Source organism: Caballeronia sp. LZ003 (assembly GCF_031451465.1).
In the GTDB taxonomy this organism is placed as follows: Bacteria; Pseudomonadota; Gammaproteobacteria; order Burkholderiales; family Burkholderiaceae; genus Caballeronia.
Genome location: NZ_JARUXJ010000001.1, coordinates 2,409,285 through 2,524,627, shown reverse-complemented (window position 1 = coordinate 2,524,627; position 115,343 = coordinate 2,409,285). Strand labels below are relative to the sequence as shown.

102 protein-coding genes and 1 pseudogene (1 of these 103 only partly in view) are annotated in these 115,343 nt (G+C 61.4%); 61 read left to right on the top strand and 42 right to left on the bottom strand.

Annotated elements, in window-relative coordinates:
- Positions 1–716 carry the final stretch of a D-(-)-3-hydroxybutyrate oligomer hydrolase gene (locus tag QCE79_RS11365; protein ID WP_309844210.1) on the top strand. 1,408 nt of this gene lie to the left of the window's left edge, so 716 of the gene's 2,124 nt are visible here — the last part of the coding sequence; its start codon lies beyond the left edge, outside the window; it ends in the stop codon at positions 714–716.
- A gap of 279 nt (positions 717–995) precedes the next feature.
- On the opposite strand, the gene QCE79_RS11360 is transcribed toward QCE79_RS11365, so the two are convergent.
- Complete coding sequence (locus QCE79_RS11360; RefSeq protein ID WP_250465479.1) at positions 996–1,727, bottom strand: DUF2242 domain-containing protein; 732 nt, start codon at positions 1,725–1,727, stop codon at positions 996–998.
- A 184-nt stretch (positions 1,728–1,911) separates the two neighbouring features.
- On the bottom strand, positions 1,912–2,229 hold the full coding sequence (locus QCE79_RS11355) for a DUF4148 domain-containing protein (protein ID WP_244826121.1): 318 nt from the start codon (positions 2,227–2,229) through the stop codon (positions 1,912–1,914).
- Between the two features lie 368 nt (positions 2,230–2,597).
- Here QCE79_RS11355 and QCE79_RS11350 point away from each other — a divergent pair, with 368 nt between their 5' ends.
- Positions 2,598–2,888, top strand: a complete 291-nt coding sequence (locus QCE79_RS11350) for a co-chaperone GroES (RefSeq protein ID WP_244826120.1) — start codon at positions 2,598–2,600, stop codon at positions 2,886–2,888.
- A gap of 93 nt (positions 2,889–2,981) precedes the next feature.
- Positions 2,982–4,622 carry a chaperonin GroEL gene (groL, locus tag QCE79_RS11345; protein ID WP_244826118.1) on the top strand — a complete coding sequence of 547 codons (1,641 nt, stop codon included), beginning with the start codon at positions 2,982–2,984 and terminating at the stop codon, positions 4,620–4,622.
- A gap of 119 nt (positions 4,623–4,741) precedes the next feature.
- Here groL and QCE79_RS11340 read toward each other — a convergent pair whose 3' ends face one another.
- The 3 genes from QCE79_RS11340 to QCE79_RS11330 form a co-directional block, all read right to left on the bottom strand.
- Entirely contained in the window at positions 4,742–5,125 is a 384-nt protein-coding gene (locus tag QCE79_RS11340) for a hypothetical protein (RefSeq protein WP_404989364.1), read from the bottom strand.
- 73 nt (positions 5,126–5,198) lie between these two features.
- Entirely contained in the window at positions 5,199–5,975 is a 777-nt protein-coding gene (locus QCE79_RS11335; protein ID WP_244826116.1) for a DUF72 domain-containing protein, read from the bottom strand.
- 37 nt (positions 5,976–6,012) lie between these two features.
- Positions 6,013–6,888, bottom strand: a complete 876-nt coding sequence (locus tag QCE79_RS11330; RefSeq protein ID WP_309845291.1) for a hydroxymethylpyrimidine/phosphomethylpyrimidine kinase — start codon at positions 6,886–6,888, stop codon at positions 6,013–6,015.
- Positions 6,889–7,210: 322 nt separating this feature from the next.
- Between QCE79_RS11330 and QCE79_RS11325 the strand changes: the two genes are divergently transcribed.
- Positions 7,211–7,381, top strand: a complete 171-nt coding sequence (locus QCE79_RS11325; protein ID WP_025527884.1) for a rubredoxin — start codon at positions 7,211–7,213, stop codon at positions 7,379–7,381.
- Between the two features lie 10 nt (positions 7,382–7,391).
- Here the strand turns inward: QCE79_RS11325 and QCE79_RS11320 are convergent, their stop codons facing one another.
- On the bottom strand, positions 7,392–7,568 hold the full coding sequence (locus QCE79_RS11320) for a hypothetical protein (protein ID WP_309844205.1): 177 nt from the start codon (positions 7,566–7,568) through the stop codon (positions 7,392–7,394).
- A 223-nt stretch (positions 7,569–7,791) separates the two neighbouring features.
- Here QCE79_RS11320 and QCE79_RS11315 point away from each other — a divergent pair, with 223 nt between their 5' ends.
- Complete coding sequence (locus QCE79_RS11315) at positions 7,792–9,183, top strand: hypothetical protein (protein WP_244826113.1); 1,392 nt, start codon at positions 7,792–7,794, stop codon at positions 9,181–9,183.
- Here QCE79_RS11315 and QCE79_RS11310 read toward each other — a convergent pair.
- Complete coding sequence (locus QCE79_RS11310) at positions 9,173–10,702, bottom strand: deoxyribodipyrimidine photo-lyase (RefSeq protein ID WP_309844203.1); 1,530 nt, start codon at positions 10,700–10,702, stop codon at positions 9,173–9,175. The genes QCE79_RS11315 and QCE79_RS11310 overlap by 11 nt on opposite strands.
- A 30-nt stretch (positions 10,703–10,732) precedes the next feature.
- Here QCE79_RS11310 and QCE79_RS11305 point away from each other — a divergent pair, with 30 nt between their 5' ends.
- Genes QCE79_RS11305 through QCE79_RS11280 form a run of 6 tightly spaced genes read left to right on the top strand, consistent with a single transcriptional unit; the run spans position 10,733 to position 15,430 of the window.
- A complete protein-coding gene (locus QCE79_RS11305; RefSeq protein WP_244826109.1) occupies positions 10,733–11,311 on the top strand; it encodes a YqgE/AlgH family protein in 579 nt (192 codons plus the stop codon).
- A complete protein-coding gene (gene ruvX / locus QCE79_RS11300; RefSeq protein WP_309844201.1) occupies positions 11,308–11,754 on the top strand; it encodes a Holliday junction resolvase RuvX in 447 nt (148 codons plus the stop codon). Before QCE79_RS11305 ends, ruvX begins: the two co-directional genes overlap by 4 nt.
- Positions 11,741–12,256, top strand: coding sequence for a bifunctional pyr operon transcriptional regulator/uracil phosphoribosyltransferase PyrR (pyrR, locus tag QCE79_RS11295; protein ID WP_244826106.1), 516 nt, complete (start codon positions 11,741–11,743; stop codon positions 12,254–12,256). Before ruvX ends, pyrR begins: the two co-directional genes overlap by 14 nt.
- Before the next feature lie 27 nt (positions 12,257–12,283).
- On the top strand, positions 12,284–13,312 hold the full coding sequence (locus QCE79_RS11290; RefSeq protein ID WP_244826104.1) for an aspartate carbamoyltransferase catalytic subunit: 1,029 nt from the start codon (positions 12,284–12,286) through the stop codon (positions 13,310–13,312).
- Between the two features lie 9 nt (positions 13,313–13,321).
- Positions 13,322–14,599 carry a dihydroorotase gene (locus QCE79_RS11285; RefSeq protein WP_309844199.1) on the top strand — a complete coding sequence of 426 codons (1,278 nt, stop codon included), beginning with the start codon at positions 13,322–13,324 and terminating at the stop codon, positions 14,597–14,599.
- 15 nt (positions 14,600–14,614) lie between these two features.
- Positions 14,615–15,430 (top strand): lysophospholipid acyltransferase family protein, encoded by an 816-nt coding sequence (locus QCE79_RS11280; protein ID WP_309844196.1) that lies wholly within the window; start codon positions 14,615–14,617, stop codon positions 15,428–15,430.
- On the opposite strand, the gene QCE79_RS11275 is transcribed toward QCE79_RS11280, so the two are convergent.
- Complete coding sequence (locus tag QCE79_RS11275; RefSeq protein WP_250465468.1) at positions 15,390–16,256, bottom strand: symmetrical bis(5'-nucleosyl)-tetraphosphatase; 867 nt, start codon at positions 16,254–16,256, stop codon at positions 15,390–15,392. The genes QCE79_RS11280 and QCE79_RS11275 overlap by 41 nt on opposite strands.
- Positions 16,257–16,621: 365 nt before the next feature.
- On the opposite strand from QCE79_RS11275, the gene rfbB reads away from it, so the two are divergent.
- The 17 genes from rfbB to QCE79_RS11190 all read left to right on the top strand — a co-directional run bounded on the left by rfbB (position 16,622) and on the right by QCE79_RS11190 (position 38,718).
- Complete coding sequence (rfbB, locus tag QCE79_RS11270) at positions 16,622–17,683, top strand: dTDP-glucose 4,6-dehydratase (protein WP_250465467.1); 1,062 nt, start codon at positions 16,622–16,624, stop codon at positions 17,681–17,683.
- A 10-nt stretch (positions 17,684–17,693) separates the two neighbouring features.
- A complete protein-coding gene (gene rfbA / locus QCE79_RS11265; protein ID WP_250465465.1) occupies positions 17,694–18,587 on the top strand; it encodes a glucose-1-phosphate thymidylyltransferase RfbA in 894 nt (297 codons plus the stop codon).
- Entirely contained in the window at positions 18,572–19,123 is a 552-nt protein-coding gene (rfbC, locus tag QCE79_RS11260) for a dTDP-4-dehydrorhamnose 3,5-epimerase (RefSeq protein WP_309844190.1), read from the top strand. The genes rfbA and rfbC overlap by 16 nt, the downstream gene beginning before the upstream one ends.
- 8 nt (positions 19,124–19,131) lie before the next feature.
- The gene (gene rfbD / locus QCE79_RS11255; RefSeq protein WP_309844188.1) at positions 19,132–20,016 is read left to right on the top strand and encodes a dTDP-4-dehydrorhamnose reductase; all 885 of its coding nucleotides are present in this window, start codon (positions 19,132–19,134) and stop codon (positions 20,014–20,016) included.
- Positions 20,017–20,074: 58 nt separating this feature from the next.
- Positions 20,075–20,905, top strand: a complete 831-nt coding sequence (locus QCE79_RS11250) for an ABC transporter permease (protein ID WP_309844185.1) — start codon at positions 20,075–20,077, stop codon at positions 20,903–20,905.
- A gap of 163 nt (positions 20,906–21,068) precedes the next feature.
- Positions 21,069–24,482, top strand: coding sequence for a glycosyltransferase (locus QCE79_RS11245; protein WP_309844183.1), 3,414 nt, complete (start codon positions 21,069–21,071; stop codon positions 24,480–24,482).
- Positions 24,483–24,486: 4 nt separating this feature from the next.
- Positions 24,487–25,446, top strand: coding sequence for an NAD-dependent epimerase/dehydratase family protein (locus tag QCE79_RS11240; RefSeq protein ID WP_309844180.1), 960 nt, complete (start codon positions 24,487–24,489; stop codon positions 25,444–25,446).
- Entirely contained in the window at positions 25,337–26,509 is a 1,173-nt protein-coding gene (locus QCE79_RS11235; protein ID WP_309844177.1) for a glycosyltransferase, read from the top strand. Before QCE79_RS11240 ends, QCE79_RS11235 begins: the two co-directional genes overlap by 110 nt.
- Entirely contained in the window at positions 26,506–27,531 is a 1,026-nt protein-coding gene (locus QCE79_RS11230) for a glycosyltransferase family 2 protein (RefSeq protein WP_309844176.1), read from the top strand. Before QCE79_RS11235 ends, QCE79_RS11230 begins: the two co-directional genes overlap by 4 nt.
- 20 nt (positions 27,532–27,551) lie before the next feature.
- A complete protein-coding gene (locus tag QCE79_RS11225) occupies positions 27,552–28,901 on the top strand; it encodes an ABC transporter ATP-binding protein (RefSeq protein WP_309844175.1) in 1,350 nt (449 codons plus the stop codon).
- Positions 28,902–29,005: 104 nt separating this feature from the next.
- Complete coding sequence (locus QCE79_RS11220; RefSeq protein WP_309844173.1) at positions 29,006–30,997, top strand: methyltransferase; 1,992 nt, start codon at positions 29,006–29,008, stop codon at positions 30,995–30,997.
- Between the two features lie 14 nt (positions 30,998–31,011).
- Entirely contained in the window at positions 31,012–32,364 is a 1,353-nt protein-coding gene (locus QCE79_RS11215) for a hypothetical protein (RefSeq protein ID WP_309844171.1), read from the top strand.
- Between the two features lie 366 nt (positions 32,365–32,730).
- Positions 32,731–33,555: a glycosyltransferase family 2 protein gene (locus QCE79_RS11210; RefSeq protein ID WP_309844167.1), complete on the top strand. Its 825-nt coding sequence runs from the start codon at positions 32,731–32,733 to the stop codon at positions 33,553–33,555.
- Complete coding sequence (locus QCE79_RS11205; protein WP_309844164.1) at positions 33,552–34,511, top strand: SDR family oxidoreductase; 960 nt, start codon at positions 33,552–33,554, stop codon at positions 34,509–34,511. The genes QCE79_RS11210 and QCE79_RS11205 overlap by 4 nt, the downstream gene beginning before the upstream one ends.
- A gap of 125 nt (positions 34,512–34,636) precedes the next feature.
- On the top strand, positions 34,637–35,686 hold the full coding sequence (locus QCE79_RS11200; RefSeq protein WP_309844161.1) for a glycosyltransferase family 4 protein: 1,050 nt from the start codon (positions 34,637–34,639) through the stop codon (positions 35,684–35,686).
- Positions 35,683–37,590 (top strand): nucleoside-diphosphate sugar epimerase/dehydratase, encoded by a 1,908-nt coding sequence (locus QCE79_RS11195; RefSeq protein WP_309844159.1) that lies wholly within the window; start codon positions 35,683–35,685, stop codon positions 37,588–37,590. The genes QCE79_RS11200 and QCE79_RS11195 overlap by 4 nt, the downstream gene beginning before the upstream one ends.
- 15 nt (positions 37,591–37,605) lie before the next feature.
- Positions 37,606–38,718, top strand: coding sequence for an ADP-heptose--LPS heptosyltransferase (locus QCE79_RS11190; RefSeq protein ID WP_309844158.1), 1,113 nt, complete (start codon positions 37,606–37,608; stop codon positions 38,716–38,718).
- On the opposite strand, the gene QCE79_RS11185 is transcribed toward QCE79_RS11190, so the two are convergent.
- The 3 genes from QCE79_RS11185 to QCE79_RS11175 form a co-directional block, all read right to left on the bottom strand.
- Positions 38,642–39,574: a LysR family transcriptional regulator gene (locus QCE79_RS11185; RefSeq protein WP_250465414.1), complete on the bottom strand. Its 933-nt coding sequence runs from the start codon at positions 39,572–39,574 to the stop codon at positions 38,642–38,644. The two genes, QCE79_RS11190 and QCE79_RS11185, sit on opposite strands and share 77 nt — an antisense overlap.
- A 125-nt stretch (positions 39,575–39,699) precedes the next feature.
- Positions 39,700–40,290 carry a phosphatase PAP2 family protein gene (locus tag QCE79_RS11180; protein WP_244826057.1) on the bottom strand — a complete coding sequence of 197 codons (591 nt, stop codon included), beginning with the start codon at positions 40,288–40,290 and terminating at the stop codon, positions 39,700–39,702.
- A gap of 69 nt (positions 40,291–40,359) precedes the next feature.
- A complete protein-coding gene (locus QCE79_RS11175) occupies positions 40,360–41,433 on the bottom strand; it encodes a helix-turn-helix domain-containing protein (RefSeq protein WP_309844155.1) in 1,074 nt (357 codons plus the stop codon).
- A gap of 297 nt (positions 41,434–41,730) precedes the next feature.
- On the opposite strand from QCE79_RS11175, the gene galU reads away from it, so the two are divergent.
- Entirely contained in the window at positions 41,731–42,681 is a 951-nt protein-coding gene (gene galU / locus QCE79_RS11170) for a UTP--glucose-1-phosphate uridylyltransferase GalU (RefSeq protein WP_244826053.1), read from the top strand.
- Positions 42,682–42,749: 68 nt separating this feature from the next.
- Here galU and QCE79_RS11165 read toward each other — a convergent pair whose 3' ends face one another.
- A complete protein-coding gene (locus tag QCE79_RS11165) occupies positions 42,750–43,202 on the bottom strand; it encodes a GDP-mannose mannosyl hydrolase (protein WP_244826052.1) in 453 nt (150 codons plus the stop codon).
- A 169-nt stretch (positions 43,203–43,371) separates the two neighbouring features.
- Positions 43,372–45,567: a hypothetical protein gene (locus QCE79_RS11160; RefSeq protein WP_309844151.1), complete on the bottom strand. Its 2,196-nt coding sequence runs from the start codon at positions 45,565–45,567 to the stop codon at positions 43,372–43,374.
- Positions 45,568–46,809: 1,242 nt separating this feature from the next.
- On the opposite strand from QCE79_RS11160, the gene QCE79_RS11155 reads away from it, so the two are divergent.
- The 9 genes from QCE79_RS11155 to QCE79_RS11115 all read left to right on the top strand — a co-directional run bounded on the left by QCE79_RS11155 (position 46,810) and on the right by QCE79_RS11115 (position 59,370).
- Positions 46,810–47,823 carry a GlxA family transcriptional regulator gene (locus QCE79_RS11155; RefSeq protein ID WP_244826049.1) on the top strand — a complete coding sequence of 338 codons (1,014 nt, stop codon included), beginning with the start codon at positions 46,810–46,812 and terminating at the stop codon, positions 47,821–47,823.
- A gap of 164 nt (positions 47,824–47,987) precedes the next feature.
- Positions 47,988–49,517 carry a mannose-1-phosphate guanylyltransferase/mannose-6-phosphate isomerase gene (locus QCE79_RS11150; RefSeq protein WP_244826048.1) on the top strand — a complete coding sequence of 510 codons (1,530 nt, stop codon included), beginning with the start codon at positions 47,988–47,990 and terminating at the stop codon, positions 49,515–49,517.
- Positions 49,518–49,646: 129 nt separating this feature from the next.
- A complete protein-coding gene (locus QCE79_RS11145) occupies positions 49,647–51,026 on the top strand; it encodes an undecaprenyl-phosphate glucose phosphotransferase (protein WP_250465406.1) in 1,380 nt (459 codons plus the stop codon).
- 50 nt (positions 51,027–51,076) lie between these two features.
- Positions 51,077–52,237, top strand: a complete 1,161-nt coding sequence (locus QCE79_RS11140) for a polysaccharide biosynthesis/export family protein (RefSeq protein ID WP_244826045.1) — start codon at positions 51,077–51,079, stop codon at positions 52,235–52,237.
- A gap of 69 nt (positions 52,238–52,306) precedes the next feature.
- Positions 52,307–54,535 carry a polysaccharide biosynthesis tyrosine autokinase gene (locus tag QCE79_RS11135; protein ID WP_244826043.1) on the top strand — a complete coding sequence of 743 codons (2,229 nt, stop codon included), beginning with the start codon at positions 52,307–52,309 and terminating at the stop codon, positions 54,533–54,535.
- An 88-nt stretch (positions 54,536–54,623) separates the two neighbouring features.
- Positions 54,624–55,742, top strand: coding sequence for a GDP-mannose 4,6-dehydratase (gene gmd, locus QCE79_RS11130; RefSeq protein ID WP_244826041.1), 1,119 nt, complete (start codon positions 54,624–54,626; stop codon positions 55,740–55,742).
- A 5-nt stretch (positions 55,743–55,747) separates the two neighbouring features.
- Positions 55,748–56,701, top strand: coding sequence for a GDP-L-fucose synthase (locus QCE79_RS11125; protein WP_244826040.1), 954 nt, complete (start codon positions 55,748–55,750; stop codon positions 56,699–56,701).
- 44 nt (positions 56,702–56,745) lie between these two features.
- Complete coding sequence (locus QCE79_RS11120; RefSeq protein WP_250465405.1) at positions 56,746–57,888, top strand: glycosyltransferase family 4 protein; 1,143 nt, start codon at positions 56,746–56,748, stop codon at positions 57,886–57,888.
- Between the two features lie 156 nt (positions 57,889–58,044).
- The gene (locus QCE79_RS11115; RefSeq protein WP_309844144.1) at positions 58,045–59,370 is read left to right on the top strand and encodes a glycosyltransferase WbuB; all 1,326 of its coding nucleotides are present in this window, start codon (positions 58,045–58,047) and stop codon (positions 59,368–59,370) included.
- A gap of 72 nt (positions 59,371–59,442) precedes the next feature.
- On the opposite strand, the gene QCE79_RS11110 is transcribed toward QCE79_RS11115, so the two are convergent.
- Positions 59,443–59,907: a hypothetical protein gene (locus tag QCE79_RS11110; RefSeq protein WP_250509398.1), complete on the bottom strand. Its 465-nt coding sequence runs from the start codon at positions 59,905–59,907 to the stop codon at positions 59,443–59,445.
- A gap of 518 nt (positions 59,908–60,425) precedes the next feature.
- Here QCE79_RS11110 and QCE79_RS11105 point away from each other — a divergent pair.
- The 3 genes from QCE79_RS11105 (at position 60,426) to QCE79_RS11095 (ending at position 63,767) form a co-directional block, all read left to right on the top strand.
- Positions 60,426–61,061, top strand: coding sequence for a DapH/DapD/GlmU-related protein (locus QCE79_RS11105; protein ID WP_309844141.1), 636 nt, complete (start codon positions 60,426–60,428; stop codon positions 61,059–61,061).
- A 384-nt stretch (positions 61,062–61,445) separates the two neighbouring features.
- Positions 61,446–63,179, top strand: a complete 1,734-nt coding sequence (locus QCE79_RS11100) for an FAD-dependent oxidoreductase (protein WP_244826035.1) — start codon at positions 61,446–61,448, stop codon at positions 63,177–63,179.
- A gap of 129 nt (positions 63,180–63,308) precedes the next feature.
- Complete coding sequence (locus QCE79_RS11095; RefSeq protein ID WP_244826034.1) at positions 63,309–63,767, top strand: hypothetical protein; 459 nt, start codon at positions 63,309–63,311, stop codon at positions 63,765–63,767.
- Between the two features lie 7 nt (positions 63,768–63,774).
- Here QCE79_RS11095 and QCE79_RS11090 read toward each other — a convergent pair whose 3' ends face one another.
- The gene (locus QCE79_RS11090) at positions 63,775–64,977 is read right to left on the bottom strand and encodes a glycosyltransferase (protein WP_309844136.1); all 1,203 of its coding nucleotides are present in this window, start codon (positions 64,975–64,977) and stop codon (positions 63,775–63,777) included.
- Positions 64,978–64,997: 20 nt separating this feature from the next.
- Complete coding sequence (locus tag QCE79_RS11085) at positions 64,998–66,476, bottom strand: hypothetical protein (RefSeq protein WP_250465396.1); 1,479 nt, start codon at positions 66,474–66,476, stop codon at positions 64,998–65,000.
- A 463-nt stretch (positions 66,477–66,939) separates the two neighbouring features.
- Between QCE79_RS11085 and QCE79_RS11080 the strand changes: the two genes are divergently transcribed.
- On the top strand, positions 66,940–68,079 hold the full coding sequence (locus QCE79_RS11080) for an acyltransferase (protein ID WP_309844132.1): 1,140 nt from the start codon (positions 66,940–66,942) through the stop codon (positions 68,077–68,079).
- A gap of 82 nt (positions 68,080–68,161) precedes the next feature.
- Here QCE79_RS11080 and QCE79_RS11075 read toward each other — a convergent pair whose 3' ends face one another.
- The gene (locus QCE79_RS11075; RefSeq protein WP_309844130.1) at positions 68,162–69,343 is read right to left on the bottom strand and encodes a glycosyltransferase; all 1,182 of its coding nucleotides are present in this window, start codon (positions 69,341–69,343) and stop codon (positions 68,162–68,164) included.
- Between the two features lie 397 nt (positions 69,344–69,740).
- Between QCE79_RS11075 and QCE79_RS11070 the strand changes: the two genes are divergently transcribed.
- Positions 69,741–70,988 (top strand): oligosaccharide flippase family protein, encoded by a 1,248-nt coding sequence (locus QCE79_RS11070; protein ID WP_250465390.1) that lies wholly within the window; start codon positions 69,741–69,743, stop codon positions 70,986–70,988.
- Positions 70,989–72,071: a glycosyltransferase family 4 protein gene (locus QCE79_RS11065; protein ID WP_244826025.1), complete on the top strand. Its 1,083-nt coding sequence runs from the start codon at positions 70,989–70,991 to the stop codon at positions 72,069–72,071.
- 154 nt (positions 72,072–72,225) lie between these two features.
- Here QCE79_RS11065 and QCE79_RS39330 read toward each other — a convergent pair.
- Positions 72,226–72,324: pseudogene (locus QCE79_RS39330) on the bottom strand (DegT/DnrJ/EryC1/StrS family aminotransferase); the annotation flags it as partial.
- Between the two features lie 287 nt (positions 72,325–72,611).
- On the opposite strand from QCE79_RS39330, the gene QCE79_RS11055 reads away from it, so the two are divergent.
- From QCE79_RS11055 to QCE79_RS11045, 3 genes are all read left to right on the top strand, one after another.
- Positions 72,612–73,433 (top strand): alpha/beta hydrolase, encoded by an 822-nt coding sequence (locus QCE79_RS11055; RefSeq protein ID WP_309844126.1) that lies wholly within the window; start codon positions 72,612–72,614, stop codon positions 73,431–73,433.
- Positions 73,434–73,603: 170 nt separating this feature from the next.
- Positions 73,604–74,071, top strand: a complete 468-nt coding sequence (locus tag QCE79_RS11050; protein ID WP_250526154.1) for an ImmA/IrrE family metallo-endopeptidase — start codon at positions 73,604–73,606, stop codon at positions 74,069–74,071.
- Entirely contained in the window at positions 74,068–74,535 is a 468-nt protein-coding gene (locus tag QCE79_RS11045) for a hypothetical protein (protein ID WP_309844122.1), read from the top strand. Before QCE79_RS11050 ends, QCE79_RS11045 begins: the two co-directional genes overlap by 4 nt.
- A 46-nt stretch (positions 74,536–74,581) precedes the next feature.
- Here the strand turns inward: QCE79_RS11045 and QCE79_RS11040 are convergent, their stop codons facing one another.
- The 5 genes from QCE79_RS11040 to QCE79_RS11020 all read right to left on the bottom strand — a co-directional run bounded on the left by QCE79_RS11040 (position 74,582) and on the right by QCE79_RS11020 (position 80,163).
- A complete protein-coding gene (locus QCE79_RS11040) occupies positions 74,582–75,691 on the bottom strand; it encodes a glycosyltransferase (protein WP_244826018.1) in 1,110 nt (369 codons plus the stop codon).
- 45 nt (positions 75,692–75,736) lie between these two features.
- On the bottom strand, positions 75,737–76,807 hold the full coding sequence (gene galE, locus QCE79_RS11035; RefSeq protein ID WP_244826017.1) for a UDP-glucose 4-epimerase GalE: 1,071 nt from the start codon (positions 76,805–76,807) through the stop codon (positions 75,737–75,739).
- A gap of 24 nt (positions 76,808–76,831) precedes the next feature.
- Positions 76,832–77,971, bottom strand: a complete 1,140-nt coding sequence (locus QCE79_RS11030; RefSeq protein ID WP_250465381.1) for a glycosyltransferase family 4 protein — start codon at positions 77,969–77,971, stop codon at positions 76,832–76,834.
- A gap of 123 nt (positions 77,972–78,094) precedes the next feature.
- Positions 78,095–78,904 (bottom strand): glycosyltransferase, encoded by an 810-nt coding sequence (locus QCE79_RS11025; RefSeq protein ID WP_250465379.1) that lies wholly within the window; start codon positions 78,902–78,904, stop codon positions 78,095–78,097.
- Positions 78,901–80,163 (bottom strand): oligosaccharide flippase family protein, encoded by a 1,263-nt coding sequence (locus QCE79_RS11020; RefSeq protein WP_309844115.1) that lies wholly within the window; start codon positions 80,161–80,163, stop codon positions 78,901–78,903. Before QCE79_RS11020 ends, QCE79_RS11025 begins: the two co-directional genes overlap by 4 nt.
- A 449-nt stretch (positions 80,164–80,612) precedes the next feature.
- Between QCE79_RS11020 and QCE79_RS11015 the strand changes: the two genes are divergently transcribed.
- Positions 80,613–82,013: a phosphomannomutase/phosphoglucomutase gene (locus QCE79_RS11015; protein ID WP_244826013.1), complete on the top strand. Its 1,401-nt coding sequence runs from the start codon at positions 80,613–80,615 to the stop codon at positions 82,011–82,013.
- A gap of 61 nt (positions 82,014–82,074) precedes the next feature.
- Here QCE79_RS11015 and QCE79_RS11010 read toward each other — a convergent pair whose 3' ends face one another.
- Positions 82,075–82,506 (bottom strand): DUF29 domain-containing protein, encoded by a 432-nt coding sequence (locus QCE79_RS11010; RefSeq protein WP_309844113.1) that lies wholly within the window; start codon positions 82,504–82,506, stop codon positions 82,075–82,077.
- Positions 82,507–82,703: 197 nt separating this feature from the next.
- Here QCE79_RS11010 and waaC point away from each other — a divergent pair, with 197 nt between their 5' ends.
- The 3 genes from waaC (at position 82,704) to waaA (ending at position 86,019) form a co-directional block, all read left to right on the top strand.
- The gene (waaC, locus tag QCE79_RS11005) at positions 82,704–83,699 is read left to right on the top strand and encodes a lipopolysaccharide heptosyltransferase I (protein ID WP_309844110.1); all 996 of its coding nucleotides are present in this window, start codon (positions 82,704–82,706) and stop codon (positions 83,697–83,699) included.
- A gap of 68 nt (positions 83,700–83,767) precedes the next feature.
- Positions 83,768–84,652, top strand: a complete 885-nt coding sequence (locus QCE79_RS11000) for a Kdo hydroxylase family protein (protein ID WP_309844108.1) — start codon at positions 83,768–83,770, stop codon at positions 84,650–84,652.
- Between the two features lie 44 nt (positions 84,653–84,696).
- Positions 84,697–86,019: a lipid IV(A) 3-deoxy-D-manno-octulosonic acid transferase gene (waaA, locus tag QCE79_RS10995; protein WP_309845290.1), complete on the top strand. Its 1,323-nt coding sequence runs from the start codon at positions 84,697–84,699 to the stop codon at positions 86,017–86,019.
- Between the two features lie 15 nt (positions 86,020–86,034).
- Here waaA and QCE79_RS10990 read toward each other — a convergent pair whose 3' ends face one another.
- Positions 86,035–87,285 (bottom strand): glycosyltransferase, encoded by a 1,251-nt coding sequence (locus tag QCE79_RS10990; RefSeq protein WP_404989363.1) that lies wholly within the window; start codon positions 87,283–87,285, stop codon positions 86,035–86,037.
- 160 nt (positions 87,286–87,445) lie between these two features.
- Here QCE79_RS10990 and QCE79_RS10985 point away from each other — a divergent pair, with 160 nt between their 5' ends.
- The 4 genes from QCE79_RS10985 (at position 87,446) to QCE79_RS10970 (ending at position 91,136) form a co-directional block, all read left to right on the top strand.
- Positions 87,446–87,862, top strand: coding sequence for a hypothetical protein (locus QCE79_RS10985; protein WP_309844102.1), 417 nt, complete (start codon positions 87,446–87,448; stop codon positions 87,860–87,862).
- 81 nt (positions 87,863–87,943) lie between these two features.
- Positions 87,944–89,320 carry an AAA family ATPase gene (locus tag QCE79_RS10980; RefSeq protein ID WP_309844100.1) on the top strand — a complete coding sequence of 459 codons (1,377 nt, stop codon included), beginning with the start codon at positions 87,944–87,946 and terminating at the stop codon, positions 89,318–89,320.
- Between the two features lies 1 nt (position 89,321).
- Entirely contained in the window at positions 89,322–89,984 is a 663-nt protein-coding gene (locus QCE79_RS10975; protein WP_309844098.1) for a hypothetical protein, read from the top strand.
- 90 nt (positions 89,985–90,074) lie between these two features.
- Positions 90,075–91,136: a DMT family transporter gene (locus QCE79_RS10970; RefSeq protein ID WP_309845289.1), complete on the top strand. Its 1,062-nt coding sequence runs from the start codon at positions 90,075–90,077 to the stop codon at positions 91,134–91,136.
- 15 nt (positions 91,137–91,151) lie between these two features.
- Here QCE79_RS10970 and ureG read toward each other — a convergent pair whose 3' ends face one another.
- The 10 genes from ureG to QCE79_RS10920 all read right to left on the bottom strand — a co-directional run bounded on the left by ureG (position 91,152) and on the right by QCE79_RS10920 (position 98,454).
- Positions 91,152–91,799: an urease accessory protein UreG gene (gene ureG, locus QCE79_RS10965; protein ID WP_244826002.1), complete on the bottom strand. Its 648-nt coding sequence runs from the start codon at positions 91,797–91,799 to the stop codon at positions 91,152–91,154.
- Between the two features lie 32 nt (positions 91,800–91,831).
- Entirely contained in the window at positions 91,832–92,512 is a 681-nt protein-coding gene (locus QCE79_RS10960) for an urease accessory protein UreF (RefSeq protein WP_250465363.1), read from the bottom strand.
- Entirely contained in the window at positions 92,512–93,156 is a 645-nt protein-coding gene (ureE, locus tag QCE79_RS10955; protein WP_250465362.1) for an urease accessory protein UreE, read from the bottom strand. The genes QCE79_RS10960 and ureE overlap by 1 nt, the downstream gene beginning before the upstream one ends.
- Before the next feature lie 8 nt (positions 93,157–93,164).
- The gene (ureC, locus tag QCE79_RS10950) at positions 93,165–94,871 is read right to left on the bottom strand and encodes an urease subunit alpha (RefSeq protein ID WP_309844096.1); all 1,707 of its coding nucleotides are present in this window, start codon (positions 94,869–94,871) and stop codon (positions 93,165–93,167) included.
- Between the two features lie 16 nt (positions 94,872–94,887).
- Positions 94,888–95,193 (bottom strand): urease subunit beta, encoded by a 306-nt coding sequence (locus tag QCE79_RS10945; RefSeq protein WP_244825994.1) that lies wholly within the window; start codon positions 95,191–95,193, stop codon positions 94,888–94,890.
- A 4-nt stretch (positions 95,194–95,197) separates the two neighbouring features.
- Positions 95,198–95,500 carry an urease subunit gamma gene (gene ureA, locus QCE79_RS10940; protein WP_244825992.1) on the bottom strand — a complete coding sequence of 101 codons (303 nt, stop codon included), beginning with the start codon at positions 95,498–95,500 and terminating at the stop codon, positions 95,198–95,200.
- 101 nt (positions 95,501–95,601) lie between these two features.
- Entirely contained in the window at positions 95,602–96,321 is a 720-nt protein-coding gene (locus QCE79_RS10935) for an amino acid ABC transporter ATP-binding protein (protein ID WP_244825991.1), read from the bottom strand.
- Complete coding sequence (locus tag QCE79_RS10930; protein WP_244825990.1) at positions 96,308–96,958, bottom strand: amino acid ABC transporter permease; 651 nt, start codon at positions 96,956–96,958, stop codon at positions 96,308–96,310. Before QCE79_RS10930 ends, QCE79_RS10935 begins: the two co-directional genes overlap by 14 nt.
- The gene (locus QCE79_RS10925; RefSeq protein WP_244825988.1) at positions 96,955–97,632 is read right to left on the bottom strand and encodes an amino acid ABC transporter permease; all 678 of its coding nucleotides are present in this window, start codon (positions 97,630–97,632) and stop codon (positions 96,955–96,957) included. The genes QCE79_RS10930 and QCE79_RS10925 overlap by 4 nt, the downstream gene beginning before the upstream one ends.
- A gap of 18 nt (positions 97,633–97,650) precedes the next feature.
- The gene (locus tag QCE79_RS10920; RefSeq protein ID WP_250509379.1) at positions 97,651–98,454 is read right to left on the bottom strand and encodes a transporter substrate-binding domain-containing protein; all 804 of its coding nucleotides are present in this window, start codon (positions 98,452–98,454) and stop codon (positions 97,651–97,653) included.
- A 412-nt stretch (positions 98,455–98,866) separates the two neighbouring features.
- Between QCE79_RS10920 and QCE79_RS10915 the strand changes: the two genes are divergently transcribed.
- From QCE79_RS10915 to QCE79_RS10905, 3 genes are all read left to right on the top strand, one after another.
- Positions 98,867–99,592 carry a sugar dehydrogenase complex small subunit gene (locus tag QCE79_RS10915; RefSeq protein WP_309844091.1) on the top strand — a complete coding sequence of 242 codons (726 nt, stop codon included), beginning with the start codon at positions 98,867–98,869 and terminating at the stop codon, positions 99,590–99,592.
- Between the two features lie 110 nt (positions 99,593–99,702).
- A complete protein-coding gene (locus tag QCE79_RS10910) occupies positions 99,703–101,316 on the top strand; it encodes a GMC family oxidoreductase (protein WP_309844088.1) in 1,614 nt (537 codons plus the stop codon).
- A gap of 14 nt (positions 101,317–101,330) precedes the next feature.
- The gene (locus tag QCE79_RS10905; RefSeq protein ID WP_309844084.1) at positions 101,331–102,785 is read left to right on the top strand and encodes a cytochrome c; all 1,455 of its coding nucleotides are present in this window, start codon (positions 101,331–101,333) and stop codon (positions 102,783–102,785) included.
- 33 nt (positions 102,786–102,818) lie between these two features.
- Here QCE79_RS10905 and QCE79_RS10900 read toward each other — a convergent pair whose 3' ends face one another.
- The 6 genes from QCE79_RS10900 to urtA form a co-directional block, all read right to left on the bottom strand.
- On the bottom strand, positions 102,819–103,697 hold the full coding sequence (locus QCE79_RS10900; protein ID WP_309844082.1) for an urease accessory protein UreD: 879 nt from the start codon (positions 103,695–103,697) through the stop codon (positions 102,819–102,821).
- A gap of 60 nt (positions 103,698–103,757) precedes the next feature.
- Positions 103,758–104,450: an urea ABC transporter ATP-binding subunit UrtE gene (gene urtE, locus QCE79_RS10895; RefSeq protein ID WP_250465353.1), complete on the bottom strand. Its 693-nt coding sequence runs from the start codon at positions 104,448–104,450 to the stop codon at positions 103,758–103,760.
- A 43-nt stretch (positions 104,451–104,493) separates the two neighbouring features.
- Entirely contained in the window at positions 104,494–105,297 is an 804-nt protein-coding gene (gene urtD / locus QCE79_RS10890; RefSeq protein ID WP_244828098.1) for an urea ABC transporter ATP-binding protein UrtD, read from the bottom strand.
- 68 nt (positions 105,298–105,365) lie between these two features.
- The gene (gene urtC / locus QCE79_RS10885; RefSeq protein WP_250465351.1) at positions 105,366–106,562 is read right to left on the bottom strand and encodes an urea ABC transporter permease subunit UrtC; all 1,197 of its coding nucleotides are present in this window, start codon (positions 106,560–106,562) and stop codon (positions 105,366–105,368) included.
- Positions 106,563–106,566: 4 nt separating this feature from the next.
- Positions 106,567–108,183 carry an urea ABC transporter permease subunit UrtB gene (gene urtB / locus QCE79_RS10880; protein ID WP_250465349.1) on the bottom strand — a complete coding sequence of 539 codons (1,617 nt, stop codon included), beginning with the start codon at positions 108,181–108,183 and terminating at the stop codon, positions 106,567–106,569.
- 67 nt (positions 108,184–108,250) lie between these two features.
- Positions 108,251–109,558 carry an urea ABC transporter substrate-binding protein gene (gene urtA / locus QCE79_RS10875; protein ID WP_244825971.1) on the bottom strand — a complete coding sequence of 436 codons (1,308 nt, stop codon included), beginning with the start codon at positions 109,556–109,558 and terminating at the stop codon, positions 108,251–108,253.
- Between the two features lie 369 nt (positions 109,559–109,927).
- Between urtA and QCE79_RS10870 the strand changes: the two genes are divergently transcribed.
- Together QCE79_RS10870 and QCE79_RS10865 are read left to right on the top strand one after the other, a co-directional pair.
- Positions 109,928–112,357: a hypothetical protein gene (locus QCE79_RS10870; RefSeq protein WP_309844076.1), complete on the top strand. Its 2,430-nt coding sequence runs from the start codon at positions 109,928–109,930 to the stop codon at positions 112,355–112,357.
- Positions 112,354–113,007 (top strand): hypothetical protein, encoded by a 654-nt coding sequence (locus tag QCE79_RS10865; protein WP_250526135.1) that lies wholly within the window; start codon positions 112,354–112,356, stop codon positions 113,005–113,007. Before QCE79_RS10870 ends, QCE79_RS10865 begins: the two co-directional genes overlap by 4 nt.
- A gap of 98 nt (positions 113,008–113,105) precedes the next feature.
- On the opposite strand, the gene QCE79_RS10860 is transcribed toward QCE79_RS10865, so the two are convergent.
- Complete coding sequence (locus tag QCE79_RS10860) at positions 113,106–114,422, bottom strand: MFS transporter (protein ID WP_309844075.1); 1,317 nt, start codon at positions 114,420–114,422, stop codon at positions 113,106–113,108.
- A 333-nt stretch (positions 114,423–114,755) separates the two neighbouring features.
- Here QCE79_RS10860 and ppa point away from each other — a divergent pair, with 333 nt between their 5' ends.
- Positions 114,756–115,283 carry an inorganic diphosphatase gene (ppa, locus tag QCE79_RS10855; RefSeq protein WP_244825962.1) on the top strand — a complete coding sequence of 176 codons (528 nt, stop codon included), beginning with the start codon at positions 114,756–114,758 and terminating at the stop codon, positions 115,281–115,283.
- Positions 115,284–115,343: the final 60 nt, after the last annotated feature.

Genomic DNA, 115,343 nt, shown 5'->3' with positions numbered 1-115,343 from the left:
TGCTGGCGAGCGTCGCCGACAACCTGTGCAACTTCAGCTTCGGCACGACTAACGCGCTGACCGGCGCGGCGGGCGTGAACCCGCTCGTTTCGCCGATGCCCACGGTCTTCGGCAACGGCAATGGCGTGCCGCCGACCAACGGCATCAACCTCGTCTATAACGCGGGGACATCGGGCGCGGCGGATCATCGGCTTGCGACTCCCGATGCGAGCTTCGCGGGCGCGGCCTGCCTGCGCGCGCTTTGGGCGAACGGCAATCCGACGATGACGGCGAGCGTGAACGCGATTCGCGTCAACGCGAATCTGCGTGGCAAGCCGGCGATCATCGTGCAGGGAAGGTCGGATGCGCTCGTGCCGATCAACCATGCCTCGCGGCCGTATCTCGGCGCGAACAAGGTGGTGGAAGGCAACAATAGCCAGCTCTCACTGTACGAAATCACGAACGGTCAGCACTTCGATGCGTTCCTGAGCGTGGCTGGTTTCGATACGCGCTTCGTGCCCGTGCACTACTACAACCTTCAGGCGCTCAATTTGATGTGGGCTCACCTGAAGAACAACGCGCCGTTGCCGCCGTCGCAAGTCGTGCATACGGTGGCGCGCGGCGGCACGCCGGGCGCGGCGCCTCAATTGACGGTGGCGAATCTCCCGGCGATCGCGGCGAGCCCCGGCGCGAACGCGATTTCGGTGAATGGCGGCGTGGTGAGTGTGCCGAATTGAGGGGTGATGGGAGTGGCGTGCGGATTGGCGTCGCCGTCGGCGGCAGGCGGAGCTTCAGCTTTAGGCGGCGCGTGATGAGCGCGCCGCCTCGATGCGTCCGGGGGGGGCTAGCTGCGCGATGAGCGAGGCGTCACAGGCCACGCGGGTACATTTTGCGAACGGCGACGGGTGCTGAATGAGGTTTGCGGTGAGCTGATCACGCAACTGCAGCCGCCGTTGCCCGCGTGCTTGATGCTTGCATCGACGAAGCGTTTCCCGGAACGACGCGTGCGCTCGATCTCACTGAACCGGCGCCGATGCCGCGACGCCCTCGGACGCGGCGTGTTTCGCGTCGGATGACTGGATGGCCGTCGCCGCCGCGGCGGGCGCCTGTACGACGATAGGCGTTGGCGTGAGATCCGGTGAACTCACGATCAGCGACGGTGCGAGCGGCTTGCTCTTGACCTCATCCGATGCGATGGGCGAACTGCGCGGCACCGTGCTCAGATAGTGCCCCATCAGCCCGAAGAATCGGTCATAGAACTTGCCGGCGGGCACGGTTTCGCTGGAAATCTTGACCATTGCATCGCTGTTCGAACGGATCGGCAGCGAAAGCGAGCCCAAGACGCTCAAGCCCACGCTTGCGGAAGTATCGCTCTTCTTGAGCGCATAGCCGTCCTGCACCGCGTTCACATAAGCGATGCTCGTATTGGTCGTGTTTTCGCCGGGCGTGCAGACCACATGGAATGAGACGACCACGTGCGTTTCGGTGGACGGCTGGAAGTTCTTGGTGGCGTCGACGGTATCGGCTTGCGCCATCGTCGTGAGGAAGCCTTGCGAGAGCAGCGCGCGGCGGGCCGCCTCGCAGGTTTCGTTCACGGTGGCGTCGAAGTTGCGCGCGAACGGGCTCGCACCGGAGTCGAAGAGTTCCTGCTGATAGCTTGGCGTGGTCGCCGCGCGTCCGCCACAGGCGGCAAGGGCGAGAAATCCGAGGGAGAGAAAGGCAAGGCGCAGCGACGACGACATAGGCATGAGAGGCAACGAAGACGAAATTTGTGATGCAACAAACACAAATTGTAGTTCCCTCCGACTGCGCGAGAAAAAAACGTAGTCCAAAAACATCGTCGAATCCGTGGCTTACAGAAACTTTTCCTTCGGGATGCGCAAAAAGCAAAAGCCCGGCGTGCGTGCCGGGCTTCGTTACGCGAATCGACGATTACGGGCGATTGAAGTCGACCGGATTCGGGTCGATAGCCGCGCGGCGGGCAGCACCCGAAGCGGCAGCGCCTTCGCCGACACCGCCAAACGACGATGCAGCCGTGCCTTGTTGCGCGTTCAGGCGTGCTTGCGCGGCCTGAATGTTGGCGGGGTATTGGGTTTGATCGCTGGCCGGGTTGTAGCCTGCGCGTTCCAGTTGAACCAGTTGAGCCTTCACTTCAGCACGCGTCACCGGCGCGTTTTCTTGCGCCTGGGCGAAAGCGGGGACTGCAAGGACGGCAGCAACGGCGATTGCGGGGATGATCGACTTGAACATGATGAACCTCCTAGGTACTGATCTCGGGAACGTTGCGGGTGGAGAGTTTGTCTCTTCACTGCTTCGTCGTTGAAATGCAGTCTAGGCCTCGCCGACCCTAGTAGAAACCCTTATTAAGCGAAATCAGAATTGACGGATCGACATTAATCCAGCCAATCGACCTTACGAAATCCATAAATTTCCCCGTGTCCAGACAAAAGTACGCGAAATAGGGAATGCCCGTCTGTCCCCGTCCTTGAAATTGTCAAACTCGGTCCATATAATTAGCACTCACTGCACGAGAGTGCTAACAAATTGCCGCTCGGGCAGCTTCGCTTGCCGGGCGGGTTTCCCCCGCGTTTTCAGTCTCAATCAAGAGAGGAGTGTGTATGAATCTTCGTCCTTTGCACGATCGCGTCATCGTTAAACGTCTGGATCAGGAAACCAAGACTGCCTCGGGCCTCATCATCCCCGAAGCTGCAGCCGAAAAGCCGGATCAAGGCGAAATCCTGGCCGTCGGCCCGGGTAAGCGCGATGACAAGGGTGTGCAGAACGCCCTCGACGTGAAGGTGGGCGACCGCGTGTTGTTCGGCAAGTACGCCGGCCAGACCGTCAAGGTCGACGGGCAAGAACTGCTCGTGATGCGCGAAGAAGACATCATGGCCGTTCTGGTCAAGTAAGCACCTTCCTGCACTTCGGCTTCGCCGCAGAGCCGCTCCATTGGAGCCTGCCGCCCGAAGCCTCCAAACTGAATCGACTCAAGGAGTTTGAATATGGCAGCTAAAGAAGTCACTTTTGGCGATACCGCACGCGCCAAGATGGTCGAAGGCGTGAACATTTTGGCCAACGCGGTCAAGGTCACGCTGGGTCCGAAGGGCCGCAATGTCGTGCTCGAGCGCAGCTTCGGCGGCCCGACGGTCACCAAGGACGGTGTCTCGGTCGCGAAGGAAATCGAACTGAAGGACAAGCTCCAGAACATGGGCGCGCAAATGGTAAAGGAAGTGGCTTCCCGGACCAGCGACAACGCCGGTGACGGCACCACGACCGCTACGGTTCTGGCGCAATCCATCGTTCGCGAAGGCATGAAGTACGTTGCATCGGGCATGAACCCGATGGACCTGAAGCGCGGTATCGACAAGGCAGTGGCTGCAGCTATCGAAGAACTGCGCAAGATCAGCAAGCCCTGCACGACGAACAAGGAAATCGCTCAAGTCGGCGCGATTTCGGCGAACAGCGACACGTCCATCGGCGACCGTATCGCTGAAGCAATGGACAAGGTCGGTAAGGAAGGCGTGATCACGGTTGAAGACGGCAAGTCGCTGGAAGACGAGCTGGACGTCGTGGAAGGCATGCAGTTCGACCGCGGCTACCTGTCGCCGTACTTCATCAACAACCCGGACAAGCAAGTCGCCCTGCTCGAAAACCCGTTCGTGCTGCTGCACGACAAGAAGGTTTCGAACATCCGCGATCTGCTGCCGGTACTGGAACAAGTCGCGAAGGCTGGCCGTCCGCTGCTGATCATCGCTGAAGACGTCGAAGGCGAAGCGCTGGCTACGCTGGTCGTGAACAACATCCGCGGCATTCTGAAGACCGTTGCCGTCAAGGCTCCGGGCTTTGGCGACCGTCGCAAGGCCATGCTGGAAGACATCGCTATCCTGACCGGTGGTCAAGTGATCGCGGAAGAAACCGGCTTGACGCTCGAAAAGGCTACGCTGGCTGAACTGGGTCAAGCAAAGCGCATCGAAGTGGGCAAGGAAAACACGACGATCATCGACGGCGCTGGCGAGGCAGCAAGCATCGAAGCGCGCGTGAAGCAAGTGCGCACGCAGATCGAGGAAGCAACGTCGGACTACGACCGTGAAAAGCTGCAAGAGCGCGTGGCCAAGCTGGCTGGCGGCGTGGCAGTGATCAAGGTCGGCGCTGCGACCGAAGTCGAAATGAAGGAAAAGAAGGCACGTGTCGAAGACGCACTGCACGCAACTCGTGCGGCTGTGGAAGAAGGCATCGTGGCCGGCGGTGGCGTCGCGCTGATCCGCGCTCGCAAGGCTGTCGAAGGCGTGAAGGGCCTGAACTCGGACCAGGACGCGGGCATCCGCATCGTTCTGCGTGCGATGGAAGAGCCGCTGCGCCAGATCGTCACGAACGGCGGCGAAGAAGCTTCCGTCGTGGTGGCGGCTGTTGCTGCGGGCACGGGCAACTACGGCTACAACGCGGCAACGGGCGAGTACGGTGACCTGGTGGAAGCCGGTGTCGTCGACCCGACCAAGGTGACGCGCACGGCATTGCAAAACGCGGCATCGGTGGCAGGCCTGCTGCTGACGACCGACGCAGCCGTCGCGGAACTGCCGAAGGAAGACTCGGCCATGCCTGGTGGCATGCCCGGCGGCATGGGCGGCATGGGCATGGACATGTAATTCGGCTTCGACCGGTTACTTGCTTCATCCTCAGGGCGTGGGTTTCGAAGGAAGCTCACGCCGCAAAGAAAAACCCGCAGCAATGCGGGTTTTTTTTCGTCCGTGGCAAACGCGGACCGTTACTTGTTCATCTGATCGCGCATGTTTTGCGCGGCGGCCTTGTAGTCGTAGGTCGGATAAAACTCCGTCGTATAGCCGCCCCACGCGGTGGTTTCGATCGCGCGATTCACTTCGCGCAGGCGATCGGCCGGCACGCGTAGCGTCACGACCTGACCGACGCCCATCATCACGTACCACGACACCACTTCGATTCCCGGCGGCGGAAACGTCTTGAAGAAGCCTTGCTCCTTCAACTGCTCGTTGATCTTCGGAAGCGGTTTGCTTTGATCGTGCTTGAGGAAGATGGTCAGCAGGAAGGTGCCGTCGCCAGCCGGTGTGGCGGGCGGCGCCGTGCTTTGCTGCGCGTTTGCAGGCAGGGCGATGTAAATCAGCGAGGCGAACATCGTGGCTTGAAAAAGGCGTGCAATTCGTCTTGCTGATCGATGCATCGGGAATGCTCCTCGTGAACGAATCGGTCTAACGATGGTGGGTGCGCAGGCGCTCGATCATATGCAGCGCGTTGGGTTGCGCATTGCCTTCGGCGGTGTTGTCGAAGATGCACCAGACCTCGGGCGTTTTCTTCGCGCGCGTGTGCAGCGTGCGCGCGAGGTCGTCGAGATAGGTGTAGTTGTAGGAAGACTTGTAGAGCTCGGGCGAGCCATGCAGCCGCACATACACGAGCGAAGTGTCCGCGCGATGCTTGATCTCGCACTCGTCGGGGATCGGGTCCGCATCGACATAAGCCATGTGATGCGCCTTCAGGAGCGCGGCCGTGTGGGTGGTAAACCAGGACGGATGCCGCGCCTCGATTGCAATCGGCAACTTCGTGCGCTCACGCAACGCCTTGATGAAGGCTTCGGCCGTGGCCTGATCGAAGGGCAGACTGGGCGGCAGTTGCACGAGCCAGCAACCGAGCTTGTCGCCGAGTTGCCCCGCGCTTTGCAAGAATTCGTCGAGGAGCGCCTCGGTGCCGACGAGCCGCGCGTCGTGCGTAATGGACTTGGGCAATTTCACCGAGAAGCGAAACGACTCGGGCACGCTCTGCGCCCAGTTCGCGTAAGTCGATTCGCGATGCGGTTTGTAGAAGCTCGAATTGATCTCGACGCAAGTCAGCACGTGTGCGTAGCGTTCGAGATGCGTGCCTTCATGCGGAAAGCTCGACGACACGGCGCTCGACAAACCCCAACCCGCGCAGCCGATACGGATCGCGCCTTGCGGGCCGGGCTTGTGCAGATGGGGCAGTCGGTACGGCATGCGTTCTCCCGGCGACTCGATTGGTCAGTGTTTTGGGCTAATGGCGTACTTCCCCAGGCAGTCCCGCCGAGTCGTCGGGGAGGGACGACGTCTCGCCTTCTTCGTCTGCATCGTTCGAGCGCGCCCAGAAGAACCGGTCCGGCAAATAGGCGCCCATGCCCGGACGGAACGCGGCGCGCGCCGCCTGGAACACATACTCTTGAGCCTCGCGTGCGGCCTCGGCGGGTTCCTGTCCGTTGGCAAGCAAGGCCGCGACCGCGGCGCCGAGCGTATCCGTCAGCCCCATGATGCGATGCACACCGCGATCCCACGTATCTTGCCGCACCTGGCCTTCTTCGCTGTACAGCGTGTTCACATGGCGATGCGTGCCGGTTTCCATTGCGAGCACATATTCGCAACCTTGCGCCAGGATATGCGAGATCGCGGCATCCAGCGTTGGCGCCTCAGCGTCGCTGTCGGGTTGCGCGAGCTGCAACAACGTGGCGTGATCGGCGATCAACATGGTCGTTTGCGGCACGAGCAGGTCGGCAAGCGACTCACGCAGCTCGTCGGCGGACAAAACATGTTCATCGTCTAGTGTGAAGTCCGGCGCGAGGATCAGCGGTACGTCGTCGTAGTCGGACACCACTTCAGCGATAGCGGAAACCACTTCCGCGCGCGTTGCCGCGCCGATCTTGAACGCGGCGATCGGCATGTCCTCCAGCAACATGCGCGCCTGCGTGGCGACGACGTCGGGATCGATGCCGGTGACTTCGTCGCAGCTCGCGGAGTCGCGCACCGCGTAGCCCGTCAGCACCGTCACGCCGTGGCAGCCCATGCTTGCGAGCGTCAGCACGTCGGCTTGAAGCCCCGAACCGCCTGTGGGGTCCGTCAGGCCGAAGGTGAGAACGATCGGTGGGGAGTCGCCGGTCATGGCAAAAGCGGACATTGTTTTCTTGATTGCACGAATGGAACGGAAGGGCCGCGAACGCCCGCGCCTTGAAGTGCACTGGCGGCGGCCAGCTCGGTCATGATTCGACCGTGGTTCGACTATGGTTCAATGTTTCGATTATGCGGCCTAACGCCGTCAGGCTACAGTCTTTGCGCACTTTTTTCCGGTACGGCGGCGCTTGAGAGAGCCAGTACGGCGGTCGAAGGCTTGGCCACGCGTGAACGGGCATCTCGCTAGGCATTGACACGCCAACACGGTACCATCATGTCCTAATTTCAATCGACCATTTCGACGCGGCATAAGTATGGAATATAGAAGCTGGATGTGCCTGATCTGCGGCTGGATCTATGACGAGGAGGCGGGATTGCCCGAAGAGGGCATCGCGCCGGGTACGCGCTGGGAGGACGTTCCAATCAACTGGACTTGTCCCGAATGCGGAGCCCGCAAGGAAGATTTTGAGATGGTCCAGATCTGATCCGCACGCTCTACCGCGCCGCATGACTCGCGTCATGCGGCGCGCGTTTTTTGCGGACCGCTTTTTTGTTCGCTGCTTTCGTTCGCTGCTTTCGTTGCTGTTTTTGTCCGGCAGCGCTGCCGGTGTTGCGTCGTGCATCGAAATCGATGCGCGAGCCGGTCGCATGTTTGGCCGCTGCAAGCTGCATGGGCGCCACGACGCGTGCCGATGCCAATGCGAACCGGCGTCTGAAGGCATACGCTTGAGGCTGGTCCGTGGTTCGGCGAGACGGGCGCAGGCAGTAAGCGGTCCGTCGGTCGAGAAAATCGTGAGCGCGGTCAAGTACCGACGCTTTCATCGATGATGCTATTTCACCGCGCGCGCCCATGTTCGACTCACGGCGCCTGCGAACCGGTTTGTGAGCGCCAGATATGACATCTCGTCCCGATCTTCCAGTTACGTTCGAAGCTCTGCCCAATCCGCGCGGCGGCTCGGTGCGGCTCGCCGAAATGGCGCTGACCGACGCCCATCACGCGTTCCAGCGGCAGGGCGAAACCGCGCCCGCGTTGAAGCGCGCGATCTCCGCGCTGCATTCGGCGGGTTGGCTGCCTGCGCAGCGTTTCGCGGAAGCGCTCGCGCTCGTCGCGCCGCTCGGCGAGGAATCGGAGCCGACGCGTGCACGCATCGCGGCTGCGCTCGCGGACTTCGGCGCGGCGGTGGAGCGCCACAATCTGCGCGAGTTGTCGTGCTCGACCGTGTTGTTCGATCACTATCGCGGGCTGCATGCGTTGCTCGCCATGCATACGCGCGTCGCGCCGGTTTCCTACGATGACCTCGCGCTCGCGGGCCGCGCCATCGCGCCCGCGACGTTGCGCGGCATCGCGCCCGAGCGGCTTGCGCGCGTTCGGGCGCACTACGAACAGGCCCTGCTCAAGCTCTTGCGCGGGCCCGAGCAGGAATCCGCCGATGCCTTCGCGCGCCTCGACGAGTGCCTGGGCGAGCTCGGCGGCCCCGATCCTTACGACTTCTGGCGGCTCGCGCTCAACACTATTTGGGCGCTGCGCGAGCGCGCGGAGCGTCGCGGCGACGCCGATTTCGCCGCAAACGCCGACGCCAAGCGCCTTTACGCGCGCTTCAATCTCGTGTTGGCGGATCAGGCGCACGCTTCGACCTATGCGCCGCGCTCGCTCGTGCGCGCGACGCTTGCGCTCCTCTGGCGCGACTTCGCACTCTACGGCGCGATGCCGGAAGACGCGGAACGGGTCGACGTCTTGCGGGACTACGGTTTGACGGTGGCGTGGCATGTCGCGGCGAATCCCGCGTCGGAGGCCGCGTGGGAGCAGGGCGCGGCGCAGGCGATCGAGGAAAACGCCCGCGACGGTTCATCGCGCGATCTGGGTGCGCTGCGCGTGAACGCCACGGCTTACGAAGACTTTCTCCAGAGCGCGGAAGCCTCCATCGAGGGACTGGTCGAGCGCGGTTCGCAAGCAAGCGAAACAGGCACGGTGGACGCGGACGCGGCGCTGCACTCGGCGAACGCGTCGCACCGGCTGGGCGCGGCGGCTTGCGCGCTCGGCTTGGGCCATGTCGCGTTGCTCGCCGATACACTCGGTCTCGCATGGCGGCGCGTCGCGCATCAGGGCGCGCATGAATCGGCGGATGGCGTCGCGCGCGAACTCGATGCCACCGTTCCCGAACGCGCGGCTCAGATGCTGCGGTCCATGCTGCACCAGGCCGCGGCCGGCATTGCGCCGTCGGAAGGCCGCGCGTCGATTGCCGCGCTCACCGCCATGATCGAGCGGCCCGCCGCGGTCAATCGCTAGCTTCGGCGTGCGGTTCGTCGGCAGCGTCCGCGCTGCTGCTGCGTGAATCGTCGGCGCGTTTCGCGGGTCCGCGCACCACGTCGTATCGCGCGAGCGTGCGTTTGCGCGCGGCGTCGTGATCGACTACCGGCTGCGGATAGTCCGCGCCAAGCGAAATCCCCGCCTTCGAGAGTGCGTCGGGCTTGGCGAGCCACGGCGCGTGAATGTCCCGGTCCGACAAGCCCGCGATTTCCGGCACGTAGTGGCGGATGAACTTGCCCGCCGCGTCGAATTTCTTCGACTGCGTCGTCGGATTGAAGATGCGGAAATACGGCTGGGCATCGCAGCCGCTCGATGATGCCCACTGCCATCCGCCGTTATTCGACGACAGTTCGAAATCGTTCAGCAGCGCTTCGAAATAGGCTTCGCCGCGCCGCCAGTCAAGGCCGAGGTCCTTGGTCAGAAAACTTGCCACCACCATGCGCAGGCGGTTGTGCATATAGCCTGACTGGTTGATTTGCCGCATCGCGGCATCGACGAGCGGATAACCTGTTTGTCCCGCGCACCATGCGGCGAAGTTCGCGTCGGCGGCATCGCCTGTCTCCCACTGGATGCGGTCGTATTCCGGCTTGAATGCACGATGATCGCCCGGCACGCCGACATGCGGAAAATGGTGCAGCACGGAGAAATAGAAGTCTCGCCAGATAAGCTCCGACAACCAGGTTTCCGCGCCCTTGTTGCCGTGGCGCTGCGCATCGTGCGCGGTGCGAGCGAGTGCGCGAATCGAAACCGTGCCGTGTCGCAGATGAACGCCGAGATAGCTCGGGCCCTTCAGCGCGGGGAAATCGCGGGCGTGATCGTAGTCGGCCATGCGGTCGATGAAGTCATCGAAAAGCTCATACGCGCCGCTCGTGCCAGCGGGAAAGGCGGGCGCGTGCTCCGCGCCGAAGCCGAGCGCGACAAGCGAGGGAATGGCGTGCCTGACGTTACCCGGCGGCTTCGCGAGCACGTTCAAATGATCATCGGATGCGTAGGGCTTGAGCGCATCCGGCGTGAGTGTCGCGAGCCACTTGCGCTTGTACGGCGTGAAGACGGTATAGGGTTTGCTGCTGCCTGTGAGCACATCGTCATGATCGAAGATCGACTGATCCTTGAACGTGAAAAACGCGATGTCCTTGCTCGCCAGCTTCTGCGCCACTGCCTCGTCACGCGCCTTCGCACTCGGTTCGTAATCGCGATTTGCAAACACCGCGTTCGCGCCGCATTCGACCGCAAGCTCGGGTATCTCATGCAAAGGCACGCCATGTCGAACCATCAGCGTCCCGCCAGCGTCGCGCAACGTGCGATCCAGTTCCACCACGCTCGCATGAATGAACGGCACGCGCCGGTCGTTTCGCGCAAGCGGCGAAAGGATGTCGCGGTCGAAAACGAACGCGCACAGCACCCGACGGCACCTTGTAAGCGCGTGATAGAGTGCAGCATTGTCGGCTGCGCGCAGGTCCCGCCGAATCCACACCAGACCCACATCAAAGTCGGCCATCTGTCAGCGCCTTTGTTAAAATCCTGAATTATGTCCAAGACTTCCGATCGCATCAATTTGACGAATCAGTTCCTGATCGCCATGCCGTCCATGGCCGATCCGACGTTTTCAGGAACCGTGGTCTACCTTTGCGATCACACCGATCGCGGTGCGCTGGGTCTCGTCATCAACAGGCCGACCGATATCGACCTCCAGTCGCTGTTCAATCGTATCGATCTCAAACTCGAGATCGAACCTCTCGTTCACTTGCCCGTGTACTTCGGCGGTCCCGTTCAGACCGAGCGCGGCTTCGTGCTGCATGAAGAACGCGACGGCGAACCGTATAGCTCGTCCATGAGTGTACCCGGCGGCCTCGCCATGACCACTTCAAAAGATGTACTCGAAGCAGTCGCTAGCGGCAAGGGCCCAGAGCGCTTCTTGCTCACGCTCGGTCACGCAGGCTGGGGCGCCGGTCAGCTCGAAGAAGAAATCTCCAAGAACGGCTGGCTCACGGTGGAAGCGGACTCGCGCATCATCTTCGACGTGCCCGCCGAGGATCGCCTCGAAGCGGCGCTCTCGCTGCTCGGTGTATCGCGTTCCATGCTTTCCGGCGAAGCAGGGCACGCATGAGCGGGGCAGCCACGCTGCTGGCATTCGATTACGGCGAGAAGCGCATTGGTGTCGCCGTTGGCAATACATTGACGAAGCAGGCACGCGCGCTCGCCGTGCTCGAAAACCGCAACCGCGACTTTCGTTTCGATGAAGTCGGCAAACTGCTCGAGGAGTGGAAGCCGCAAACAGTGGTCGTCGGCATGCCGCTGCATCCGGACGGCACGCCGCACGAAATGAGCGCGCAGGCCAAGCGCTTCGGCAATCAGGTGAACGGGCGTTTCAACGTGCCCGTGCAATGGGTCGACGAACGTTACAGTTCCGTCGATGCCAAAGCCGACCTTCGTGCGCGCGGCGTGCGTCCGAACGCGCGCGGCCGTTTCGACGACATCGACGCCGAAGCCGCCCGCGTCATTCTTCAACAATACCTCGACGGACTTCCCGACGATCATGAGTTCCATTGACGCCGAAGCGCTGTATCGCGCGCTCGTCGAATCGATTCATGCCGCGTATGAAAACGCGCTCGCCGAAGAAGAGGGTGTCGCGCTCGTCGGCATCTACAGCGGCGGCGTGTGGCTTGCCGAGCGTCTCGCCAAGGAGTTCAACGCGCCGCACTTCGGCGTGGTGAACGTGGCGCTGCATCGCGACGACTACGCGAAGAAGGGCCTGCATAGCCAGGCGAGCCCGACTTCGTTGCCGTTCGCGGTCGACGGCCGCCGTATCGTGCTGATCGACGACGTGCTGTCCACGGGACGCACGGTGCGCGCGGCCATCAACGAACTCTACGATTACGGGCGTCCCGCTTCGGTCGATCTCGCCGTGCTCGCCGATCGCGGCGGACGCGAGTTGCCCATTGCGGCGCGCTTCGTCGGCGGCACGGTGGACGTACCCGCGAACGAAGGCCTCGTGCTCGCGCGACGCGCGGACGGCGGCTTCGACTTCACCACTGAATCGCGCGCTCAGTAACCCATTCAAGGCAACACCGGGATCATCATGAACACCGCCACTCAGGGTTCCGCCGATGCAGGCGCGCCCGCTGCCGCCGACAAGTTCCGCTACGGCTTTCTACGCGGCAATCCGCAGCTCACGAAGAACGGCGAGCTGAAGCACTTGCTGACCATCGAAGGACTGCCGCGCGCCGTCGTCACGCATATTCTCGATACCGCCGAGCAGTTCGTGAGCGTCACGGATCGCGAAGTGAAGAAGGTGCCGCTTTTGCGCGGCAAGTCGGTGTTCAACCTCTTCTTCGAGAACTCGACGCGCACACGCACGACCTTCGAGATCGCGGCCAAGCGCTTGTCGGCGGACGTGCTGAACCTGAACATCAACGCGTCGTCGACGAGCAAGGGCGAATCCCTGCTCGACACCATCAACAATCTCTCCGCCATGCATGCCGACATGTTCGTCGTGCGTCATGCGTCGAGCGGCGCGCCGTATCTGATCGCCGAGCATTGCGCGCCGCACGTGCACGTGATCAATGCGGGCGATGGCCGTCACGCGCATCCGACGCAAGGCCTGCTCGACATGTACACCATTCGCCACTACAAGCGCGACTTCACCAAGCTGCGCGTGGCGATCGTCGGCGACATCCTGCATTCGCGCGTCGCGCGTTCGGACATTCACGCGCTGACCACGCTCGGCGTGCCGGAAGTGCGGGCCATCGGGCCGCGCACGCTTTTGCCCGGCAATCTCGACCAGATGGGCGTGCACGTCTACCACAACCTCGACGAAGGCTTGAAGGGCGTCGACGTCATCATCATGCTGCGCCTGCAGAACGAGCGCATGAGCGGCGCGCTCTTGCCTTCCGCGCAGGAGTATTTCAAGAGCTGGGGACTGACGCCCGAGCGTCTTGCGCTCGCCGCGCCCGATGCCATCGTGATGCATCCGGGGCCGATGAATCGCGGCGTGGAAATCGACTCGCAAGTGGCCGACGGCCCGCAGTCGGTGATTCTCAATCAGGTGACCTTCGGCATCGCCGTGCGCATGGCGGTCATGGGCATCGTGGCCGGCAACAGTGACTAAGAACGCGACATGAAGATCCAGATTCAAGGCGGCACGATCATCGACCCGGTTGCCGGCACGGAAGCGCGCAAGGACGTGTTCATCGCGGCGGGCCGCATCGTTTCGATTGGCGACGCGCCGGCCGACTTTCACGCGGCCAAGGTCATCGCGGCCAACGGGTTGCATATCGCGCCGGGTTTCGTCGATCTCGCGGCGCGTCTGCGCGAACCGGGCTTCGAGCACAAGGCAACGCTCGAATCCGAAATGGCCGCGGCAATGGCGGGCGGCGTGACGAGCCTCGTCTGCCCGCCCGACACCGATCCCACGCTCGACGAACCCGGCCTCGTCGAAATGCTCAAATTTCGCGCGCAGAAGCTGCATCAGGCGCATGTTTATCCGCTGGGCGCGCTGACTGTCGGCTTGAAGGGCGAGGCGATTACCGAGATGGTCGAGTTGACCGAGGCGGGTTGCATCGGCTTTTCGCAGGCGGATAACCCTATCGTCGATACGCGCACGATGCTGCGCGCGTTGCAATACGCGACCACTTACGGCTATACCGTGTGGCTGCGTCCGCAAGACGCGTTCATGGCGAAGGGCGGCGTGGCGGCAAGCGGCGCGGTGGCGTCGCGGCTCGGGCTGTCGGGCGTGCCGGTGTCGGCGGAGACCATCGCGCTGCATACCATCTTCGAACTCATGCGCGTGACGGGCGCGCGCGTGCATCTGTCGCATCTGTCGTCGGCGGCGGGCGTCGCGCTCGTGCGCGCGGCGAAGGCCGAAGGCATCGCGGTCTCGTGCGATGTCACGATCAACCACGTGCATCTGACGGACGTGGATATCGGCTACTTCGATTCCCAGTTCCGCCTCGATCCGCCGCTGCGTCAGCAACGCGACCGCGAAGCAATACGCGCGGGTCTCGCGGACGGCACCGTCGACGCAATCTGTTCCGATCACACGCCGCTCGACGACGACGAAAAGCTCCTGCCTTTCGCCGAAGCCACGCCGGGCGCGACCGGCCTCGAACTGCTGCTCTCGCTGACGGTGAAGTGGGCGCACGAAGCCAACTTGCCGCTCGCGAAGGCGCTGGCGCGCATCACGTCCGCGCCCGCCGACGTGCTGAAGCTGCCGGCCGGACGCATTACCGTGGGCGCGCTCGCCGACCTGTGCGTGTTCGATGCCGCCGCCGAGTGGCGCGTCGATCCGAAGAAGCTCAAGAGCCAGGGCCACAACTCGCCGTTCCTCGGCTACGAGTTGCCGGCGCGTGTGCGCGCGACGATCGTCGGCGGTCATCTGGCTTACGAAAGCCGTTAAGCGCACGAGTCGCGCATGAACCGGGCACTACGCAAGCTGCGGCTTCTGGTCCATCTGCTGTATGGCATGTGGGTCGTGGCGCGGCGTTTTCCGCGCGCATCGGTGGATGAGCGGAGCGCGATGAATCGCGCGTGGTCGCTTGAGATGCTGCGTCTGTCCGGCATGAAACTCGTCGTGCACAACGACGAAGCGCGGCTCGATCGCGGTGTGCTGGTGGTCGGCAATCACGTTTCGTGGATGGACATTTACGTCATCAATGCATGGCGGCCGACGCCGTTCGTCTCGAAGGCGGAGATTCGCAACTGGCCGGTTGTTGGATGGCTCGCGCATCAGTTGGGCACGGTGTTCGTGCAGCGCGAGAAGCGTAGCGACGCGAAGCGCATCATGCATGAACTCTCGAACCGCCTGCTCGCGGGCGAGATGATGTGCGTGTTCCCCGAAGGCACCACCAGCGATGGTCAGGCGCTCCTGCCGTTCCACGCGAACATGTTTCAGGCGGCGGTATCGGCATCGTGTCCGGTGCAGCCGGTGTGCATCATGTACGAGGATGCGCACGGCAAGCAGTCGCTCGCGCCGGCGTATATCGGCGACATGACGCTGAGCGACTCCCTCGACGCGCTTCTGAACGCGACGCCGCTCACGGCGCATCTCTATGTGTGCAATCCGCTCGCGCCGGGCGCTGACCGCCGTCTGCTTGCGAGTGAAGCCCAGGCCGCGATTCTCGCCGCGCTCGACACCATGCGTGGCGGCGCGGCAACGGCGGCTGATCTCGTGCCGCTCGCCGAATCGCTCAACGCTGTTTCGGCTTCATCGCGCAACTCACCTGCGTGATTACGCGCTGAGCCGGGTCTTTGGTCAGCCGCACCGCTGAGAGCTTGTTGCCCCAGACGCAGCCTGAATCGAGACACAGCACGTCGTTGCGGACCATCAGACCAAGCGCGGCCCAGTGTCCGAACACCACCGTCACGTCCTGCGTCTTGCGGCCGGGCACGTCGAACCACGGCAGATAGCCGGGCGGCGCGGCATCCGGCCCGCCATTGTTGGCGAATTCCATCGCGCCGTCGGCGGTGCAGAAACGGATGCGTGTCAGCGCGTTATAAGTCACGCGCAGGCGGTCGGCGCCGGTGAGCGACTCATCCCATCGATGCGGCTCGTTTCCATACAGCGTGGCGAGCGTCGCTTTCCAGTCGGGCGCGCGCAACGCTTTTTCGAGTTCGTGCGCGAGTTCGAGCGTCATCGTCGCGTCCCATTGCGGCAGCACGCCAGCGTGAACCATGAGCGCGCCGTCCTCGAAGTGCGCGACGGGCTTGTGGCGTACCCATTCGATCAGGTCAGCCACGTCGGGTGCGTTGAGGATGTCGTCGAGCGTGTCGCCTTTCTTCGGCTTGCGCAGGCCAGCCGCGACCGACAGCAGATTCAGGTCGTGATTGCCGAGGACGACGGTGGCGCGCGAACCGAGCGCGATGATCTCGCGCAGCGTTTCCAGCGACTTCGGTCCGCGATTGATGAGGTCGCCTGCGAACCAGAGAGGCGTATCGGCATCGGGCGCGGCTTTTTTCAGCAGTCGATGGTAGGGGTCGCAGCAACCTTGCAGGTCGCCGAAGACGAGCGGGGCGGAGCTAGCGTGAGTTACGGTGGCGTTGGTGACGTCGGTCATCGATGGAAAAAGTGAGACGGTGGACGCGCGGCGTCGGATAACGAGCATTATGAAACAGGCGATAACGACTTGGCTGCCGCTTCATTAAGCATTCCGCGAACCTTCTACTACGCGCGTGACGACGCGGCGGGATTGGCTTGTAATCGATAATCGCTAGCTGTATCAAGTTGTTAGCCGTGTAGTTTTTGCACTTGGTGGCCTTATAATTGACGGCTTACCAAAGTGGGGCATCCGGCGAATCAAGATTGGTGACAATCGGTCAATGTTTTCGCTGGAAGGCGCACATCGCGCGAAATGCGCAATTTTTTCCTTAATTCGAGCGCGCTTTCAGTCGAGCAAAACTGTGAGCGGTGAAGAGGGCTTTTATGATTCTCGTGACGGGCGGTGCTGGTTTTATCGGCGCCAACTTTGTGTTGGATTGGCTCAATGGCTCTGACGAACCCGTTTTGAACGTCGATAAGCTGACGTATGCGGGGAATCTCGGAACGCTTCAGTCGCTCAAGGGCGACGCGCGTCATGTGTTTGCGCGTGCCGACATTTGCGACCGCGCGGCCATGGACGAACTGCTCGCGAAGCACAAGCCCCGCGCTATTCTGCACTTTGCCGCCGAGAGTCACGTAGACCGCTCCATCCACGGCCCGGCAGATTTTGTTCAGACCAATGTGGTCGGTACATTCGTTCTGCTCGAAGCCACGCGCCAGTACTGGAGCGCGCTGCCTGAAGCCGAGAAGCAAGCCTTCCGCTTCCTGCATGTTTCGACCGACGAAGTGTTCGGCTCGCTGTCCGCAACTGATCCACAGTTCTCCGAGACCACGCCGTACGCACCGAACAGCCCGTACTCGGCTACGAAGGCCGGTTCGGATCATCTGGTGCGCGCATATCATCACACATACGGCTTGCCGGTTGTCACGACCAACTGCTCGAACAACTACGGCCCGTACCAGTTCCCGGAAAAGCTGATCCCGCTGATGATCGCGAATGCGCTCGGCGGCAAGCCGCTGCCCGTTTATGGCGATGGTCAGAACGTGCGCGACTGGCTCTACGTGGGCGACCATTGCTCGGCTATTCGCGAAGTGCTGGCGCGCGGTGCGCTTGGCGAGACGTATAACGTCGGCGGCTGGAACGAGAAAAAGAACCTCGAAGTCGTGCATACGCTGTGCGATTTGCTCGACAAGTTGAAGCCTAAGGCGAGCGGTTCGTATCGCGATCAAATCACGTATGTGAAGGATCGTCCGGGCCATGACCGCCGCTATGCTATCGACGCGCGCAAGCTCGAGCGCGAGCTCGGCTGGAAGCCTGCGGAGACGTTCGAAACGGGGCTCGAGAAGACGGTTCAGTGGTATCTGGACAATCAGGCGTGGGCTGACGAAGTGGCTTCCGGTGAGTATCGGAAGTGGGTCGAGACGAACTACGCGCAGCGCGCGTGAGGAACTGACAATGGCGCGCAAGGGCATCATTCTCGCCGGCGGCTCCGGCACGCGGCTTTATCCGATTACGCATGCGGTGTCGAAGCAGCTCCTGCCCGTGTACGACAAGCCGATGATCTACTATCCGCTGTCCACGCTCATGATCGCAGGCATTCGTGACGTGCTCGTGATCTCGACGCCGCAAGATACGCCGCGTTTCGAGTCGATGCTCGGCGACGGCAGTCAGTGGGGCATGAATATCCAGTACGCGGTGCAACCGTCGCCGGATGGCCTCGCGCAGGCGTTCGTCATCGGCCGTGACTTTGTCGGCAACGATCCGTCCGCGCTTATTCTCGGCGACAACATTTTCTACGGTCACGATCTCGCGAAGCAGCTCGAAAGTGCGGACGCGCGCACCGAGGGCGCGACTGTGTTTGCCTATCACGTGCATGATCCCGAGCGTTATGGCGTGGTGGAGTTCGACCAGAAGTTCCGCGCGCTGTCGATCGAGGAAAAGCCCGCGAAGCCGCGTTCGAATTACGCGGTGACGGGTCTTTACTTCTACGACAACAAGGTGTGCGATATTGCAGCCGACATCAAGCCGTCGCCGCGTGGCGAGTACGAAATCACAGACGTAAATTCGCGTTATCTCGCGGACAAAAAGCTTGATGTCGAGATCATGGGACGTGGCTATGCGTGGCTCGACACCGGCACGCACGATTCGCTGATCGAAGCTGCCACGTTCATCGCGACGCTGCAAAAGCGGCAGGGACTCGTAGTGGCTTGTCCTGAAGAGATCGCATATCGCAAGGAATGGATTGGCGAAGAGCAGTTGCTGGCGCTTGCCAAGCCGCTCTCGAAAAACGCTTACGGTCAATATCTGCTCAATCTTCCGAAGGACCAAGTCGCATGGCCATCCAAGTAACTGCTACGGCGCTGCCCGAAGTCAAGATCATTGAACCGAAGGTATTCGGCGATGCACGTGGCTTCTTCTACGAAAGCTTCAATGGCCGTGAGTTCGCGGAACAAGTCGAAGCGGGCGTCGAGTTCGTGCAGGACAATCATTCGCGTTCGGCAAAGGGCGTGCTGCGGGGCTTGCATTATCAGATTCAGCACCCGCAAGGCAAACTCGTGCGCGTGGTAGAAGGCGAAGTGTTCGATGTGGCGGTGGACATTCGCAAGAGTTCGCCGAACTTCGGCAAGTGGGTGGGCGTGAATCTGTCGGAAGAAAATCATCGGCAGTTGTGGGTGCCGCCGGGGTTTGCGCATGGCTTTGTCGTGTTGTCGGAGACGGCGCAATTTCTTTATAAGACTACGGATTATTGGTATCCGGAGTTCGAGCGAACGTTGCTGTGGAGTGATGCAGCGCTTGCCATCGACTGGAAGTTCGATGGCGACATGATCCTGGCCGCAAAGGACGCGGCAGGGCGCGCTTTGTGCGATATCGAGACGTTCGACTGAGATTCAATATGATGGTGCGTTCGAAGATTCTGGTTACCGGTACCTCGGGGCAAGTGGGGTTCGAACTCTTGCGGTGTTTGCAAGGCTTGGGCGAGGTCGTCGGCGTGGACCGGAGCAAGTTGAATCTCAGCGACCCGGACGCCCTGGACCGTGTGCTTCGGGAGGTCGCGCCTGACATCATCGTTAATCCGGCGGCTTACACTGCGGTCGATCGCGCCGAAACGGAACCGGTACTTGCGGAACTCGTCAATGCGACGGCGCCACGAGTCATGGCGGAGCATGCCGCGCGAACCGGCGCGCTGCTGGTTCATTACTCGACCGATTACGTCTTCGATGGCGCAAAGTCTTCACCCTATCTTGAGGACGATCCAACCAGTCCACTCAACGTGTACGGGCGGACCAAGCGTGATGGCGAACAAGCTATCGCGAACTCCGGTTGCAAGCATCTGATATTCCGCACAAGCTGGGTCTATGGCGCGCGTGGCCGCAATTTCATGCAGACCATGCTTCGACTCGCGCAGGAACGCCAGCAGTTGAACGTTGTGGCGGATCAGTTTGGCGCGCCCACCTGGAGCCGGACAATTGCTACCTTGACGGCAAGTATTCTGGCTCGCAATCTGGCGGAATCCAGCTCGGCATTGTGGCTAGCAAATTCCGGCATTTACAACCTGACGGCTGGCGGCAGAACCTCATGGGCCGGATTTGCCGAGGCGATCTTTGAGCGCGCCCGGCTGGCAAACGTGCCCATCGTGACGCCAATTCCTTCGTCCGCATACCCAACGCCCGCCAGGAGACCGGCGAACTCGGTTTTGTCGCATGAGAAACTGAACCGTGTATTCGGGTTGCAACCACCGCTGTGGCAGGATGCGCTGCAGCTATGTTTCTCTGATTGATCGTCTCATATCTGCCGGTCGCCGAGGGTGCGCCCGTTTCGAATTAGCCTGAATTCCTATGAATCCCCATGACGCACACGCGGCAAGCGTGAAAGAATTAATCCGTTCGACTTGGCGTAACCGCTCGCTCATCGCGCGGATGACTGTCCGTGAAGTCCTGGGACGCTATCGGGGTTCGCTGATGGGGCTCGCCTGGTCGTTTTTCAACCCGATACTTCTGCTTGTGGTCTATACGATCATCTTCGGGGTGATCTTCAAGTCGCGCTGGGGCAGTTCCGAGATCACGGACAAGGGCGAGTTCGCTATCATCATTTTCGCGGGAATGCTGGTGCATGGGCTGTTCGCCGAGTGCTTCACGCGCGCACCAGGTCTGATCGCGGGAAATCCGAACTACGTGAAGAAAGTGATTTTTCCGCTCGAAGTCCTGCCGTGGATTTCCATGGGGTCGGCGCTCTTTCACACAGTCGTAAGCTGGTTTGTGCTGATCGTGGCAGAGATTGCGCTGCGTCATACGATGCCCTGGACGGTTGTGTTTTTCCCAGTTGTAATGTTCCCGCTCATCCTTGCGACGATGGGCTTTAGCTGGTTTCTCGCGGCCACCGGTGTATATCTGCGCGACGTCGCGCAGGTGACGGGCATCATCACGACGGTGCTGATGTTCTTGTCGCCTATGTTTTATCCGGTGTCGGCATTGCCGCCGCAGTATCAGAAGCTGCTATACATCAATCCCCTGACGTATGTGATCGAGTCGGTCCGGGACGTGCTTATCTGGGGAAAGCAACCTCATTGGGCGTCGTGGGCGCTTTACACGGCGGGTAGTGCAGTTGTGGCGTGGGTAGGGTTCTGGTGGTTCCAGAAAACGCGAAAGGGGTTCTCCGACGTTTTATAGTTGCCTGGATACCTCGTCTCAACCTAATTTGCTTCGCGCGCGCTGACACATGAACGTACTGACCATTGCCGATTTGCCAAGCCGGGCTTCCAGATGGGCACGCATTCGCCGATGGCGATTCCTGCTGCGCGAGTGTCGGCTGTTTGTGCCTACGTGGTATCGCATGCAGAACCCGGATGTCGCACAGGCCGGCATCGACGGATTGACGCACTACCTAACACGCGGGTGGCGTGAAGGACGTAATCCGGGCCCGGAATTCGATGGCGCTTATTACCTTTCGCGCTATCCGGATGTCGCTGCGTCGGGCATGCCGCCGCTACTGCATTATTGGGTGATCGGACGCAAAGAACTGCGACGTCCGAATGCGAGCATGGATCTCGAATGGATCGATGCGGCCGCGAAGCAGGCTGACAATCGCAAAGCGCAGGCGCCAGCCATAGCCGTCGAAGTCCCGAATGTCGCTGATGGACCGCTCATGAGCGTGATCATTCCGACGTATAACCGGGAGCGTCTGCTTCCCGGCGTGCTGAATGCGTGGCGCGAGGTCAATCGCGTGACGCGCATTCCGTATGAATTGCTATTCTCCGACGACGGCTCCGAGGACGGTTCGGTAGCGCTGCTCGAATCGGTGCATGACCTTCCCATCCGTGTATTGCGCAACAAGCACGGCGGCGCATCGGCGGCCCGCAATTCGGCGATTCGCGAAGCGCGCGGCCAGCGACTGCTCATCATCGGTGACGATATTTTCCCAGATCCGGAACTCGTCAACGTGCATTGGGATTACGCGGAGAAGTACGGGCCGCTGGTGGCAACACTCGGCGTGGTCGACTGGCATCCCGAGTTGAAGGTCAATCATCTGATGGACCATATTACGGAGATCGGCAACGAGCAGTTCAGCTATAACCGTTTGCCAGATGGCAATTTCGTCGACTTCCGTCATTTCTACACATGCAATATCTGCGTGGACCGGAGTCTACTCGCCGCGCAGAAAACCTTGTTCGATCATCGCTTCGATCAGTACGGATTCGAAGACGTTGAACTCGGTTACCGTCTTTCGCTGCAGGGATTACGGCTCTTTTATACGCGCGAGGCAAAGGGCGATCACTTCCATCCGTATGTCATCGCGGGTTTTTGCCGTCGGCAGATCTCGGCAGGAAAAATGGCGGTGGTGTTTCGTGGCGTTCATCCGGGCGTCGGCGCAATCGTGGGTGTGGACGAACCCGAACGCTTGTTGAAAAAGGGGCTTCCCTCTGCCGAAGCCGAGCGTCTCTGGCAGTCGCGTCTTGCGAAGCTCACAGAGCGCGCGGAAATGTACGAACACATGTTCGAGCGTGCTGGCCGCGCAGCACGCGTGGTTCTCGGCAATTGTCTCAGTACGATCTATTCGCCGTTATTTCGTGCGATGTACGAATATGGCGTACTGCAACGTCTCGCCGGCACGGAAGCTCTTCTCTCGCTTGCCATGACCCGGCATTTCGGTTCGCCTTGGGACGCATACTGGCGCGTTTTGGACTCCGCGACGCTTGATTTCCGGCAGGTGACGCGCGCAGCTCTGGACAAGACAGTCGAGGCACTCGCAATCGAGGTCGATATTGTCGATGACCCGCTCGCAGCCGCTGCGGCACGTGAACTCGCGGTGGTTTCGGCAATGCAGCCCGGTCACACTCCGGTTGGCTTGAGCGGTGACCTTTGGCGCCGCCGTGTTTCCACCGGGCTTCACTACCTGCGTCACGATCCCCGGCAACTTACCGTACTGGTGAAGGGCATGCTGCAGCGCCGTCGCCAGCGGCCTTCCGTGGCGTTGGCTGCCGAGCGTAGCAGCTCGACGCACGTCACGCTTGGTTCGTCGGTCGCGTTGATTGTCGAGGCGGACCACAGCGCAAGAGCTGGTCTGATTTCCCGCTTTGTGGACGCATTCGGCGACAAGGCGCGTGTGTTCGAGCGAGTCGACGCGAGCACGCTGCGCGAAATCGTAGCGCACGCTGGCTTCGGCGACACCGATGTTACCTTTTCGATAGATGAAGCTCCATGTGGTGTGCTGTACTGGCCCGCCTCGAGTGAGTCAATGCCTGACGCCGACGCACTAATGGACGCGTGGCTTGCCGTGGTGGAAAACAGTGTCGATATCGCGGTCATCTCATACGGGTACGGCGAACCGTCGGAGATTCGCTCGGGCGGCCAACGTGAACACATGCTGTTCTCGCGGCGCATCGCGCAAGCAGTTCTGGACAATAGGCTAAGCGAACAGTCCTTCTGCGGAAAGGTCATTCGTATTGAAGAGCCGTCGGGGTTCTTGCCGATAGCGTCGCGTTCCGCGAGCGAATGGTTTAACGCGCCCGTCGCGGTAGATCCGGTTGGATACTTTTCCACTCAGCCCGCACCCGACACGTCGATCCGTTTCCTGCCGCCGCAGTTCCCTCCGCATTCGAAGGTGCGGCCGGTCGTGTTCGTGTTTCCGATCTTCGTGGCGGTTGGCGGCGTCGAGCGCAATACGGTTGAAATTGTGCGTCAGCTTCAGGGCACTTATGACTTTGTCGTGGTGACCATGGAGCGTCTGCGCCTCGAACAGGGCACGTTAGCAAGGCAGTTTCAGGAGGCCGGTGCCCGCCTGATGCAGATGTCCGAATTCACCGCTCATGGCGACTATCTCCGCGTCCTGTCGCGTCTCAAGCAGTGGCTGCGCCCCGATCTGGTGTGGATCTGCAACGGTTCGCCGTGGCTCGCCGACAACGCAACTCGCCTGCGCTTGCTATTTGGCGACGTGCCGATCGTCGATCAGCAAGTGTACGACGTGGATCAAGGATGGATCACGCGATACAACGAGCCGGGCATCCGTTCGTTCGACCGTTTCATCGCGGTCAATCGCAAGATCCATGCAAAGTTCATCGGCGACATGACGCGCGATCCTGCGTCGGTCGACCTGATCTACTCGGCTATCAATACCGACCGTATCGTTCACGAGAAGGGCGTGCCGCACGTGCGCGAGGACATCTTGCGCAAGTACGGACTGCCAGAGGGAAAGCGACTGTTCGGGTTCATCGGCCGCCTGACGTCACAGAAGCGGCCGGTGGAATTCCTGCGTATTGCGAACGCACGACGTCAGCACAAGGAAGAATTCTTCGTTCTGGTCGGCGATGGCGAACTCGCGCCTTCGGCCGAGGCGTATATCCGCGAGCACAAGCTCGACAACGTGATGCGCATTCCGTATGTCGCCAACACACTCGAACTCGATTCCGTGCTCGATGGGCTGATCTTCACGTCGGCGTATGAAGGTCTTCCAATCGCCATGATCGAAGCACTGTCATTTGCGGTGCCTATTTTAGCCACCGACGTCGGGGACATCGGCGCCGTGCTCGCTGATTTCAACGGGGGCATCGTCTATCCGGTGGATGCATCGCCGGATCGGGCACACGAAGCGTTCCGGCTCTGGCTCGAAAAGCATGCCGCTTTCCGCCAGTCACTGAGCGATCGCGAAGCGACCGTACTCAATCATTTTTCCAGTCGTCGGATAGCACAGCAGTACGTAGACTGCTTCAGCGCCGCCATGGCGGGCTATCACGATGCGAAAGGAGCCTGAACATATGCCGAGAGTCTTGTTGATCGGTGGCGGTGGATTCATCGGGCGGCATGTTGCGCATGCGTGTCTGCAAAACGGCGCGAGTGTGCGTGTGGCCGATGTCCTGCGACCGTCCGCGAGCACACTGCCGGCCGACGGTCTCGCGCCGGAGGCCGAGGTGGTCACCGGCGACTACGCCGACGCCGCCTTCCTGCAAAACGTGCTAAGAGACGTCGACGTGGTTGTTCATCTTGCGCACGACGCCATGCGGATGAACATCGAATGCGACATGCCGAAGGAGTACGAGCGCAATATCCTGCCGGCCACTCGTCTCATGGAGGCCTGCATCGACGCAGGCGTGAAGAAGTTCATCTTCATCTCTTCCGGCGGAACGGTTTATGGAAATCAGCCGGTCGGTGTGCCGATCGTTGAATCCGTGCCCATGCGTCCGGTGTCGCTCTATGGCACGTCGAAGCTTTGTATCGAACACGTGGCGTCACTGTACTTCAGCCAGCGGGAATTACCCGCGCTTATCGTGCGCCCGGCCAATGCTTATGGATCGGGCCAGGTTCCGTTCCGCGGTCAGGGGCTCGTGCCCACCGCACTGGCGTCCGGGCTGTCAGGCCGCCAGGTGACGATCTTCGGCGACGGCAATGCCGTGCGCGACTATGTGCACGTTCGCGACATCGCGGATGCCGTGGCGCGTCTGGTTGAATCAGGCGAACCGGGCGAGGTGTATAACGTCGGCACGGGTGCCGGCGTATCGGTTCGAGAACTGCTCGACGAGTACATTGCTCCCGCGCTCGCCGGGGCGGGATTCGAGCTCGACGTGAGCTATTTGCCGCCCAGACGCGCGGATGTCGGATACAACGTCCTTGACTCGGGACGCCTGGCGGCCCATACGGACTGGAAACCGTCGATCACATTGCAGGCTGGCACTCAAGAGGTGCTGGACTGGCTGCGCAAGCAAGAGAAAGCAAACTGATATGAGTTTAGTGTCTGTCGTCATCCCCAGTTACAACCACTCCAGATACATTCGCGGCGCAGTGGAAAGCGTCCTTGAGCAAACCCACGAGGACGTGGAGCTTATCGTCATCGACGACGGCTCGAAAGACGATTCGCTGGTGTACCTGCGCAGCGTGACTGATCCGCGCATGCAACTTGTCGAGCAGGCCAATGCGGGCGCTCACAACGCGATCAATCGCGGCCTGGCAATGGCGAAGGGAGACTTTCTCGCGGTATTGAATTCCGACGATATATTTCATCGGCGGCGCCTGGAAGTTGCGCTCGAAGCGCTTGGCCAACCCGGTATCGATCTCGTTGCCAGCTGGATCGAGGTGATCGATACGGATGGCAAGGCGCTGGGCGTGAAGGAGGGCTGGCACAACATGCTGCCGTGGCCTATCGCGAATCCGAAGCGCACTTTCGCCGCCAGCGACAGCTTCGCAAAAAACCTGCTCATGACGAATTTCGTCTCCACAACGAGCAATGTGGTCTTCTCGCGCCGGCTGTATGACGAGGTTGGCGGCATGCGTAATCTGCGTTTCGCGCACGACTGGGATTTTCTGCTGCGCGCGGCGAGGCAGTTCGGTTGTGAACTGATCGCTCAACCGCTCATGCAATACCGCATTCACTCGTCGAACACAATCTCGTCGAACCGCGCCTGGATGCTGTTCGAGATCTGCTGGGTGCTCGCGGTCGGCATGATGCATTTCGAAGGCAACCTGCTGTACGCAAGCGACGATCGTGACGCGTTGATCGCCGACGCGCGCGCGCTTGCGGAGTCGATCAACGTACAGGGCAACGACCGGATCGTCTGGATGATCCGGCAGTTCGTCGACGCGCGGCGCAAACTCCGCGATCCGGAAGCGGAAACTCGCCTGCTCGACGACAAAGAGTTGCGCGACGTATTCCTGGACTATATCGATGCCGGCGATGCGCCCGCTGTCCTGGCCGGCGCAGCGCCTGCATTACCTGTCGCAGTGCCATCTGGCGTGAGAGGTCTGGCATATCGAGTGGCCCGGCGTCTCGCTCAAGGCGCCGCATGACAACAGCCGGCGCGGCACGAAGCGCCGTCTCCAGAGGCCATCGGGTTGGCGTGGCGATCGTCAACTGGAACTCTCAGGAGATGCTGGACCGAGCGCTCGAAGCGTTGGCGCGACAGACCGTCATGCCTCATCGAGTGGTCGTTGTCGACAACGCCAGCAAGCAGTTTCGAGCAGCACCCGTCGCGCCTGACAACACGCTCTACGAACGTCTCGACTACAACAGCGGGTTCGCGCGGGGCAATAACCTCGCTGTACGTAAGCTTGGCGACTGCGACTGGATCGCGCTCGTCAATCCTGATGCCTTCGTCTCGGCCGACTGGATCGAGCGCATGTTGCAAGCGGCGAAGAACGAGCCTGATTACGCTTTTTTCGCAGGAAAGACGTTGATCGCGGCGAACCCGTCGCTGCTTGATGGCGCTGGCGACGTGTACCACGTCAGCGGGCTAGTGTGGCGTCGCGGCTATCGCAGCGTCGACGTCGATGCTGCGGAGAAAACGGAAGTATTCGGTCCCTGTGCGGCTACAGCAATGTACGCAAAAGATGCGTTCGATGCAGTCAACGGCTTCGACGAAGATTTCTTCTGCTATGTCGAAGACGTGGATCTCGCGTTTCGCTTGCGTCTTGCCGGCTATCGCTGCCTGTTCGTGCCGGAGGCAACAGCCTTGCACGTCGGGTCAGGAGCAACCGGCGGGGAGCACAGCCAGTTCGCCGTGTATCACGGGCATCGAAACCTAACGTGGGCATACGTCAAGAACATGCCGGGCCCGTGGTTCTGGGTATTCTTGCCGTTGCACGTGATGATGACTATCGCCGCATGCGCCTTGTTCTCCCTGCATGGACAGACTCGTACCATACTGCGCGCCAAGCGCGATGCGTTGCGCGGACTGCCAGTCATGTGGAGAAAGCGGGCGATTATTCAACGCGCCCGCGTCGTGCGGCCCGCGGAAGTGCTGCGCGTAATGAGCATCGCGCTTTCGCCGTCGTTGCGGCGCGAGGCAGTGCGGCGCGGCAAACAACATTGAAAATGATGGAAAAACCGGAAATGGAAGCAGCGATCACCGTGTCGCACGTGAGTAAGGTCTACAACATCTACGACAAGCCGCGAGACCGCTTGTTGCAGATGCTGAACCGCGGGCGCAAAAAGCTTTACCGCGAATTTTGGGCGCTGAACGATATCAGCTTCTCGGTTGCCCCAGGTGAGACGGTGGGCATTGTTGGCCGCAACGGTTCAGGAAAATCGACACTCCTGCAGATCATCGCTGGCACCTTGACGCCAAGCGGCGGTTCGGTCATGACCAATGGTCGCGTTGCTGCGTTGCTGGAACTCGGTTCGGGCTTCAACACGGAGTTCACCGGGCGGGAGAATGTCTATCTGAACGGTTCGCTGCTTGGGCTGACGAATCGTGAGATCGATGACCGCTTCGACAGTATCGCCGGTTTTGCGGATATCGGTCGGTTCATTGATCAGCCGGTCAAGACGTATTCGAGCGGGATGATCGTGCGCCTTGCATTCGCTGTGCAGGCTCAGATCGATCCTGCCATCCTGATCGTCGATGAAGCCCTGGCGGTGGGCGACGCCAAGTTTCAGGCGAAGTGTTTCGAGCGTCTGAAGCAACTCAAAAACAACGGCGCAAGCATCCTTCTTGTGACGCACAGCAGCGAACAGGTCGTGATGCACTGTTCGCGCGCCATTCTGCTCGACGGCGGCGAGGTCAAGCACGAAGGCCAGCCGCGCGAAACGATCAATCGCTATCTCGACTTGCTGTTCGGTCGCGACCGGAAGGTCGTTACGGCCGACAAGAAAGAGCCGGAGGCCAAGAAGGCGGTTGAGAAAAGCATTGCGCCTCCGGCGGTCGATAGCATCGAAATCACGCCTGCATCTGCCGGTCATCTGATTTTCGACCGCGACGCTTTCGTGGAACGTGCACCGTACAACGCCTACGAGTATCGATGGGGCGACGGCTCGGCTTCCATCAGCGACTTTTACGTAGAAAGCGAGGGCGTGTCGTATCCGAACGCGATCGCCACCGGCGCCCGTGTGACGCTCGACGTCGGCTTCACGATCAACTCGCAGATGATGCGCCCGATCGTCGGCGTGACGCTCAAGACCAAGGAAGGTGTGACGGTTTACGGCAGCAACTCGGAGTTGTTGCAATGTGACGGGCTGGAGACCGTTTGCGAGTCGGGATCGCGCTGGGTGGCGCGCGTGACGTTCGACTGTCACCTGGGTCCTGGCGACTATTTTGTCTCGCTTGGTATTGCGACGCGACATGGCGAAGAAATTGTTCCGCACGACCGCCGCTACGACTCAATTCATCTCGTGGTGGCGGCGGAATCGCGGTTCTTCGGTTTATCGAATCTTTATATGAACATGAAAGCAGGAACATGCTGAGTTTCCAATCCGAACTGGCTTCGAATGGTTATGTCTTCGACGAGGCATTGCGAGTCTGGCGTCGCGATTCCGCAGAGACATTCGCCTACAGCGATGGTGACGAAGTGGAAGAGGCGCTCGTCGCGATTTTGCGAGAGGCAAACGATCTGTCCGTGCTGTCGCCGGAACTTGCAATTCATTGCACAGACTGGCCGCGCCGCTATCACCTGAATGCTGCGCGAGCGTCTCTGATGCGACCGCTTGCACATCGGCTGACTGGGGACATCCTGGAAATCGGTGCAGGTTGTGGCGCTATCTCGCGCTTTCTCGGCGAATGCGGCGGTAACGTTCTCGCGGTTGAAGGTAGTCAGCGCAGGGCATCGATCGCTGCGCTGCGCACCAGGGATCTGCCCAATGTTACTGTACTGAACGATCGTTTCGATGGCTTTCGGCCGTCTCGCCAGTTCGACGTGGTCACCCTGATCGGCGTGCTCGAATATGCCGCCTTGTTCGGTGCGAGCGAAAATCCGGCGCAGGCGATGCTCGAAGCAGTGCAAGGCATGCTGAAGCCCGATGGCATCCTGATCATCGCGATTGAAAACCAGCTAGGGCTCAAATACCTGGGCGGTGCGCCTGAAGATCATCTCGGCATTCGGATGTTTGGCGTGCAAGGGCTGTATCAAAGGCCCGGCGTTGAAACGTTTGGCCGTCTGGAACTGGAACAGAGGCTCGCTACGGCGGGCTTCAAAACGATCGAACTTGCCCTGCCGTTTCCGGATTACAAGCTGCCGTCCTCGGTCTTGCTCCCGGCCTCACTCGCGGCGCACGAGGGCTTCAAGCCCGACGTGCTCGCGGCGCAGACCGCCACGCGCGACTTTCAGGTTAACTCCGCGGTGCTGACTTTCGCGCTCGAGCGCGTATGGCGCACGGTGGGACGCAATGGCTTGCTGGCCGATCTGTCCAACTCTTTCCTGTTCGTAGCCTCGAAAGCCGAGTCGTTGCCATCGCGGTTTCAGCCGGGCTCGCTCGCTTATCACTACTCAGTCGAGCGGCAGCCAGCCTACTGCAAGGTCACGCAGTTCGTCGAACGCGATGGCGCGGTGCAGGTTTTGCGTGACGCGCTGTCCACTGCGACGGCGGCGGCGCATGAGGAGTTTGGACATCACGCTCTACATGAGCCGTTAGTACACGGCGCTACGCTCGACGAGGACTTCGGTCGTCTGGTGACCGTGCCTGGTTGGGCGATCAAACAGGTTGCGGACATTGCACATCGCTATGTCGAGGCGCTTTTTGACCTTGCAGGCGCACAGGTCGAGCGACCGGCGGTTTTTGCGCCCGATCTTGAATTCCCCGGCGATATGCTCGACGTCGTGCCGCAAAATATCGTCATCACGCCGGACGGCACGCCTTGCGCGATCGATCGAGAGTGGTTCTCGCGCAAGCCGCTGCCGGTGGGTTATCTGTTGTTTCGCGCGCTGACGTTGATGATTCGCGGAACTTCGACATGCGCCATGCCGCGTGATTTGCGATGGCTGCATCGACAAAGCTTTTTCGTCGAAACGTTCGCTCATCTGGGACTGGAACTTACCCAGTCCTTGATCGAAGATTACTTGCAGCGAGAAGCGCGCTTCATGAGCTTTGCGCTGGGGCGGGAAGTGGAAGGAATCGATGCCGCGCGCTGGACGGAGGCGCGCCTTCCCAGCGAGCTCGACATGCATGCGCACATCACCGACAGTCTGGTAGCACGAAACAGCCAGGTCACGGGGGAACTGATTGCACTTCGGCATGAATTTGACGGCTCACGCACTCAGAATGCAGAGATGACGGGTCATCTCAATGAACTGCAGCATCATCGTGACCACCTCATCGCGGAAGTTTCGAATGCGAGGGAAGCGGAGCGTGCAGCACGGCTAGACGCGCAGATAGCGCGCACGGCGCAGGAGGCTGCGCAGTCGGAGGTGCGAGTTGCAGAAGAGGCTGCACGCGCGGAAGTGCAGGCAGCGCTCAAGGCACAGGAGACCGTGCAGCGCGAATTGCAAGCCATCCTGAATTCACGGATGTGGCGCGTCACGGGGCCGTTGCGCGCAGTTTTGAGCCGAGTCAAAACGAAACCATAATAGTGCCGCCGACCTTGGAACTGCCCGCTGACGTGATGCCTCCATCTCGCAATGCGATGCGCGATGTTCTTATCGTGACCTTGCTCGCTGTAGTCGTCACGCTTGCCCATTTTGTTCTGGAAGGGCGCGCCGGTTTGAGTCTCGCCGACGAGGGTTATCTCTGGTATGGCTCGCAGCGCACCATGATCGGTGACGTGCCGATACGTGACTTCATGGCCTACGATCCCGGCCGGTATTACTGGTGCTCGGCGTTGATGCGCCTTGTCGGTGATAACGGGATCATGGCGCTGCGCGTCGCCGTGGCGTCATTCGAGGCGCTCGGGATTGCATGCGGCTTGTACGTGCTGCGACGCGCCGCGGCGAATTGGGCGCAACTCGTTGTCGGTGCCGTCGTCCTCGCATTGTGGATGTTTCCGAGGCACAAACTCTTCGACATCTCGATCTGCCTCATGCTCGTCGCGGCCCTTTGCGCTTTGCTATCGCAACCGTCGCGGACACGCTTCCTGATTCTGGGCGCAGCGGTTGGCATCGCGGCAGTGTTCGGCCGCAATCACGGAGTCTATGGCGCAGCGGGTAGCGTGTTGGGTTTCGCGTATCTGATGACTTCGTCGGGCACCCGTCGATCACTGTTTTCGGGCTTGCCTGCATGGAGCGTCGGCATTGTAGTCGGGTATCTGCCGGTACTCTTCATGTTCGCGCTGGTTCCGGGCTTCGCGCGCGCGTTCTGGCAGGATGTTCTCTTTCTCGTCAGCATCAAGACGACCAACCTGCCATTACCGGTGCCCTGGCCCTGGGCCGTCGACTGGATTAGGCACGGTTTGGCATGGGTGACGCGCGACCTGTTGATCGGCCTCGCATTCGTTGCACTCGTCGTGACCGGTGTCGGAGCAATTCTCGTGATCGGCATTGGGCGCATGCGCAAGCGCGCGTATGCGCCTGCTCTTGTAGCACCGGTATGCTTTATTCTTCCTTACGCGCACTACGCGTTCTCGCGAGCGGATATCGGCCATCTTGCCTTGGGCATTTTTCCCTTGCTTTTGACCTTTCTGGTGGTCCGGGTGTCCGGCAAGCGACTGGCTGGATGGAGTTCACTTGCTGGCCTGCTCGCAGTCAGCGCGCTCATCATGGTTCCCGTACATCCGGGCTTCCAATGCACTCCTGAGTCGTGCTCGGAAGTGATGGTCGGCGATGATAAACTTCTTCTGGACGCAGGTACTGCTTCGAGTGTGACGTTACTTCAGCGGCTGGAACATGAGTTCCTTGAAGGTGGCGAGACGTTTGTAGCGACACCCTACTGGCCAGGAGCCTACGCGGTCCTCGGCCGCCGTTCGCCAGTCTGGGAAATTTATGCGTTGTCGCCCTATTGATAGTCTTTCGATGTTGCACTGGCAGCACGGCAGGCGAGCATCAGACAGCGCCTGATACGCTCTTGTGCAAGGCCGTGTCACTGCCTGGAATCGATCAAGGCTGTGCCGCAGCTTTGTGGGATTCATATATCAGGATCGGAGCTGCGCCAAGCCGCGAGCGTAAAATAGACTGCATTCGCGAGCCCCTCCAAGAACTTTGCGTACCGACGGCTCATCCACTAGTAAAAGAAATGTGTGGCGCGACGGCGCATGTCTTTATGTCACGCTGTTTTTGCGTGAGAATTCACCGTCTCGACGTGACAGCGATTTTCCCCTTATGCATTCGCATCACCGTGATTCAATGGGCAGTTCGGACGGGCTTTTCACATGACGGTCGAACTGCCTACTTTCAGCGCGTCGATCGTAACCTACCGCCCGAATCACGAGTTGCTCGGGCGCACGCTTCGCACTTTGAGCATCGCTTTGCAACGACTCGGCGCACCTCCTCGATTGAGGACATCGCTCTATCTGATTGACAACGGTGGACCGCAGGACAAGATCGAGTTGTCGGAGGCTGCGGCGGTCACGCACGTCGAGACTATCTTTCTGAGCGATCAAGGGAACGTCGGCTACGGTCGCGGCCACAACCTCGCGATCGAGCGCGCAACGAGCCGCTATCACCTGATACTGAACCCCGACATCGAGCTCGACCCCGAAGCGCTCGTACGTGCGCTCGCGTTCCTGGAAGCTCACCCAGAGGCGGGTCTCGTTTCTCCGATGATCATCGACGACACCGGCCACCAACAATTCCTCTGCCGCCGCTTCCCAACCGTCCTCGATCTTTTCGTGCGCGGCTTTCTCCCAGCACGCCTTCGCGCGCCCTTTGAAAACCGCCTGGCCCGTTACGAAATGCGCGACGTCATCAACGACGAAGACATCCTCTGGGACCCGCCCATCGTCAGCGGCTGCTTCATGCTATTCCGCACCGAGGTTCTCAAAAAACTCGGCGGCTTCGACCCGCGCTATTTCCTCTACTTCGAAGACTACGACCTGAGCCTGCGTACCCACGAAATCGCCCGCGTGGCCTACGTGCCCTCGGTACGCGTGCTGCATCATGGTGGCGACGCGGCGCGCAAGGGCTTCAAACACATCAAGCTCTTCGTCACGTCGGCGTGCAGGTTCTTCAACCGCTTCGGCTGGAGATGGCTATGAGCGAGCGCATCGGCGTGACCGGAGCAAACGGGTTCGTCGGGCGGGCCGTGTCGCGCTTGCTGCTCGATGCGGGCAAAGAGCCTGTAGGCATCGTGCGCGAGGCTGCAGCGGTCGAGCCGGGCGTCACGCCCGTGCACATCGGCTCGCTCGATGCAATCACGCCCACATCCTTCGAAAAGTGCGCGTCGGTGATTCATCTGGCCGCGCGCGTCCACGTCATGAGCGACGCGGCCACCCACCCGCTCGCCGCCTTTCGCGCAATCAACGTCGATGGCACCCTCAGCGTCGCCGACGCGGCACATCGCGCAGGCGCGCGGCGCTTCATCTTCGTGAGCAGCATCAAGGCGCTCGCCGAACTGGACGATGGCCGTCCGCTCAAGGAAACCGATACGCCGCATCCACCCGATCCATACGGCGTCTCCAAGCTCGAAGCGGAGATCAGGCTGAAGGAGTTCGGCGCGCGCACCGGCCTGGAAATCGTGATCGCGCGTCCGCCGCTGGTCTATGGCCCCGATGTGCGCGCCAATTTCCTGAGCCTGATGGACGCGATCGCCAAGGGCATGCCGTTGCCCATCGGCGCGGTGGAAGCACGCAGAAGCCTTTGCTACGTGATGAATCTCGCCGATGCGCTCGTCACCTGCGCCACGCATCCGCGCGCCGCGAATCAGCTATTCCATGTCACGGATGGCGAAGATCCCGGTGTCGCAGACCTCGCCCGGCGTCTAGGGCATCATCTGCATAAGCCCGCGCGGCTGGTGTCCGTGCCGGTCGGCGCCTTGAAACTGGCAGGCAGACTCACCGGCAAATCTCCTCAAATCGCTCGCCTGACCGGCAGCCTCCAGATCGACTCGACTCACATCCGCGATGTGCTAGGCTGGCGCCCGCCGTACACGCTCGACGAAGGCCTCGCCGCAACGGCGGACTGGTATCGCGCGTATCGTCTGCGGAAAACATAATTCCGAGCTAATTATGTCGAGTTAACGTCCGGTAACAACGGATAAGCCCCGGTAACACGCGCGCCGCGTCGCAGAGGGCATGATTTGTCACAGTCGAAAGAACCTCACCTTGCAACTTCCGGGAAATGACCCAGCCGCTGTCACCTTTTGTCGTCAGTTCTCCATGGATTGCCGCTGCTTTAGTCGCAGCGGGATCGCTCGCAGCATGCGCCGCGATCCTCTCAGCCTTGCTTCGCACGGGCTTGGCCTGGCGCCTCGCCACCGATATTCCGAACGAACGTTCGCTTCATAGCCGTCCGACGCCGCGTGTCGGCGGATGGGGAATCGTTCCGGTTGCCGTCATCGCCATGCTGGTCGCCACGCCCACGCTGTGGCTTGCCGCGCTCTTGACCGCGGTGCTCGCGGCGGTATCGCAAATCGACGATCGTCGCGGCTTGCCCGCCCGCGTGCGCTTCGGCGCGCACGTGGCCGCCGTTGCTCTGCTCATCGCGCTGAATCCCGCGCCGGTGCCTTGGTGGGCGCTGGTTGCCGTCGGCTTCCTCATGGTCTGGCTCGTCAATCTCTACAACTTCATGGATGGCTCCGACGGCCTCGCAGGCGGCATGGCGCTATTCGGTTTCGGCGGTTACGCCGTCGCGGCGCTCTCCGGGCCCGTGCCGCAGATCGATTTAGGCGTCGCGAGCGCGGCGCTCGCCGGTGCCGCAGCGGGCTTCTTGCTATTCAATTTTCATCCGGCTAGGATTTTTCTGGGAGATTCGGGGTCGATTCCCTTAGGATTCTTGGCTGGAGCATTCGGATATTGGGGCTGGCTCAAGGGCACGTGGCCCGTTTGGTTTCCGGCGCTGGTGTTTTCGCCGTTCATCGGCGACGCGTCGGTGACGCTGCTCAAGCGTCTCGCGCGCGGAGAAAGGTTTTGGCAGGCTCACCGGGAGCATTACTATCAACGCATGGTTCAAGCCGGCGCCGGCCACGCGCGGACGGCGCTTGCGTGGTATGTGCTGATGCTCGCGGGCGTCGTGCTCGCCATCTCGGCGCTCGCGTGGTCTCCCGCGAGCCAGTGGCTGGCGGTCGCAGTATGGGTGGTCGTTGTCGTGGCGGCAGGCTCAGTCGTCGATGTTTGCTGGCGCCGTCATCAAGCGCTTCACTCCGGACAACCTAGAGGTACACGCGGATGATTCGATACAAAGCTCCTTGGCTTTCCGCCGGAGCCTTCGCGTTCGATCTGTGCGCGGTTGCCGCGACATGGCTCGTCGCCTACATGATCCGCTTCAACGGCGCGGTGCCACCCGAGTTTCAGCACGGCGCATTCATGGCGCTCATCTGGGTGCTGCCTGTCTACGGCGTCATGTTCCGCGTCTTCGGTCTCTATCGCGGCATGTGGGTGTTCGCGAGTCTGCCCGATCTGATGCGCATCTCGAAGTCGGTCGCCGTCGGCGCGCTCGTCGTCATGATCGGCGCGGTCATGGCGCAACCAACGCCCGTGATTCCTCGCTCGGTGCTGATCGTCGAGCCGCTGTTGCTATTTCTCGCAATGGGCGGCGCGCGCGCGCTCTATCGTGCGACCAAGGAGTTCTATCTCTATGGCGGGCTCGTCGGGCAGGGCAAGCCTGTGATCGTGCTCGGCGCAGGCACTGCCGGCGCCATGCTGGCGCGTGAACTTGCGCGTTCGAGCGAATGGCGTCTGGTCGGCCTGCTCGATGACGACCGCTCGAAACAAGGCCGCGAAGTGCTCGGCCACAAGGTGCTCGGCAGTTTCGGCGATTTGCAGCAGGTCGCGGAGCAATACAAGACCGATTACGCGATCATCGCGATTCCCTCGGCATCGGCGGAAGAGCAGCGCCGCGTCGCCACGCTGTGCGTGCGCGCGGGCGTAAAGGTCATGGTGCTGCCCGCGCTCAGTCAATTGACGCAAGGCGAGGGCGGTTTCCTGTCGCGCGTGCGGCAGATCGATCTCGAGGATTTGCTCGGCCGCGAGCCCGTCAAAATCGACATGCCGCACGTCGAACAGTTGCTGCACGGTCGTGTAGTAATGGTGACGGGCGCGGGCGGTTCTATCGGCTCGGAACTATGCCGGCAGATTCTGCGTTTCTCGCCGGCGCAACTCGTCGCCTACGATCTGAGCGAATACGCGATGTATCGCCTGATCGAGGAGCTGCACGAGAAATTCACGGATTGCTCGGTGATTCCGGTCGTTGGCGACGCCAAGGATTCGCTGCTGCTCGATCAGACCATGGCGCGCTTTGCGCCGCATATCGTGTTTCATGCGGCCGCCTACAAGCACGTGCCGCTGATGGAAGAGCAGAACGCCTGGCAAGCCGTGCGCAATAACGTGCTCGGCACGCTGCGCGTCGCGCGCGCGGCGATTCGCCATGACGTGCGCCACTTCGTTTTGATTTCCACCGACAAGGCCGTCAACCCGACCAACGTGATGGGCGCCAGCAAGCGGCTCGCCGAGATGGCGTGTCAGGCCTTGCAACAGGCCGCGCCGCACACGCAGTTCGAGACGGTGCGCTTCGGCAATGTGCTCGGCAGCGCGGGCAGCGTGATCCCCAAGTTCCAGCAGCAGATTGCGAAGGGCGGCCCGGTAACGGTGACGCATCCGGAAATCACGCGCTTCTTCATGACCATTCCCGAAGCCGCGCAACTCGTGTTGCAGGCATCGAGCATGGGACGTGGCGGCGAGATTTTCATTCTGGATATGGGTCAGCCCGTGAAGATCGTCGATCTGGCGCGCGATCTGATCCGGCTCTACGGTTACAGCGAAGAACAGATTCGCATCGTGTTCACCGGCTTGCGGCCGGGCGAGAAGCTTTACGAGGAACTACTCGCCGACGACGAAACCACCACGCGCACGCCGCATCCCAAACTGCGGATCGCGCAGGCGCGAGGCGTGCCAGAAAACTTCATCGACGAGTTATTGCCGTGGCTCATGCAGCATCGCGTGCTCGCGGATGACGAAGTGCGGCGCGATCTGCGTCGCTGGGTGCCGGAGTATCAGACGGTGATCAACCCCACGCTGCAAAGCGTGCCGGTTGCGAAAGTGGCGAAAGTGGCCAACGAGCGCGGCACGTCGCGCTGACGGAGCCAACAGCGCATGACGACTTTCGATGAAGTCCATGCGCTGACCCATGCGGGTTCGTTGTTATCGAGGCACGGCGAGATCGTCGCGTCCTACGATCTCGAAGCCACCGGTAGCGATGCCTCCGGCTTCAAGTCATTACACGACGCGCGGCGCGACATTCTCTGCGCCGTCTCCACGCCCTTCACGGCGAACTATGCAGCCGCGCGCCGCGTTCATCTCATCAACGCGTTCGGTGTGACGCTGGGCGATTCGATCATCGGCCTGTCCGCGCTCTTCGCGATCAAGCGACGCTGGCCGCATCTCACGTTTACGACTTATCGGCCGGCTCATGCGCCAGGCTACGTGAAGCGCTTGTATGAACTGGCCGCGCCGCTCGTCGGGGGCGATGTGATCGATCTGCCGGTGCCGCTCGCAAGCCTGCCCGCCGATGAACCGAAGATCGACCTCGGCAATCATCTCTTCTGGCCGAGCTTCGCCTCGATGCCGATGATCGATTTCTTCATCCGCGCGTTAGGCGTGGACCCGCTAAGCGTAGCGCCGGAAGACAAGCGCAATCGCTGGCTGCGTGATCTGGCCTTGCCCTTGCCCGCGCGTCACGCAGACGACGCGGCGTATGTGCTGTTCTGTCCCAACGCGAGCACGCCAGTGCGCAGCGTGCCGCAGGCGGCGCGTGGGCGCATCGTCGCGCGTCTGTGGGACGAATTCGGCTTGCCCGTGTATGGCTTCGGCGCGATCGATCATCCGCACTATCGCGACATCGCGGCGCGTTCCAGGGATACGGCGGAATTCATCGCGTGGATCGGACACGCCTGTTATCTGGCAACGCCCGATACCGCCGCGCTGCATATCGCAGCGGGCTTCGACGTGCCGACGACGGCTTTCTTCACGACCATCGGCGCAGCGTTACGCTCGCGCGACTACGCCAACTGTCATGCAGTGGAGTTCGAACTGAGCGAGCTGCAAGGGATTCACGCGAGTGCCCGAGCGCAGGACCTTCGCGCGCTCGAACGTGTGTATGGCGCCTACGACTGGCGCACCATGCCGATCGTCACGACGGCGAGACCGTTTTGCCGCTCGCCTGAAACGCGGGCAAGCGTCCATAGAGCTCCGCCACCCAGTCGATGAAGACGCGCACGCGCCGCGGCTGATGCCGGTTCGCCGCATACAGCACCGACACCACGCGCGCATACGACGGATACTCGTTCAGCACTTCCACGAGCGCGCCGCTTTTCACATAAGGGTCGAGCGTGTAGCTCGAACTCTGGATGAGTCCGAGGCCCGAGACGCCGCACGCAATGTACGAATCGCCGTCGTTCACCGCGATCTTGTGCTTCATCGCGATGGTGCGCGTTTCGTTATCGACGACGAATTCCCAGTTGCGCACGCGCCCCGACTTGTTGAGCACGTAGCCGACCGCGAGATGCTGTTCGAGATCGTCGAGCGTGCGCGGCGTGCCGTACTTCTCGAGATAGCCGGGCGACGCGCACGTGATCTGCGAATACGCGCCGATGCGCTTGGCCACGAGGCCGACGTCGCCGACCGCGCCCACGCGCACCACGCAATCCACGGCTTCCTCGACGAGATCGACCGAGCGGTCCGTCAAAAGCAATTCGACGCCGATATCCGGATAAGCCGCGAAGAATTCCGGCAAGGCGGGAATGATGGTGCTTTTCGCCATGACCTGCGGCAGGCTGACCTTGACGTTGCCCTTGGGACTGAGCTTCGAATGCGAGAGCGACGCTTCCATGTCGTCGATCTCGCCCAGCACGCGCACGCAGCGATCGTAGTAAGCCTCGCCGTCTTCGGTGATGCTGATGCTGCGTGTGGTGCGATTGATGAGGCGTGCGCCGAGATGCGCTTCGAGCGCTTGCAGCGTGCGCGATACGCTCGCGGGCGGCAGGCGCAGCGCATCGGCGGCCTTGGAGAAGCTGCCCGCCTCGACGACGCGCGCAAAGACCTTCATGGCGAGAAAGCGATCCATACTCGTCTGCAATCACGGCCGCGCGCGCAAAGATGCAGGCATGCACGGCGGTCGAACTGTTGATCAAGCGGGGATCATACTTTGGAACCCGCCAGCCGCGCAGCAACCGTGGCCGGCGCGCACGATCACGACAGTCCGAGTCCGCGGCACAGCCACCACGAGTAGTGTTCGATCATCCGCTGGAACGGCGCGTGATGGCCGTAAGCGATCGAAGAGACGGCGAGCAGCCCGAGGCCCGCCACGAGCGCGCGCGGCATCTTGCGCGGCACGGCAAACACATGGCGCAACAACAGGAAGGCGATGAGGCCGCCGAGCAGCCAGCCAGCCACGACTTCAGCGGGCGTGTGCGCGTCCTGCAGAATACGACTTGCGCCGATCAGCGCCGCGAGTACGAGTCCCGCTGCCGCGCCCAGGAGATACCACGCTCTTCCGAGCCCGCCCGCGAGCAAGCCTGCGGCGACCGTATAGATCGATGCCGCGAGCATGGTGTGCCCGCTGATCATACGAAATTCGATGGCCGGCACTTCGAGGCCGCAGCCTGCATAGAGAATCTTCGAAAGGCCGACCAAACCCATGCCGGCCGTCAGCAGCACGGCCCAGCGAATGGCGAGCCGCATGTCCACCGAGCGCAACCACAGTGCGCAAACGAGTGCGAGCGGCAAAAGAAGCGCCGCGTCGCCGAGATTGGAAAAAATCCAGAGTATTTTCGTTTCCATGCTTTTTTCGTTACCCCGTCCTGGCGCGCATCGGTCCATGCGCTGTTTAAGCTTATGTCGCCATAAAGTCTATGTCGTGTCGGCCGCTTGCTTGCGCCGTCCCGCCATGCGGTATTCCGTCGGCGAGATCGACAGCCGCTTGCGAAAGATCTTCGCGAGGCCGTCGCCACTGCCCGCGCCGCATCGGCGCGCAATCTTGTCCACCGGTAAGTCCGTTCCCGCAAGAAGCATGCAACTCGCGTCCAGTCGCGCGCGCAAGAGATATTCCGAAGGCGTGAGCCCGATTTGCGCCTTGAAGCGGCGCAGGAAGTTGCGTTCGCTCATGGCCGCGACGCGCGCCGCATCGGTGATCGAAATCGGCTTCACGTAGTTCTCGCGCATCCAGCGCGCGGCTGCGTCGATCTTCTGGCGCACGCCGCCGCTGTCGGTGTCTTCCAGCACGGTTGCAAGCTTGTGCCACGCGCCCGGCAGCGTGCGCTCCGACACTTCGCGCGCCACCGCCGCGCCGTGATCGCGCTTGATGATGGACAACGCCGCCGCGATCGGGCCTTTTGGATCGTCCAGCGTAAGCGTTTGTTCCGCGATGAAAAGTGCGTTCGACAACGCAGGCGACAAGGCCGAGGACAACGCGTCCTGCGCGGGTTCATCGCCGAAATCGAGCGAACGGTTCTGCAGCGTGAGATTCGCCGCCGCCAGAATGTGCGCGCCTTCGCCGATAGCCTTGATGAACGGGATCTTCGGTGCGATACGCCCAAGGCGTTTGCGCAACATGACGTCGTGCCGCGCGTGCCGCGCGCCTTCGCCGCCCGCGATGAAAAGGGCATCGCACTCGTTCATCCAGCGGTTTTCGAGGCTTTCGCTCCAGATGCGCATGGAACAACTGCTCGCCACGCTCCCGCCTTCACTGGACACGAACATCAGCGAATAGTTCGGCGCCGCAGCGTTCGAGCCCGCATGAGCAGGCAGGCGAACCTGGTTGGCAAGCGAAAAAACTTCGGAAATAGAACTGACTTCGACGAGCGAGAAGTCCTCGAAGATCAGAATGCCGATTCGCTTCGCCATGCTGGCCACATCGGCGGGCGGCGCGTCGGTTTCGGGCGAGCGCACGACCTGCAGCCGGCCCATACCGTTGGCATATACCATCGACTTTCTCCTGTTCATCCCCTGTGTCGTAATCTCCCTGGTGGAGCGAAAAGCAGAGGGAAAACCAAGCTATATGCGTGGCACTATACGCGGCAGGCAGCAAACGCCGTCGCCATCGTCGGATAATGGCGAACTGTTGGCAGATGATTTCGATATTCGGACGATAAGCTGGCATCACTCATGTCGTCTGATGAAATCGGGCGATTGATTCCACTACATATCCCACAACAAGAGGCGGCCGCGAACGCTCCAAGACGCGTCGCAACGCCTCGTGCAACCGACAACCGAGGTGAGCCGATGCTCAAGGTACGCAAGGCGGTATTCCCAGTAGCCGGTCTCGGCACGCGCTTCCTGCCCGCAACGAAGGCGAGTCCGAAGGAAATGCTGCCCGTCGTGGACAAGCCGCTGATTCAGTACGCGGTCGAAGAAGCGATGGCCGCTGGCATCACGGAGATGATCTTCGTGACCGGGCGCAGCAAGCGCGCAATCGAAGACCACTTCGACAAGTCCTATGAAGTCGAAGCCGAACTCGAAGCGCGCGGCAAGGACAAGCTGCTCGAACTCGTGCGCGGCATCTTGCCGAGCCATGTCACCTGCATGTACGTGCGTCAGGCCGAAGCGCTCGGTCTCGGTCACGCCGTGTTGTGCGCGGAAAAGCTCGTCGGCGGCGAACCGTTCGCGGTCGTGCTCGCGGACGACCTGCTCGACGGCAAGCCGCCCGTGCTCTCGCAAATGGTCGATGTGTTCGACCACTATCATTCGTCGGTGATCGGCGTCGAGGAGATCGACCGCAAGGATTCGCGCTCGTATGGCGTGATCGAGGGCAAGCCCTGGGACGACGGTCTCTTCAAGCTCTCGCGCGTGGTCGAAAAGCCGGAACCGGCGCTCGCGCCTTCGAACTTCGGCGTGGTCGGCCGCTATGTGCTGATGCCGCGCGTGTTCGACTTCCTGCGTCAGCAGAAGCCGGGCGCAGGCGGCGAGATTCAACTGACGGACGCCATTGCCGCGTTGCTCGAACAGGAACAGGTGCTCGCGTATCGCTATCACGGCAAGCGTTTCGACTGCGGCAGCAAGCTCGGCTATCTGAAGGCGACGGTCGAATTCGCTCTGCGTCATCCGGAAGTGCGCGATGAGTTCGCCGCCTACCTGAACGCGCATTTCGGCAAGCTGGAAGCGGCGCAAGCAGAAGAAGTCCGCACCGATGTGGATGTCGACGACACGAGCGAAGACTCCACGGTCATCGCCTGAAGCATCATCTGTTTCGGTTCGATGAGAACGGCGCGCAGCGATGCGCGCCGTTTTTATTGCTGCACGGCTTAGCGGAAGTAAGCCTTCGTGTTCTCGTGCACGTCTTCGCGTGCGAGCAGTTCATCGGGCAGCAGCCATCGATAATCGCTGTGCTGATCGAAGCGGCCGATGGGCACCGTGCCGCTCAGGTTCATCGCGTAGGCAAGCACGATGTAGTGCGTGCCGAAGCCGGGCTCGCCGGCGAAGTTATCGTCGTAGCGATGCTCGAACACGCCATAAAAGCGCGAGGACGAACGCTCGACGCTCGCCACGCCCAGTTCGTTACTGACGACGCGCTTGAACGCGGCATCGAGCGATTCGTCCTTGTCCACGCGCCCGCCCGGCACGAACCACGTGCCCTGTGCGGGTCGATTGCGGCGATGACCGACCAAAACCCGGCGGTTGCCGTCGGTCACGATCAGGTCGATCGAAATGAGCGGCGTGAGCCGGACCACCGTCATGAAATCGTCCACGTTCAGCATTGCTGCTCCATTGGTCTTTGCTTTTAATCGTTATGGATGCTGCTCGCGCGATATGCACGGCGCGCGTTCAGTGTAGCGCGCGAATTCTCGCGACAGGCATGAACGACACTGGCGAAAAGCGCCGAAAGATCGTCCACGTGTGCCACGGGTTTTTCCGCTCGCCAAGGGCTCATCGACCCGTGTATCCGGCGGGCTTCGTGACGTTGGCGCGCATGGCATCGGCGTTATCGGAGACGACGTATATGGGCGCCTCGGTCAGCACGAGCGGCAGGCGCCCGTCGCTGTACTTCATGGTCGATGCATTGCCCATCATGTCGAATACCGTCACCGTGCCGGACTTCGCGGGCGCATCGACGATGAGGCTGTAGTTCGCTCCATGCGACGCATCGAAGCCCTTTGGTCCCGGCCATACCGCATTGCTATGGGTCCAGAGCGCGGTGACCACCTTGCCGCCATTCAGCCGCTGGAACGCGTAGCCGTAGACGCCTTTGGGCGTGCCGTTCACATAGCCGAGCGTGGTCGTGCCGTCGATCAGACGCGTCATGGCGGCCACGGCCATCGCGGCGGGCTTCGGGCTGATCTGCGTCTGCCCGTAGCCGCCTTGCGCATTCACGAGATCGAAGAACACTCCATAGCCCACCTCGGGCGGATCGGCGGAATAGAACACGAAGCTCACGTCCGCGCCTTCGCCAAGCAATATCAGATGCGCGCGCGCCGTCACCGCGCCTTGTGCATAGAGCACGTTCCAGTTCGGCGTCGCCGGGCCGTACTTCGTGTTCAGGTCGTAGCTGATACCTGTCTCGGTGACGAAGAGCTTTGCGCCCGGCTTCACGACTTCGGTCATCGTGCGGCGCAGCTCGCGCATCGCGGCGGGCATCGCTTTCGATGCGGTGGAGGCGTCGGCATCGAAACGTTCCGGCGGGTGCGACGGCGACGTGCCCACGTCGTAATAACCATGCGCGCTCACGCCATCCAGATACTTGCCGATGCCAAGCGGCGCCAGACGCTTGAGCCACGTCGTGTTCGAAGCCAGATTCGACAGCGTCAGGCCCATTACGACGGCGTTGGGGTCTCCCGCGTGAATGGCCTCGGCGGTGGCCTTGTACATCGCGACGAGATTGGCGTCCGTGTCGCGCCAGGGCAGACCGCCTTCGTAGTCCGGTTCCCATGTGACCTGGTAGTAGTTGTGCGCTTGCTGCGGGAACCAGCGCTTTCTCACCGCGTTCGATTCCACGCCGACACGTTTCATGTAGGCGCTGTATGCATCGAGCGAGGAAGGCGCGTAGCTGTGCGTGCGCTCGTGCGTGGGGCTCGCCCATGCGGGAATGCCATCGAGCTGGATGAGGCGCAGCAGATCGCCCGGCTTGAAGTAGGGCGCGAGGTTGTCCGCTGCCGCGTTGAAGGTGTTCGGGCCTTTTTCCTCGGTCATGTACCAGTTGCGGTTGTCGTTGACCCAGGTGAGACCTAGCTCGGGATAGAGCGGACGATAACCGTCGCCGGAACAGCAGCTTTGACCCGGCTTGAGATACGCCGCGCCTTGTCCGCCGAAGCGATGCTGATCCGGATGCTCGAACGCCACGGGCGGCAAGGCCGGAGCCACCACCGGCAGCACACCGAACGTGGCGATGCCGGTGGGCCGTGTGCCGCGCGTTGGCAACGCGCTCTTACCCGATTTGAGCGATGCGCTCACCGCGAAGTAACCCGCCGCCTCCGACGTGCAGACGATCGTAGTAGTCGCGGGGCGCGCATCGACGGCAAACTGGCCGCTCGCCTTGACCGTGTTCCATACGTCGCGGATCTGCCATGTGACGGTATCGGCGCCCTTGGCGCGCGTGGTGATGGCCACGCGCACCGGCGTCTTCAGCGCGAACATGCGCGTGCCGTCGCTGCCGGGCGTGTCCGCTTCGAGCATATCGCCGCTCACTGACGCCGATACGGGCGGTGTCGGCGCGCTGCAGCGAAGCGGCGGGGTATCGGCGGGAGCGGTATGTTGTTCGGCCGCGGCGGACTGCGCGCGGGGCGCTGCCGTCTTGGTCGTGCTCGCATACCAGCAATGTTTTTCGACGCCGGGAGCGGGGTCGTCGAAGGCGCTGTTGTCGCAGCGTGCGCTGCCCGTGAAGGTCTTGATCGCGTGTTGCGCGGGCGTGCCGTACAACACGCGCGTGGCGCCTTCGAATGTGCAGACGCCGTATTCGGCGGCGCAGGGAATCCACGCGGCGCCGTCGATGATCACCGCGCTGGCGGCAGGCGCCGCTTCCTCGGACGCGGCGTCGTCGCAGCCGGTCATCGACGCAAGGAAGGCGAGCGCAAACGCGAGGCAGCCAACGCGAAGGGCGGTGAAGCGGGGTGCGAGTAATCCGTTCATCGTTCGCGTGACCTTGGCCGTATGGGAGATATGAGGAGCAAGCCGTGACGCCAAGCGCCGCCGATGCTACGAAACTGAAACGTTTCTCGCGCGCGCGTGGTGCCGCTCAGAAGCGATGATGCCGTCCACTTCTTTATCCACTGCGTGCGCGCGCGCACGTGCAAGCCCGCTTCGTCCGATGAATACAGGCCACCGGCGTGCGATAGCAGCTTCATCGTGTCGAAAAGACCGATCTTCGAGCACGACCGCGCGCTTATCAGGAGTGAAACACCCGAGGCGTTCCAAATCGTAACGAACGTTCCGGCGGGCGCGGAAAAGTTGACCGCCGGCGCGGGACTCGGTGCGAAGAATTCGCTGATCAGTCAAATACGCGATTAGGCCCATTAATCGTGAATCGAAGATTGCAGATTACAGATTCTTTCAATCGGTCATTCAAAAAAGGGGCTCAGAACAGAAACCGCCGCAAACGACTAATCATTGGCGGATAAGCACGCTGCGCACGTCTAACGTGCACGGTGGTTTGCGGCGAAACGCGGCCTTGCAATGCAGCAGGATAGGTCTTAGGAAATCTTTCAAAAGTTAATTAAATTCGGCTTTTGATTCCCGCGTCCAAAGCGTTTTTGATAATCCGAATTGGCGCGCTCATATAATCCAGGAAATATTATTAGCGTTCCAAAACTTATCTAATTCGAGACAGCTAATTAATCAATTGGAGAATAGGCGCCGGATCGAGGATTAACCAAAAATTTCCGATTCCGATGAAACGTCTGAACAGTCGCCAAGCATGCGATGTTGCACGGATGAATCAGTTTCGACGCTTCCCCCACGAGGGCGCAATCGTCTGTGAGCCGCACAGGGCCGTGCGCTAGGGCTTGGCGGGAGTTTCTAAAGCGGTTTCTACGATACGCGAATTCTTTTCAAGCCGGCGCTTTGCATAAAGTTTGTATGATGAATCGCGGTATTTGTTTCATCAGTCTTTGGACGATTGCGCTAAAAGAATTTGGGGATAGATATCAATGTGCGGTCACCCTCACAACCGAACAGATTTTGTGGTTTAAGAGCGAAAATCCGCACCACAAAAAACTTTGTCTGCTTATTATTCACACCAACGGATCGATTCCGCCAACCTCTCGTTCCCATCGGTCACGACAACCCGGCGCAGTTCGGGAAAGTCCTTGATGCAATGCAATGGCCGAGAACGCAAGCCGTACTCCTGGAACAAAAAAGCAGCAGAGGATGACCATGCCTTACGCCACTCTCGAACCCGCAGTGATGGGTTGGATGCCGCCCGCGACGAGACCGTCTCAGACCGAGGTGAAACGCATCGCGATTTTGCTGTTCGACGGATTTTCGCTCCTTGGCGCGGGAATCGTCGCGGAAGTTTTTCACATGGCGAACGAACTGTCGTCGGTGAAAGCGAAGGCCGACTGCAAGTACGACGTGCGCTTTCTCTCGGTGGAGGGCGGCAACGTCGCGTGCTCGTCGTCGGTGCGCGTCTGGACCGACGGTCTCGATGCTCGTCACTACGGCGGTTTCGATGCGCTCTTCGTGGCCGGCGGTCGCGGCGCGGATGAAGCGGCCCGCGACGACCGCATCATCGAATGGGTGCGCCGCGTGAATTCGAAGACCACTGTCGTCAAGGCGATCTCCGAAGGCCGCAAGGTGCTGGAAGCCGCGGGTATCGGCAGCGTGCATCCGGGCCTCAACGACCCGCAGGCGCGCTACGGCAACAGCATGATCCACCTCGTGCGCGACGAACCGTCCGCCGATGGCGGCGACCGCTACGAATCGATGAAGGGCGCGCTCCTGCTCGTCAAGCGCGACCTCGGGCTGGACATCTCGCGCAACGTGGCCGAACGCCTGATGCCGGGGTCCGCCGCCAAGCTCGTGTCCATCCTGGGCGATAGCGGCGCGGCATCCGCGGGCGACAAGATTCGCGCGGCGGCGCGCTGGCTCCAGGACAACTGCGAGCGGCCGATCTCCGTCGTCGATGCGGCTCAGGTCGCCGCGATGAGCGAGCGCAACTTTCTGCGCCGCTTCAAGATCGAGATGGGCATCACGCCGTCCGATTATCTGTTGCAGGCACGCCTCGCCGTGACCTGCGCGCTGCTCACCGACTCGGAACTGCCGGTGGACAAGATCGCGCGCAGAAGCGGCATGGGCAACGGCGACCGGCTCGCCAAGATTTTTCGCAAGCGCCTTCTGATCTCTCCAACCGAATATCGGATGCAGAGCCGGCGCGAAGCTAACGGTTGATCCACTCGGACTGGACGCCGGTTCGACAGACCCCGCCTTCTGTGGGGTAGCGGACAAGGATGGCGTTTAGCGTCGAACATTTGGCCGGACCAGATTGGTCCGGGACTCAATCATTCTCGGGCGGCAGATGCTGCGCGTTCGAACTTGCAGGCAGGAGTCCTGATATGAGCAATGATGCACGCACGGAAAGCGAAGTGACGGTGAACGCAGCGAACGCAGAAGCGTCTTCGGCCACGACGGCCGAGGCATGCCGGCGCTTGGTGCCCGTCATTCTCGCCGGCGGCTCGGGCACGCGCCTGTGGCCGATGTCCCGCGAGCAATTCCCGAAGCAACTGATCGGCATCGTTGGCCGCGATTCGCTTTTGCAAGCCACGGTCGGACGCCTCAAGGGCTTCTCCGGCAACTTCAAGGTCGAAGCCGATCCGATCATCGTGTGCGGTGAAGAGCATCGCTTCACGACGGAAGAGCAGACCCGCGAAAGCGGCGTGAACGCACGCATCATCGTCGAACCGGCACGCCGCGACACGGCGCCCGCGCTCACGCTCGCCGCGCTGCAAGCCGTGAAGGGCGGTCAGGACGCGATCATGGTGGCGATGCCCGCCGATCACTCCATCGCCGATTTGCCGGCGCTGCATCGCGCAATCGCGATTGCCGCCGAACACGCTGAGCGCGGCGTGATCGCCACGCTCGGTATTCCGCCGACGCGCCCGGATACGGGCTTCGGTTATATCCGTATCGGTCAGGCGCTCGAAGACGGCGCGCATCAGATCGACCGCTTCGTCGAAAAGCCCGCCGCCGAACTCGCCGCGCAGTACGTCGCCGCGGGCACGTACTGGTGGAACAGCGGCATCTTCGTCGTGCGCGCCAGTGTCTGGCTCGCCGCGCTCGAGAAGCTGAACATCGACATGCACTCGGCCTGCTGCGCCGCGATTTCGGAAGGAAAGGACGACGGCAAGTTCATCCGTCCGCAGGCCGCGCAATTCGGCCGCGCGCCGTCCGATTCGATCGACTACGCGGTCATGGAACACATCGGGACGCCGAGCGCGCCGTGCGAAGGCGTGGTGGTGCCGCTCGTCGCGGGCTGGTCGGACCTCGGTTCGTGGGACGCCGTGTGGGACGCGATGGACAAGGACGACTCGGGCAACGTGGCAAGCGGCCGCGTGGTGTTCGAAGGCGCGACCTCGAGCTACGCGCGCTCCGAGGGCGGCCGTCTCGTGGCCTGCGTCGGCACGACCAACATCATCGTCGTGGAAACGGATGACGCCGTGCTCGTGGCCGACCGTTCCCGCGTGCAGGACATCAAGGGTCTCGTCGCGCGTATCCGCGAGCAGCATGCGCCGGAAGCCGACACTCACCGCAAGGTGCGCCGTCCGTGGGGCTTCTACGACTCCATCGAACATGGCGAGCGGTTCCAGGTGAAGCGCATCGTCGTGACGCCGGGCGCGCAGCTCTCGTTGCAGATGCATCACCATCGCGCGGAGCACTGGATCGTCGTGAGCGGCACGGCGCTCGTCACGCGTGGCGAAGAGCAGTTCCTGCTCTCGGAAAACGAATCGACCTTCATTCCGCTCGGCGTGCGTCACCGTCTGGAAAACCCGGGCAAGGTACCGCTCGAAATGATCGAAGTGCAGTCCGGCAGTTATCTCGGCGAAGACGACATCGTGCGCTTCGACGATACGTATGGCCGCAGCTGATCGACGGCGCATACGAACAAGGCAGTCTTCTTTGCAGCGGTAACCAACGACATAAAGACCGTTACGCGAAGGGAGGACAAAAGAGGCAGGTGGTGTCAGGCAACAAGCGATTGCGTTCGGGGGAATGACATGCGCGATTTACAAGGATTGCTGGCGCGTCTTTTTGACGTGGCCATGATCGTCGGCGGCGCCGCTGTGGCGTCGCAGATCCGGTTCGAGTACATAGAGGCACACGCCTATTCGGTGGCGTTCGTCGCCTTTGCGGCGGCTTTCTCGCTCGCGCTGTTTCCCGGCTTCGGCGTGTACGAATCGTGGCGCGGCCGTAGCAAGCTCATGCTCGCGTGCCAGGTCTCACTGGGCTGGCTCGTCGTGCAGGGCTGCGCACTTGCGCTGATGTTCTCGCTGCATCGCCTCGACTACGTCTCGCGCCTCTGGTTCGCCTACTGGACCGCGATGTCCGGCGCGCTTCTGATCGCCGGCCGTCTGCTCACCCATGCGGTCCTCGCTAATGTACGCAACGCCGGTCTCAACCTGCACCAGGTGGCGATCGTCGGTTGCGGCAAGCATTGCGATTCCATCGTCAGAAAGATCGACCGCACGACCGACGCCGGCTTTCGCGCCAGCGCCGCGTTCAACGCAACGCCCGGTCAGGGCCGTCTCAACACGCGCGTTCCGGTGTACGAAGACTTCGACGCGTTCGTCGACTACGTGCGTACCCAGAACGTGCATGAAGTCTGGCTCGCCTTGCCGCTCTCGGAAGAACGCACCATCCTTCGTTTCGTGAACGAGTTCCGCAACGACCTCGTCAACGTGCGTTTCATTCCCGACGTGCGCAGCCTCGCGCTCTTCGAAAGCGGTGTGACGGATCTGCTCGGCGAACCCGCCATCAATCTCGTCGCGTCGCCGTTGTCGCCCAGCGCGCTTCTGCAGAAAGAACTCTTCGACCGCGCCTTCGCGCTTGCCGCGATCATCGCCGTCGCTCCCTTGCTGATTGCCTGCGCCATCGCCGTGAAGCTGTCTTCGCGCGGTCCGGTGCTCTTCACGCAACGCCGTAAAGGCGCGGATGGCCGCGTCTTCAACATCTATAAGTTCCGTTCGATGCGCATGCACACGGAACAGGCCGGAGTGCTTCGCCAGGCCACGCGCAATGATCCGCGCGTGACTCGTGTCGGAGCGTTCCTGCGCCGTACCAGCCTCGATGAGCTGCCGCAGTTCTTCAACGTTCTGCGCGGCGACATGTCGGTCGTGGGCCCGCGTCCGCACGCACTCGAACATGACGACCTTTATCAAAAGGTCGTGTCGGGGTACATCCATCGTTACCGGATCAAGCCGGGCATCACCGGCTGGGCTCAGGTCAACGGCTTTCGCGGGGAAACCGACCGCATCGAAAAAATGGAAGGACGCGTCGCTCATGACTTGTACTACCTCGGTAATTGGTCGTTCGGACTCGATATGAGAATCATCGCCGCTACGATCTTCAAGGGACTACGCCACACCAACGCTTACTGATGCAGGGGACGACCTACATGCACAACCAACAACAACCAGGCAGCATCTCCATGGCCGCCAATATCCAAATGTCGAAGTCGTCGGGCTTCCGGCTCAGCAGCCTTGCGGCGGCAGCCACGCTTTGCGTCGTGATGGCAGGCTGCGGTCTCGCACCGGGTATGAAGATGGAGAAGCCCGCGGCTCTCGTCGAAACTTCGACGGACCAGGGCGACCCGGCAACCACGGTCAACATTCCGATCACGCCGATCGATCTCTCGCTCGTGCGCAAGTTGAAGGCCGCGCAACCGTCGGCCACCGACGATCCGAATGCGAGCCTCTACGGCAAGGCGACGCCGTACAAGCTCGGCGTGGGCGACGTGCTGCAGATCACGGTATGGGATCACCCGGAACTCGTGGCCGCGCTCGGCCAGCCGGCCCAGCAGACGCGTATCGCGGATGCCGCTCCCGGCTTTATCGTCGATGCCGACGGCAACTTGCAGTTCCCGTATGTGAACCGCACGCTGCACGTCGCGGGCAAGACGGAATCGCAAGTGCAGCGCGAGCTGTACTCGGAGTTGTCGAAGGTTTTCGTGAAGCCGCAGGTGACGGTGCGCGTGGCTTCGTTCCGGGCTTCGCAGGTGTATATCGACGGCGACGTGCGTACGCCCGGCTCGCAACAGATCAACGACATTCCGATGACGTTGACCGAAGCGATCGGACGCGCGGGCGGTTTCGCGACGACGGCGGACCAGAGCCGCGTCACGCTGATCCGCGATGGCGTCACGTATCACATCAACATGGCCAGCATGACCTCGAAGGGCCGCAGCCCGTCGGACATCATGCTCAAGCCGGGCGATGCGCTGCGTATCGATTCGCGCGACGAGAACGGCGTCTACGTGATGGGCGAAGTGACCAAGCCCGCCACCGTGATCCCGATGCGTAACGGCAAGCTGACCTTGTCCGACGCGATCTCGCAAGCCGGCAGCTTCAACGCCGAGACTTCGGATCCGAAGGAGCTGTACGTGATCCGCAATGGCCAGACCGATACGCCTGAAGTCTACAAGCTGGACGCGCGTTCGCCTGTGTCCATGCTGCTTGCGAACAGTTTCGAATTGCAACCGAAGGATGTCGTCTACGTGGACAACAACGGACTCGTCCGTTTCAGCCGCGTGCTTAACCTGTTGCTGCCGGCGATCAATGCAGGCCTGACCGCGGCCGTGATTACAAAGTAAGCCTCAAGACCGGTGCGCAGGGGCGCGCCGGTCCACCTTGTGCGACTTAAAGAAAGAGCGAGCGAGACCATGGCCATGAACTTTGATACACGATACTCGGACGTCTCGACCGGCGACGAGTTGCGATTATCCGACTACCTGGCCGCTGTACTGGGCAACTGGAAGCTCGTGATGACCGTGATGCTCGCGGTGGTCGCACTGGGTGCCGCGTACGCTTTCATCGCGCCGCCTACTTACAAGGCCGACGCGCTGATCCAGGTGGAAGAGTCGAATAACGCGGGCAACGCTCAGGCGAACCCCAACGCATTGCAGGCCGTCTCGCAGATGTTCGACGCGAAGTCGACCACGGCCGCGCAGATCGAACTGCTGCGCTCGCGCCTCGTCGTCGACGACACGGTGCGCCGTCTGCACCTCGACATCAGCGCGCTTCCGCACACCATGCCCTTCGTGGGCGGTGTGGTTGGCAGCGTGTTCAACATGTTCAACATGCCCATTCCGTCGGGCTACCTCTCGCGCTTTGCGTGGGGCAATGAACAGATCGACGTGCCGCTCTTCGACACGCCGAAGGAACTCTACGAAAAGAAGTTCACGCTGGTCGCCGGAGAAAACGGCACCTACGTGCTGAACGACCCGGACGGCGTTTCCATTCTCACCGGCAAGGTCGGCCAGGAAGCCGCGGGCGTGACCGCGTTCGGTCCGGTCAAGCTCAAGGTGGACAAGCTCGAAAGCCCGGCAGGCGTGCAGTTCGAACTGCAACGCTTCTCGACGCTCACGACCATCGACAATCTGCAGAAGCGTCTGACGGTGGCGGAAACGGCGCTGCAATCGGGCATCATCGGTTTGAGCCTCGAAGGCGGCAACCCGAAGGAAATCGCGCAGATCGTCAACAACATCGCTAATCGCTACGTCGCGCAGGACGCCAACAAGCGTTCCGCCGAAGCCGAGAACACGCTGTCGTTCCTCGATCAGCAGTTGCCCATTCTAAAGAAGCAACTGGACGAAGCCGAGCAGAAGTACAACACGTTCCGCAACAAGCAAGGCACGGTCGACCTTTCCGAGGAAAGCCGCCTGCTGCTGCAACAGATCGTCGATAACAAGACCAAGCTCACGGACCTGCAACAGCAACGCGCCGAACTGTCGCTGCGCTTTACGGCCAACCATCCGTCGGTGCAGGCGCTCGATGCGCAGATCGCATCGCTCACCGGCGCGCAAACGCGTCTCGGCAAGAACGTCTCGACGCTGCCGGATACCGAGCAGACCGCGCTGCGTTATCTGCGTGACGTGCGTGTCAACACCGAGCTCTACACGAACCTCCTGAACAGCGCGCAGCAACTGCGCATTGCGAAGGCCGGGCAGATTGGCAACGTGCGCGTGGTCGACTATGCGCAAGCGCCGGATGATCCTGTCCGTCCGAAGCGCGTGATCGTGATCCTGATCGCAGCCGGTATCGGCCTCGTGCTCGGCATTCTGATCGCCTTCGTGCGCAAGTCCCTGTACGGCGGTGTCGAACGTCCGGAAGAGATCGAAAAGCAACTCGGCGTGCGTGTGTTCGCCATCGTGCCGCGCAGCACCCAGCAACTGCGTCTGCAACGCAAGGTGGGCATGCGCCGCGAAGGACTGCACGTGCTTGCCGCGCAAGCGCCGGAAGATGCCGCTGTCGAAGGCATTCGCGGCCTGCGCACGTCGCTCAACCTGCAACTGGCCGATGCGCGCAACAACGTCGTGATGCTCACCGGTTCGCGTCCTGAAGCGGGTAAGTCGTTCCTTTCGGTGAATCTGGCGACGCTGGTTGCATCGACGAGAAAGCGCGTGCTTCTGATCGACGGCGACATGCGCCGTGGCGACATTCACTCGCATTTCGGCGTGCGTCATTCGCCGGGTCTGTCGGATGTGCTGATGGGCGCGGACGTGACGAGCGCGATCCTGCACGATGTCCTGCCGGGCGTGGACCTTATCACCAAGGGCTCGCTGCCTTCGCATCCGTCGGAACTGCTGGCAAGCGATCGCCTGGGCGAAGTGCTCGAGCATTTGAAGCAACTGTATGACCTCGTGATCGTCGATACCCCGCCGGTGCTGGCGGTGACCGACGCAACGGTGATCGGCAAGCATGCGGGCACGAGTCTTCTCGTCGTGCGGCATGGCAAGAATCAGGTGCAGGAAATCGGGGAAACGATGAAGCGCCTGCATCACGGCGGCGTGAACATGAAGGGCGTACTGCTCACGGATGTACCGCAATCGAAGATGTTGATGGGCAGCACCTACGCTGGCTATTACGGCTACGAAAGCATCGCAGAATAAAAACCGGACGCCGCCTGTAAGAACAATGACCGGCGCGCACCATGTGCATGGGCGCGCCAACACTCAGACCGCATACGAGAGGTTAAGCATGGACCGCAAAGTCGCTTTGATCACGGGCATCACGGGGCAAGACGGGTCGTACCTGGCCGAATTGCTGCTCGAAAAAGGCTACGAGGTGCACGGCATCAAGCGCCGTAGTTCGCTTTTCAACACTGACCGCATCGATCACCTGTATCGTGATCCGCACGATCCGGACCAGCGTCTGTTTCTGCATCACGGCGACCTTACGGATTCGACGAGCCTCGTGCGCATCATCCAGCGCGTGATGCCCGACGAAATCTATAACCTCGCGGCACAAAGCCACGTTGCGGTGTCGTTCGAGGAACCGGAATACACGGCCAACGCCGACGGTCTCGGGGCGCTGCGTATTCTCGAAGCCATCCGCATTCTCGGCCTCGAAAAGAAGACGCGTTTCTATCAGGCATCGACCTCCGAACTCTATGGTCTCGTGCAGGAAATTCCCCAGCGCGAAACCACGCCTTTCTATCCGCGCAGCCCCTATGCGGTCGCGAAGCTCTACGCCTACTGGATCACGGTGAACTACCGCGAAGCGTATGGCATGTATGCATGCAACGGCATTCTGTTCAACCACGAATCGCCGGTGCGCGGCGAGACTTTCGTCACGCGCAAGATCACGCGCGCCATCGCGCGTATCGCGGTCGGCATGCAGGACGATCTGTACCTCGGCAACATGTCCGCGCTGCGCGACTGGGGCCATGCGCGCGACTACGTCGAGATGCAATGGATGATGCTGCAGCAAGAGCAGCCGGAAGACTTCGTGATTGCAACGGGCGTGCAATACAGCGTGCGTGAATTCGTGCAGCAGGCAGCGGCCGAACTCGGCGTACACGTGCGCTTCGAAGGCGAGGGCGTGGATGAAGTGGGTATCGTCGATCGAGTGGAAGGCCGCGAGACGAAACTGAAGCCGGGTCAGGTGATCGTGCGTGTCGATCCGCGCTACTTCCGTCCGACCGAAGTGGAAACGCTGCTCGGCGATCCGTCGAAGGCGCATGCCAAGCTCGGCTGGCGTCCGCAGACCACCTTCCAGACGCTCGTCAAGGAAATGGTGCGCGCGGACTATCAGATTGCCCGACGCGACGCACTCGTCACGCTCGCCGGTTTCAAGGCCCTGGAACATCACGAGTAAAGCGCATGGACAAGCACGCACGCATTTTCGTGGCGGGACATCGCGGCATGGTGGGCTCGGCGCTGGTGCGCCGGCTCAACAAGGCCGGCTACCGCAACATCGTGACGCGCACGAAGGCGCATCTCGATCTCACCGACCAGGGCGCGGTGAACCTGTTCTTCGAGGAAGAGCATATCGACGTGGTGTTTCTCGCGGCGGCGCGCGTAGGGGGCATCCTCGCGAATTCGACGATGCCCGCCTCGTTCATCTACGAGAACCTAGCGATCCAGACCAACGTGATTCATGCGGCCTGCCGCTGGAACGTGAGCAAGCTCGTGTTCTTCGGTTCGTCGTGCATCTACCCGAAGGCCTGCCCGCAGCCGATCAAGGAAGAATATCTCCTGCAATCGGCGCTCGAGCCGACCAACGAAGCCTATGCGATTGCGAAGATCGCGGGCCTCAAGATGTGCGAGGCGTACAACCGTCAGTACGGCACGAAGTTCGTCTCGGTCATGCCGACGAATCTCTACGGCCCGAACGACAACTACGACCTGAAGAGCAGTCACGTGCTGCCCGCGCTGATTCGCAAGGCGCACGAAGCGAAGCAACGAGGGGATGCGACATTGCCGGTCTGGGGATCGGGCACGCCGCGTCGCGAGTTCCTGCATGTCGACGATCTCGCCGATGCCGCGACCTTCCTCATGGAAAGCGACATCAGCGAAGGCGTATTCAACGTCGGGACAGGTGAAGACCTGACCATCCGCGAACTCGCGCATACGATTTGTCGAGTGGTCGGCTTCGACGGTCAACTCGAGTTCGATGCCAGCAAGCCGGACGGCACGCCGCGCAAGCTGCTCGATGTTTCAAAGCTCGAAGGCATGGGATGGAAGGCGTCGATCGCACTGGAAGAAGGCATCCGCGCGACGTACGGGGACTTCCTCTCGCGTGACGAATCGATGCAAACGCCGGTCGCCGCATAGCCAGCCGCGAACATATCGAATCCTTTCCAAAGGACGCAAAAGAAATGTCAGCATCAGTGACCATTTTTCATAACGTCGTGTGGTCGCGGCATAAAGGCGAAGTTTTGTCCGCGTTGCATAACATCTCGGGGTCCGGCTCTATTCGTTATTCGATGGTGCAGATCGCGGATACGGAGCACGATCGCATCGGCTTTTCCGATGTCGACTATTCGTTCCACCGCTACCCGATGAGAAAGCTATACAGCGGCTGCTATGAAGACGTGCCGACCTGGCGCATGACCATGCGTCTCACTTGGGAAGTGCTCAAGGCGAAGTCCGATCTCGTGGTTTTGCCGGGGTATCACCGTCCGGAATATTGGGCGATGATGGCCGCGTGCATTCTCACCGGAAAGCGCCGCGCTGTGTTCTGCGATTCAACTGCACGTGACAATCCGCGCCGCATGTTGACCTCCATTCCGAAGCGCGTGTTCTTCGCGCTGTGCGATGGTTACTTCGCTTTCGGTACGCGCAGCCGCGAGTATCTGATGTCGCTCGGTGCGAAGCAGGAGAACATTTTCATCCCTTGTCAGGCTGCCGCGCTGCCGCGTTCGTTTTCACCGAAGACGGTGGGTGATGACCGGCTTCTACATCGGCAAGGCAACAAGCCGGTGTTCCTGTATGTCGGACGTCTGTCCGCCGAGAAGGGCATCGATACGCTGGTCGAAGCGTTCAGTACGCTCAAGAAGAGCGTGCCGGATGCCCAACTGCGTATCGTGGGTACGGGCCCGCTCGGCGACGCGTTGAAGCAGCAAGTGAAAGAGGCTGGTCTCGAGGAATCCGTGCAGTTTCTCGGCAGCCTGCAAGACGCGCCTCTGTCGCGCGAGTATTTCAGCGCGACGTGCATGGTGTTGCCGAGCCGGCGTGAACCGTGGGGTCTCGTCACGAACGAAGCATTGAGTCATGGTTGTCCGGTCATCGTCAGCGAAAGCTGCGGCTGCGTGCCGGAACTCGTGGTGGAAGGGGTATCGGGTTACTCCTTCCCTGCGGGCGATGTGGCGGCCTTGCATCGCACGATGCTCAAGTCGCTGGAAGCGTTCGCCGATACGGCGGGCACGGCGAGCCGTTGCACCGACGTGATTCAGCGCTTCGATCCGCCCACGGCGGCTGCCAATATCGCGCGAGGCTGCGCGCTCTTGCTGACCAACTAAGCGGGTGGCCAAAGCGGGACGGTAGATGGAGGAAGACGCACACAGGTAGTGAAGAGACGCTGCCAGACGCGCGGTCCTGCGCGCCTGGTGGCTGGCGCCTTGCCGGACGCGAAAGCCGTTCGGAGCGAAAGGCGCGTTAGTCGGGCGAGGGACCAAATGAGAATACTGATCTACGGGCTGAATTACGCGCCCGAGCTGACGGGAACCGGCAAATACACGGCAGAGATGGCAGAAGCACTGGCCGCGGGCGGCCACGAAGTGCGCGTCGTCTGCGCCCCGCCATACTACCCGGAGTGGAAGGTCGGCGAGGGGTATCGAAGCTGGCTTCATCGTATCGAGTCGCGCAAGGGCGTGCGTGTATGGCGCGCGCCGCTATGGGTGCCCAAGAAGCCGAGCGGCGCAAAGCGCATGTTGCATCTTGCGTCGTTCGCGCTGGCGTCCATGCCCGCGCTCGCGGCGCATGTGGCGTGGCGTCCGCATATCGTGATGAGCATTGCACCGAGCCTCGCCAACGCGCCTGGCGCACTTGCGTTGGCACGTCTGACCGGCGCGCGTTCATGGCTGCATATTCAGGATTTCGAGGTCGATGCCGCCTTCGATCTCGGCCTGCTCAAGAACGCGCGCGCCAGCCGCATGGCGCTCGGCTTCGAACGCTGGCTGATGAAGCACTTCGACGTGGTCTCGTCGATTTCCGACAAGATGGTCGATCGCGCGGTGAAGAAGGGCGTGGAGCTGACGCGCGTGTTCCATCTGCCCAACTGGGTCGATACCGGCGCGATCTTTCCGCTCGATCGTCCGAGCGAGTTTCGTCGTGAACTCGGGATCGGAGAACATACGGGCGTGGTGCTCTATTCGGGCAACATGGGCGCGAAGCAAGGCCTCGAAGTATTGGCCGATGCCGCCGCCGCACTCGCATCGCGCGATGACATCGTCTTCGTGTTTTGCGGTAACGGCGCGACCAAGGCGGAATTGCAGAAGCGTTGCGCAGGTCTCAAGAACACGCGCTTCATGTGCCTTCAGCCGGTTGAGCGTCTGAACGAACTGCTCAATCTCGCCGATGTCCACGTGCTTCCGCAACGCGGCGATGTCGCCGATCTGGTGATGCCTTCGAAGCTCACCGGCATGTTCGCCAGTTCACGCGCCGTGATTGCCATGGCGCATGGCGGCACGGAACTCTACGAAGCCGTCAATGGACGTGGTGTCGTGATCAAGCCGGAGAGCGCGAAGGACCTGACCGATGCGATAGAAATGCTGATCGGCGACCCGGAGTTGCGGGCTTCGCATGGCGAGCAAGGACGGCTCTTCGCACAAGAACGTCTGTCGCCGGCTTCCGTGTTTGCACGCCTCGAAGACCGCTTGATATCGCTCATCGGCAAGCCGGTTCCGCATGCGGCGCCGGTGCGGATCAAGGAAGCGGCTGCGCGGCCGGCGGATACGGATATGTTTATCGAGCGTGCGCCTGTCGTCGAGAAGATCGAATAGCAGAGCATCGCGCCGGCTGTTTCACGTGACTTGCAAGGGTTCGTCTTTCATCGAAGACGAACCCTTGTGTTTTTAGTAGGGCGACTTGTAGATGTCTCTGGCGCGCGCGGCATTGGCCGGAGGCTTGAGTCCCGCCGGCGTGGGATAGAGCGTGGCCGCCGCGCCTTGCGGCATCAACATGGCCTTGGCGGTGGCTGCATCGTTTCTTCGACCCGTTGCCCGCAACTGCGCACCGGCACCGGGATTGCCGACATAGCCGTTCTGCTGGGCCAGCAACTTGTCGGTGGGCGAGATGCCCTCAGTGGTCTGCCCGTTCGTGATGGGTCCGCGCTTACCACCTTTGCCGTTGGTCGGCGCGCCATACGGGTCCGAATACGTCGATGGACTTCCGAGCAAGTCCATCTCACCCGCGCCGCCCGCGGCCTGACCGTTGCTCATGGCGGCATCGGCGAAATTGCCTGCATGTGCAAAGGGCGCCGCGGCGAACGCGGTCGCGGCGATGAGCGGGTATAGCACTACACGTAGCGCGTTTTTCATCGAAATCTCCAAAACGGTAGTGCGAAGTTTCCGCAAGTCGGCAGGTGATTGTCTGGTCGCAAGACCTCATTCGGTGCGCTTCCTGCATCGATTCGGTGAACCCGGATACAACGCTTGCAACGAATAAATCGGACATGAAAACAGGATATGGCGCGGAACCGATCACTACCGCCAAAAGCCCTGCAGATGCGGCCATTCGTGTATTAGCGCACGCGGGCTCGTGCACCCTTCGCCGATAATCAACCTACCGTATGCGCCTGAGCCGCGCTGCATAGGCATGCTTTCCCTGGCAACGGGCGGGCGGCATGCAAGGCATCTCGAGCGATCATGCGTATCAGAAAAGGTAAGACGAGTACGCCTTGAAGCGTACCTAAGGACAAGGCCAAACACGAGTCGCCAGAAAACAAAAGCGCGCTCGATGACAGGCACCGTGCGACAAGCGCTGCACAGCAATGAATCGGCAGTATGCGGGCAGCTGGGCGAGTAGTGAAGCGGAGTGACTGGGGCGGGGGTTCCTAATGGACAGAGCGATCGAAGAGCGTGGCATCGGCGCGGCCAGAAATGGCAACGCTGGCGAGACTGCCACACGGCGCGCGGCGGCGTCGGGCCAGGTCATCGACCTGTCGCTCGCGGGTCCCGGCAACTTCGTTGCGAAGCGCGGCTTTCTGACCGAGCTCGTGTGGTTCTTCATCGAAGCATGCTTCATCAATAACAAGCTCATTCCGGTCTCGTTTGTGCGCGTGGCGCTTCTGCGCGCATTCGGCGCGCGTATCGGCAGCAACTGCCGCATGCCGCATCCCATTCGCGTGAAGGCGCCGTGGAATCTCGAGGTCGGCGACAACTGCTGGTTCGGCGTCGATGCCTGGATCTACAACCAGACCACGATTCGCATCGGCTCCAACGTCTGCATCTCGCAGGGCGCGTTTCTCACTACCGGCTCGCACGACGTGGGCGGCAACATGGACTTGCAGGTCGCACCGATCGTGATCGAAGACGGCGTCTGGATCACTTCGAAATGCGTGGTGCAGATGGGCGTGACCATCGGGCGCTCGGCAGTCGTCACACCGCTTTCCGTCGTACATCGTTCGCTCGATGCGGAAGGCGTGTATGGCGGCAACCCAGTGCGCTTCATCAAAAAACGCTTCCCTGCATGAGTTTTATCGCGGTCGCGCGCTTCGTGATCGACGCGGCCCGGTCGTTTTTGAAAGCACAAGACATCTGAGGCACGGAGACAAAGCGCGCGCGGCGTGATGCGGGCATTCGATGCCGCGTATCACGGCGGGCTTTCGTGAACCGACAGCGAAGGAGACTTGCAAGCTCATGCGGAGCCCTGCGGCAGCACACGCGAACAAGCGCGAATAGCGCGTATATGGCGTACAGGGCGCCGTCGGGATCGTTCGAATCCGGCAAGAAGATGCGTCGCCAAGACGAGCGACGCCTCGCAACCGGATGCGGCGTTTGGACAACGGGTCAGGGGCGCGGTGCATTGCCGGCAACATGGCACACCGCTTAAGCACGAGTAAGAAGGAGTACGGGGCATGTTCATTGACAGCCGAAGCGTAGAGCAAGGCGCGGTAATCGATACCACGGTCTGCATCGTCGGGGCGGGGGTGGCCGGCATCACGCTGGCGCTCGAACTCGAAAGGCAGGGCATCGACGCGTGCCTCCTGGAAAGCGGCGGGTACAAAGCGGACGACGAAACGCGCGATCTGTATCGCGGCGAGAACGTCGGCGTGCCATACGAGTTCGCCGACGGTTGCCGCAGCCGCTTTCTTGGCGGCAGCAGCAATTGCTGGGGCGGCTGGTGCCGTCCGCTCGATCCGTGGGATTTCGAAAAGCGCGACTGGGTGAAAGACAGCGGCTGGCCTTTCAGCCTGGACGAGTTGCGCCCTTACTATGCGCGCACGCATCAACTGCTGCAGCTCGGCGAGAATAATTTCGATCCGGCCTACTGGGAAGCGGCGATTCATCGTTCGGATGTCAAGCGTCATCCATTCCCGACGGGCAAGGTGCGCGACACGATCTCGCAGTTCAGCCCGCCGGTGCGCTTCGGCAAGGTGTATCGCAAGCATCTGCTCGATGCGAAGAACGTGCGCGTGATGCTGTACGCAAACGCAATGAACATCGACACCGACACCGACGCACGCACCGTCACGAAGATCGATATCGGCACCATCAGCGGCCGGCGCTTTGCGATTCGCGCGAAGGTCTTCGTGCTCGCGACAGGCGGTATCGAAAACGCGCGTCTGTTGTTGTCGTCGAACAAGGTGCAGAAGGCGGGTCTCGGCAACGGCAACGATCTGGTGGGCCGTTACTTCATGGACCATCCGCGCATCATGTCGGCGAAGGTGAACTTCAAGAAGGAATGGGCGCGCAACAAGCTCTACGACATCAAGTATCACTATCAGAACAAAGCGGTCTCGGCGCACGGTACGTTCATCTCTTCGCAATTCGCGCTCACGCAGTCCGTGCTGGAACGCGAGAAGCTCCTGAACGCGCGCTCGTGGTTCTATTCGGTGTTCCGTGGTGAGAACACCGAGGGTTCCGAAGCGTTGATCCGCGCGAAACAGGCCATGCTCAAGAAGGATCAGCCGGGCTACAGCATGGCGGGCGACCTCATGACCATGATGGCGCATCCCGTCGATACCGCGTGCTTCGGTCTTGCGCGTCTGTTGCAACCGCGTTCGCTCATCACCGAAGTGAAGATTCAGACGATCGTGGAAGCGGAGCCGAATCGCGACAGCCGCGTGACGCTCTCGGCGCAGAAAGACGCGCTCGGAATGAATCGCGTGTCGGTGGACTGGCAAGTGACCGAGCTCGTGAAGCGCACCTTCGATCGCACGGTGACGCTTCTTGCCGAGGAACTGAAGCGCGGCGGCGTGGCCGACGTGGAGCTCGACGAGCCGCTCGAAGGCAAGCCGTGGCCCGCGCAGCTCGAAGGCACATGGCATCACATGGGCACGACGCGCATGCACGACTCGGAGAAGGAAGGCGTGGTCGATCGCAACCTGAAGATTCACGGCATGAGCAACCTGTATGTGGCGGGCAGCTCGGTGTTCCCGACGGTTGGCGCAAACTTCCCGACCATCACGATCGCCGCGATGACCCTGCGTCTCGGTAGCCATCTCGGCCGCATGCTGAAGAACGATGAAAGCACGCCGGCAGCGACGCTCGTCTCTTCGTCCGGCACGCCGCTCAAGGGTATCGTCACCGAGGAAATGCCGATGGCCGCATCGGCCATGCATATGCCGGGTGATCTGAGCAAGGCGTGAGGCAGGGCAGCAGCACCTGAAGCGCAAAACGCCGCCGGTCGTCGAGGACCGGCGGCGTTTCGTTTTGATGCGTGCGAGCGGGCATCGCTATAATCGCCGTCCACACCCGGCTTTTTAGGTATATCGCTCGTGAAACTGCTTATCGCCCTGACACTTGCCCAGCTCTTGCTCGTAGCCTGCTCGTTCTCCGAAACCGAGGCGCAGAAGGCTGGCCGCTTCACGCGCACCGAGCAATCGCTCGAAGAGGCGCAGCGCAACGCGACCGTCGAATGCAACGACGCCGCGCAATGCGACGCGGCCTGGAAGCTGACGAAGACGTATGTGGAAAAAAGTTCGAAGGAACGTCTGTTGCGCGCGGACGATGTCGCGATCGACACCGACATGCCTTCAGGCTCAGGCAAGCCGGTCTATTCGGCGACGCGCACGGCGAAGGGCAGTGGCGCAACCATCGTGCTATATGCACAATGCCGCGACATGTACGGCGAAGAGCGCACCGTCGGCTCGGACTACAACGGCTGCGCGGAAAAGATCATCGCCACGCAGAACGGCTTCGTCGATTACCTGAAGGCCAATCTGGTCGCGAAATAAGCACGCATCAACCGGCCTGCCGCTTCAAACGCAAGGCATCGGTCCTGCCGCCGCGCGGTCCCGCCGTGTCTCGCAGCACGCGGACGAGATCCTTCGACATGGCGTCGACATGAAAGCGTTGCATGAAGGTCTTGAACGCTTGCTCGCGCATGGCTTCGACCGCGGCGGTATCCATGCGCAGCCAGGTCGATAACGCATCGGCGGCGCCCTCAACGGTATCGGTCGTCACGATTCCCGCGCCGTCTTCCTTCACTTCGCGCCAGATGTTGACCTTGTCGGAGATCAGCACCGGCAAGCGCGAACCCAGCGCTTCCGCAACCGCAATGCCGAAGTTCTCCTGATGCGAAGGCAGCGCGAAGACATCGCTCGTGCGAAACGCGCCCCACTTCAGGTCACCACTTAGCATGCCGGTCCACGTCATGCGAGTCTCGATGCCGAGTTCCTTGGCGAGCGTACGCAGATTCGCGGCGAACTCGCCGTCGTCGGGACCGGCCATCACGAGATGCGCGTTCGTGTCGATATCGCGCACGTTGGCGAACGCCTTCAGCAGCAAGTCGCAGCCTTTTTTCTCGTGAATACGGCCGAGAAACAGAATGGTGCGCTTGCCCGCGAGTTGCGGAAACTTCGCCAGGAACGCTTCGCGCAACGCGGTGGAATCGGCGGGCGGCGGACGCGTGCCGAACGCGACCACTTCCTCATTCGCGCGATACAGTTTGAACGACTCGCGTGCAAGCAGTCGCTCTTCCTGCGTCGTGAACAGCACGCGGCGCGCATCGCGCAGGACGCGATATTCGGCCCACGGCCAATAGAGGCTTTTCTTCAGATGCTTGAGCGGATACGTGCGCTTGAACCACGGATCGAGCATGCCGTGCGGAAACACGTAATAGGGCACGCTGCTGTCGCGCAGAGCCTTCCACGTGCCGTAGCCGTGATACTGCCAGAGACCGTTGACGATCACGGCATCGAAGCGCGTTGCGTGTTCCTTGAGCCACGGCACGAGCTTCGGCGTGAGTCCGTAGAAGCCGCGCGCCGGCCCCAACGCATGAAGACGCAGGGGAAAACTCGCGAGCCACGGTGCATCGGGTGCGTCGAGTGAGACCACTTCGATCTCATGGCCCATCGTCTGCATGCTGATGCCGCTTTGCAGCACGCCTTCGATGGGACCGCCCGCGCGTGGATCTACAGTGGAAAGCAGATGCAGAATCTTCATGGCGTATGAACTGGCTCGTGTCAGGCGGACGGCGCGAAGGTGCTCGCGCCCGGCGGCGAATCGCGCCGGCCGTCGTCATGATGACCATGCGTGAGGCCCGGTGCGTGCGATGCGTGCGTCGGCAAGGCATCGGGCGTGGGCTCGAAAAACGGCTGCATGTCGGGATGCACGGGACCGAAGGGACTTCTGAACGATGGCCGCGGCGCCGCCGTCTCAGCCGCACGCGTGCGCAATGCATGAGCGATGCGCGCATAGGCGGCGACCAGCAGACCGAGCGCGACGCCGAACACGATGCCCGAGAAACGGTTGCCGAGTGGATTGCCGCCCACCGACGTCGCGGGCAGCGAGGCGACCACGAGCAACGCGCGTCCGAGCACCGGCAGATACATCACATCCGGCGCGCGATGCTTCCATGCGCGATACGCCATGGAGCCGCGATAGAGCGCCCACAGCAACGCGATCGGCAACGCAATACCGAACATGATGCCGCCCGCGAAGAACTGATAGACCCAGAAGTTGTGGCCGGCCGCCCATTCCTTGATCGCGTAGAAATCCTTCTTGGTCATCTGACCGGCGAGGTCCGGCAGATACGTCGGCGAATAGCGATAGTCGTGACCGTAACCGAGACCGACCGCGACGGAGAGTGGCGAGGCCATCGTCTGATCGTATTGATCCTTCATCTCGGCAAGGCGCGTGATGGTGGTCGGATCGCGGCCGGACTCCGTGTCTTTCGAGAACGACATGCGCTGCGCCCAGTGCTCGGCAACACTCGGGAAGAACGCGGCAGACGCGGCCACCATCGCGCCGAGAAGCGCCGCGATCATGACCGCGCGCAAGCCGGCCGTGAAGAGATGGCGGATGGACGGCGCGGCAAGCCAGGTCGCATAAATGAACAGCAGGATGGTGCCGACGAGCAGACTGCGCGTCACGCTGAGCAGTTCGATCACGACGGTGCCGAGAAACAGCAGCGCGGTGAACTTGGTGACGCGCCGCGCGATGACGAACTCATGCAGCAACAGTCCTTGCAAGCAGAGGAACGTCACGGAGACGATGCGAAAGCGCACGCTGTCGAGGCCGCCGCCGGTTGCCATGCCGTAGGCGAAGCTGAAGACGAGCGAGGCGATCATCGACCAGTACATTGCGCGTTCGATCTGTTCGAGACGCTGAGAGTCCCACGGACGGCATGCGACGAAATAGCCGAGCAGCATCAGGAGGAACGGCAGAATCACGCGCATGTAGTTGCCGGAGTCGTTGCCCTGCAACACCTGCGTGGCGATACTGCCGACCATGGTGAGCATGAAGAGCGACGTGATGACCGTGCGCAGCCGCGAGCGATAAGCAAAGCGCGGTCCGATCAGCATAAGCGCGATGGCGGCGCCGATGGAAGGCACGGTGAGAAGAATCTGGATGGCCTTGCTGGCTGTCTCGGCGGCCTTGAAGTCGAAAGCGAGCGGCAGCAGGAAGAGCCAGATCCAGACGACGGCGAACTTGTTGCGCATGGCGTTCTCTTTAGATCGCAAAGCTCTTCGAGCTTCATATCCTCGCGGCGTCTGCCGCTGCATACCCGGAAAGCCTGAGTCGCGTTTCGTTTCGTGATGCTGTTGATGGATGCGACGGTTCCGGGAGCCCCGTATTTGTGGGTCGAATATATCAGCGGGTTTTCGAGCATGTCGTCGCGGCGGCGTTTTGCGACTAGCGTTAGGCGCGAAACGACGGACACCCATGTGCGCCGCACCACGCTCGCCGTGAGCGCTTAAAGACATTGTTGCCGAGCGCGCATACGAGATTCGCCGATGTCGGCTAACTGCGCGATTCTGGCGGATCGCAACGATAGTCTGGACCGATTATTGGACAGCCGCGATGCTCGTTTTTCGTGCACGAGCGTGCGTGCGCGCGCCGTCGACGGGACAGTCAAATGCGGCGTCAACTACAACAGAAAGACCTTCGCAGAAGGGGGAAGACATGAGCCTGTTCGGCGTGCCGCGCATTCAGGGAGCGAGTCGCTCGATCGAGCTCGACTTCATCCGGGGTCTCGCGATCATCGCGGTGATGGGATATCACTTCCATTCGTATCCCACGGGCAGCGCGTTTATCGCGGCGATCGAGTATCCGCTCAAGAGCTTCGGGCACGAAGGCGTGAATTTGTTCTTCACGCTGAGCGGCTATCTCGTCGGCGGATTGCTGCTCAGGCAATACGCGCAAGAGGAACGTATCGATGCGGGGCGCTTCATCGTGCGTCGGATCTTCAAGATCTGGCCTGCTTATTACGCGCTGATTCTGTTTCATGTGGTGGCGGGACGGCATCCGACCGATACCTTCCTCGTGCAGAATCTCACGCACATGCAGAACTTCTTTGGTTCGTCGATTGCACAGACCTGGAGTCTTGCCGTCGAAGAGCATTTCTATCTGTTCCTGCCGTTGCTTCTGATCGTGCTGGCGCGGTGGCGTGCGGATTTCAAGACGATTCTTGCCGTACTGGGATCGATCTGCGTGGTGGTGTTGGTTGCACGAAGTATCGCGGTTTATAACGGGCATCTCGAGGAGACCTTCTTCTATACGCAATACCGCATCGACAGCTTGCTGTTCGGCGTGATGCTCGCGACCGTTCGTTGGCTCAAGCCGAATATCTATCGTTCGATTGCGGCGCAAAAGCACTTGCTGATCGCGATGGTCGTCGGCGTCGTGTTGTGGCTCGTCTTCGGAACGCGCAACGTGGCGCTCGATCAGAGCATCGGCTATACGATCCAGGCGATCGGATTCTGCGCGCTCATCGTGCTGACGCTCGAATATTCGAAGTCGACCAGGCAGAGCATGATTTATCGCGTGATCGGATGGATCGGGGTGTATTCGTACGGCATCTATCTTTGGCATTCGCTGGCGCTGGCTCCGGGCGACATGCTCATTCGCCGGGCCGCGGCGCTGCATGTGCCGGCCATTCCCGCTTGGTTCGCGATCATGGGCGCGCAGTTCGCTATTGCCATCGTCGTGGGATACGTGACCACGCGCGCTGTCGAGTTTCCGTTCCTCAAGATTCGGGACGCGCTCTTCCCGGCGAAGCGGAAGGCGGAGGTGCCGGTTTCGGCGGTTGAGCCGCAGGCTTGATTGGCCTACGGGAGCAAGAAAAAAGAAGCCGCCTTTCCGTGAGGAAAGGCGGCTTCTCTCGTTGATGCACCGCAAAACGCCATCAAACCGCCTGCCGCAACGTCTCCTTGAATTGCAGAAGCGTATTGCGCTCCAGCAGATGCCCCGACGCGAACGGCGCCACGCGTCGTGCGAGCACATCGTCGAGCGCCTGATTGATCGCAGCGGGCGAAAGCTCGTCGACCACAGGCCCAAGCTCTCCCGTGCGGCAGAACCATCCGATCAAGCCATCCGCGGTGGCAATCACCGGCTTGCCGAAGCGGAACGCCTGCACGAGCACGCCGCTCATGCCGTAGTGCCCTTTGTATCCGAGCCAGACGGCATCGCAGGCCGAGAAGAGATCAAGCTCCATCTCGCCGGGAATGAAGCGGTCGAACACCACGGGCACGGGCGCCTTCAACTTTGCGATTGCCGTTGCGAGCCGAGCGCGCACGTCTTCGTCCTGAGCGCCGGCAATGACGAGCGTCGGCGACTGCGCACTCGGGCGTTGCGCGAGCGCTTCGATCAGTTCGAAAAGGCCCTTGCGTTCGTTGATCGCACCGTAGACGAGCACATGCAGCCCATCGGACAAGCCGAGGCGCTGGCGAGCCGCTGAAGGCTCGGCGGCGCGTGCGTCGGGAAACGGATCGGCGAGATATTCGATCGAGGTCGTGTCGCGAGCGGCGGATACGTTGCGCTTCCACCAGTCCGGCAAGGTCGGGTCGATGGTCAGCAGCGTCTTCATGCCGCCCACGCGAATGGCGCGCGCAAAGAGTCTTCCCTTCACCGCATTCACGAGCGGCCGGCGCGGCGCGCGCACACCCACGAGATGATGATGAAAATTCGAACGCATCGTGATGCCGACCCACGGCGTCTTTCCGAACGGCGAGCGCAGGAACGGCAAAGCGAGCAGGAAGTAATCGACGTAAGGCACCACGACGAGCGCGATGGAACGCCCACGGCTCGCGGTATCGAAGAAATGCTTGAAGTCCTGATGCGCGCGCACGTAGCTGACCGAGTGCAGGCCGCGCCCATGACGCACGGGCGGCGCGACCATCATGACTTCGAGCGCGTCGCCGCCTTGCTCCTGAATCTTCTTCACGAGCGGATGCGCCGCGTTGCCAGGCTCGGTCACGATGATGCAGCGATACCCCGCTTCCATGTAAGCGTTCGCGGCCCATTCGGCATAACGCCAGCGATGCCCGCTGAAATTGGGCTCGATGATGAGGACTTGATCTTTCGCCATTGATTTCACCGTTGCATCCGGCAGATGTGAACGCACATTGAGCGCGAGATGGCTCGCGCCACGCCATAACGCCGACGAAACCGACGTTAGCATCGCCACTGCGTACGCAACGGCCAAATTTCAGCGTTTTTCCGCGTACGCCCTGTGTGCGGGGACACGCTTTGAAATTCGTCAACCCGCATTGACACCCATTTCGGGCCGATTTCAACTACGCGTTGTCGTCCGCCGCAACCGCTGCCACGATACTTTTGGCACAGTCGCCTGAAGAAGAAGCGGCGTCACGCGCGCACCCGTCGTCCGGAATGGGAGCGTTGCGCGACGCGCAAGGTGGTCGAGCGCGCCAGGCCTCAAGCGCGAACGCCACGCCAACGAAATAACAGCAGCGCGGGGAATTCGAGTGAGATCTGTCCGGCTACCTTTCATACCGGCGCGCGGGCGTTTCCAGCAGGACGCCGCATTCTGGGTGCTTCTGCAGCAAGTGGTCGTGCGCGGCTTCGTCGCCGTCAAGTTTCTCGCCATCGGCCGGATTCTCGGACCCGAGGCAATCGGCGCGGTCAGCATCGCGCTGCTCGCGGTGGCTATCGCCGAATCCTTGTCCGATACCGGGCTCGCGCAAGCCGTCGTGCAAGGCCGCGATGCGCCCACGCATAACGAGCTCGGCGCGGTGTGGTCCACGCTCGCGATGCGCGGCGTGCTCATCGGTCTCTTGCTCGCGGTGCTCGCGCCGTTCATGAGCAGCCAGTTCCATATGAGCGGCTCGATCGGGCTGATCCTGCTTGCAGCCGTGTTGCCGATCGTGCGTGGCGTGGCATCGCCCGCGTATTTCATCGTGACGCGGCAGCGCGGCTTCCAGAAGCTCGCGGGCGTCGAGTGTTCCGCGAGTTTCACGGATTGCGCCGTCGGCCTCATCTGCGCGCTCTCGGGCGCGGGCGCCTACTCGGTGCTGATCGGCCTCGTCGCCGGCGAGATACTCAAGACCACGCTCACCTGGAGCAGCATGTCGCCGCGTCCGCCGCTGCGCTTGTCGGTTGCGGGCATCTCGCATTACGTGGGTTTCAGCCGCTGGATCTGGGCGGGCAGCGTGGTCAATCTGCTGCTCAATCAGTTCGACAAGGTGGTCGTCGCCAAGCTGCTCGGGCCGATGCAACTGGGCGCGTATCAGATGTCGTCGAAGCTCGCGCAGATGCTCCTCGCCGATGCCGCCATCGCCATGTCGCAGTATCTGTTTCCGACATTCTCCGAGCATCACCGGCGCGATACGCAAGGCGCGCGCAAGCTCTTCACGCGTTATCTGCTGATCGCGGGCGTCGGGCTCACGGTGCTCGTGATCGTGCTGCGTCTGGCCGCCGAGCCGCTCTTCAATCTCGTGCTCGGACCGGCATGGCTTTCGGCCGTGCCGCTCTTCCGTATTTTCGTGATCAACATGGCGATCGGCGCGATCATCGCGGTGCTGGTGTCGTGGCTGCGCGCGGTCGGCATGCCCAAGGTGGCGACGCACGCGTCGATCGTGCAGGCCATCGTGCTGTGCGTGACCGTGCCCATCGCGACGCACCTGTGGGGCGTGACGGGTATTGCCTGGGCCATGACGCTCGGTCTCGGCGCCGCGGCGTCATGGATGCTGTTTCGTATCGTCAGGGAGGCTTGAATGCGCATAGTTCACCTCGTACTTGCACCGCGTCTGTCCGGCGCCGAAGTGCTCGCGAAAGATCTGGCGATTCATCAGCAGAAGGGCGGCGAGTCGGTGGCGGTGGCCTCACTCGTGCCGGCGCACGACGATTTCACGGCGCTCAAGGCGGAACTCGTCGCGAATGGCGTGGAGTGTCTGTTCCCGGAGCGCATGTACGGGCGCTTCGGCAAGCTGTGGAATCTGTATCGCACGATCAAGGACGCGCGCGCCGACGTGCTCTTCGCGCACGCGACCATTCCCGCGTTCTACGCGCGCATGCTGCCGCTCAACGTGCCGATCGTCTATGTGATGCACTCGGCCACCAACGACTTCGAGAGCGAAGCCTTCAGGCGCGTCGAACGTCTGTTGTCGCGGCGGGCGCGCGCGGTGATCGCGGTGTCGCCGACCAATATCGACGATTATGTGGACGCGGTGGGCCGTCATCCTTCGATGACGCTGATTCCGAATGGCGTCGACATGGCGCGCTTCGGCAAGCGCCCGGCCGGCAGCGTGACAAAGGAAGCGCAGATCGTGCAGATCGGCCGCTATACGTCGGTGAAGAACCAGCTTTCCACGGTGCATGCGTTTCAGCGCGTCGTCGAGAAAGTGCCGTCCGCGCGGCTCTTGTTGTGCGGCGTGATCGAAGATCCGGCGTATCACGCGGCGGTCGGCGATCTCATCGCCAAGCTCGGATTGTCGGATCGCGTGAGTCTGCAAGGTCCGCGTTCGGATGTCGCGGAACTGCTGTTCTCGTCGAACGTGTTCGCCATGCCGTCGCGTTCGGAAGGGCATAGCATCGCGTTTCTGGAGGCGCTCGCGTCCGGCGTGCCGGTGGTGGCGAGCACCATTCGGCCGTTCAGCTTCGCGGCGGATTTTCCGGGCGTGCATCTCTGCGATCCCGACGATATCGACGCTTATGCGGACGCGCTCGTGCGTGCGCTGACCGAGCCTCGCTCGCATCGTCCGCTTGGTGGGCTCACGCTCGCCGATACCGCCGCGCGATATCTCGCGGTGGCGCGTCAGGTCACGCAGGCGCTGCCGCGTGGGGCCGCGCCGGCTTGAGGTTTCATCGTTGATGGCTTGACGCGGCGGGCGTTTGTCGAGCATTGCGCCGGCGTGATGTTCGACCTGGCGCCGCGCCGAGGTTTTTTCACATCTTCTGCGTGCAAGCGGCCATTGCGCCGCTGTCCTTCCCTCCCGAATCCGGAAGACGCGACCGCTTGCCGTTTAAGCTCGAACCGAACGCCTGCGCCGCGTCTTCGATCACGCGCGGCTTGTGGGCGCGCGCGATGGCGTAAAGCCGGTCCATATCCACTCCCGTCGATTCAACACTGGCGCACTCATAATTTTTCGCGTATCAATTGAGGGCTTGCGCCACGGTCGCTGTCCGGACCGCCATCGCCTCGATCCCTTCCAGGCTTCGGCAAGCACGCGCTTCGGATGCGGCGCTTTGCCGTTCGTATCACGTCCGCCGGTCACACAATCGCTTCACACTTCACTGCAGACATCGCGCGCGTGCGTGATAGGCATCGCCATTGGCGCAGGCTGCAGCGCGGAAACCGCGCTTCTCCCAATTGTTGGATTTTCGAGGAGTTCCACACGATGAGCACGATCAAGACGAAAGACGGCACCTCCATCTATTACAAGGACTGGGGCAGCGGCAAGCCGGTGGTGTTCTCGCACGGCTGGCCGCTCGACGCCGATGCCTGGGACGCTCAAATGCTTTTCCTCGCGGGCAAGGGATACCGCGTGATCGCGCACGACCGTCGTGGACACGGTCGTTCGGATCAACCGTCGGAAGGCAACGACATGGACACTTATGCCGACGATCTCGCCGCGCTGCTCGACACGCTCGATATCACGGGCGCCACGCTCGTCGGCCACTCGACGGGCGGCGGGGAGGTCGCGCATTACATCGGCCGACATGGCACGAAGCGCGTGGCCAAGGCCGTGCTGATCGGTGCGGTGCCGCCGCTCATGCTCAAGACCGAGGCAAATCCGGACGGCTTGCCGATCGACGTTTTCGACGGCATACGCCAGGGTGTGGCGGCGGATCGCTCGCAGTTCTATCAGGATCTGACGATGCCGTTCTACGGCTACAACCGCGAAGGCGCGAAGATTTCGCAGGGCGTGCGCGACCTCTTCTGGCTGCAAGGCATGCGCGGTGGCATCAAGGGGCATTACGAGTTCATCAAGCAGTTCTCGGAAGTGGACTACACGGCCGACCTCGAAAAGTTCGACGTGCCCACGCTCTTTCTGCATGGCGACGATGACCAGATCGTGCCCATCGGCGCGGCGGCGGAGAAGGCGTCGAAGATCGTGAAGAATGCGACGTTGAAGGTGTATCCGGGCGGCGGGCACGGCATGTGCACGGTCGAGGCGGATAAGGTGAATGCGGACTTGCTGGCTTTCATCGAGAGTTAAACAGGCTTTGCGTGACTCGTTCTTGCGGGCGAGTCACGCGTTACGCGTTGGCCATTCGGATGAGGTGCGCAGGATAGATGTATCGTGGATGATAGACTCCAGACGACAGGATCGCGAAGGATGACGAAGTAATTGACGCGAGGGTTATTTTGTTGATGGAGGGCAGGATTATGCCGATAAGAACGGCGGAGTATCTATATTCGAAGTACTGGGATGGTCGGTTGCCGGTCGATCCGGAGGCCATCGCGCGGGCGGCAGGCGTAACGGTCAACTTCGATCCTGATATGGGCGAGGTTTTCGGGCGCTTCGAGAGAGTGGACGGCAAACCGCATATCTACATCAATTCGCGCGAGGGGAAACGGCGGCAGCGATTTTCAATTGCGCATGAACTTGGGCACTTCGCTCTCAGACATGGCAATTCCTTCGTCGATACGGCGAAGCAGTTCGTGGAAGTGCCGCGAAGATTGGTCGAGTTACAAGCCAATACTTTCGCGCTGGAGCTGCTCATCCCGGGTTTTGCGGTCGACATTCTTATCGACAAAAGGAATATCACGAGCATCAAAAGATTGAGCGAACAGTTTCATGTCGGCCAAGGCGCAATGACGATCAAGTTGGGGCAAATGGGATGGGTTTCGTGAACGCAGAAGCTGGGTCGGCGAAAGTGCGAGACGAACGGGTCTATCTGGATACCGACGCTGAGGAGCTATCAGTGACAACGATAGTGCATCCGTATTTACTGAGAGAGCAGGTTGCCGACCGACGGGAATATCGAAGGTTTAGGCATTACACATTCATCGGTATGGCCGGATTGATCGCAGTTCTTCTCGTCATGCTAGCCGCGTGGATTATCACGTTCGGCTGGCGCATTTTCGGTTCTTCAGCCCAAAACTATTCGTCGCATGTCGAGTTGTTGCTGGCGCCGCTTGTGGTGCTGGCTTCACTGGTCGCCGTGTCCATGCTGCCCATCGTCCGCCTGGTATTCCGGCAACTCGGAGACAAAGACGACAACAAGAACAGCGTCACCATCTGGCAAACGGTCATCAGCGAAATCGGCGATGCCCTAAAGGAGTATCTGGGTCGCAGCCCCAAATCCCCCGCCTGAAACCAAAACCGCCCGGGCAAGACACGGGCGGTTTAGAAAACATGATTCACTTGCGCACCACGTGCGGCCGTCGAAACACCATCCATCGCGGAACCTTGAATCGCACGATGCTGATGTACAGCCACACGTAAGTCGCCGCAAACACCATCACGAAACAGAACAAATGCAGCGTGTGCCGCCAGAACAACGTCGCGGGAATCACCGCAATCAGGCATAGCAGCCAGAGATAGGGCGAAGTCAGCGAATTGCGTCGGGTGAGTTCACGCGCATTCTGCACGCCGACCGCCCAGCGCATCAGCCGCTTGTAAACCAGCATATGCAGATGCACGCCATCCGGAATTCCCGGCGACATGCCGCGAATGAACTTCTTGCGGTAGATCGAGAAACACGTCTCGAAGATCGGGTACATGAAAAGCAGCACGGGATACCATGCGGAGACATCGCGGTTGCGCATCACGAGCAGGATTGACAGTTCGCCGAGCATGAAACCGACGAAGTACGCGCCGCCATCGCCGAGAAAGATCAGTCCCGCCGGAAAATTCCAGATGAAGAAGCCCATCACCGCGCCCATCATGATGAGCGAGCCCGACAGCACGACCGGATCGTGCACCTGAAACGCCACGTAGGCGAGCGAGGCGAACATCATGAACGTGACCATCGAAGCGAGGCCGTTGAAGCCGTCGATGATATTCACCGCGTTGGCGAGCGCCGCGACCGCGATCACCGTGACCGCGCAGGAAATGACCGCGTAGGAAAGCAGAAAGTCGAGCGGCGGCACGCTGATGCGCGTCACCGCGATATTCAGAACCGCATACGCGAGCCCGGCCGCCGCCATGGTGCAGACAAGCCGGATGAGCGGCGTCACGCGCTTGGTCATGTCTTCGATCAGGCCGGAGAGAAACGCCGGCATGCCGCACGCGATGATGCCGAGTATCCCGCCCGAAACGAGCGGGTAACTCCATCGCAATTGCACGGCCGATACCGTCAGTCCGCACAAAATGCCGACGCCGCCGATGCGCGGCACCGGTCGCGCATGAAACTTCTGCACGCCGGCAAGATCGGTGTCGCCCAGCACGCCTTCATGCAGGTGCGCGAACCGCACGATCAACAACGTCACCAGCAGCGACACCAGAAAAGCAAGCGCGAAACTAAGCATGAAATAGGACCGGTTGATACGAGTGAAGCAAGGCGCCGCGACGCCTCAGGCAAAGCCTCGCGGATTTTGCGACTGCCAGCGCCAGTGATCCGCGCACATGCGCTCGATGCCATGTTCCGCGCGCCAGCCGATCAGCGCGAGCGCCGCGGCCGGGTCGGCGTAGCAAGCGGCGACGTCGCCCGGACGGCGCGGCACGAGTTCGTAAGGCACGGGCTTGCCCGACGCCGTTTCGAATGCCTTGACCACATCCAGCACGCTATAGCCTTGTCCCGTGCCGAGATTGACGACGAAACTTCGGTCGAGCGACTTCAGCGCATCGATTGCGGCAATATGCCCGCGCGCCAGATCGACCACGTGAATGTAATCGCGCACGCCGGTGCCGTCGGGCGTCTCGTAGTCGCTGCCGAACACGCGCAGGCGTTCCAGCTTGCCGACCGCCACTTGCGCCACGTAAGGCATCAGATTGTTCGGCACGCCCGCCGGATCTTCGCCGATGAGCCCGCTTTCATGCGCGCCGACCGGGTTGAAATAGCGCAGCGTCGCGATACGCCACGACGGATCGGACACTTCGAGATCGCGCAAAATTTGCTCGGCGATGAGCTTCGATTGCCCGTACGGATTGGTCGCGGACAGCGGAAAACTCTCGTCGATCGGTACGCTTTGCGGCACGCCGTACACCGTTGCCGACGAACTGAACACGAAGTTGCGCACGTTGCGCTCGCGCATCACGTTGAGCACGGCAAGCAGGCTGCCGATGTTGTTGCTGTAGTACTCGATCGGCTTCGCGACCGATTCGCCCACCGCCTTCAACGCGGCGAAGTGGATCGCGCCGGTGATCTCGTGCGCATCGAAAATCCGGCGAAGCGCGGCTTCGTCGCGCGCGTCTTCCTGATAAAACGCCACCGGCTTGCCCGCAATGCGCTCCACGCGCTTGAGCGACTCCGCGCGGCTGTTGACGAGATTGTCGATGACCACCACGCCGTAGCCCGCGCCGAGCAGTTCGACGCAGGTATGCGAGCCGATGAAGCCCGCGCCGCCTGTCACCAGAATCGTGCCTCGCGAGGTGGTTTGTGCCGTGTCCTGCGCCGCGTTCTCATGCGCCCCGTTGCCATTCATCGTGTGCTCCCCAGAAATCGAAATTCAGAGTGAAATGCCGGTTATGGCGTGTATTGTGCCCTTGTATCGTTCGACGACATTTTTTTCGTCGAATTCGCGGGTGACTTTCTCGCGGCCGCGTTGCGCCATTGCTTCGCGCGCGCTACGTGGCAGCGTCAGCATGCTTTCGAGTTGCGCGGTGAGGCTGTCCGCGCTCTTGACTTCGCAAAGCAGGCCGTTTTCGCCGTGCGCGACCACTTCGCGGCAGCCGGGCACGTCGGTCGCGACGATCGGACGGCCCATCGCGGAGGCTTCCATCAAGGTGCGCGGCACGCCTTCGCGATACGAAGGCAGCACGACGCAATCCGCCGCCGCGACGAGCGGCCGAACGTCGTTCGCTTCGCCCAGATATTCGACGATATTCTCACGCTCCCACGCTTCTACGTCCGTGCGGCCGATCGCGCTGGGATTATCGACGCCAACGGGCCCCAGCAACTGGAAACGCGCATGCGGATAGCGGCGCTTGAGCCGTCGCGCCGCTTCCACGTATTCGGCCACGCCCTTGTCCCACAAGAGCCGCCCGATCAGGATGAACACGAAGTCTTCGCGTTCGGGCAACGGCTCGAAGGCGAACTCGTCGAGATCGACGCCTTCGCCATGCAGACGGCGCGCGCGATCCGGGTGCACAAGCAGTTTTTCATCGTTGAAGGCGGCGAGATCGTCCTGATTCAGAAACCAGATCTCGCGCGGAAAACGAAACGCAAAGCGATAAAGCCGCTTGGCGATCTGCGCCGTGCGGCTTTTCTGGATGAACACGTAGCCGAGTCCCGTCGTCACCGCAATCGAAGGCACGCGCGCCAGCATGGCCGCCAGCGAGCCGTAGATATTCGGCTTGATCGTGTAGTGGAAAACGAGATGCGGACGCGTCGCGCGATATTCGCGATACAGCGCGACGAGCGTCTTCAGGTCCTGACGCGGGTCCGTGCCTTTGGACGCCACCGGCAATTCGACGCAGCGGCAGCCCATTGCCTCCAGCGGCTCGAACGTGCGGTCGCGCGGCGCGATGATCGTCACTTCGGCTCCGTTGTCCGTCAGCATGCGCAGCACGCCGCGCCGGTAGGTATAAATGGCCCATGCCGTGTTGCACACGAGGGCGATGCGAAGGCGCTGCGGTGGTTTCGTCATCCGGGAGTCGTTTTTTTACGGTTCGCCGTGCAAGGCGGAACACGCCGCGCGCTTGCGCTTGTGCACGGCCAACCGTAGCGCAAAATCAATCGAAAGCAATTCGACAATAAGTTCAGGGTGCAACTATTTCGTGGGCGTGGAAGGCCGCAGCAGTTTCGCCTTCAACGCCTTGAGCGCGCGATACGGCAGCAGCAGATGCGCAATGCTCTTGCCGATGCCCGCCCAGTCGAACACGTTGCCCGCCCGCAAGTAACGCCATTGCAGGCGCAGCGTTGACAGCGTCTGCGTGCGGCGTTTCGTGGCGCTGATGCCGTTCTCGTTCAGCTCGTAGTAGAGACCGAACGCCGGCAGATTCGCGCCGTCGTAGCGTGCAAGCAGACGCAGCAGCAGATCCAGGTCTTCCGCCGCGCGATAGTCCGCGCGATAGTTGCCGACCTCGCGCACCGCCTCGACACGCAGCATCAGCGAGGGATGCGCGAAGCACGAGCGCGCGAGCATCATGCGGCGGATCGTGTCCGGTTCGGTCGGCGGCGTGAGATCGAAGAGCGGCGCGCCGCCGGTGGCTACCACGTGCGTCCACATGCCGAGCGCGGCTACACGCGGATGCGCCTCGAGATACGCACGCTGCATCGCGAGCCGCCCGGGCGTCGCGAGATCGCCGCTGTCGATACGCGCCGCGTAGCGCAAACCGCGCGCGGCAAGCGCTTCGATGCCGGCCTGCAACGCGCGCTCGATCCCGCCGTTTTCGGGCAGTCGCAGAATCGCGATCCGCATGCCGTCGATGACCGGCGCGACGATGGGTGGCGTGCTGCCGTCATCGACGATCAGCACTTGCACGGGCGACGTTTCATCGAACGAGGCGAGCGTGCGTTCCAGGTCGGCCTGACCGTTGTACGCGGGAATGAGGACGGCGACATCGGAGAGAGCGTTCATGCTGACAGGCGCAAGCGTATGTAATAGAAATTCACCGACGCCGCCGCCAGATAACCCGCAGCCAGTCCGATCAACGCGCCGTAGCCTTCGAAGCGCGGAATGGCGAACGCATTCACCGCGAACGCGACGCCGAGCGCGAGCAGCCATTTCGCGAGCAGCACGTACTTCGCCTGAAATTTCAGGACCACGAGATTGCCGATTGCCTCGATGCCCGCCGGCACCGAAAGCCACACCGCCCAGCGGAAAATTTCCGTGGCGCCCGCATAGTTCGGCCCGAAGACTCGCGTGATGATGAAGCCCGCGAGGGCGTCGAGCACGGCGGCGCCGGCGACCATCAAAACGGCGGTCAGCGCGAAGAGGCGCCACAGATTGCGCTTCAGTTGCGCGGTGTCCGTCACGCGATAAACGAACGCCGGCGCGATGGTCTGCGCCAGCATCAGCGCAAGCGCGATCCAGTTTTCGTTCAATTGCTGCGCGGCGGAATAAAGCCCGAGTTCCGCGAACGATACGCGATGCGCGAGCATCAGCCGGTCGAGTTTCAGGAACAGATACATGCAGATGAGGCCGATCCAGAACACCGTACCCGCGCTCGCGAAGTGCCTGAAGAGCGCGCGGTCGAAGTGCCAGCCGAGCCTGCCGCCGTGCCGCCGCATGTAATACACGAGAAGCACGCCGCCTATCGCCGCCGCTTCCAGCGCCCACAGCCAGCCGAAACTCGCCGCGCTCATCGCCATGCGCACGAAGGCATAGACGAGCGCCGCCTTGACGATGGCCGTGAACATGCTCGCGATCAATTGCGGCTTGCTGTAGGTCATGCTCTGCAGCCACGCGTTAATCACGCCGATGAACGGCTCGCGAAACAACATGGTGAGCGCAAGACCGGCGAGCATGGCGCCCACGAGCGGGTCGGTGAAGCCCGCCGCGATCCATGTCCAGGTCATGACGAGCGCAATCGCCGATACCGCGATGCGCAGCACGAAGGCGCTGCCGAGCACGACGCCCGTGCGCGCGGGCGGTTCCTTCACGATGGTCGGCACCAGAATTTCCGCGCCGCAGACCCACGTGATCGGCGCGATGACGAGCAAGAGCGTATTCGCGTACTGCCATTTGCCGAACGCGTCCGGGCCGAGATAGCGCGCGAGCAGCCCCGAAATGACGATGGCGACCGCAATCTGCGTCAGCCTTTCGAGCCCGAGCCAGACGATGTTGGCGAGCGCCCGCGCGACGTCCGGATTGCCCGAGCGCGTCAACGCCTTCATGCCGCGCATACCGAGGTGTGGTCGGGCATGCCGTGTGCTAGCAAAACCTGACGGTCCGACGCTTTCGCGATTTTCGCCAGCTTCGTGACAAACGTTCGCCGCAACGGAAAATAGTTTTGTGTGGTGGCGCGCGAAGGCGCCTCATTCCCGGGCATCGAGGCGAAAGAGCGATTAGGCATTGGATTAGAATGAGCGCGCGAGGCTTTACCGCGACGCGCAGCATGAAAACGTGGAAAGCGCTGAAAGACAGCGATTATAAGTGCGAACCGAAGCTCGATCCTCGAAGCCGCGGTCGCGATGCGCAAGCACACTTGCAGGCAGAATTCGAACCGTCATCTGGCATGCGCTTGCATGCCGGCGCGTTTTACATCGATCACGTTTCGACCTGCACGCCCTCATGGCTGCATCGCCGAGAATCCATCAATCAAACGAGAAGAGGTAGCCATCTTATGACCCAGGTATCCCAATCCATTTTCAAGGCCTACGACATCCGCGGCATCGTCGGCAAGACGGTCGACAAGGACGTGGCGAAGAACATCGGCCAAGCGTTCGGCAGCGAGATCCGCAAGCAGGGCGGCGATTCCGTCGTCGTTGCGCGCGATGGCCGTCTGTCCGGCCCGGAACTCGTCGGCGCGCTCGCGGACGGCCTGCGCGCGGCAGGCGTCGATGTCATCGATATCGGCATGGTGCCGACGCCCGTCGGCTACTTCGCCGCGAGCGTGCCGCTGCCCTTGCCCGAGGGCGAGCGGCGCGTGGATTCGTGCATCGTCGTGACGGGCAGCCACAATCCGCCCGACTACAACGGCTTCAAGATGGTGCTGCGCGGCGCGGCCATCTACGGCGAGCAGATTCAGAGCCTGTATCAGCGGATCGTCAACGACGACTTCGAAACGGGCGAAGGCAGCTACACCGAGTTCGACGTCCAGCAGATCTACCTCGACCGAATCCTGTCCGATGTGAAGCCGGTGCGCGGCATGAAGATCGTCATCGATGCGGGCAACGGCGTCGCGGGCGGTCTTGCGCCGCGTCTGTTCAAGGCGCTCGGATGCGAGCTGGTCGAACTCTTTACGGACATCGACGGCAACTTCCCGAACCATCACCCGGACCCGGCGCATGCCGAGAATCTGCAGGACGTCATGAAGGCGCTAAAGGAAACGGATGCCGAGATCGGCTTCGCATTCGATGGCGACGGCGACCGTCTCGGCGTGGTGACGAAGGACGGCCAGATGATCTATCCGGATCGCCAGCTGATGTTGTTTGCGCAGGAAGTGCTGTCGCGCAACAAGGGCGGCCAGATCATTTATGACGTGAAGTGCACGCGCAATCTCGCAAAATGGGTGCGCGAGCAGGGCGGCGAGCCGGTCATGTGGAAGACGGGCCACTCGCTCGTGAAGGCGAAGCTGCGCGAAACCGGCGCGCCGCTCGCGGGCGAAATGAGCGGTCACGTGTTCTTCAAGGACCGCTGGTACGGCTTCGATGACGGCCTTTACACGGGCGCGCGACTCCTTGAAATCCTTTCGCGCGTGGACGACCCGAGCAAGCTGCTCAACGACCTGCCGAACTCGCTGTCGACGCCTGAATTGCAGATCAAACTGGAAGAAGGCGAAAACTTCGAACTGATCGGACGCTTGCAGAAGTCGGCGAAGTTCGAAGGCGCGGACGATGTGCTGACCATCGACGGATTGCGTGTCGAATATCCGGATGGTTTCGGTCTCGCGCGTTCGTCGAACACGACGCCGGTCGTGGTGATGCGTTTCGAGGCGGACACCGAAGAGGCGTTGAAGCGCATTCAGGAAGATTTTCGCCGCGTGATTCTGGCTGAAAAGCCGGACGCGAAGCTGCCGTTCTGATTTGGACGGAGTGAGTCTAGATGGTTGGGAAGCGGCGCGGTTGGGCAAACCGCGCCGTTTTTCATTGGGAATAAAACTTTGCCGAAAGACTCTGCTCGGTCGACCAGGGCAGTTCTTCCGGGAACGCATCTAGTCCTTGTTCTTCGGCGGCTTTCGAAATGGCATCGGCCCACGTTCCGGTGAGCCAGCCCGAGTCGCGCAACGAAGTGTTCAGACTCGGCGTCTTTTGCAGCGCGACGCCGACGGCGCGGCGCTGTTCCTTGATCGTACGCTGCCAACTCGAGCCACGACGTCCCGGTTGGTATTGCCACTTGAGAAGATGCGCAAGCAGCACGGCCATACGGCTGGAAAGCTCGCGTTGTTCGCTCTTGCCGACGTCCTCGATTTCCTCCGCGATAGGTTCCACATCGATGGCCGAGAACTTACCAGCCCGCAGCAGCTCGGCTTGTTCCCGCGCCCACGCCACCACGTCCTGTTCGTAACGCGTTCCCATCGCAACTCCCTTTGTGGTCGGATATCCGGTACGGCTTGCCCGGTGATCGTCATGCTACCGGCTTTTTTGCGCCCTTAAATCGCTTCAGGAGACAGCGAGCGCCGCCGCGCGCACAACCCGCGCTAAAATCCCGTTTCCCCATCTCCAATTCACCGCGAGAATCGCCCGAACGCGAATCCGCGCCTGTCCCAATCAGCGTGCAAAAGATCCTGATCGTTCGCGTGTCGTCGCTTGGCGACGTCGTTCACAACATGCCGGTCATCGCCGACATTCGCCGCCGTTATCCCGATGCGCAAATCGACTGGCTCGTCGAGGAAAGTTTCGCGAGTCTCGTCGAACTCGTCGATGGCGTGCATCGCGCGATCCCGTTTTCGCTGCGGCGCTGGCGCAAGAGTTTCGCGTCGCCCGCGAACTGGCGCGAGATCGGCAAGTTCAAGCGCCAGCTCGCCGCCGAGAAGTACGATCTCGTGATCGACTGTCAAGGGCTCATCAAGACCGCGTGGGTCGCGAGCTGGGCGCGCGGGCCGCTCGTCGGCCTGGCGAATCGCACGGAAGGCGCGGGCTTCGAATGGCCCGTGCGCTTTTTCTACGACCGCCGCGTGCCGATCGAGCCGCGCACGCATGTGGTCGAACGCACGCGCCAACTCGTGGCCGCCGCGCTCGATCTGCCGCGCCCGCAGTCCAGCGACGATATCGACTTCGGCATCGATACGCGCCGTGCAACGCTCGCCATTTCAGAGCTCGGGCTGAATCTGCCGGTGCCTTATGTCGTGTTCGTGCACGCCACCTCCCGCGCCGACAAACAATGGCCCGAAGCCGCGTGGATCGAGCTCGGACAGGCGCTCGTCACGCGCGGTGCATCGATCGTGCTGCCGTGGGGCAACGAAGCCGAACGCGCGACGAGCGAGAAACTCGCGAAGGAATTCGGCGCGGCTGCCATCGTGCCGCCGAAGCTCTCGCTGCCCGCGGTCGTCGGGCTGATCGATGGCGCGGCCGCGACCGTTGGCGTCGATACCGGGCTGGTTCATATCGCGGCGGCGCTGAAGCGTCCGACCGTCGAGTTGTACAATTTCTCGACCGCCTGGCGCACTGGCGGCTACTGGTCGCCGAAGGTCGTCAATCTTGGCGACGCGAGCCGGCATCCCACGTTGTCCGAAGTCAAGGCAGCGCTCGCGGGCTTCGGTCTCTTGTAGCGTGCCGTGATAGCGTGCCCGTCGCGCATTACGTTTCCAGGCGCCAAGCAACTCAAGGTCGAAGGCACATGACGGAATCTCAAATCATCGAAGTCGCTTCGTGCGATTGGCACGGCAAAAATCTTTCCGTACCGCGCGAAACGCTGCTCGCCGGCGTCGAAAACGGCAAAGTCCTCTATTTTCCCAATCTGCGGTTCGAGTATGCGGGCGGCGAACAGGCGCTGCTCGACCCGCGCATTGCAGACCCGAAGCGCAAGAACATCAGCCTCGCGCCCAACGGCGGCGCGCTTGCTGGCGTGCTCGGCGACAACGTGATGCAGTCGGCGGTGCGCTCGCTCATCGCGCGCTATCAGACGAACGCGCGCTCCCTGGTGGATGGCCTCTTCCCCGAATACGACGGCAAGTTGCGCGTCGCGCCAACCAGCTTGCGGCTGCATCAGGTGGAAACGCGCGAGACATCCTGGCGCAAGGACGACAGCCGTCTTCACGTCGATGCCTTTCCGTCGCGGCCGAATTACGGCGAACGCATTCTGCGCGTCTTCACCAACGTGAACCCGCAAGGCGCGCCGCGTGTGTGGCGCGTGGGCGAGCCGTTCGAGGACATGGCGAAGCGCTTCCTGCCGAACATCAAGGCGCAGACGCCGGGCGCGGCGTGGCTCATGAAGCTGCTGCACATCACGAAGTCGAAGCGCAGCGAATACGACCACCTGATGCTGCATCTGCACGACGCGATGAAAGCCGATCTCGATTATCAAAAGGTTTCGCCGCAAGTGACGATGCCGTTTCCGCCCGGCTCGGTATGGGTCTGTTTCTCCGACCAGACGTCGCACGCGGTGATGTCCGGCCAGTTCATGATGGAGCAGACGTTCTTTCTGCCCGTCAAGTCGATGGCGCGGCCTGAGCGCGCGCCGCTCGGCATTCTCGAACGTCTCAAGGGCAGGGCGCTCGTTTGAACGGCGCAGCTATCGGAGCCGGCGCGCCGCCTGCCTCGGCGGTGCTGATGAGGCTCGTGTATCGCGCGGCGTGGTGGCTCGTCGCGCCGCTTGCCGTGCTGCGCCTGTTGATTCGTTCGCGCAAGGAGCGCGGTTATCGCGAGCATATTGCCGAGCGCTTCGGTCGCGGTCCCGCGCGCCGCGCCGACGATCTCGCGCCGCTCGTCTGGGTGCATGCGGTGTCCGTGGGCGAGACGCGCGCGGCGCAACCGCTCATCGAAGCGTTGCTCAAGACGCATCCCGAAGCGCGGCTGCTCATTACGCACATGACGCCGAGCGGCCGCGCGACCGGCGAGCAGCTTTATGGCGATCGCGTCATGCGCGCTTATCTTCCCTACGACTCGCCGCGTTTCGTGCGGCGTTTTCTGCGTGCTTGGCGGCCGTCGCTCGGCATCGTGATGGAGACGGAAGTGTGGCCGACGCTCATCGACGAATGCAAGCACGCGGACGTGCCGCTCGTGCTGACGAACGCGCGCATGTCGGAGCGTTCGTTCAAGCGCGCGGCGCGTTTCGGGCGCGCGGTGCGCGAAGTGTTCGGCGGCTTTTCTCGCGTGCTGGCGCAGACGCCTTCGGATGCCGAGCGGCTCATCGCGCTCGGCGCGCGCAATGTCGCGGTGCTCGGCAACCTGAAGTTCGACATGAGCGCGCCGCCTGAACTCGTCGCACGCGGACAGGCTTGGCGCGCGGCCATCGGCAATCGGCCGGTGTGGGTGGCGGCAAGCACGCGCGAAGGCGAGGAAACTTTGGTGCTGCGCGCCTTCGCCGCGCTGAACGTGCACGATGCGTTGCTGATTCTCGTGCCGCGCCATCCGCAACGGTTCGATGAAGTATCGGCGATGATCGCGGCCGCCGGCATGAAGAGCGCGCGCCGTTCAGTGTGGGCGCCAAAGGCCGTGGCGGCGGGATCGGGCGCGGACGTGTCAGAGCCGTTGCCATCGAATGTGCAGGTTTTGCTCGGCGATTCCATGGGCGAACTCGGCGCGTACTACGCGGCGTCGGATCTGGCGTTTATTGGCGGGAGTTTGTTGCCGCTTGGCGGGCAGAATCTGATCGAGGCGTGCGCGGCGGGCGTGCCGGTGCTGATCGGACCGCATACCTTCAACTTCACGCAGGCGACCAACGATGCCATCGCGGCGGGCGCGGCGTTGCGCGTGCAAGACCCGCAGGAACTCGCGCGCGGCCTGCGCGAGTTGTTCACCGACAAGCCGCAGCGTCTCGCGATGAGCGCGGCGGCCGCGGCGTTCGCGGCGCGGCATCGCGGGGCGACGGAGCGCACGGTGTCTATTCTGGGTGCGTTGCTGGACGAGGAGAGTGACGCGGAGCGTTGAGCCAGCGGCGACGACTCAGCGTGCCAGCAAGGCCGCAACGCATCGCGCGAAGCGTTCGTTGCTCGCCGCGATGCCGTATTCCTCCGCGCGTTCCAGCGCGCGCGCCTGCATGTCGGCGCATAACGTGTCGTCGGTCAAGACGCGGCGCAGCGCATTGGCCAATTCATCCACGGATTCCACTGGAACCAGCAGACCGAAGCGCCCATCGCCGAGAATCTCGCGCGGGCCGGTCGGGCAATCGCTCGCGACCACTGGCTTACCGAGCGCGAGCGCTTCGAGCAGCACCATCGGCATGCCTTCGTAGCGCGAACTCAGCACCTGCAGGCGCGCGCGTGCGACGAGCGCATGCGGATTATTTCGATATCCCATGAAATGCACGCGCGCCGCGATCCCCAGTTCGTTGGCGAGACCTTCGAGTTCGCGGCGAAACGCGCCGTCGCCGACGATCACGAGATGTTCGATGATCTGCCCGTCGCGCACGAGTTCGGCATAAGCGCGCAACAGCGTGCGATGGTCCTTTTGAATTTCGTCGAGTCGCGCGACGGAGACGATATACGGCGCGTCGCACGGCGCTGCTTCGCTGATCTGTCCGTTCTGCCGGATGCGCTCGATATCGATGGCGTTCGGCAACACGAAGATCCGCTTCAGCCCGCTGCCGAACATGGCGCGCGCTTCCGCCGCCATGTGATCGTTGAGCGCCGCGACGCCGTCGTAGCGCGCGAACTGCTCGGCAAGCCGGCGTTGTCGGCGCGGACGGCTGGCAAGCCTCGCGTCGAAGCTGAAATGATTCACGCCGAGCCACGCGATATCGAACTGACCCGCAAGCCGGCGCAGCGACATGTCGTAATCGACGATCAGCGCATGCTGGCGCGCGAGCGTTTCTACACGACGCTTCACATAGGGCCGCACGACGAGCGTATTGAAGACATCGCGGCCGATGCGCCCGAGCTTGCCCAGGCGCTTCGCGTAGCGCCGCGCCTGAAAGGTGTTGAGCCACGGCTTTTCCGCGAGGATTTCGATCTTCACGTCCGGCGGCACCAGCGCGCGAAAGCGGTTTTCGAACGCGGGCGACGGGTGCATGACGGACAACGTGACGGCGAAGCGCGTGCGGTCGAAGACGCGCAGCCATTGAATCAGCGAGGACTCGATCCCGCCATCGCCGAAGTCCACGATGTGGAAGAGGACGGGAACGGGCGTGGAATCGATTCCGGTTTGGCCTGGAAAAGGGTTCGTGGACGGTTGTTCGGACAAAGCAGCAGTGGGCATCATGTATCACGCTCGCAATTTCGGCGCAGGCGAACGTGAGGATCGAGGAAGCCGGTATGCTACCGCACGGGGTGTGGCGATGCAGAAAGCCGCCGGAAAATGCGGCGGAGTTACTGGCCGCGCGTCGTTGAAGATCATCATCGGACGAAGAAGGCACGTCATGGCGAGCGAATGGAAGCGGCGCATCATCGTGTTCGTGAAACGCTTCTGGCAACCGACGAGCGCGTGCATGACCTGCATGCCGGGAAGCTGGATGAACGTCATGAGCCTCGCGCACTGGACGCTGGCTTTCAAGACAGGGCTCGCCACGGGCATTCTCGCTGTGCTGATCACGTTCACGCCGGCGCGCAGGCTGTTTTTGAATCGATATGGCAATGCGCTCGTCGTCGGTGTTCTCACCATGATCGGCGACGCTTATTCGCATGCGAATCACTACGGTGTTCCGTTTTTCGAACCTTTGATGACGGGGCTGACTTCCGGTGTGCTGGCGCTCGTCGGGTGGTATATTTTCGAGGATCGCGGGCGGCGGATACGGGCGGTTTGGGCGTCGATCTTTCGAGCCAGCCGCTCCCGTTGAGCAGTATTGCAGCATTGGCATTCGAAGAAAAGTAGCAAGAACCGCTGACACGGAAGTCGTCCAGAAGACCATTCTTAAGACTTGCATCGCTCGCAATCTACGATGGTATGCTTATCTGACCCTGCGTCGCTGGACCAGACCGATCAAAATTCATTACTACTGCGCCGCAAAGTGATAGCCACCATTCGCATCGAGAACTACAAATCAATCACTAGCTTGCCCCTTGAACTGGGGCGAGTGAACGTTCTTATTGGTGAGAACGGTGCGGGGAAAAGCAACATTCTGGAAGCGATCGCTTTGACCGGCGCAGCGGCTGCACGCAAGCTCGATAACGAGTTCCTCGTGTCGCGTGGAATAAGAGTCGTCAGACCAGCAGATATGCGGCCGGCATTTGCGGGAGTCGATCCTCTCTCGGCGATCAAGGTTACGGTGTCCTCGAATGAAGACGAGAACGTGTTGTTCGCAATGGTCAACGACAATGAGCCGTATTCGAAATGGACGTTGAGTCAGCCAGGGGATCAGGTGGAGTTCGTGGCTGAACAGGGCGGAAAAATAGCGGCATATCTGCAATCCGTCAATGTCAGCGCTCATAGTCCGCGTGAACTAACTGATACGTTGAAAGTCGTCAGCGCCTTCGTTGAAGTTTTAGGTAAGGAATTGGAGCAGGGAAAGAAAGGTCTAAATGCATCGGCAAGATCATCCAACGAAGACTCGCCTGAAGCTCTGCTTATGTCGGTAATACACGACAAGACCCACAAATATCTTAGCGGCTTCATCACCTACTCGCCAGAAAATTCAGCGCTGAGAACTGCGCGGCGCGAGGGACAAATAGAGCCTCTGGGAATAAGCGGCGAAGGCGTTTCGCGCCTATTTGCCTACTATGTTCATCAAGCCAAGGGAGGTCAGGGAATCGACCCCGATGCAATGCTGCGCGCTCAAGAAATTCTGGAATCGCTCGATTCATCGCTGCGCGTCTTAGGCTGGTTTGACGGACTTCGCCTTGTCAACGAGAGCAAGGATGAGGCGCTGGAGATTCGCGACTTCTTCGTCGACGAGTCCGAACGCTTCTTTGAGTATTCCAGCGCGAACGAGGGGTTCTTCTTCCTGCTGTTTTATTTTCTTTTGTTTGCGAGCGATTTGACTCCGCCGTTTTTTGCTATCGACAATATCGATGCTTCATTGAATCCGGGCCTTTGTCGCAGCATGATGCGCGAGTTGGTGGAACTGGCAAAGAAGAATCAGAAGCAGGTCATATTCACCACTCACAACCCGGCCGTTTTAGATGGCCTTAACCTCGACGACGACGAACAACGTCTTTTCGTGGTTAGGAGAAACCTCGACGGTAAGACCATGGTCGATCGCGTGCTGAAGCCCAGGAATTTCGAAAATCTTCCTAACCTCAAGATGTCGGAAGCCTTCATGCGCGGGTTGATCGGTGGGATTTCAAGTTCGTTCTAAGATGAAGAAAACTGCCCTTGTTTGTGAAGGCGCGACAGATCAGCGCTTCCTTGAATATTTGTTGGACGGCTTTTATGGCGGAGACATGGTTTTCAACTCCATTCAGCCGGAACTGGATGCAACGGATAAAGATCGGCAAGGAAGCTTCGGCGGATGGGAAAATGTGTTTTCGTTTCTGGAGCGCCGTGGTGTGCTCGACGAAATTTTCGCGACGAACGATTTCTTAGTCATCCAGATTGATACCGACGTTTGCGAGCATGAACATTTTGCAGTGTCTCGCTTCGTCGACGGAGCAGAGAAGCCCATCGCGAGATTGATATTCGATGTGCGGGCAACTCTGATTGCTAGGGTACGAGTCGAAGAGTTTCTGAAGTATGAGAAGCGCATTGCATTTGCCATATGCGTGCATTCGCTCGAATGCTGGCTTCTACCGCTTCACGCCATCAACAAGGCCGACTTTACGGCGACACTGACGTGTGAAGACAGACTTCGGAAGGCTCTGGCGGCGCAGAAAGAGAAATTCGAGAAAACTGCCGCATACTATCGGAGGCTTGCGAAGCCTATGCGGAAGAAGGAAAAGAGAGAACTGTGCTGCCGGTACAACGAAAGTCTTCGTATATTCGTCGATTCTCTGCCAGGCATTAGTGACGAAATCGTTACCTGACGTTTGTCCGAGGTTGAGCGGCGTTTGCGAGCCGTCCCGGACATGAATGATGCGATAGGACAAGCAAGCTCCAACCTGCAAATCGAAGCGATGACCACTTGCCCGAACGCCGCCTTCACCGCCTTGCTCGCCGCCGCGTTATTCGGCGCGACCACCCCCATAGCCAAGGCGCTCCTAGGCACGCTTGCACCCTTCATGGTTGCCGGATTGTTCTATCTCGGCAGCGGCATCGGGCTTGCCATCGTGTTGGTCGTGCGGCAGACGCTTTCCGCCACACGCGTCGAGCGTGGCGACATCCGCATCCCGCGAAACGAAACATCGTGGCTCGTCGGCGCCATCGCGGCCGGCGGCGTCGCGGGCCCCACGCTGCTCATGCTGGGACTCGCCGCCACGCCTGCCGCGACCAGTTCGCTGCTGTTGAATCTCGAAGGCGTGTTCACCGCCGTCATCGCGTGGGTCGTCTTTCGGGAAAACGTCGACCTTCAGGTGTTCCTCGGCATGGTCGCGATCGTCGCCGGAGGCGCGGTGCTTTCGTGGCAGCCGGGCGCGGGCGGCATGACGTCCGGTGCACTGTTGGTCGCGGGCGCGTGCTTTTGCTGGGCCATCGACAACAATCTGACGCGCAAGGTATCGACGAACGATGCCTTCGTCATCGCGTGCGTGAAAGGGCTCGTCGCGGGGACGGTCAATCTCGGCATCGCCTGCATGCTCGGCGCGCGGCTTCCCGATGCGTCGCATATGCTCATGGCCATGCTTACGGGATTTGCCGGATATGGTGTGAGCCTCGTTCTCTTCGTGGTCGCGCTGCGCAATCTGGGCACGGCGCGCACCGGCGCGTATTTTTCGGTTGCGCCGGTTTTCGGCGTCGCGCTCTCGCTGCTTCTGTGGCCGGAATCGCCCTCGATGCTCTTCTGGTGCGCCGCCACGCTAATGACGCTCGGCATATGGCTGCATCTGCGGGAACGTCACGAACATGCCCACACGCACGAGCCGCTCGCGCATACGCACCGGCATCGACATGACGAGCATCATCGGCATGAACACGATTTCGAATGGGATGGCGTCGAGCCGCATGTGCATGAGCATCGGCATCTGCCGATCACGCACACGCATGCACATTTTCCGGATATTCATCATCGGCACCGTCATTGACGGCGCTCGAAGCGCCTAAACCAGCAAGCCCTTCTTCTCGATGAAGCCGATCACCGTATCCACGCCATCGAGCGCCTTGAGGTTGCACATCACGAACGGACGTTCACCGCGCATCTTCTTCGCGTCGCTCGCCATCACGTCGAGATTCGCGCCGACATAAGGCGCGAGATCCGTTTTATTGATGACGAGCAGATCCGACTTCGTGATGCCCGGTCCGCCTTTACGCGGGATCTTTTCGCCGCCCGCGACATCGATCACATAGATGGTCAGGTCCGACAGCTCGGGGCTGAAGGTCGCCGCGAGATTGTCGCCGCCCGATTCGATGAAGACGATGTCCGCATCAGGAAAGCGCGACACCATGCGATCGACGGCTTCGAGGTTGATCGACGCATCCTCGCGAATGGCCGTGTGTGGGCAACCGCCCGTCTCCACGCCCATGATGCGCTCGGCGGGCAGCGCGCCCGCAACGGTCAGGAGGCGCTGATCTTCCTTCGTGTAGATGTCATTGGTGATGGCGACGAGATCGTATTTCTCGCGCATCGCCTTGCAGAGCATTTCGAGCAGCGTGGTCTTGCCGGAGCCGACCGGCCCGCCCACGCCGACGCGCAACGGCGGCAGCTTCTTGGTTCGACGGGCGGCGGAAGAATAAGCAGGGGCGTTCATGGGCGTTGTTTGAAGTGCTTCGGTTTCTGCGATCAGGAGCGGAAAAGCCGCGAATATTGCGACTCGTGCCGCGCCGACAAAATGCCGAGTTGCGGCGCGAAAGTATTGACCTGGTTCGGCGATGTCGCCAGCGCGCGGCGCACGGCGTCGTCTATCGGCGCGCGTAACGCCACGATGATGCGCTGCCCCGCAAGTTGCCCGAGCGGCACGGCCTTGAGCGCCGCGGCCGCCTGATTCTCGACCCAACTGAACGCGTAGGCGGCGAGCATCGCGTCGGGCGCGGCATCGTGCGCGAAGGCGGCAAAGGCAAACGCCGTCGGTTGCGCAATCGGCTTGATCGCGGCAAGCGTGGCGCGGCGCGCGGCATCGCCCCATTCGAGCGACGCGCACAACTGCGCAAGCGACCAGCCCATTTGCTCGGTCTCGCGGCGCAACTCCGACGACTCGCGGCTCGCGATGTATTCGTCGTTCGCCGCGGTCAAGGCGGCTTCGTCGTGCGCGTGCCAGCGTTGCAGCTGATGCGCGAGAAACGGCAGTTCGCCGCGTGCGAGCACGTTGACGAGCCCGCTTGCAATCCAGTCGCGGGCACTGTCGGCATCGTGGATGAAACCGTGTTCGATGGCCGCTTCGAGTCCTTGCGAATAGCTGAACGCGCCGATAGGCAGCGCAGGCGACGCCAGATGCAGCAGCGCGGTGAGTTCAGCGGTTTGCATCAGTGATCGTGCTTGTGCTTGTGGTCGTGGCCATGATCATGCGAGTGATCGTGGCCGCATTGGGAGTGATCGTGATCATGGGCATCGTGAGCGTGCTTGTGCTCGTGTTCGTGGTCATGGTCGTGCGAATGCCCGTGATGCTCGCTATAAACCTTCTGCGCGAGCGCATAGTCCTCGCCGAAGGTTTCATCGTGGCCGTGCTTGTGCCCGCCGCCATAAGCGCCGGTCTCAGGCTGAAACGGCTGCGACTCATGCCCGACGATACAACCGAGACGCCTGAGCATGTCTTCGAGCACCGGATCGGCTTCGAGCTTCAAATACTCCGCGCCGACTTCGACCGGCGTATGCCGGTTGCCAAGGTGATAAGCCGCGCGTGTCAAGAGACGCACGCTCGGCGCCCGCACGATCAGCACGTCCTCCGGCGCGGCCACCACGCGCACGAAACCGCCATCGTCCGCGACGAGCATGTCGCCGTCCGCGAGCACGGTGCCGCGCGGCATCACGAGCGCGACTTCCTCGCCGTGGTCCAGCGTGGCGGCAAGGCGGCTCTTGCAGCGCGCATCGAAGGCGAGCGTGAGCGTGGGCGCGCGTTTGACGAGTACAGGTGCGAGCTTGGCGGTAAGGCGTTTATCGATAGTGCGCATGGCGTGCGTCAGAACAGGAAGTAGCGTTGCGCCATCGGCAGAACGGTGGCGGGGTCGCAAGTGAGCAGTTGTCCGTCGGCGATCACCTGATAGGTCTGCGGATCGACGCTGATGGACGGTTGCCATGCATTGTGAATCATGTCGGCCTTCGTGACATTGCGGCAGTTTTTCACGGCGACGACCTGCTTCTTCAAACCGTAGCGATCCGCAATGCGCGCTTCCGCCGCCATCTGCGAGACGAACGTCAGCGACGTCTTGCCGAGCGCGCCGCCGCGCGTGGCGAACATCTCGCGATAATGTACCGGTTGCGGCGTAGGAATCGATGCGTTCGGATCGCCCATCTGCGCCACCGCGATCATCCCGCCCTTGACGATCATCGCGGGCTTCACGCCGAAGAACGCCGGTTCCCAGAAGACGAGGTCGGCCCATTTGCCCGGCTCGATGGAGCCCACTTCATGCGCGATGCCATGTGTGATCGCCGGGTTGATCGTGTACTTCGCGACATAACGCTTCGCGCGGAAGTTGTCGTTGCGTCCGGTGTCCTCGGGCAGCGCGCCGCGTTGCACCTTCATCTTGTGCGCCGTCTGCCAGGTGCGAATGATCACTTCGCCGACACGGCCCATCGCTTGTGAATCCGACGAAAGCATGGAAAGCGCGCCCAGATCGTGGAGGATATCCTCGGCGGCAATGGTCTCGCGGCGAATGCGCGATTCGGCGAATGCAATGTCTTCCGCAATCGACGGGTCGAGGTGATGGCACACCATCAGCATGTCGAGATGCTCGTCGAGCGTGTTGATGGTGTAAGGGCGCGTGGGATTGGTGGAAGAGGGCAGCACGTTGGACTCGCCGCACACCTTGATGATGTCGGGTGCGTGACCGCCGCCCGCGCCTTCGGTGTGATACGTATGAATCGTGCGGCCCTTGAACGCGGCGACGGTGGTTTCGACGAAGCCGGCTTCGTTCAGCGTGTCCGTGTGGATGGCGACTTGCGTGTCGGTGTCGTCGGCGACGGAAAGGCAGTTGTCGATAGCCGCGGGCGTCGTGCCCCAGTCTTCGTGCAGCTTGAGGCCGATCGCGCCCGCCTTGATCTGTTCGACGAGCGGTTCCGCCAAGCTCGTGTTGCCCTTGCCGAGAAAGCCCAGGTTGACCGGCCAGCCATCGGCGGCTTGCAGCATGCGTTCGAGATGCCACGGGCCCGGCGTGCAGGTCGTGGCGTTGGTGCCGGTCGCGGGACCGGTGCCGCCACCAAGCATGGTGGTCACGCCGCTTGCGAGCGCTTCGTCGATCTGCTGCGGGCTGATGAAGTGGATATGCGAGTCGATGCCGCCCGCGGTCACGATCATGCCTTCGCCCGCAATGACTTCGGTGGCCGCGCCGATCGCGATGTTCACGTTCGGCTGAATGTCGGGATTGCCCGCCTTGCCGATAGCGAAGACGCGTCCGCCCTTGATGCCGATGTCGGCTTTCACGATGCCCCAGTGATCGAGGATCAGCGCGTTGGTGACGACGGTATCGACCACTTCGGCGGATGGGCGCTGCGACTGGCCCATGCCGTCGCGAATGACCTTGCCGCCGCCGAACTTCACCTCCTCGCCGTACGTGGTGAAGTCGCGTTCGACTTCGATGATGAGGTCGGTGTCGGCGAGGCGCACACGGTCGCCGGTGGTCGGGCCGAACATTTCCGCGTAAGCGCGGCGGCCGATGCGTAACGTCATATCGTAGGTATCCTGGTCAGAGAGGGCCCATCACGAGGCCATTGAAGCCATAGACATGGCGATCGCCCGCGAGCGCGACGAGTTCGACGGTGCGCTCCTGTCCCGGTTCGAAGCGCACGGCGGTGCCGGCCGCGATGTTGAGACGAAAGCCGCGCGCCTTCGCCCGTTCGAACTTGAGTGCCGTGTTGACTTCGTAGAAGTGATAGTGCGAGCCGACCTGCACGGGGCGGTCGCCGTGATTCGCGACGGTGACCGTAACGGTTTCGCGGCCCACGTTGAGTTCGTGCTCGCCGTCGTCGATAAAGTATTCGCCGGGAATCATGTGCTTAAGGGATCGGATGGTGGACCGTGACCAGCTTCGTGCCATCGGGGAAGGTGGCTTCGATCTGGATGTCGGGGATCATTTCGGGCACGCCTTCCATGACGTCGTCACGGCTTAGCAGCGTGGTGCCGTAATGCATGACCTCGGCGACGGTCTGACCGTCGCGCGCCGCTTCCATGAGCGCCGCCGAAATGAAGGCGATGGCTTCCGGATAGTTCAGCTTGAGGCCGCGAGCGCGGCGGCGTTCGGCTAAGAGCGCCGCGGTGAAAATCAGCAGTTTGTCTTTTTCGCGAGGGGTGAGTTTCATCGGTCAGGGACGTTGACTTCGCTTGGGGGCGGGTGATCTATGCTAGCACTGGTTCAAGGGTGGAATGGGGAATCGAGCCCATGCATCGCGGCAAACGAGCCTCACTGAATGAACCTTTGCAGCTCCACCGTCGAAGGCCGCTCGAAAATCTCTTCGGGCGCGCCCGATTCCCAGACTCGCCCCTGGTGCATGAAGACGACCTTGTCGGAAACCTTGCGCGCGAAGCGCATCTCATGCGTGACCATGATGAGCGTCATCCCGTCGCGAGCCAGGCTTTCGACGACCGCCAGCACTTCGCCGACGAGTTCGGGGTCGAGCGCCGAGGTGATTTCGTCGCACAGCAGCACGGTCGGCTTCATGGCAAGCGCGCGTGCAATGGCCACGCGCTGCTGTTGTCCTCCGGATAGCTGCTCGGGATAGGCGTCGAACTTGTCGCCGAGTCCCACGCGTTCGAGCACGCTATGGGCCGTGGCGCGCGCCTTCGCCTTGTGGATCTTTTTGACGACCGTCTGCGCGAGCATCACGTTTTGTCCCGCCGTCAGATGCGGAAAGAGGTTGTACTGCTGAAACACCATGCCGACTTTCAGACGCAACGCGCGGAGGTCGGCGCGGCGCGCATCGATATGTTCGCCATCGATCTCGATCGAACCTTCGTCGATACTTTCCAGTCCGTTCAAGGTCCGCAAGAGCGTGCTCTTGCCCGAGCCGCTTCGCCCGATGATGGCCACGACTTGCCCTTGCTCGACCGAAAAGTCGATGCCCTTCAGAACCTGATTCGAGCCGAACTGTTTTTGCAGATTGCGGGTTTCAACGAGCGGCATTCCATTTCCTTTCGAGCGTCCGCGCATAGCGCGTGAGCGGATAGCAAAGCACGAAGTAGATGATCGCAACGAGGCCGTACACGAGAAACGGCCGGAACGTCGCGTTCGAGATCATCGTGCCGGCTTTCGTGAGTTCGGTGAAGCCGATGATCGAAACGAGCGCCGTATCCTTCACCGCCTGCACCGCGAAGCCGACCGTCGGTCCAATGGCGATACGCAGCGCCTGCGGCAGGATCACATGACGCAATTGCTCGAAGTAGTTCATCGCCAGGCTGGACGACGCTTCCCACTGACCTTTCGGCACGGCTTCCACCGCGCCGCGCCAGATCTCCGCGAGATAGGCGCTCGTGAAGAACGTGAGACCCACGGTCGCCGCGAGCCACGGCGAGACTTCCACACCAATCAGCGGCAAGCCGAAGAACACGAGAAAAAGCTGCATCAGCAAGGGCGTGCCCTGGAAAATCTGGATGTAGCCCTTCACGATGGTGCGCAAAAACTCCGACTTCGACACGCGCATCACGAGCAGCGCGAAGCCGACGACACCGCCGAGCACGAACGAGACGATCGACAGCACGATAGTCCAGCGCGCGGCCAGCAACAGGTTCTCGACGATCTGAGCGAAAGTGAATTCGATCATCGCGCGGGACTCCGGCTGTTGACGAAAAAGCGCTTGCCTGCCGCGTTCAACGCCGCGCGCAGTATCAGCGCGAGCGCGAGATAAGCCGCCGTGATCAGGAAGCACGTCTCGAACGCGCGGAAGTTGCGCGACTGGATATAGCTCGCCGCGTAGGTCAAATCCGGCACGGAGATTTGCGACACCACCGCCGAGCCGAGCATGGTGATGACGATCTGACTCGTGAGCGCCGGGAACACCTTGGCGATCGCTTGCGGCAGCACGACGTGACGAAAGATCTCGCCGCGCGACATGGCAAGCGAAGCGGCCGCTTCGTGATGACCCTTCGGCACGGCGGCAATCCCCGACCGAATGATTTCGATGCTGTACGCGCCGAGATTGAGGGTCATCGCGAGAATCGCGGCGACGTATTCGCTCAAGTGGATGCCGAGCGCCGGCAAGCCGAAGAACACGAAGAACAGTTGCACGATGAACGGCGTGTTGCGGATGGCTTCGACATAGCCGCCGACGGATGCGCGCAACCACGCACGCGTGCTGTTGCGACCGGCCGCGCCGAGCACGCCGACGGTTACGCCGAGCACTGTCGAGACGGCCGTGAGCGCAAGCGTCGTCGCCGCGCCGCTCGCGAACATGCCCGCATAGTTCGTGAGATCGCCGAATTGGAGTTCATAGGCCATCGCTTGGGCAGTCCTCGTTCAGAGGCTTGCGGGCAGCGGCTGGCCGAACCATTTCTTCGACATCGCGCCGAGCGTGCCGTCCTTCTTCGCCTGCGCGATGGCGTCGTTGACCTTCGCGAGCAGCTTCGGCTCGTTCTTGTTCAGGCCGACGAAGCACGGCGAGTCCTTGATGACGAACTTCGGTTCCGGACGGCGCGGCGGATTCTTCGCGATGATCGCGGCAGCCACGATGTTGCCCGCGGCGATCAACTGCACCTGACCCGAGAGGAATGCGGAGATGGTGGCGTTGTTGTCCTCGAAGCGCTTGATGGTGGCGTTGGGCGCCATCTGCGAGAGCGCGATTTCTTCCAGCGCGCCGCGCGTGGCGCCGACGGTCTTGCCGGTGAGATCGGCGGGACCGGTCACCTTGATGTCGGCGGGGCCGAACACGCCCTGGTAGTACGGCGCATAAGGCGCGGAAAAATCGAGGACCTTCTCGCGCTCCGGCGTCTTGCCGAGCGACGAGATCACGAGATCGACCTTGTTGGTGGTGAGGTAAGGGATGCGGTTCGCGCTGTTCACCGGCACGAGTTCGAGCTTCACGTTCAACGCCTTGGCGAGCAGCGCGGCGGTATCGACGTCGTAGCCTTGCGGCTTCATGTCGGCGCCCACGAAACCGAAAGGCGGATAGTCCTCGGGCACCGCGACGCGCAGCGTGCCGCTCTTCGCGATGTTGTCGAGTGCATCGGCATGTGCGGCGAGCGGTGTCAGTGCGAGGAGCGGGGCGGCGAGAAGCGCGGCGAGCGCCGTGCGGCGGCGGGCGAGAGCAAGCTTGATGTGCATCGAAGATCCTTCGTTCTTGAATCGACCGCGTTGGAGAGCGCGGCTTCTGAAGGATGTCTCAAGCGAAAGTCATGCCATTGCGGCCCACGGCTTGTGGGCAGGAGGATCCGGCGTGGCGGCTGTATGTGCTTGCACAATTACGGGGCGTGCGGGTGCCTTTTCTTGGTGCGCAAAGTTCGGGCGGCGGCACTGTCTTATTGAACGACTGCGGATTCGTTTCCGCTGCCATGCCATCCAGGTGAAAGTCGCGCGAAATGACTCACGCGGCTGGATCGTAAACTCGGACGTGTCCGCTTGCTGAAAATGTGAATTTACGTCGTGCCGACGCCTCGATGCACTAATCGTAAGTACCTGTCTGGCAAAATGAGCCACCCGTCGAACGTGCCGACCCGCGCTTGAAGCTTCGCCTGTCATGGCCGCAAAGCGCCTCGTTCAATGTATCGCCACAGGCCGAATGCCGGCCATGTGTCCGCTCAACGAAGCCTCATGTTTGACCTCTATGTCTGCCGATAAAAAACGCCTGGAGTCGCTGCACGACTCTAGCGTCGTATCCTTCCCGCACACTTCCGCCTCGCTCTTTCCCGATACGCCAAACCCGTTGCGCAGGTTGATCGTCGGTGGCGTCGTCGCTTCATTGACCCTGGTTCCCGCGGTCACGTTAATGCGTCCCGTCTTTGCCGCGGGCGCAAGCTCGGGTGCGGACGCCGCGACCACTCGTGCATTCGCCGATGTCTCGCGCTATCTGATCGGCGAGCGCTCGCTCGATCCGACGCAGACATCTCGACTCCTGCAAGCGCTGCTCGACGACGATGCCGGCTTCGGCGCCGCGTGCCAGCAACTGGCGGCGTATCTCACGGCAAACAAGCCCGACCCGCTGCATCTGCAAGCGGACCTGGACGCGGCCAAGGCTTCTTATGCCTCCTTGCCGCGTCGTATCGTGACGGCCTGGTATGTCGGCGTGGTCGGCGATGGCGAACGTGCGCGCGCCATCACCTACACGACCAGCCTGATGAACCGCGTCGTCGAAGACCGCCTGTGTCCGCCGAGTTATGCCTACGGCGGTTATGGCGCTTGGCGAGTCGATCCCCGCACGGTGAGCCTGTCGCCGCTCGTGGCTCCCGCTGCCGCGCGCGTGTAGCCAGCAGAACCCGCACTGCCGGTTTTCCGGCGCCAAACACACTCCAAACGTTTCCCATCCATGCCCCGGCCCGCAGCGCACGCGCGCCGGCACTTTTCATTGCCTCGAACATGTCCTCTCAAACCAACGTGCCGAACAGCGCCGATGTCGTCGTGATCGGTTCGGGGATCATCGGGTCGCTTGCCGCGCAAAAAATGGCGCAGCACGGCGCATCCGTCTTGATCCTCGAGTCGGGTCCACGCATCACGCGCGAACAGATCGTGGCGGGCTTTCGCAACTCGCCTCGCAAGAACGACTTCATGTCGCCGTATCCGTTCTCGTCGTGGTCGCCGCATCCGGTCTACAAGCCGACCAAGAACAACTACATCGTGCAGAACGGTCCGTATCCGTACGAGCCGGAATATATCCGCGCCGTGGGCGGCACGACGTGGCACTGGGCGGCGCAGGCTTGGCGCGTCCTGCCCAACGACATGCGTCTGAAGACGCTATATGGCGTGGGCCGCGACTGGCCGATTGCCTACGAAGACCTGGAGCCGTTCTATTTCGAAGCGGAAGTGAAGATGGGCGTCTCCGGCGCACCCGACAACGGTTCGCCGCGCAGCAAGCCGTTCCCGATGCAACCCGTGACCGAATCGTATCTGGAGCTGCGCTTCCGCGAGCGGCTTGCACCGGCGGGCATCGCGGTGATCACGAACACGACTGCACGCAACAGCCGCACATACGATGGCCGGCCAGCCTGCTGCGGCAACAACAACTGCATGCCGATTTGCCCGATCGATGCGCAATACCACGGTGGCCTTGCAGCCGATGCCGCCGAAGCCTCGGGCGTGAAGCTGCTGCCGAACGCGGTGGTCTACAAGATCGAGCACGGTGCCAGCGGCAAGATCGTCGCCGTGCATTACTACACGCCCGAGAAGGCATCGGTTCGAGTGACGGCGAAGACCTTCATTCTGGCGGCGAACGGCGTTGAAAGTCCGCGCCTCTTGCTGATGTCGGCAAGCGACAAGTTCAAGAATGGTCTCGCGAACAGTTCGGGCACCTTGGGCCAGAACCTGATGGATCATCCGAGCAACTCGTTGACCTTCGACGCGCAAGACGAGGTCTGGGCCGGTCGCGGGCCGATGAGCCCGTCGTCGATCCAGTTGATGCGCGATGGCGCGTTCCGCAGTGAACACGCGGCGTTTCGCGTCGACATCGGCAATTCGTCGCAGGTGTTGTCCATTACGCAGGACCTGATCGGCAAGGGTGTCTATGGTCCGGAACTCGAGAAGCAATTGCGCGAGCGCGCGGCGCATCAGGTCAGCCTGAAGAACGTGCTCGAAATCTTGCCCGACCGGCGCAACAGGATCTATCTCAGTGATCAGAAAGACGCGCTCGGGCTGCCGCGTCCGGCGGTCGAATATCGCATGAGCGATTACGTCGAGAAGGGCATGCAGGCGTCGAAAGCCTTCTACCTGAAGGTCGCCGACCTCATGGGCGGCACCAACCTGCGTCACAGTCCCGATGGCGTCTACAGCAACAATCAGCACATCACCGGCACGCTCTCGATGGGCGCGGACCCGGCCGATTCCGTGTGCGACGCCTGGGGCCGCACGCACGATCACGAGAATCTCTTCCTCGCGAGTACCGGCGTCATGCCGACTGCCGCCACCGTCAACTCGACGCTCACGGGTGCCGCGCTCGCGCTGCGCACTGTCGATCACATCGTGAAGGAAGCGCGATGAAGCACGAACACATCATGTCGCGAACAAGCGCAGTCGAACGCCATGCGTTCGTCATCGGAAGTTTCATCAAGCGTGCAATGGCGGCTGGCGTGGCTGTCGCCTCGCTTGCCATCGGGTGGATGCCGGCGAGCGCTCACGCGGAAGCCGCCGTCGATGAATCCGCGTTGATTCAGCGTGGCGAGTATCTCGCGCGCGCGGGCGATTGCGTGGCCTGTCACACGGCGACCGGCGGCAAGCCGTTCGCGGGCGGACTGGCGATTGCCTCTCCCATGGGCACCATCTGGTCGACCAACATCACGGCATCGAAGACGCACGGTATCGGTTCCTACACCGAGGCGCAGTTCGCCGATGCCCTGCGCGCCGGCAAGCGTGCCGACGGCGCACAGCTTTATCCGGCGATGCCGTACACCTCGTTCGCGAAGCTCACCGATCCCGACGTACACGCGCTTTACACGTACTTCATGAAGGCCGTGCCCGCTGTGGATAGCGCCGTGCCGCACACCGATCTGCCGTTCCCGTTCAGCATTCGGGCATCGCTCATTCCGTGGAATCTGCTCTTCGTCGACAAGGATCGCTTCAAGCCCGACCCGCAAAAGAGCGTGGAGTGGAATCGCGGCGCTTATCTCGTCGAAGGCCTTGCGCATTGCAGCGTCTGTCATACGCCACGCAATCTGCTGATGGCGGAGCAGACCTCGCGTGGCTTGGCGGGCGGTGCGGTCGGCGCGTGGTACGCGCCCAATATCACGTCCGACTCGACGAGCGGTATCGGCGGATGGAGCGAGCAGGATATCGTCGCGTACCTGAAAACGGGCGTCGTGCGGGGCAAGGCGCAGGCAGCCGGCCCGATGGCGGAGGCCGTGAATCACAGCCTGCAGTATCTGACCGATGCGGACCTCGGAGCGATCGCCACGTACCTGAAGACGGTTCCCGCCGTCCACGACGACGCCGATACGCTCGCGCTCGACGTGTCGTCCGGCCTTATCGAAGATCCGGATGCTGTGCGTCAGACGCCGTGGCCCGCCGACCCCGAACGGTTGAACGGCCCGCAACTCTACGATTCGAATTGCGCGAGTTGCCATCAGGCGAGCGGTCAAGGTACGGCCGATGGCCAGCTGCCGCCGTTGTCGCATAACTCTGTGTTTCGCAACGGCCAGCCGAACAATGTCGTGATGTCGATTCTGCAGGGCGTGTCGCATCCGGAGTCCGCAAACCGCGCGTCTGATAGCGTCGACATGCCCGCCTTTGCAGACCGGCTGTCCGATACGCAGATCGCCACGTTATCGAGCTATCTGATGCAGCAGTTCGGGCGCCAGAATGTGCAGGTGACGGCGCAGGACGTGGCGACGTTGCGTGCCGGTGGTCGGGTCTCGCCCATGGCGAGCGCTGCGCGTATCGGGCTTGGCGTATTGATTCTCGCCGCGCTGTTTGCCGTCGTGCTGATCGTAAGAGTCCGGCGTCGAGTGCGCTAAGTCAGTGTTTCAACGAAGCGGCCGCTTGCGTCCTCACGTCGTCCAGAGCCGCAACGGTTGCGCCTTCACGCCATGCACGAGAGGCCGCAGCCGCAACCAGCATTCGGTCATCGCGCGTTGCAGCGGCTCCATCGAGTGGCTGATGGCGCGCACGATCAACACGCCAGGCGTAATGCACGATGCAGCCGCGCGCAACGTATCGGCGAAAGGCAGTTCGGCGGTGAGGGCTTCGGCGAGCGCATCGTCGCAAGCCGGGCCTATCGCCCATAGCGTGCCGTAAGCGGGAAAGCGTGCGAGTCCTTGCGCCGCATCGCAAAGAGGATCGGTCGCATCGAGCAGGCTGCGTTCGAACCAGAGCGGCTTGCCATCGGCATGCGCAATGCGCGATACCGCTTCGATATGTCCATGCGTCCAGCGCTCGCCCGCCGCCGCGCGGCCGAGCAGCATTGCGTCCCAGCCGATGGCGCTCGCGCCTTCGGCGAGCGTCAGACTGAAGTCGAGCTTCACGTTCGACGATTCGAACACGATGTTGTTCTGCGGCAGCCAGTCGAGCTTCGCATGCGCGGCGAGCGCGATATCTATACGCTGCGTCGCGAGCTTGCCGTTGGCCTTGTACCACTTGGTCGAACCGGGCGTCGTGACGACGGCATGCGTGTCTTCGCCGAGCTTCACGTCGATGGAGAGCCGGTCGCCGCCCGCGACGCCGCCCGGCGGATGCACGATCACCGCGTGGCAGATGCCGTCTTCCGGATAGAGCGGACGTTGCAGCCTGAGCGGCCCTTCGTGTTTGCGATGCGAAAAGACCGTGCGCCCATGCTTCTGCTCGAAACCGAGTTCGAGCCGGCCGCGCCAGACGTTTGGATCGGCGTCGATTTGCGCGGCAGCGAGCGCCGCGTGCGATTCATGATGCATGAGCGAGCAGTGACTAGTGAACTGAGCAGACGAGGTGAGCCGCCATGTTAAGCCGAAAATTCAGACGGCGATCAACTCTCGCACACCTTGTTCATCCATCTCGGAGCCCGCGCCGCCCGCGATGATCTCGCCGCGGCTCATCACCCAGTAGCGGTCGGCGAGTTCGCGCGCGAAGTCGTAGTACTGTTCGACGAGCAAGACCGTCATGCCCATTTCATCGACGAGTTGGCGCAGCGTCCTGCCGATGTCGCGAATGATGGACGGCTGGATGCCTTCGGTCGGTTCGTCGAGAATCAGCAGCTGCGGTTCGCTCATCAGCGCGCGGCCGATAGCCAGTTGCTGTTGTTGACCGCCCGAAAGGTCGCCGCCGCGCCGGTTTTTCATGTCCTTCAGCACCGGAAAGAGCTGATAGATGTGATCGGGAATCTTCGATGGCGACTTGCGGCTCGCCGCGCCGACCAGCAGGTTCTCTTCCACGGTGAGGCGGCCGAAGATGTCCCGGCCTTGCGGAACATAGGCGAGGCCATTCGTCACGCGCGCATGCGTGGGCATCGACGAAATCTTCTTGTCGCGCCAGGTGATGGTGCCGCTGCGCGTCGGCACGACGCCCATCAAACAGCGCAGGAGCGTCGTCTTGCCGACGCCGTTGCGGCCGAGCAGCACGGTCAGCTTGCCATCGGGGACGGTCATCTTCACATCGCGAAGAATGTGGCTGCCGCCGTAGTACTGATTCAGGGATTCGACTTCTAGCATGGGTGTCTTAGCTTCGCTCTGGTGATCTGTGCGGGCGGTGAGATCAGCGTCCGAGGTAGGACTCGATCACCGCTTCATCGCGCTGAACGTCTTCCAGCGTGCCCTCGGCGAGCACGCTGCCTTCGGCCATGACCGTGACCTTGCCATCGGCGCCCGCGAGCGCGGCGACGAACTCCATGTCGTGTTCGACGACCATCATCGAACAGGAGCCGCGCAGTTTGTTGAGCAGCTCGGCAAGTTCCATGGTCTCGTGATCGGTCATGCCGGCAGCGGGTTCGTCGAGCAGCAAGAGGGCAGGCTGCTGCATCAGCAACATGCCGATCTCGAGCCGCTGCTTTTGCCCGTGCGACAACTCGCCCGCGAGCCGCGTGGCCTGATGATGAAGGCGAATCAGCTCCAGCGTCTCTTCTATACGTGCCTGCGCCGCGCGGTCGAGCCGCGAACGCAGCGACGCGAACCAGCGCTTGTCCGTTTTCATCGCGAGTTCGAGGTTCTCCCACACGGGATGATTCTCGAACACCGTGGGCTTTTGAAACTTCCGGCCGATTCCAGTACGCGCGATCACCGGCTCCGACATGCGCGTGAGGTCGAGAGTCTGTCCGAGAAAGACCTTGCCCGTATCGGGACGCGTCTTGCCGGTGACGACATCCATCATCGTGGTCTTGCCCGCGCCGTTCGGGCCGATGACGCAGCGCAGTTCGCCCACGTCGATCGACAAGGTCAGTTTGTTGAGCGCTCGAAAACCGTCGAAGCTCTTGGTCACGTCTTCGAGGTAGAGAATGGTGCCGTGCGATACGTCGATCTCGCCAGGCGCGAGCACATGGCCGAGCCCGGTGATGCCGTTCATGTTGCGTTCGTTCGATTCCTCCGATTGCGGCAACGGCGGCAGATCGACGATCAGTGCGTTATGTGCGGTCATTCTGCGGCGTCTCCTGCGTGAGCCTTCTTGCGGCGCGCCATGTCGATGAGTCCCATGATGCCGTTCGGCAGAAGCAGCGGCACGAGCGTGAAGATGAGGCCGAGGAAGAACAGCCAGTATTCCGCGAAATAAGCGGTGAAGAAGCTCTTCGCGCCATTCACGGCGAACGCGCCGATGATCGGGCCGATGAGCGTTCCGCGTCCGCCTACCGCAACCCAGATCGCCATTTCAATGGAATTGGCGGGCGACATCTCGCTCGGATTGATGATGCCGACTTGCGGCACATAGAGCGCGCCGGCAATGCCGCACAGCACCGCCGACACGGTCCAGATGAAGAGCTTGTATGCGAGCGGGCTGTAGCCCAGGAACATGAGCCGCGTCTCGCCGTCGCGCACGCCGGTCACCACACGTCCGAGCTTCGAGGTGACGATCCAGCGCGCCGCGAGAAACGCGAGCACCAGCACCGCGAACGTGATGAGAAAGAGGCCGGTGCGTGTGCCCGGATGCGTGATCGGAAAGCCCGCGATGCGCTTGAAATCGGTGAAGCCGTTATTGCCGCCGAAGCCCGTTTCATTGCGGTAGAAAAGCAGCATCGCGGCGAAGGTCATGGCTTGCGTGATGATCGACAGATACACGCCCTTCACGCGCGAACGGAACGTGAAGAAGCCGAACACCCACGCGAGCACGCCCGGCACGAGCACGACGAGCAGTAGCGCATACCAGAGATGCTCCGTGCCTTCCCAAAACCACGGCAGCTTGTGCCAGTCGAGAAACACCATGAAGTCGGGCAGGTCGCTCTGATACGTGCCTTCGCGACCGATCGAGCGCATCAGGTACATGCCCATTGCGTAGCCGCCGAGCGCGAAGAACAGCGCGTGACCCAGGCTCAGAATGCCGCAGTAGCCCCACACGAGATCGAGCGCGAGCGCGCCGATGGCATAGCACATCAGCTTGCCGATGAGCGTCATCGCATACGCGGACAGATGGAACGTGCTCGTTTCCGGCAGCACGAGCGCGGAGACCGGCACGACGATGCCCATCGCGATGATGAGCGCGATCAGCGCGATCCAGCCGTTGCGCGGCAAGAGCGCGGCGCGCGGCGGCAGGCCGAGCGCGAAGCCCGCGCGGGCGGCGTTCTCGTCGGGTTGCGGCGCGACGTCGAGATTGGCCGAGAGATTGGTCGAGGCAGTCATGGGATCAGGCCTCCGCGCTGCGGCCCTTCAGGGCGAACATGCCTTGAGGACGCTTCTGAATGAACAGCACGATCAGCACGAGCACCGCGATCTTCGCGAGCACCGCGCCCCAGAACGGCTCGATCGCCTTGTTGACGAGACCGAGTCCGAAGCCGCCGATCACCGTGCCTGCAAGTTGACCGACGCCGCCGAGCACCACGGCCATGAAGGAATCGATGATGTAGCTCTGCCCGAGATCCGGTCCGACGTTGCCGATCTGCGAAAGCGCGCAGCCGCCGAGTCCCGCGATGCCCGCGCCGAACGCGAATGCATACGAATCGACACGCGAAGTCTTCACGCCGACGCACGCTGCCATGCGGCGGTTCTGCGTGACCGCGCGCACGAAAAGCCCAAGCCGCGTGCGCGTGAGCACACCCCATGCAATCGCCACGACGGCGAGCGAGAAGGCGAGAATGGTGAGCCGGTTATACGGCAGGATCAGATTCGGCATGACGGCAATCCCGCCGCTCATCCACGAAGGATTGGTCACCTGCACGTTCTGCGCACCGAAGAGCGTGCGCGTCGCCTGAATGAGGATGAGGCTGATACCGAAGGTCGTCAGCAGCGTTTCGAGCGGACGTCCATAGAGATGCTTCAATACGAGGCGCTCCAGCACGATGCCGACGAGCGCCGCCGCGGCAAACGACGCGGGTACGGCAAAGAGCGGATACCAGTTGAACGCGGCAGGCGCGTAATGCTGCACGAGGTTCTGCACGACATAAGTCGCGTAGGCGCCGATCATCAAAAACTCGCCGTGCGCCATGTTGATGACGCCGATCAGACCGTACGTGATGGCAAGACCGAGCGCCGCGAGCAACAGCACGCTGCCGAGCGAAAGGCCCGCGAACAGCGTGCCGAAGATTTCGCCGCGATGCTGAATCGAATCGAGGTCTTCGATGCCCGCTTGCGCCGCGGCCCGCACGCGGTCGTCGGGTTCGTTGAAGGTGCCGTCCGCTTTCTTCGCGACGAGCGGACGCAGCAATTCGTACATGTCGAGATCGTGCCGCGCGGCGACGAGCTTGACCGCGTCCAGTCGCTTGACGACGTCGGCGTCGTGCAGGGCGGTCATCGCCCAGAGCGTGTCGAGACGCTTCTTGAGCTCGGGATCGGTTTCGCCGGCGCGCGCGCGGTCGATCAGCGGCTTCATCGACGGATCGGGATTCTTCAGGAGCGCGGCCACTGCATCGCGACGCTTGGCGATATCCGGCGAAGCGAGCTGCAAGCCCGACAATGCGCCGTTCACTTTCGTGCGCAGGATGTTGTTGAGCGTGATCGCCTGCGCGTCGGGCGCTTCGACGACCTTGCCGGTAAGCGGGTCCTTGTTGCCGTCGTCGGTCTGCAGATAAACGTGGCCATTGTCGGTCGCGACGAGCGAGCCGTCCGCGAGCGCGGAGAGCACGGCGACCGAAGGCGCATCCGCGTTGGCGATCAGCTTGTCGATGGCCGCGGACTTCGCCTCGAAGTCGTCGGCGGCGAGCGGCGCGAGATCGTCGCTGGTGAGCGCATGCGCGGAGAACGGCGCGAGCGCGATGAAAAGCGCAAGCAGCATACGCGGGAAGAGGCGGGCGAACGAACCGGTCATGGTGGCCTTTCTGATGGTGACTGGCCGCGCGCGATGACACGCGCGGCCCTTTCCTCGACTCGATACGTCAGGCCGTGCGCGTGCGCGCGCGGCGCAGGAACGAGGGAATCGAGCTGACCACGTCCGGCTTGCCCTGATTGCCGGCGATATACGGGCTCCACGGCTGCGCGCGGATGGCGGTCTTCGTCTTCCACACGACGTTGAACTGACCGTCGCCGCGAATTTCGCCGATCATCACGGGCTTGTGCAGATGGTGGTTGCCATCCATCGTCAAGGTGAAGCCCGAGGGCGCGGCGAAGCTCTGACCGATCATCGCGACGCGAACCTTGTCCACATCGGCGCTCTTCGCTTTCTCGACCGCCTGCTTCCACATGTGGATGCCGACGAAGGTCGCTTCCATCGGATCGTTGGTCACGCGCTTGTCGCCGCCCGGCAGATTCTGCGCCTTGGCGTACGCGAAGAACTCCTTCTCGAACTTCGTGTTGTTCGGGTTCTTCACCGACATGAAGTAGTTCCATGCGGCGAGGTGGCCGACGAGCGGCTTCGTATCGATACCGCGCAGTTCTTCTTCACCGACCGAGAACGCGACCACGGGCACGTCCGTCGCCTTCAGGCCTTGATTGCCGAGTTCCTTGTAGAACGGTACGTTCGAGTCGCCGTTGATCGTAGAGACGACAGTTGTCTTTCCCCCTTGGGAAAAGGTCTTGATGTTCGCGACGATGGTTTGATAGTCGCTATGTCCGAACGGTGTGTAGACCTCTTGAATGTCCTCATCCTTGACTCCTTTCGAATGAAGGAAGGCGCGCAGGATCTTGTTGGTCGTGCGCGGATACACATAGTCCGTGCCGAGCAGGAAGAAGCGCTTGGCACTGCCGCCTTCCGCGCCCATCAGATATTCGACGGCGGGAATCGCTTGCTGGTTCGGCGCCGCGCCCGTGTAGAACACGTTGCGCGACATCTCTTCGCCTTCGTACTGCACGGGGTAGAAGAGCAGGCCGTTGAGTTCCTCGAAGACCGGCAGCACCGACTTGCGCGACACGGACGTCCAGCAGCCGAACACGACGGCGACCTTGTCCTGCGTCAGAAGCTGACGGGCTTTTTCGGCGAAGAGCGGCCAGTTGGACGCCGGGTCCACGACCACCGGTTCGAGCTGGCGGCCGTTCACACCGCCGCTCTTGTTGATATCGGCAATGGTCATGAGCGCCGTGTCTTTGAGCGACGTCTCGGAGATGGCCATGGTGCCCGACAGCGAATGCAGGATGCCGACTTTGATCGGACCCGTATCGGCGGCTTGCGCCTTGGTGATCGGAAGCTGACCCGCGAGGGCGAGCGCGCCCGACATGGAGCCGAACTTCAGCAGACTGCGTCGTTTCATTTGTGTGTTCCCCTTGCCGATGTGTATTTGCTTGACGTGGTGTGAGCGTCGACGCCCGCGACCAGCAAGGGGGTTCTGCAAGTGCTATGCCAATCGGGGGCTTTTGACCGATGGCTATGGGTTTGCGGAGTTTTCGGGAAGGAATTACAGCGTGGCGGAGGCGTCTAGCGCGGTTGCTTTTGGTGCATGGTGGCAAGGTGTGCGTCGTCGTGGTGCGCGGGTGCTTTATACAAGGAGCGACTCTGTCCTAAGCAGTTTGAGGATTATCTGAATGTCCGCGGAAAAGCGATTCTGCCCTGCGTTTCGTTCCGGTTTTCCGCAACAATCCGGCACTACCGTAATCAGCAGGTAGCCTTGCCGAGTCCACCAATGATCATTAGCCCCCCTTTACTTCCCGCCGAAGGCCTGACCACGCCCATAGAAAAATGGAAGACCGATCCAATGATGGATAAGGTCGATGACTTCGAGTTATCGCATAGTGGTGTTTTCCCAATCGCATTCGATCGACGCTGGCATTGCGGCATGCATCTGGTGCCTTTCGCGGGCGATGGTCAACTCGAACCGGTACGGGCGATCGCAGATGGAGAAGTCGTTGCTTATCGCGTCGCTTTGAAGGCCGTCTCGGATGGCCAAACAAATTCCGACGGCAGCCTTGCGCTCAACAGCAACATCGGCTTCGTGCTGCTCAAACACGTGACCGAAACAGGCGAAGGCCGCACCATCACCTTCTATTCGCTTTACATGCACTTGCTTGACGTCATCAGCACCAATGCGCTTGCGTCGCAGCCAAATAATCCGATGCCTGAGAGTTCCCCCGGTGCGCTCGCCGCTTGGCTGCTCAGGGAGACAGAAGGCGTGCAAGCGGGCGGTGGAAAGAAGGTTTATCGGAAGGATCGCCTGGGTTTTGTCGGCCAAAGTCAGGGTGAGAAGCATCTGCACTTTGAGATCTTCATGACCGAGGCGGATTTCACCGCGTGGTTCGATCAGGTGGGGCATAAGGTTGCGTTGGGTGATGCACAGCCAAACACGCCAGCGTCGAAGGACTATTGGGGGCACACATACTTTGTTATTCCAAAGGGCTCCACGTTCATGAGCACGCCGCCGGGCCAAGGAAACCTGAAGACGAAAGGTCGCACACCCAAGCTGCTTTTCCCCGCACTGAACGCAGGCGCTTTGGATGCCAACAGCACGCTTTACGTCGAGACGTACTTTAGCCGGGGCGAGCGTTTCATGCCTGCGTGGATTGACAAGGGCGATCGAAAGCTTGTTTCGCTGACTCCGGAACCTGTGCAGGATGAATTCGCGGAGTATGAATATGACCTTTACGAGCGCGCAACCACGCTATACGAAGCGTGCCCAAGCGAAGGCTATGAGTTGCTCCGTTTCGGCCGCATCCTGAGCACGGATACACCGACCTTGCCCGCCGGCAATCGAGCTACTTGGGTCGAGGTACCGTTTGCTCAAGGTACGACGGGCTATATCGACGTGAATTTGGCCAGCATTCAAAAGCTGTCGGATGCAGACTTCCCTTTCTTCATGGGCTGGCAGAAGATCGAGGAGGGCAATACGCCGTTCAATCGAGAGGGGTTTTGTGGCTATGACGAGCTTTGCACAATTGCGGGTGTGACCGATACACGCCTAGCGTTACATGACCAAACGCCAACGGAGTTCGACCATGACCAGCGACTGGCGGCTTATGTGCGTGGCGAGGCGGAAGTGCGAGTCAAGCTCAAGGGCTTTATTTGTCACGCTAAAAGCGAATGGGATACGAGCAACAATGAGGAACGCTTCCGTGCGCTGAATGAACCGAATGGATTCTTTGGTAAGCGCAAGGAGACCGATCCGCGTGGCTACGAAAACTTCCTCAGCTTCGTCAAGCAGTTTCAGTTTATGAAGCAGACGCCGCTAGGCGAGGCGAATAAGCTTTGGTTTTTTCATCCGACGGCGCTTATTCGACACTTTAGGAAGTGTGCGTGGTTGAGTGAAAAAGAGTTCAAGCAGCTAGTACCATCTTTTACGGTCCGTAAGCACGGCGGGCAAACATTGTGGGAGCTAGTCCCAGGCACTTTCACTAGCGGAAATATCTTCAAGAACCAGCGAGTCGTTTTAAATCGCATGATGTGCATCTACGGCATCAACACGCCGTTACGTATGGCAAGTTTTTTTGGCAACGCTATTCAAGAATCTCAATGGTTGCAACTGCTGGAAGAGGGCTCTCCTACAACTCAAAGATATTACCCTTGGTTTGGGCGCGGCTTCCTACAGCTGACATGGGCAAGCAACTACCTCGACTATTGGGATTTTCACGGGCGAGCATCACAAATCCCGTCAGCTGTACGTGTACAACTTCTCACTGCGCAGCAAGCGGCAGATCGTTCACGGAGCAACGATGTTTGGCAAGCCACTGAGACTGCTCTTACACCTGACATGCATAAGTGGCGGGCAAACGTCTCGCTTCCGGATCAGTCGGATGCCGCGTTGAGCGCAGGCTTTTACTGGGTGAAGCTGCGGATGGCCAGGTATGCCGATGAGCCGCATGTACTGGAGCGAGTAGGGCTTACCGCAAATCGACGTGCGCGTAGTTACTACCGCAGCGCTAGTTTTTGGAAAGCATCGGCATCGGTGAACTTGCCAGGGGCAATCGATAGTCTCTATTCGATACGGCTTAACGGATTCGAGGCGCGCTGTATGGCTTACAACGTGGCTCTCGCAGTCTTATCCGAAGTGAAATTCCCGATCGCGCCGGGTCAGGCGGCAGACGCGCCAGATTACGATATTCTGCGAAGAGGCCAAAGATGAATAAAAAATTATGTCTGCTATGTGGCTCTAAAGCTTGCCAGTTAATCGCAAAAGGCTTGGCCATCTGTTTTATTGCTCTCGGGCTGCACAGCGCTTCATCCGCAAAGTCTGAACCAAACGAGCGAAAGGAATTACTTGTTAGCAGCGGTAACCATCATTGTTCCATTGGATTCAAAGATCCTTACGGAGGATGGATATCCGGCAACAGCTATGCGGTAGACGACTTGCCGTACAAAAAAACCGGCATCGGGAGTCTTGCAATTACCTTCGTTTGTCTAAGTTCGTCCGATGCGGGCTCAATTCGCGACTACACCTTGGCTCGATATGACGCACAGAAAGGACGTTGGTTCAGGGATTTATCGGGGGTGTCTGCACGCGACAAGAAGGTGTTGGTTCCGGCTGTGCAGTGGCTTTCGGTAAAGGCTGTTGGGAGTTCCGGTTTAGTAGTGCTTCAGCGCATGATCGTCGGTGATCCGCAAAATCGAAGTGTCTCATTAGGGTTCTGTTTGCTTCGCGCAGCCGTGGCCCTGTGCGGCAGCGCACCCGTCGTGGCGGTACCCCGCTTTAGCAAGACCGGAGTAATACCGGAGGCGTTGAAGATTATCGAGTCGATCGAGTTCCTCGACACGCCCGGCAAGACTCCTACATAGGAGCTTATAAAGCGCGGGAGTGCGATGCATCATCGCGGCGACGTACCGCCTGCGCCATTAGGAGGGCCGCCTCGTTTCCACGGCGGCTCTCCTTCGATTCACCGATTGACCATTCGCGCAGGCACGCTCAGCACGAGCAGCGCGCCCACGATCAGACAACCGGCCAGCATATACATGCCGCTTGCGTTCGATGCCGTGGCTTGCTTGAGCCATCCCACGAGATACGGGCTCAGAAAGCCCGCGAGATTGCCGAGCGAATTGATCATCGCGATGCCGGCGGCCGCGCCCGTGCCCGCGAGGAACGCAGTCGGCAGACTCCAGAACAACGGCAAGGTCGTGAGAATGCCCATGGTCGCAAGCGTGAGTCCGAGCATGGCAAGCGGCGTGTTCGCCGACCACACGACCGAGAGCACCAGCCCCAATGCGCCGATGAACGCCGGAATGGCGATATGCCAGCGCCGCTCGCCGCGCTTGTCCGCGCTGCGCGCGACCAGCAGCATGCCGATCACCGCCGCGCCGTAGGGAATCGCGGAGAGGAGGCCGACCGTGAGCGCATCGGAGACGCCGGTGGCCTTGATGATCGTCGGCAGCCAGAAGCTCACGCCATAAAGACCCATCACGAAGGAAAAGTAGATCAGGCTCATCAGCCAGACTTTCGGGCTCGACAGAATCTTGCCGATGGGCATGTCCTCTTTCTCGACGTTATCGGCGGCGATATTGCGTTCGAGCAACGCTCGCTCGTCGGCCGTGAGCCACTTCGCTTTCGAGATGCGGTCGTCGAGTTTGAAGAACACGACGAGTCCGACGACGATCGACGGAATGCCTTCCAGCAATAGCAGCCACTGCCAGCCATGCCAGTCGTTCGTGCCATCGAAACGCTTCATGATCCAGCCCGACACCGGCCCGCCGATCAACCCCGACAACGCGATCGCCGTCATGAACAGCGTCGTCATGCGCCCGCGCCGTTGCGCCGGAAACCAGTACGTCAAATAAAGAATGATGCCGGGAAAGAAGCCCGCTTCGGCCACGCCCAGCAGAAAGCGCATGACGTAGAACATGGTCGGCGTGGTGATGAACATGGTGAGCGCGGAAATGACGCCCCACGAGATCATGATCCGCGCGATCCACACGCGCGCGCCGACGCGATGAAGAATCACGTTGCTCGGTATCTCGAAGATGAAATAGCCGAAAAAGAAAATGCCCGCGCCGAAGCCATAGACGGCATCGGAGAGTTTCAAATCGGCGGCCATCTGCAGCTTGGCGAAGCCGACGTTCACGCGGTCCAGATACGCGACCACATAACAAATGAGCAGAAGCGGCGAGAGCCGCCATGCGACCTTCTTGTAGGTTGCCTCCTCGAATGCGGAAGGCGTGCCCGTGGCGGGGCTTTGCACTGAATCGGCGGTGCGGGCCATGTCGTCTCCTCTTTCTCTTGCGCGTTCGGGTTCGTTCGATGATTACAGACGCGTAAGGATTCTAGCTGCCAGGCGGCAAGCCGAGGCGAGGGTTTCGGATCGGGGAAAACACGGATGAACGTGTGGCGTGCAACGTCCGGCGATCCTCCCGCCAAGGCAAGCGAAAGGGCGCGCAGGCGCGTTTGGCTATAATGCCCGGGTTGCACTTCGCTGCATCCACGCCGCCTCGCGCGACCGCGCGAATGCGCAGAAACGCGGCCACCGCGCCGAAGAGAATGCCTCGCGCGCGCGGCGCTGACAGATTTCCGAACTCAACTTCATCAGAGAGCGCTCATGAGCTTCAACAACGTACCTTCCGGCAAGGATCTTCCGCAGGACTTCAACGTCATCATCGAGATTCCCGCGCAGAGCGATCCGGTGAAATACGAAGCGGACAAGGACATGGGCCTGCTCGTCGTCGACCGTTTCATCGGCACCGGCATGCGCTATCCGGCCAATTACGGCTTCATCCCGCAGACGCTGTCGGGCGACGGCGACCCGGTCGACGTGCTGGTCATCACGCCCTTCCCGCTGCTCGCAGGCTCGGTGGTTCGCTCGCGCGCGCTCGGCATGCTGAAGATGACCGACGAATCCGGCGTCGACGCGAAGCTGATCGCCGTTGCACACGACAAGATCTGCCCGATGACGGCAAATCTCAAGTCGATCGACGACGTGCCCGAGTACCTCAAAGACCAGATCAAGCATTTCTTCGAACAATACAAGGCGCTGGAGAAGGGCAAGTGGGTGAAGGTCGAGGGCTGGGACGGCATCGAAGCCGCGCACAAGGAAATCTCGGAAGGCGCGGCTAACTTCAAGAAGTAAGCCTGGCTTTCGCGCGTCGCGTTGCGTAGACGCGATGCGAGTGGTCCGCACGGCCGCGCT

Excerpts from the sequence above, each read along its gene's own strand:
- QCE79_RS11175 (WP_309844155.1), bottom strand. The coding sequence starts at position 41,433 with ATGGTATATGCCAACGGTATGGGCCGGCTGCAGGTCGTGCGCTCGCCC.
- rfbA (WP_250465465.1), top strand. The coding sequence starts at position 17,694 with ATGGCGCGCAAGGGCATCATTCTCGCCGGCGGCTCCGGCACGCGGCTT.
- urtD (WP_244828098.1), bottom strand. The coding sequence starts at position 105,297 with ATGAACGGCATCACCGGGCTCGGCCATGTGCTCGCGCCTGGCGAGATC.
- QCE79_RS11075 (WP_309844130.1), bottom strand. The coding sequence starts at position 69,343 with ATGGCGAAAGATCAAGTCCTCATCATCGAGCCCAATTTCAGCGGGCAT.
- QCE79_RS11280 (WP_309844196.1), top strand. The coding sequence starts at position 14,615 with ATGAACCGGGCACTACGCAAGCTGCGGCTTCTGGTCCATCTGCTGTAT.
- QCE79_RS11020 (WP_309844115.1), bottom strand. The coding sequence starts at position 80,163 with ATGAAGGCGTTGACGCGCTCGGGCAATCCGGACGTCGCGCGGGCGCTC.
- QCE79_RS11185 (WP_250465414.1), bottom strand. The coding sequence starts at position 39,574 with ATGGATCGCTTTCTCGCCATGAAGGTCTTTGCGCGCGTCGTCGAGGCG.
- QCE79_RS11210 (WP_309844167.1), top strand. The coding sequence starts at position 32,731 with ATGACGGTCGAACTGCCTACTTTCAGCGCGTCGATCGTAACCTACCGC.
- QCE79_RS11305 (WP_244826109.1), top strand. The coding sequence starts at position 10,733 with ATGTCCAAGACTTCCGATCGCATCAATTTGACGAATCAGTTCCTGATC.
- QCE79_RS11310 (WP_309844203.1), bottom strand. The coding sequence starts at position 10,702 with ATGGCCGACTTTGATGTGGGTCTGGTGTGGATTCGGCGGGACCTGCGC.
- ureA (WP_244825992.1), bottom strand. The coding sequence starts at position 95,500 with ATGAAACTCACCCCTCGCGAAAAAGACAAACTGCTGATTTTCACCGCG.
- QCE79_RS11355 (WP_244826121.1), bottom strand. The coding sequence starts at position 2,229 with ATGTTCAAGTCGATCATCCCCGCAATCGCCGTTGCTGCCGTCCTTGCA.
- QCE79_RS11315 (WP_244826113.1), top strand. The coding sequence starts at position 7,792 with ATGACATCTCGTCCCGATCTTCCAGTTACGTTCGAAGCTCTGCCCAAT.
- QCE79_RS10900 (WP_309844082.1), bottom strand. The coding sequence starts at position 103,697 with ATGCATCATGAATCGCACGCGGCGCTCGCTGCCGCGCAAATCGACGCC.
- QCE79_RS11015 (WP_244826013.1), top strand. The coding sequence starts at position 80,613 with ATGACCCAGGTATCCCAATCCATTTTCAAGGCCTACGACATCCGCGGC.
- QCE79_RS10905 (WP_309844084.1), top strand. The coding sequence starts at position 101,331 with ATGTCGCGAACAAGCGCAGTCGAACGCCATGCGTTCGTCATCGGAAGT.
- QCE79_RS10945 (WP_244825994.1), bottom strand. The coding sequence starts at position 95,193 with ATGATTCCCGGCGAATACTTTATCGACGACGGCGAGCACGAACTCAAC.
- QCE79_RS11245 (WP_309844183.1), top strand. The coding sequence starts at position 21,069 with ATGCAGAACCCGGATGTCGCACAGGCCGGCATCGACGGATTGACGCAC.
- QCE79_RS11100 (WP_244826035.1), top strand. The coding sequence starts at position 61,446 with ATGTTCATTGACAGCCGAAGCGTAGAGCAAGGCGCGGTAATCGATACC.
- QCE79_RS11055 (WP_309844126.1), top strand. The coding sequence starts at position 72,612 with ATGAGCACGATCAAGACGAAAGACGGCACCTCCATCTATTACAAGGAC.
- QCE79_RS11195 (WP_309844159.1), top strand. The coding sequence starts at position 35,683 with ATGATTCGATACAAAGCTCCTTGGCTTTCCGCCGGAGCCTTCGCGTTC.
- QCE79_RS11360 (WP_250465479.1), bottom strand. The coding sequence starts at position 1,727 with ATGCCTATGTCGTCGTCGCTGCGCCTTGCCTTTCTCTCCCTCGGATTT.
- QCE79_RS10910 (WP_309844088.1), top strand. The coding sequence starts at position 99,703 with ATGTCCTCTCAAACCAACGTGCCGAACAGCGCCGATGTCGTCGTGATC.
- QCE79_RS11350 (WP_244826120.1), top strand. The coding sequence starts at position 2,598 with ATGAATCTTCGTCCTTTGCACGATCGCGTCATCGTTAAACGTCTGGAT.
- QCE79_RS11115 (WP_309844144.1), top strand. The coding sequence starts at position 58,045 with ATGAGAATACTGATCTACGGGCTGAATTACGCGCCCGAGCTGACGGGA.
- QCE79_RS10920 (WP_250509379.1), bottom strand. The coding sequence starts at position 98,454 with ATGCACATCAAGCTTGCTCTCGCCCGCCGCCGCACGGCGCTCGCCGCG.
- QCE79_RS10975 (WP_309844098.1), top strand. The coding sequence starts at position 89,322 with ATGAAGAAAACTGCCCTTGTTTGTGAAGGCGCGACAGATCAGCGCTTC.
- QCE79_RS11275 (WP_250465468.1), bottom strand. The coding sequence starts at position 16,256 with ATGACCGACGTCACCAACGCCACCGTAACTCACGCTAGCTCCGCCCCG.
- QCE79_RS10925 (WP_244825988.1), bottom strand. The coding sequence starts at position 97,632 with ATGGCCTATGAACTCCAATTCGGCGATCTCACGAACTATGCGGGCATG.
- QCE79_RS11030 (WP_250465381.1), bottom strand. The coding sequence starts at position 77,971 with ATGACGAAACCACCGCAGCGCCTTCGCATCGCCCTCGTGTGCAACACG.
- QCE79_RS11205 (WP_309844164.1), top strand. The coding sequence starts at position 33,552 with ATGAGCGAGCGCATCGGCGTGACCGGAGCAAACGGGTTCGTCGGGCGG.
- QCE79_RS10960 (WP_250465363.1), bottom strand. The coding sequence starts at position 92,512 with ATGCAAACCGCTGAACTCACCGCGCTGCTGCATCTGGCGTCGCCTGCG.
- QCE79_RS11000 (WP_309844108.1), top strand. The coding sequence starts at position 83,768 with ATGACGGAATCTCAAATCATCGAAGTCGCTTCGTGCGATTGGCACGGC.
- QCE79_RS11140 (WP_244826045.1), top strand. The coding sequence starts at position 51,077 with ATGGCCGCCAATATCCAAATGTCGAAGTCGTCGGGCTTCCGGCTCAGC.
- urtB (WP_250465349.1), bottom strand. The coding sequence starts at position 108,183 with ATGACCGGTTCGTTCGCCCGCCTCTTCCCGCGTATGCTGCTTGCGCTT.
- ureG (WP_244826002.1), bottom strand. The coding sequence starts at position 91,799 with ATGAACGCCCCTGCTTATTCTTCCGCCGCCCGTCGAACCAAGAAGCTG.
- ppa (WP_244825962.1), top strand. The coding sequence starts at position 114,756 with ATGAGCTTCAACAACGTACCTTCCGGCAAGGATCTTCCGCAGGACTTC.
- pyrR (WP_244826106.1), top strand. The coding sequence starts at position 11,741 with ATGAGTTCCATTGACGCCGAAGCGCTGTATCGCGCGCTCGTCGAATCG.
- ruvX (WP_309844201.1), top strand. The coding sequence starts at position 11,308 with ATGAGCGGGGCAGCCACGCTGCTGGCATTCGATTACGGCGAGAAGCGC.
- urtC (WP_250465351.1), bottom strand. The coding sequence starts at position 106,562 with ATGACTGCCTCGACCAATCTCTCGGCCAATCTCGACGTCGCGCCGCAA.
- QCE79_RS11330 (WP_309845291.1), bottom strand. The coding sequence starts at position 6,888 with ATGACCGGCGACTCCCCACCGATCGTTCTCACCTTCGGCCTGACGGAC.
- QCE79_RS11110 (WP_250509398.1), bottom strand. The coding sequence starts at position 59,907 with ATGAAAAACGCGCTACGTGTAGTGCTATACCCGCTCATCGCCGCGACC.
- rfbB (WP_250465467.1), top strand. The coding sequence starts at position 16,622 with ATGATTCTCGTGACGGGCGGTGCTGGTTTTATCGGCGCCAACTTTGTG.
- QCE79_RS10935 (WP_244825991.1), bottom strand. The coding sequence starts at position 96,321 with ATGCCGCTCGTTGAAACCCGCAATCTGCAAAAACAGTTCGGCTCGAAT.
- QCE79_RS11285 (WP_309844199.1), top strand. The coding sequence starts at position 13,322 with ATGAAGATCCAGATTCAAGGCGGCACGATCATCGACCCGGTTGCCGGC.
- rfbC (WP_309844190.1), top strand. The coding sequence starts at position 18,572 with ATGGCCATCCAAGTAACTGCTACGGCGCTGCCCGAAGTCAAGATCATT.
- QCE79_RS11335 (WP_244826116.1), bottom strand. The coding sequence starts at position 5,975 with ATGCCGTACCGACTGCCCCATCTGCACAAGCCCGGCCCGCAAGGCGCG.
- QCE79_RS11145 (WP_250465406.1), top strand. The coding sequence starts at position 49,647 with ATGCGCGATTTACAAGGATTGCTGGCGCGTCTTTTTGACGTGGCCATG.
- QCE79_RS11225 (WP_309844175.1), top strand. The coding sequence starts at position 27,552 with ATGGAAGCAGCGATCACCGTGTCGCACGTGAGTAAGGTCTACAACATC.
- QCE79_RS11230 (WP_309844176.1), top strand. The coding sequence starts at position 26,506 with ATGACAACAGCCGGCGCGGCACGAAGCGCCGTCTCCAGAGGCCATCGG.
- QCE79_RS11085 (WP_250465396.1), bottom strand. The coding sequence starts at position 66,476 with ATGCGCAACAAGTTCGCCGTCGTCTGGATCTGGCTCTTCCTGCTGCCG.
- QCE79_RS11040 (WP_244826018.1), bottom strand. The coding sequence starts at position 75,691 with ATGCTTAGTTTCGCGCTTGCTTTTCTGGTGTCGCTGCTGGTGACGTTG.
- urtE (WP_250465353.1), bottom strand. The coding sequence starts at position 104,450 with ATGCTAGAAGTCGAATCCCTGAATCAGTACTACGGCGGCAGCCACATT.
- QCE79_RS11160 (WP_309844151.1), bottom strand. The coding sequence starts at position 45,567 with ATGAACGGATTACTCGCACCCCGCTTCACCGCCCTTCGCGTTGGCTGC.
- galU (WP_244826053.1), top strand. The coding sequence starts at position 41,731 with ATGCTCAAGGTACGCAAGGCGGTATTCCCAGTAGCCGGTCTCGGCACG.
- QCE79_RS11150 (WP_244826048.1), top strand. The coding sequence starts at position 47,988 with ATGAGCAATGATGCACGCACGGAAAGCGAAGTGACGGTGAACGCAGCG.
- QCE79_RS10930 (WP_244825990.1), bottom strand. The coding sequence starts at position 96,958 with ATGATCGAATTCACTTTCGCTCAGATCGTCGAGAACCTGTTGCTGGCC.
- QCE79_RS10990 (WP_404989363.1), bottom strand. The coding sequence starts at position 87,285 with ATGCCCACTGCTGCTTTGTCCGAACAACCGTCCACGAACCCTTTTCCA.
- QCE79_RS10870 (WP_309844076.1), top strand. The coding sequence starts at position 109,928 with ATGATCATTAGCCCCCCTTTACTTCCCGCCGAAGGCCTGACCACGCCC.
- ureE (WP_250465362.1), bottom strand. The coding sequence starts at position 93,156 with ATGCGCACTATCGATAAACGCCTTACCGCCAAGCTCGCACCTGTACTC.
- QCE79_RS11155 (WP_244826049.1), top strand. The coding sequence starts at position 46,810 with ATGCCTTACGCCACTCTCGAACCCGCAGTGATGGGTTGGATGCCGCCC.
- QCE79_RS11105 (WP_309844141.1), top strand. The coding sequence starts at position 60,426 with ATGGACAGAGCGATCGAAGAGCGTGGCATCGGCGCGGCCAGAAATGGC.
- QCE79_RS10970 (WP_309845289.1), top strand. The coding sequence starts at position 90,075 with ATGACCACTTGCCCGAACGCCGCCTTCACCGCCTTGCTCGCCGCCGCG.
- rfbD (WP_309844188.1), top strand. The coding sequence starts at position 19,132 with ATGATGGTGCGTTCGAAGATTCTGGTTACCGGTACCTCGGGGCAAGTG.
- QCE79_RS11180 (WP_244826057.1), bottom strand. The coding sequence starts at position 40,290 with ATGGAAACGAAAATACTCTGGATTTTTTCCAATCTCGGCGACGCGGCG.
- QCE79_RS10860 (WP_309844075.1), bottom strand. The coding sequence starts at position 114,422 with ATGGCCCGCACCGCCGATTCAGTGCAAAGCCCCGCCACGGGCACGCCT.
- QCE79_RS11010 (WP_309844113.1), bottom strand. The coding sequence starts at position 82,506 with ATGGGAACGCGTTACGAACAGGACGTGGTGGCGTGGGCGCGGGAACAA.
- QCE79_RS11065 (WP_244826025.1), top strand. The coding sequence starts at position 70,989 with ATGCGCATAGTTCACCTCGTACTTGCACCGCGTCTGTCCGGCGCCGAA.
- gmd (WP_244826041.1), top strand. The coding sequence starts at position 54,624 with ATGGACCGCAAAGTCGCTTTGATCACGGGCATCACGGGGCAAGACGGG.
- QCE79_RS11190 (WP_309844158.1), top strand. The coding sequence starts at position 37,606 with ATGACGACTTTCGATGAAGTCCATGCGCTGACCCATGCGGGTTCGTTG.
- QCE79_RS11125 (WP_244826040.1), top strand. The coding sequence starts at position 55,748 with ATGGACAAGCACGCACGCATTTTCGTGGCGGGACATCGCGGCATGGTG.
- QCE79_RS11290 (WP_244826104.1), top strand. The coding sequence starts at position 12,284 with ATGAACACCGCCACTCAGGGTTCCGCCGATGCAGGCGCGCCCGCTGCC.
- QCE79_RS11090 (WP_309844136.1), bottom strand. The coding sequence starts at position 64,977 with ATGAAGATTCTGCATCTGCTTTCCACTGTAGATCCACGCGCGGGCGGT.
- QCE79_RS10865 (WP_250526135.1), top strand. The coding sequence starts at position 112,354 with ATGAATAAAAAATTATGTCTGCTATGTGGCTCTAAAGCTTGCCAGTTA.
- ureC (WP_309844096.1), bottom strand. The coding sequence starts at position 94,871 with ATGACGTTACGCATCGGCCGCCGCGCTTACGCGGAAATGTTCGGCCCG.
- QCE79_RS11080 (WP_309844132.1), top strand. The coding sequence starts at position 66,940 with ATGAGCCTGTTCGGCGTGCCGCGCATTCAGGGAGCGAGTCGCTCGATC.
- QCE79_RS11200 (WP_309844161.1), top strand. The coding sequence starts at position 34,637 with ATGACCCAGCCGCTGTCACCTTTTGTCGTCAGTTCTCCATGGATTGCC.
- QCE79_RS11240 (WP_309844180.1), top strand. The coding sequence starts at position 24,487 with ATGCCGAGAGTCTTGTTGATCGGTGGCGGTGGATTCATCGGGCGGCAT.
- QCE79_RS10915 (WP_309844091.1), top strand. The coding sequence starts at position 98,867 with ATGGCCGCAAAGCGCCTCGTTCAATGTATCGCCACAGGCCGAATGCCG.
- QCE79_RS11025 (WP_250465379.1), bottom strand. The coding sequence starts at position 78,904 with ATGAACGCTCTCTCCGATGTCGCCGTCCTCATTCCCGCGTACAACGGT.
- QCE79_RS10985 (WP_309844102.1), top strand. The coding sequence starts at position 87,446 with ATGGCGAGCGAATGGAAGCGGCGCATCATCGTGTTCGTGAAACGCTTC.
- QCE79_RS11165 (WP_244826052.1), bottom strand. The coding sequence starts at position 43,202 with ATGCTGAACGTGGACGATTTCATGACGGTGGTCCGGCTCACGCCGCTC.
- QCE79_RS11340 (WP_404989364.1), bottom strand. The coding sequence starts at position 5,125 with ATGTTCGCCTCGCTGATTTACATCGCCCTGCCTGCAAACGCGCAGCAA.
- urtA (WP_244825971.1), bottom strand. The coding sequence starts at position 109,558 with ATGAAACGACGCAGTCTGCTGAAGTTCGGCTCCATGTCGGGCGCGCTC.
- QCE79_RS11325 (WP_025527884.1), top strand. The coding sequence starts at position 7,211 with ATGGAATATAGAAGCTGGATGTGCCTGATCTGCGGCTGGATCTATGAC.
- QCE79_RS11320 (WP_309844205.1), bottom strand. The coding sequence starts at position 7,568 with ATGCAGCTTGCAGCGGCCAAACATGCGACCGGCTCGCGCATCGATTTC.
- QCE79_RS11050 (WP_250526154.1), top strand. The coding sequence starts at position 73,604 with ATGCCGATAAGAACGGCGGAGTATCTATATTCGAAGTACTGGGATGGT.
- galE (WP_244826017.1), bottom strand. The coding sequence starts at position 76,807 with ATGAATGGCAACGGGGCGCATGAGAACGCGGCGCAGGACACGGCACAA.
- QCE79_RS11250 (WP_309844185.1), top strand. The coding sequence starts at position 20,075 with ATGAATCCCCATGACGCACACGCGGCAAGCGTGAAAGAATTAATCCGT.
- groL (WP_244826118.1), top strand. The coding sequence starts at position 2,982 with ATGGCAGCTAAAGAAGTCACTTTTGGCGATACCGCACGCGCCAAGATG.
- QCE79_RS11135 (WP_244826043.1), top strand. The coding sequence starts at position 52,307 with ATGGCCATGAACTTTGATACACGATACTCGGACGTCTCGACCGGCGAC.
- QCE79_RS11120 (WP_250465405.1), top strand. The coding sequence starts at position 56,746 with ATGTCAGCATCAGTGACCATTTTTCATAACGTCGTGTGGTCGCGGCAT.